Source organism: Streptomyces sp. NPDC096176 (genome assembly GCF_044763255.1).
In the GTDB taxonomy this organism is placed as follows: Bacteria; Actinomycetota; Actinomycetes; order Streptomycetales; family Streptomycetaceae; genus Streptomyces.
The window spans coordinates 1-112,157 of record NZ_JBIWFV010000001.1 but is presented as its reverse complement, the minus strand read 5'-3'; the positions used below and the strand labels follow the sequence as shown (position 1 = coordinate 112,157).

Below are 112,157 nucleotides of genomic sequence, written 5' to 3'. Positions count from 1 at the left end.
GTGGCTGGCGCTGTCGTGCCTGACGTGGGACGCGCTGCGCACCGCCCGCCGGAACAAGGCGGAGGCACTGCGGCTCGCCGCCCGGGCCGCAGCCTCGGGCGCGGGGCCGCTGACGACGCCGACATCCGCATCGGTGCCGACAGGGCCGACGGCGACGACAGGACCCGGGACGGTGGCCACAGGCGCCCAGGCTGCCGCTCCCGCCGCCGCGACCGCCGACGGCACGCCGCGCAACGAACCCCAGACGGAGCCCACCGGCTGACCGACGGGCGGGCGAGCACACCTGGCGCCGCACCACGCGCTCGCCACGCCCGACAGGACGCAATTTCCACTCGAACAGCTCAGCCCCGCCTCTGGGCGCAGGCCGCCATTGGGCCAACGGTGTTACCCCGGAAGTCCAGGCCCCGGTCGCACGGACCGCGTCGGCCCAAAGAGTGGAGCGAGTGCGTCATGGCTCAACACCTCGCACTAACGGTCGACTTCGGTCAAGGCTTCAGCGCCGCGTGGACGGCCGTGGCCAGGTTCATCCCGAAGTTCATCGCTTTCGTGGCGATCCTGATCATCGGCTGGTTCGTCGCCAAGCTGATCGCCAAGGCCGCCGATCGCCTGCTGCGCAAGGTGGGCTTCGAGCGGATGGCCGAGCGCAGCGGCATATCGAACACCCTCGGAGGGTCGAAATACGACGCCACCGGGATCATCAGCAAGATTCTCTTCTACGCGGTCATGCTGATCGCGCTCCAGCTGGGCTTCGGTGTCTTCGGCCCCAACCCGATCAGCACGATGATCAACGGGATCGTCTCCTGGATCCCGAAGGCGATCGTCGCCTGCGTCATCGTCGTCGTGGCCATGGCCATCGCGCGCGCGGCCCGCGACATCATCCAGGGAGCACTGGGTCAGACGTCCTACGGCCGTGTCCTCGCCACCGTGGCCTGGGGCTTCATTGTGGCGCTCGGTGTGATCGCCGCCCTCAGCCAGGCCGAGATCGCCACCTCGGTCACCGGCCCGGTGCTCACGGCCGTGCTCGCCGCCATGGCGGGCATCCTGATCGTCGGCGTGGGCGGCGGGCTCATCAATCCGATGCGCGAACGCTGGGAGCGCTGGCTCGCGACCGCCGAGGCGGAATCGGGCCGCGCCAAGGACACCGTCACCGCCTACCAGCGAGGGCGTGCGGACGCGGCAGCGGGCCAGCCCGTCACGGAGCGCCAACCCGGACGCACCGGCGGCAGGACGGGCCGTGCGGGCGGCGGCCGGGACATGGGCCGGGGCCAGGGCATGGGACGCGGACGCGACATGGGCCGCGGCGGAGACACGGGCCGCGGGCGCGACACCGATGAAGGCCCTCCCCTGGGGAACGGCCGGGATCCCATGTGACGTGGCGGCGGGTCACGACGAACCGGCCGGTGCCTGTCACCGGCCGGTTCGGTCCTGTTCAGACCGCGAGCAGATCGTGCTCGCGGATCAGCCAGCAGACCGCCGTCAGCCGCAGCGTCGCGAAGTCGTAGCCGACCGGCTCGGACCAGTCGATCTCCGAGAGCCAGTCGGTGAAGCCGAGGACGTAGTCGGCAAGGTCCTCGCGCCGCAGCGCGTCGATCGCCTCCGGGCGACCGACGTCTCCGGGCCGGCGGGGTGCGGGCACCAGCGGCACGAGAGCGTCCCGCACGGCCGCCGCATGCTGGTCGACGGCCGCGACAAGCCCCGGCTCGAAGGAGAACTCCACGAGCCGGGGCATGTACGTGGCGACCACACCGACCAGCGGGCAGCCGGGCGGCCCGCCGGGGGGCAAAACGTCCATCCCACCACGTTAAGCCGGGAACGGGCAGCTCAGGACGTGACGTTGGTCGCATAACGCCCACGCTGTCGGGCGGGTATGCCCCGCCCCGGTCAGCCCTGTCGCGCCACGGGGACTTCACCGTCCGCCCCTTCGCCGCGCCGTCGCACGAGACCGCCGCGGCCTGCGCCGCGTAGGAGGCCAGGACGCCAGACGGCAGAGGAGGCGGAGGAAACGCAGCGGAGGAGGCGCAGCCGGCGGGCGCCCGCTGAGTCGCCGGCGGACGCCGGCCGGCTCAGTCCAGCCCGAGCGCGGCCTTCAGCTCGGCCGCCACCGCCTGCCAATACGCCCTGCGGCGCTCGCGCTCCCGGGCGTCGGCGAGATGTTCCTGGTGGAAGCGGAGCACGGTGCCCTGCCCCGAACGAGCCGGGGAGACGGCGACCTGCACGACGCTCGCGCCGCAGGTCAGCCGGATCCGGTCGCCGGGCCGGTAACTGCGGATCTCGCCGGTGAGACCGTCGGCGGTCCGGTACGTCTCGCCCTTCGCGGTGGGCAGTCGGACACCGCTCCCGAGTCAGATCGCGACACCCTCGGCGCTCGCGACGAAGTCCCATACCGTCGCGGGCGGCAGGGGCAGGGTCCTGGAGACGCCGATCTCCCAGCCCGCGTCCTTCGTCAGTCCGGTGGTCATGTTTCGTCCCCCTCGAGATGTCGGGCGCGGTGCGCCCGCACCTTGTTGCGGTTGCCGCACCTCTCCATCGCGCACCAGCGGCGGCGGCCCGGGCGTGAGGTGTCGACGAAGAGCAACTGGCAGTCGTGAGAGCAGCATTCGCGGACGCGGTCGGCGTAGGGGCCGGTGAAGAGGTCCACGGCGTCCCGCGCAACGGTCGAGAGCATCTGCCGCGCGGTCGCGCCGGGCACCCACTCCCGTGATCCGTCCACGGTGATGCGGGCCACCAGGGGCGCAGCCGCGGCCGCCGCGTTGACCAAGGACACATCGGCCGGGTCCGCGTCATCGCCGTGCGCCCGGGTGGAGGCCACCCCCCACAGGGCGTCCCGCAGCGCCCGGGCGGCGGTCACGTCCGCCGGGTCGGCCGTCAGCCGCAGACCGGCGGGCAGCCGGCTGTCGGCGACCCAGCGCAGCAGCGCGGCCGGACCGTCCAGGACCTCGTACGCGGCGAGTCTTCCGGGGCCGCCGGTGGTGAGCAGCTCCAGACACAGCGCGCCCGGGTCGAAGCGGAAGGACCCGCCCGACGGCGGATGGAGCAGCATGCCCGGCGTGTCCATTGCAACCCTCGTCACGTAACCACTATAACCGGTTTCCATGACTCTGCACTGGAAGCTCGTGATCGACGCGATCGACCCGCACGCCCAGGCGGACTTCTGGGCGAAAGCGCTCGGATACCTGGTCGAGGACAACAGCCCCTTGATCGAGCAGCTCCTCGCGCACGGCGCGGCGCCGCCCGAGGCGACCGTGGAATCACACGGCCGACGGGCCTGGCGCGATCTGGTCGCGGTCCGGCATCCGGACGACGCCCATGACGAGCGGACCGGCACGGGGCTCGGGCGTCGGCTGCTGTTCCACCGGGTGCCGGAGGTGAAGACGGGAAAGAACCGGCTGCATATCGACTTGCACACGGCTCCCGGCGACATGGAGGCCGAGACCGCGAGGCTGGAGGCGCTGGGGGCGGCGGTGCTGGGCCGGGTGAGGGAGCCGGGCGGCACCTGGGTCGTGATGGCCGACCCCGAGGGAAACGAGTTCTGCGTGCACTAGGAGTGCCCGCCGGGCCTCGCCGTCCACCCGGGGAGGTGGTCCGCGGCCGACCGGCGCGTGCGATCGCAAGGCGCCCAAGGGCCCGAGTAGCGGCGCTACTTGGGCCCTTGGGCAATGCAGGCACGGGGCACCTCGTCCGCAATACGAACGGCCATGACCGATTTCCGCCCTTGACGGTGAGTCAAACTCTCACGAACATCAGCACGCACCACGCACACGCATCCGCACTGCGCACAGCAAGCTCCAGCGCCCCGGGCACCGCCGAACCGGGGCGTCATGCACGTTCCGTCCCTTCCCCATACGGAATCCGGAGCCCCCACATGAGACTCTCCGTTCCCAGACATGCCGCTGCGGTCGCGGCGTTCGCCCTGGCAGGGCTGCTCGCGTCCGGCGCACCCACGGCATCCGCAGCACCGGCGGCGCCGACGGCACCCGTGTCCGCCCTCGCCGCACCCGACCTACCGCTCGCGAACGTCAAGGCACACCTCAGTCAGTTCCAGACGATCGCCACCAGCAACGGCGGCAACCGCGCCCACGGCAGGGCCGGTTACAAAGCCTCCCTCGACTACGTGAAGGCCAAGCTCGACGCGGCCGGATTCACCACGTCCGTCCAGCAGTTCACCTCCAGCGGCGCCACCGGCTACAACCTGATAGCCGACTGGCCCGGCGGCGACGTCAATCAGACGGTGATGGCCGGAGCCCACCTCGACTCCGTCAGCTCCGGTCCCGGCATCAACGACAACGGCTCCGGATCCGCCGCCGTGCTCGAGACCGCGCTCGCCGTCTCGCGCGCACAGCTCCAGCCCGCGAAGCATCTGCGCTTCGGCTGGTGGGGCGCGGAGGAGCTGGGCCTGGTCGGCTCGAAGTACTACGTGAACAGCCTGCCGTCCACGGAGCGTTCGAAGATCTCGGGCTATCTGAACTTCGACATGATCGGCTCGTCGAACCCGGGCTACTTCGTCTACGACGACGACCCGGTGATCGAGCAGACCTTCAAGGACTACTTCGCCGGGATCGGCGTCCCCACCGAGATCGAGACCGAGGGCGACGGCCGCTCCGACCACGCGTCGTTCAAGAACGTCGGCATACCGGTCGGCGGCCTGTTCACCGGGGCGAGCCGCACGAAGTCCAGTGCTCAGGCCCAGATGTGGGGCGGCACGGCCGGCCAGGCCTTCGACCGCTGCTACCACTCCTCGTGCGACACGACCTCGAACATCAACGACACCGCCCTGGACCGCAACAGCGACGCGATCGCCCACGCCGTCTGGACCCTGTCGACGGGCACCACCGTCCCGCCCGGTGACGCGTACGAGACCACCGCCGACGTCACCGTCCCGGACGCCGGCGCCGCCGTCACGTCCACCGTCACCGTCTCCGGCCGCAGCGGAAACGCCCCCGCCGCGCTCAAGGTAGGCGTGGACATCAAGCACACCTGGCGCGGCGACCTGGTGGTCGATCTGCTGGCACCGGACGGCACCGCGTACCGGCTGAAGAACTCGAGCGGCAGCGACTCGGCCGACAACGTCATCACCACCTACACCGTGGACGCGTCCGCCGAGACGGCAAACGGCGCCTGGAAGCTGCGCGTTCAGGACGTGGCGCGTTACGACACGGGTTACATCGACAGTTGGAAGCTGACCTTCTAGCGGTTCACCGCTCCCTCACCGCCGACTGCATGCGTGTACATATACCGCACACGCATGTAGTCAGTGTCGCCCGGCCGGTCACGGCCGGCGCCCGCCCGGTCGGCCGTCCGCCCCGTCGTCAAGGAGCTACGACGGGGCGGAGGCGGGCCCAGCGGGCAGTCGGCCGGCTGTCGCGCGGCCCGGTCACCTGTCGGCGTTCTACTTGTCGGCGTTCGCGGCCTTCACCAGGGCGTCCTTGGTCACGGCTCCGACGTAGACCGTGCCGTCGTCCGTCATCAGGGCGTTGACCAGGCGCGTCTTGAAGACCGTGCCGGAGCCGAACTTCCCCTCGACCTTGTCGCCCAGGGCGTCGAGGAACTGCTGCGCCTCTGGCGGCGCGTCTCCCTCACCGCCCTTGCCGCCGTCGAGGCCCTTGCCGCCCTGCCCCTCGATCTTGGCGATGGAGGTCCAGCCCTCACCGATCACGTTCAGGCCGTCGAAGCCCTCCAAACCCTTGAAGCCCTCGGACTCCTCGGGTGCCTTCCGGTGCGCCTCCTCGTCGGCCTCCGTGACCTTCGCTCCCTTGGGCGGGGCGAAGTCGAACGTCGAGGCCGCCGGCTTCGAGAAGTCGACCTTGGTGAAGCCCGCGTCGATCACGGCCTTGCCGCCGCTGCTCGGGGTGAGCGTGAACTTCAGCGGCACGCCGTTCTCCGCGTCCACCGCGACGGTGATCGAACCGACCGTCGAGCCGCCCTGCTTGGGCTTGACGACCAGCTTGTACGCGTCACGGCCGGCCACCTGGGAGGTGCCGCCGACGGTGATGGAGGTGGTGTCGTCCGCGGCCTTCAGCACCTCGTCCGCCAGGTCCTTGGGCGTGGTGGGCAGGTCCTCGGGGGCCTCGCGGTCCTTGCCGTCCTTGCCGTCGCGCTGTCCGTCGTCCTTGGCGTGGTAGACCTCGTTCGAGGCGCTGTCGTACCCCCATACCTCGTCGCCGTTGTGGATGAGGCTGTATTCGGAGGAGTCCTCGAGGATGGACACCTTCTGCCGGTCGGGGCCGTCGGCCGCTATCCGCAGGGTGTGGGTGCCGGTCGCGAGTCCGCTCAGCTTGGAGTCCGGGGCGGCGGAGGAGCCCTCGCCGTCCCCGCCCTCGCCGCCGCCGAGCGAACCGGCCAGCCCGTCGAGAGCCGGAAGGCCGAGGTCGGTGCTGATCTTCACCGTGCCGGAGAGCTGCTGGGTGTCCGACGCGGCCATCTTCTCGATGAGCTGCTGCGCGCTGATCTTCGGCAGATCCGGGTCACCCGAGGCAGCGAGCGCCGGGACGAGCCCGATGGTCGCAGCCGCCACGCCGGCCACCGCCACCGGGACGATGTAGCGGGCGGCCTTGCGCTGGCCCGCTGCGAGGTCCTTGGCCTCTTCGGTGGTCTGTGCGCTGTCGTTCGGTGCCATGGTGTGCCCTACCTCCGTGGTTGTCAGGGGTGGTGCTCTCCATATGACCAAACGGGCCGCCAAGAAGCGTCAGACCGCGGGTGCAACTTGACGTACCCCTCTGGGATGAGATCCGGGGCCGGCAACTCACCCGCCCCGTAGGGGTCCAGGGCGCGCCGGATCAGCCGGCGCGGTGGACCACTGCGTCGCACAGCTCCGCCAGCGCGGTCTTGGCCGAGCAGTCCGGCAGCGGGGCGAGCATCGCCCGCGCCTCCTGGGCGTACCGCACGGTGTCCCTGCGGGCCTGCTCCAGCGCCGGGTGCTCGCGCAGCCTGCGCAGCGCCTCCGCGTGCCGGGCGTCGTCCGTCAGGTCCCCGTCGAGGAGCGCGACGAGCTCCAGGTCCTCCGGGCGCCCGTGCTCCTGAGCCTGGGCGCGCAGCCGCAGCACCGGCAGGGTCGGAACGCCTTCCCGAAGGTCGGTGCCGGGCGTCTTGCCGGACTCGTGCGAATCGGACGCGATGTCGAGCACGTCGTCGGCGAGCTGGAAGGCCACGCCGAGCCGCTCGCCGTACTGGGTGAGGGTCTCCACGATCCTCTCGTCGGCGCCGGACATCATCGCGCCGAAGCGGACGGAGACGGCGACCAGCGAGCCGGTCTTCCCGGCGAGGACGTCGAGGTAGTGGTCCACCGGGTCGCGGCCGTCGCGCGGTCCCGCGGTCTCCAGGATCTGGCCGGTCACCAGCCGTTCGAACGCCTCCGCCTGGATGCGTACGGCCTCCGGGCCGAGGTCGGCCAGGATGTGCGAGGCGCGCGCGAACAGGAAGTCGCCGGTCAGCACCGCCACGGAATTGCCCCAGTGGACGTTCGCGCTGTCGACGCCGCGGCGCACTTCGGCCTCGTCCATGACGTCGTCGTGGTACAGCGTCGCCAGATGCGTGAGCTCGACGACCACGGCGGAGGGGACGATGCCGGGCGCGTACGGGTCGCCGAACCGGGCCGCCAGCATCACGAGCAGCGGCCGGAAACGCTTGCCGCCCGCGCGCACCAGGTGCTGCGCGGCCTCGGTGATGAACGGGACCTCGCTCTTGGTGGCATCGAGCAGGCCCGCCTCGACAGCCGACAACCCGGTCTGGACATCGGCCTCAAGAGCCTGGTCCCGCACGCTCAGCCCGAACGGCTCGACGACGGTCACGAGGGAGTCTCCTGTCTGCTGACGATCACGCGGATTGTCGATGTGTCGCTGGATTCACTCAAGTCAGCGTATCCGGTCCTCTTTCGATCGCCATGAGCGCCTTCCTGCCGCCGCCGGTATGTTCTCTTCCACCCCTGTTGAACAAAGGTGTGCGCTTTGTCAGGACCGACGACGGCACCTTCGCCGCCTTCGCCGAAGCCCGCAGGACCCCGTCCGCCGAGGCCGCCCGCGGGCTTGACCCGAACGAGAGGCCACCGGTCCGCCGGAAGGTTGCCGCAATGCGCGTCCGTACCGATCTCCCGTACGAGACCGTCCACGAGGACGTCCGTGTCCCGCTCGCGGACGGCACCCGGCTGTACGCCCGGATCTGGCGGCCACTGACCGAGGAACCCGTCCCCGCACTGCTCGAGTACCTTCCGTTCCGGCTCAGTGACCGGACCGCGGCCCTCGACCGACAACGCCACCCCTGGTACGCGGGCCACGGTTACGCCTCCGTGCGGGTCGACGTGCGCGGCCACGGCAACAGCGAGGGCCTCCCGGGCGATGAGTGCGACGACACCGAGCTGTCGGACGGGGTGGAGGTCGTCGGGTGGCTGGCACGGCAGCCGTGGTGCACCGGCCGGGTCGGCATGTTCGGTATCGCCTGGGGCGGATACAACTCGCTGCGGATCGCGGGCCTCGCGCCCGAGCCCCTGAAGGCGGTCGTCACCGTCTGCGCGCCCGTCGACCGGTACGACGGCACGCACTACATGGGCGGATCGGTCCTCGCCGTCGGCATGCCCGCCTGGGCCGCCACCCTGCTCGCCTTCACCGCCCGGCCCCCGGACCCGCGGTACGTGGGCGAGGAGTGGCGGGCGATGTGGCTGCGGCGGCTCGAGTCGGTCGAGCCCCTCCTCCACACCTGGCTCGCCCACCAGCTGCGCGACGACTACTGGAAGCACGGCAGCGTGTGCGAGGACTTCTCGGCGATCGACGCGGCGGTTCTCGCCGTGGGCGGCCGGTACGACCCACACCGGGACGCCGTGCTCCGTCTGGTGGAACATCTGCCGTCCGATCGGGTGCGAGGACTGATCGGTCCGTGGTCGCACCAGTACCCCGACCGCGGGCTGCCTCCGGGGCCGGCGATCGGCTTCCTGCAGGAGACCCTGCGGTGGTGGGACCAGCATCTGAAGGACCGGGACACCGGGGTGATGGACGAGCCGTTGCTGCGGTCGTGGATCACCGCGTCGTACCGCCCCGCGCCCCTCCTCCAGGAGCTGCCGGGGCGCTGGGCCGGTGACCCCGCGTGGCCGTCGCCGTACGTCACGCCGACGCCCTACGCGTTCCGGGGCGAGCCGGTCACCGTCCGCTCCCCGCAGCACACCGGCATGGACTCCGGACCCTTCCTCCCCTCCGGCAACGACGCCGACCTCCCCCCTGACCAGCGGGACGAGGACGCCCGCTCGGCGTGCTTCGAGTTCCCCGTAGTCGGGCCGCGGCCGATCGAGATCCTGGGGCGGCCCCGGGTGACGCTGCGGCTGCGCATGGACGTGCCGTACGGCCAGGCCGTCGCCCGGCTCTGCGACGTGGCGCCGGACGGCTCGTCGACCCTGGTCACGCGCGGGGCCCTCAACCTCTCGGCACGCCACGGCCCGGACCGGGCGGACGCGTGGCCGCCGGGCGCCACTGAGGACATCGCCTTCGAGCTGAACGCCGTCGGACACACCTTTCCTCCCGGCCACCGCATCCGGCTCGCGGTCTCCTCCGCGTACTGGCCCTGGATCTGGCCGCAGGCCGACTCTGCCGGTTTCTCCCTGGACCCGGCCGGTTCCGGCCTCGAGCTCCCCGTACGCGACCCCGGCAAGCACCCGGAGGACGCCGGCATCCGCTTCGAGCCGCCCGAACAGTCCGAGCCGCTCGGCGTCAGTTCCCCGGCGACGCTGGACGAGGAGCGCCCGGAGCGGCTGGTTGTCCGGGATGTCGCCAAGGGCGAGTGGCGGCTGGAGGTCGACCCGCGGCACGAGGGGACGCTCATGCATCCCGACGGCCTGGAGTACACCGAGGAAGGCCGGGAGACCTTCACCGTCCAGGAGGACGACCCGCTGTCGGCGCGGACCCGCTCCGACTGGACTATCCGCCTGCACCGGCCCGAACTGGCCTGGGACGTACGGATCGAGACGCGTTCGGAGCTCGCCTGCGACGCGGCGGACTTCATCACGTCGAACGAGGTGGTGTGCAGGGACGGCGACGAGATCGTCTTCCACCGCACCTGGGAGAAACGCTCTCCCCGGGTGCCGGACCGACCGGGGCGGGCGTGACCGGGACGGAGGGCGCGCGTGACCCGGACCGACCGGGGCGCGTGACCCGGACCGATTGGCGCGCATGCCCCGGACCGACCGGGGCGCGTGTGACCAGACTTGAGGGCACGCGTGTGACCCGGATCGACCAGCGCGTGTGATCCTTTAGGCCCTGCCGTGACCCGGGGCTGCCACGTAACGTGTCGTCCACACCCGTGGAAAGCGAGGCAAGCACCGATGCCCGAGCAGAGCCCGCTCGATCTGGCCGAGGGCGATCCCTTCGGCCCGCACAACCTTCCGTACGGCGTCTTCACCACGGCCGACGAACCGGACCGTCGGCGGCTCGGCGTCCGTATCGGGAACCATGTGCTCGACGCCGGCGCCGCCGCGCACGCACTCGGCTCCCCCTACGCCGGTCTGCTGGCCCAGCCGACTCTCAACCCGCTGCTGGCGGCCGGACGCACGGCATGGCGCGATGTGCGCCGCGCGATCACCGCATGGGTGACGGTGCCGGCGCACCGGCCCGACATAGAGCCGCTGCTGCACCCGCTGGGCGCCGTGACGATGCACCTGCCGTACGAGGTCGCGGACTACGTCGACTTCTACGCGAGCGAGCACCACGCCACCAACGTCGGCCGGATCTTCCGCCCGGACGGCGACGCGCTCACCCCCAACTGGAAGCACCTGCCGATCGGTTACCACGGCCGGGCGGGCACGGTCGTCGTCTCCGGCACCGATGTCGTGCGGCCCTCGGGGCAGCGGAAGACGCCCGCCGACGCCGCCCCCGTCTTCGGGCCCTCGGTCAAGCTCGACATCGAGGCCGAGGTCGGCTTCCTCGTCGGCACGCCCTCCGAACTGGGCCGCGCCGTCGCCCTTTCGGACTTCCGCGACCACGTTTTCGGGCTGTTCCTGCTCAACGACTGGTCGGCGCGTGACATCCAGGCCTGGGAGTACGTGCCGCTCGGCCCGTTCCTCGGCAAGTCCTTCGCCACGTCCGTCGCCGCCTGGGTGACCCCGCTGGAGGCGCTGGACGCGGCCAGGACCGCGCCGCCCGCGCGGGACTTCGACCTGCTGCCCTACCTCGACGACTCCGCGGAGGAGGAGCCGGGCGGCTTCGACGTGCGGATCTCGGTGGCGATCAACGGCCAGGTGATCGCGGATCCGCCGTTCGCCACGATGTACTGGACGGCCGCGCAGCAGCTGGCCCACATGACGGTCAACGGCGCCTCGCTCCGCACGGGCGACCTGTACGGCTCCGGGACCGTCAGCGGCCCCGAGGTGAACCAGCGCGGCTCGCTGCTCGAACTCACCTGGAACGGCCGCGACGCCATCGAACTGCCGGAGGGCAAGCGGACGTTCCTGGAGGACGGCGACGAGGTGATCATGACGGCGTGGGCTCCGGGACCGGACGGTGTACGCGTCGGGCTCGGCGAGGTCACCGGACGGATCGTTCCCGCGCGCTGACGCACGGCGTCCGGGATCTCGTGGCCGCCGCGTCCCGCCACGGTCTCAACGAGATCCCGGACGTCCATGCGGGCACCCCCGACGCCAGTAGCGCCGCGCGCTGACACGACCTCTGACCATGGCGAAGGCCCGGCACCCGGGGTGCGGGCCTTCTCGCTGCCCCTGGCGGCCGGGAGACAGCGTGAGACCGGTGTTCGTACTGTCACCGCGTGGCTATAGGTTGCGGATCTCAACCCTCTGCACCAGGAGCGCCGCGCAGCATGTCCATACCCCCGCCACCGCCCTCCGCGGGACCGTACTCACAGCCGGGCCCGTACGGGCCGGGTCAGCCGGGGCCGTACGGCGCCCCGCAGGGCTGGTACCCGCCGCCGCCACGCAAGATGAGCGCCTTGGCCATCGTCGCGTTCGTCCTCTCGCTCGTCTTCCCGTTTCCTCTGCTGCCGCTGATCCTCGGCATCGTCGCCCTCTCCCAGATCCGCCGGAACGGCGAGAAGGGCAAGGGCTTCGCCGTCGCCGCCATCTCCATCCACGGCGCGACGCTCGCTCTGTGGGCCCTGATCGTCGGCCTGGGGGTGTCCGGTGCTTTCGACGACGGTCCCCCGGCGAAGCGCGACAGCGGTGGCCAGGTGACCAGCCCGGGGTCGGAGCAGGTGCAGGACATCCGCAAGGGTGACTGCTTCAACACCAACGACAAGCTGGAGGAGTACGAGAGCGAGGGCGGCGAAGCCGCGTTCTCGGTGAGCATCGTGCCGTGCGGCGAGCCCCACGAGGCCGAGGCGTACGCGGTCTTCGACCTGGAGGACGGGCCGTATCCCGGCGCGGACGAGGTCGTCTCGATCGCCGAGGAGAAGTGCGCCGGCACGCTGCTCACCGACTACGTGGGCGACAACCCGAAGCTCGCGGAATCGCTGGAGGTGTACTACTACCACCCCCAGTCGTCCGGTTGGGCCTTCGGCGACCGCGAGGTCACCTGTTTCCTGGGCGATGCCTCCGGGTCGAGCACCGGGTCCGTACGCGCCACGGGCTCCGGGTCCTGAACACCGCGAAGGTCCGGCCCCTCCCCCGAGGAGAGGCCGGACCTTCGCGGTGGTGGTGGGCCGTCAGCGCACGAACACGCCCGCCTGGCTCGCCAGATCCAGGAAGTACTGCGGTGCCACGCCGAGGACAAGGGTCACCGCGACGCCGACGCCGATCGTCGTCATCGTCAGCGGCGACGGCACGGCCACCGTCGGGCCCTCCGGCTTCGGCTCGCTGAAGAACATGAGCACGATGACCCGGATGTAGAAGAACGCGGCGATCGCCGAGGAGATCACACCGACCACGACCAGGGGGGCCGCGCCGCCCTCGGCCGCCGCCTTGAAGACCGCGAACTTGCCTGCGAAACCCGAGGTGAGCGGGATACCGGCGAAGGCCAGCAGGAATACCGCGAACACCGCCGCCACCAGCGGCGAACGCCGCCCGAGACCCGCCCACTTGGACAAATGCGTCGCCTCGCCGCCCGCGTCGCGCACCAGCGTGACGACGGCGAACGCGCCGATCGTCACGAACGAGTACGCCAGCAGGTAGAAGAGGACGGACGAGACGCCGTCGGGCGTCGTCGCGATCACACCGGCGAGGATGAAGCCGGCGTGGGCGATGGAGGAGTACGCCAGCAGACGCTTGATGTCGGTCTGTGTGATGGCGACGATCGCACCGCCCAGCATGGTGACGATGGCGACCGCCCACATCACGGGCCGCCAGTCCCACGCGAGGCCCGGCAGCACCACGTACAGCAGCCGCAGCAGCGCGCCGAACGCCGCGACCTTGGTGGCCGCGGCCATGAAGCCGGTCACCGGGGTCGGCGCGCCCTGGTAGACGTCCGGGGTCCACATGTGGAACGGCACCGCGCCGACCTTGAACAGCAGACCCATGATGATCATCGCGCCGCCGATCAGCAGCAGCGCGTCGTTGCCCATGGTGTCGGCCAGCGCCGGGTCGATGGTGCGCACGCTGCCCTCGACGACGTCGGCGATCCGCGCGTACGACACCGAGCCCGCGTAGCCGTAGACGAGGGCGATGCCGAACAGCAGGAAGGCCGAGGAGAACGCGCCGAGCAGGAAGTACTTCACCGCGGCTTCCTGCGACATCAGCCGCTTGCGGCGGGCCACGGCGCACAGGAGGTACAGCGGGAGCGAGAAGACCTCGAGCGCGATGAACAGCGTCAGCAGGTCGTTGGCCGCCGGGAAGACCAGCATTCCGGCGATGGCGAAGAGCGCGAGCGGGAACACCTCCGTGGTGGTGAACCCGGCCTTGACCGCTGCCTTCTCGTGCTCGCTGCCGGGGACGGCGGCAGCCTCCGCGGCGAACGAGTCGATGCGGTTGCCGTGGGCCGCCGGGTCGAGCCGGCGCTCGGCGAAGGTGAAGATCGCCACCAGCGAGGCCAGCAGGATGGTGCCCTGCAGGAACAGCGCGGGTCCGTCGACGGCGATGGCACCCATCGCGGCGATGTGCGCCTTGGTGGTGCCGTATCCGCTCGCGGCGAGCCCGACGACCGCCGCGAAGGCGGCGGCGAGCGCGACGACGGTGAGGAACACCTGGGTGTAGTAGCGGGCCCTGCGCGGGACGAAGGCCTCCACGAGGATGCCCACGACAGCCGCGCCGACGACGATCAACGCCGGCGCCAGCTGGGCATACTCGATGTGGGGCGCGGGGATCTTGCCGAGCGGCTCGACCTCCGCGGCCGTTGTCCACAGGCTGTGGACAGCTGTAGGGCTCATTTGGCTGCCTCCACCTCGGGCCGGGGGTCCTTCTTCTGTACGTCGGACATCGTGTGCTCCACGGCCGGGTTGACGATCTCGGTCAGCGGCTTCGGGAACACGCCGAGGAAGATCAGCAGGGCGATCAGCGGTGCGACCACCGCCAGTTCACGCGCCTTGAGGTCCGGCATCTCCCGCACCTCGAGCTTCACCGGACCGGTCATGGTCCGCTGGTAGAGCACGAGGGTGTAAAGGGCGGCGAGCACGATGCCGAGGGTCGCGACGATGCCCGCCACCGGATACACGGCGAACGTGCCGACGAGGACCAGGAATTCACTGACGAAGGGCGCGAGCCCCGGCAGTGACAGAGTGGCGAGCGAGCCGATCAGGAAGGTGCCCGCAAGCACCGGGGCGACCTTCTGCACACCGCCGTAGTCGGCGATGAGCCGCGAGCCGCGCCGCGAGATCAGGAAGCCCGCCACCAGCATCAGCGCCGCCGTGGACAGCCCGTGGTTGACCATGTAGAGCGTCGCACCGGACTGGCCCTGGCTGGTCATCGCGAAGATACCCAGGATGATGAAGCCGAAGTGCGAGATCGACGCGTACGCGATCAGGCGCTTGATGTCCCGCTGGCCGACCGCCAGCAGCGCCCCGTAGACGATGCTGATCAGCGCCAGCACCAGAATGACCGGCGTGGCCCACTTGGACGCCTCCGGGAAGAGCTGGAGGCAGAAGCGCAGCATCGCGAAGGTGCCGACCTTGTCGACGACCGCCGTGATCAGCACGGCGACCGGTGCGGTCGCCTCGCCCATCGCATTGGGCAGCCAGGTGTGCAGCGGCCACAGCGGCGCCTTCACCGCGAAGGCGAAGAAGAAGCCGAGGAACAGCAGCCGCTCGGTGGTGGTCGCCATCTCCAGCGAGCCGGACGCCCGCGCCTCCGCGATCTCGGAGAGCGAGAAGCTGCCCGCGACCACGTACAGCCCGATGACCGCGGCCAGCATGACCAGGCCGCCGACGAGGTTGTAGAGCAGGAACTTCACGGCCGCGTAGGAGCGCTGGGCCGCTGCGTTCTCGTCGGTTCCCGCGTGGGCGCGGTCGCCGAAGCCGCCGATGAGGAAGTACATCGGGATGAGCATGGCTTCGAACAGGATGTAGAAGAGGAAGACGTCGGTGGCCTCGAAGGAGAGGATCACCATCGCCTCGACCATCAGGATCAGGGCGAAGAAGCCCTGAGTCGGCCGCCACCTCGACGACTTCGTCTCGAGGGGGTCGGCGTCGTGCCAGCCGGCGAGGATCACAAACGGGATCAGCAGCGCGGTCAGCGCGATCAGCGCGACGCCGATGCCGTCCACGCCCAGTTCGTAGCGGACGCCGAAGTCGGCGATCCAGGCGTGGGATTCGGTGAGCTGGTAGCGGTCGCCACCCGGTTCGAACCGTACGAACACGATCGCGGCGAGCACGAGCGTGGCCAGCGAGAAGAGCAGCGCCAGCCATTTGGCGGCTGTGCGGCGCGCGGCAGGCACCGCGGCGGTCGCGATGGCGCCGACCGCGGGCAGCACCGCCGTTGCCGTCAGAATCGGGAAGGCTGTGCTTGCAGAAGACATGTCAGACCGCCCTCATCAGCAGGGTCGCGGCGATCAGGATCGCCGTACCGCCGAACATCGAGACCGCGTAGCTGCGGGCATAGCCGTTCTGCAGCTTGCGCAGCCGGCCGGAGAGCCCGCCGAACGAGGCGGCCGTACCGTTCACCACTCCGTCGACCAGGGAGTGGTCGACGTAGACCAGGGACCGGGTGAGGTGCTCGCCGCCGCGGACCAGGACCACATGGTTGAAGTCGTCCTGGAGAAGATCGCGGCGGGCGGCCCGGGTGAGCAGCGAGCCGCGCGGCGCGATGACCGGGACCGGCCTGCGTCCGTACATCAGGTAGGCGATCACGGCGCCGATCAACAGCACGACCATGGTCGCGGTCGTGATGGCCGGCACGCTGATCACCGGGTGCGGATGCTCGAACTCGGTGACCGGGGCGAGCCAGTTGGCGAACCGGTCGCCGATCGAGAAGAAGGCTCCCGCGAAGACCGACCCGAAGGCGAGCACGATCATGGGGATCGTCATCGACTTGGGCGACTCGTGCGGGTGCGGCATCGCACCGGGGGTCACCTCGACGCCCGGCTCGACACTCGCGGCCTTGTCCGGGTCGGGCGCCGGCTGCCAGCGCTTGTCGCCGAAGAAGGTCAGGATCATCACGCGCGTCATGTAGAAGGCGGTGATGCCCGCGCCGAGCAGCGCCACGCCGCCGAAGATCCAGCCGCGGATTCCGTCGTCGTAGGCGAACGCCGCCTCGATGATCTTGTCCTTGGACCAGAAGCCGGACAGGCCCGGGAAGCCGATGATCGCCAGATAGCCGAGGCCGAAGGTGACGAAGGTGATCGGCATGTACTTCCGCAGACCGCCGTACTTCCTCATGTCGACCTCGTCGTTCATGCCGTGCATGACCGAACCGGCGCCGAGGAAGAGCCCGGCCTTGAAGAAGCCGTGCGTCACCAGGTGCATGATCGCGAAGGCGTATCCGATCGGGCCGAGACCGGCCGCGAGGATCATGTAGCCGATCTGCGACATCGTCGAACCGGCCAGTGCCTTCTTGATGTCGTCCTTCGCGCAACCGACGATCGCACCGAACAGGAGCGTGACCGCGCCGACGACGACCACCGCGAGCTGTGCGTCCGGGGCGGCGTTGAAGATCGCGCCGGAACGGACGATCAGATAGACACCGGCGGTCACCATGGTGGCCGCGTGGATGAGGGCGGAGACCGGGGTCGGGCCCTCCATCGCGTCACCGAGCCAGGACTGCAGCGGTACCTGGGCCGACTTGCCGCACGCGGCGAGCAGCAGCATCAGGCCGATGGCCGTCAGCTTGCCTTCACTGGTGTCCCCCGTGGCCGCCAGCACCGGCCCGAAGGCGAAGGTGCCGAAGGTGGTGAACATCAGCATGATCGCGATCGACAGGCCCATGTCGCCGACGCGGTTGACGAGGAACGCCTTCTTCGCGGCCGTCGCCGCGCTGGGCTTGTGCTGCCAGAAGCCGATGAGCAGGTACGAGGCGAGGCCGACGCCCTCCCACCCGACGTACAGCAGCAGATAGTTGTCCGCGACGACCAGCAGGAGCATCGCGGCGAGGAAGAGATTGAGGTAGCCGAAGAAGCGGCGGCGCCGCTCGTCGTGCTCCATGTAGCCGATCGAGTAGATGTGGATCAGCGTGCCCACACCGGTGATCAGCAGGACGAAGGTCATCGACAGCTGGTCGAGCTGGAAGGCGATGTCCGCCTGGAACCCTTCGACGGGGATCCAGCTGAACAGCTTCTGGTGCAGGGCGCGGTCCTCGGCACCCTTGCCGAGCATGTCCGTGAACAGCACGGCGCCGACGACGAAGGAAGCGGCCGCGAGCAGGGTGCCCAGCCAGTGACCGGTCCGGTCGAGGCGGCGTCCGCCGCACAGCAGGACCGCCGCTCCGAGCAGAGGCGCCGCGACGAGCAGCGCAATCAGGTTCTCCACGATTCTTCCGACCCCTTACAGCTTCATCAGGCTGGCGTCGTCGACCGAGGCCGAGTGGCGGGAACGGAACAGCGACACGATGATCGCGAGCCCGACCACGACCTCGGCGGCGGCGACGACCATCGTGAAGAACGCGATGATCTGGCCGTCGAGATTGCCGTGCATCCGGGAGAACGCGACGAACGCGAGGTTGCAGGCGTTGAGCATCAGCTCGACGCACATGAAGACCACGATCGCGTTCCGCCGGATCAGCACTCCCGCCGCGCCGATGGTGAACAGCAGGGCGGCGAGATAGAGGTAGTTGACCGGATTCACCGCTTGGCCTCCTGTCCGTCCCGGTCGTGCTCGTCCCGGTCCCGTCCGAGGCGCTCCTCGGAGCGCTGTTCCAGGGCCTTGAGGTCGTTCAGCGCCTCGCTGGACACGTCGCGGATCTGACCGCGGTCACGCAGCGTCCGGTTGACGCTGAGCTCGGACGGGGTGCCGTCCGGCAGCAGACCGGCGATGTCCACCGCGTTGTGCCGGGCATAGACACCGGGTGCGGGCAGCGGCGGCAGGTGCTTGCCTTCCCGTACGCGCTGCTCGGAGAGTTCGCGCTGGGTCCGGGCGCGCTCGGTGCGCTCCCGGTGCGTGAGCACCATCGCGCCGACGGTCGCGGTGATCAGCAGGGCGCCGGTGATCTCGAAGGCGAAGACGTACTTCGTGAAGATCAGCGCCGCGAGGCCTTCGACATTCCCCCCGCTCGCCGTGTTGGCGGCGCCGAGGCCGTTGAAGTTCTTCAGCGAGGCGTGGCCGATGCCGGCGATCAGAAGGATGCCGAAGCCCAGACCGCAGGCCGCGGCCAGCCAACGCTGGCCCTTCAACGTCTCCTTGAGCGAGTCGGCCGCCGTGACGCCGACCAGCATGACCACGAAGAGGAACAGCATCATGATCGCGCCGGTGTAGACGATGATCTGGACGACACCGAGGAAGTACGCGCCGTTGGCCAGATAGAACACCGCCAGGACGATCATGGTCCCGGCCAGGCAGAGAGCACTGTGCACGGCCCGCTTCATCAGGATCGTGCCCAGGGCCCCGAGGACGGCGATCGTGCCGAGCACCCAGAACTGGACGGCCTCGCCTGTGGAGGTGACGGTGGCGGCGAGGATGCTCATGCGTCGATCACCTTCTTCGACGCCGGCTCGTCCTCGCCGAAGCTCGACTCGCCCTCTTGCGGCTTCTGGTCCTTGGAGACGTCGGCCTGCTGGACGGTGCCCGGCGCGGCCTCCGTCACCAGGCCCCGGTAGTAGTCCTGCTCGTCCATGCCGGGGTAGATCGCGTGCGGCGAGTCGACCATGCCCTCTTCCAGACCGGCGAGCAGCTGCTCCTTGGTGAAGATGAGGTTGGCCCGGCTGGTGTCGGCCAGCTCGAACTCGTTGGTCATCGTCAGCGCGCGCGTCGGGCACGCCTCGATGCACAGTCCGCAGAAGATGCAGCGGGCGTAGTTGATCTGGTAGACGCGGCCGTACCGCTCGCCCGGGGAGTAGCGCTCCTCGTCGGTGTTGTCCGCGCCCTCCACGTAGATCGCGTCCGCCGGGCAGGCCCAGGCGCACAGCTCGCACCCGACGCACTTCTCGAGCCCGTCCGGATGGCGGTTGAGCTGGTGCCGACCGTGGAAGCGCGGCGCCGTGACCTTCTGCTGCTCCGGATACTGCTCGGTCAGCCGCTTCTTGAACATGGCCTTGAAGGTCACGCCGAAGCCGGCAACCGGATTCAGGAACTTGCTCTCGGATTCCTCAGACACCGTCAGCCTCCTTTCCGTCCCGAGGACCATCACTGTCAGTATTGGGTCCACCAGTGACAATCAGTTCGCGCTCCTGGCGAGACCGCCTGCGCGGCACCGGCGGCAACTCCTGTCCGGGCAGCGGCGGTACGGGGAAACCGCCCGCCATCGGATCGAAGGCGGCGGGCTCCGGCTCGGCGGCCCGAGCGGCCTTCTCCTTCTTGCCCCGGAAGATGTCTGCCACGAAGGAGAGCAGCAGCACCGCGATCACCGCGCCGCCGACGTACAGCACGATCTGCTGGAAGTCGTAGTTCTCGTTCCGCAGCGCGCGCACGGTCGCCACCAGCATCAGCCAGACGACGGAGACCGGGATCAGGACCTTCCAGCCGAGCTTCATCAGCTGGTCGTAGCGCACACGGGGCAGCGTGCCGCGCAGCCAGATGAAGAAGAACAGCAGCAGCTGGACCTTGAGGACGAACCAGAGCATCGGCCACCAGCCGTGGTTCGCGCCCTCCCAGAAGGTGGAGATCGGGTACGGCGCCCGCCAGCCGCCCAGGAAGAGCGTCACGGACACGGCGGAGACGGTGACCATGTTGACGTACTCGGCCAGCATGAACATCGCGAACTTGATGGAGCTGTACTCGGTGTTGAAGCCGCCGACCAGGTCGCCCTCGGACTCCGGCATGTCGAACGGGGCACGGTTGGTCTCGCCGACCATCGTGACCACGTAGATGATGAAGGAGACCGGCAGCAGGATGATGAACCAGCGGTCGGCCTGTGCCTCCACGATCGCCGAGGTCGACATCGAGCCGGAGTACAGGAAGACCGACGCGAACGCCGCGCCCATCGCGATCTCGTACGAGATCATCTGCGCGCAGGAACGCAGTCCGCCGAGGAGCGGGTACGTCGAGCCGGACGACCAGCCGGCGAGCACGATGCCGTAGATGCCGACGGAGGCGACCGCGAGGATGTAGAGCATCGCGATCGGCAGGTCCGTCAGCTGCATCGTGGTGCGGTGGCCGAAGATCGATACCTCGTTGCCGGCCGGACCGAACGGGATGACGGCGATCGCCATGAACGCCGGGATCGCGGCGACGATCGGCGCCAGGACGTAGACGACCTTGTCCGCCCGCTTGACGATGACGTCTTCCTTCAGCATCAGCTTGATGCCGTCGGCGAGCGACTGCAGCATGCCCCAGGGGCCGTGGCGGTTGGGGCCGATGCGCAGCTGCATCCAGGCGACGACCTTGCGCTCCCACACGATGGAGAACAGCACGGTCACCATCAGGAACGCGAAGCAGAACACGGCCTTGATGACAACGAGCCACCACGGGTCGCGTCCGAACATCGACAGGTCCTCGAGCGCGAGGACGCTGCGCTGTGCTTCGGCGACATGAGCCAGGGTGGTCATGTGCGCACCTCCGATGCGGGGGTGGCCGGGGCTGCGCCCGGCAGGCCGGCAAGGGTCAAGGACCCGGTCGGCCGCGCGGCGCCGCGCGTGCGGGCGGCCGCCGGCCTGCGGGTGTCGCGGGCGGTCATGACCGCACCTCCGGTGCTGCCGGAGCCGCCCCGGTCACGGCCGCGATACGGACGAGCTCGCCCGGGCGGGCGCCCGTGTCGGAGGTCACGCCGCCGCCCACGGAATTCGTCGGCAGCCAGACCACCCGGTCGGGCATCTCGCTCACCTGGAGCGGCAGCCGGACGGTTCCGGACGGTCCGGCGATCTCCAGCTCGTCGCCGTCCTTGACGCCCGTCTCCGCCGCGGTGACCGCGGAGAGCCGTGCCACGGCGGCGTGCCGGGTGCCGGCCAGCGCCTCGTCGCCCTGCTGCAGCAGGCCCTGGTCGAGCAGCAGCCGGTGCCCGGCGAGGACCGCCTCGCCGGCGCCGGGCCGGGGCAGTGGCTTCGCGCTCTCCAGCGGCTCGGTGGCCCGGGGTCCGTCCCAGCTGCCGAGCCGTTCCAGCTCCGTACGTACGGACTTGAGGTCCGGAAGGCCGAACGGCACGTCGAGCGTGTCGGCGAGCATGTGCAGCACCCGCGCGTCCGCCGGTGCGAGGCGGCGGGTCATGTGCTCGGGTTTCAGCGCCGCCTCGAACATCCGGGCCCGGCCTTCCCAGTTGAGGAAGGTGCCGGGCTTCTCCGCGACGGCCGCGACCGGGAAGACGACGTCCGCGCGTTCGGTGACCTCGCTCGGCCGCAGCTCGAGCGAGACCAGGAAGCCGACGGCGTCGAGCGCCTCACGCGCCCGCGCCGGGTCCGGCAGGTCGGCGACCTCGACGCCCGCGACGAGCAGCGCGCCCAGTTCACCGGTGGCCGCGGCCTCGATGATCTGGCCGGTGTCGCGGCCGTAGCGGTGCGGGAGTTCGCGTACCCGCCAGACCTCCGCGGTCTCCTCACGGGCCCGCGGGTCGGTGGCCGGCCGGCCACCGGGCAGCAGCGACGGCAGCGCGCCCGCTTCGACTGCGCCGCGCTCACCGGCGCGGCGTGGCATCCACACCAGCTGCGCGCCGGTCGCGGTCGCGGTGCGCACGGCGGCGGTGAGACCACCGGGCACGGCCGCGAGCCGCTCGCCGACCACGATCACCGCACCCTCAGCGCGCAGCGCCTCCGCCGCGGCCGCGCCGTCGCCGTCGAGGCCGGTGCGGGAGGCGAGTGCGTCCAGCCACTCGGTCTCGGTGCCTGGCGCGGCGGGCAGCAGGGTGCCGCCCGCCTTCTCGAGGCCGCGGGTGGTGTGGGTCGTGAGGGAGAAGGTGCGCTGCCCGTGCTTGCGGTGGGCCTTTCGCAGCCGCAGGAAGACGCCCGGGGCCTCCTCCTCCGACTCGAGGCCGACGAGCAGCACCGCGGGAGCCTTCTCCAGCGCGGTGTAGGTGACGCCGGTGCCGGACAGGTCCCTGCCGCGGCCTGCGACCCGGGCCGCCAGGAAGTCGGCTTCCTCCGCGGAGTGCACGCGGGCACGGAAGTCGATGTCGTTGGTGTCGAGGGCGACCCGGGCGAACTTGGCGTACGCGTAGGTGTCCTCGACGGTCAGCCGGCCGCCGGTCAGGACGCCCGTGCGGCCCCTGACCAGCCCGCGGGCCGCGGCCTCCAGCGCCTCCGGCCAGCTCGCCGGCTCGAGCACACCCTGCTCATTGCGGACCAGCGGTGTGGTGAGGCGGTCGCGCTGCTGGGCGTAGCGGAAGCCGAAGCGGCCCTTGTCGCAGATCCACTCCTCGTTGACCTCGGGGTCCTCGGCGGCCAGCCGCCGCATGACCTTGCCGCGGCGGTGGTCGGTGCGGGTGGCGCAGCCGCCCGAGCAGTGCTCGCACACGCTCGGCGAGGAGACCAGGTCGAACGGGCGGGAACGGAAGCGGTACGCGGCCGAAGTGAGCGCGCCGACCGGACAGATCTGGATGGTGTTGCCGGAGAAGTACGACTCGAAGGGATCGCCCTCGCCGGTGCCGACCTGCTGCAGCGCGCCGCGCTCCAGCAGCTCGATCATCGGGTCGCCCGCGACCTGGTTGGAGAACCGGGTGCAGCGCGCGCACAGTACGCAGCGCTCACGGTCGAGCAGCACCTGCGTCGAGATCGGCACCGGCTTTTCGAAGGTGCGCTTCTTCCCCTCGAATCGGGAGTCGGCCTGACCGTGCGAGACGGCCTGGTTCTGCAGTGGGCACTCGCCGCCCTTGTCGCAGACGGGGCAGTCCAGCGGATGGTTGATCAGCAGCAGCTCCATCACGCCCTGCTGCGCCTTCTCGGCGACGGGCGAGGTGAGTTGCGACCTGACGACCATGCCGTCGGTACAGGTGATGGTGCAGGACGCCATCGGCTTGCGCTGGCCCTCGACCTCGACGATGCACTGGCGGCAGGCGCCGGCGGGGTCGAGGAGCGGATGGTCGCAGAAGCGCGGGATCTCGATGCCGAGCTGCTCGGCGGCCCTGATGACCAGCGTCCCCTTGGGGACGGAGATCTCGATGCCGTCGATCGTCAGCGAGACGAGGTCCTCGGGCGGCTGCGCGGCCGCCCCGCTCCCGGAGGGAGCGCCAGTGGTGACCGTCATGCGTTCACCTCCATGTGCTTGTCCGCCCAGGCCGTCGACCTGGCCGGGTCGAAGGGGCAGCCGCCGCCGGTGATGTGCTGCTCGTACTCGTCGCGGAAGTACTTGAGCGAGGAGAAGATCGGCGATGCGGCACCGTCGCCGAGGGCGCAGAAGGACTTGCCGTTGATGTTGTCGGCGATGTCCTTTAGCTTGTCGAGGTCGGACATGAGGCCCTTGCCCGCCTCGATGTCGCGGAGCAACTGGACGAGCCAGTACGTGCCTTCGCGGCACGGTGTGCACTTGCCGCAGGACTCGTGCGCGTAGAACTCGGTCCAGCGGGTGACGGCCCGCACCACGCAGGTGGTCTCGTCGAAGCACTGCAGCGCCTTGGTGCCGAGCATCGACCCGGCGGCGCCCACTCCCTCGTAGTCCAGCGGGACGTCGAGGTGCTCGTCGGTGAACATGGGGGTCGAGGACCCGCCCGGTGTCCAGAACTTCAGCCGGTGGCCCGGCCGCATGCCGCCGCTCATGTCGAGCAGTTGGCGCAGCGTGATGCCGAGCGGCGCCTCGTACTGGCCGGGGCTCGCGACATGGCCGGAGAGCGAGTAGAGCGTGAAGCCCGGGGACTTCTCGCTGCCCATCGACTTGAACCAGTCCTTGCCCTTGTTCAGGATCGCGGGAACGGACGCGATGGACTCGACGTTGTTCACCACAGTGGGGCATGCGTACAGACCGGCGACCGCGGGGAATGGGGGCCTGAGCCGGGGCTGCCCGCGGCGGCCCTCCAGGGAGTCCAGCAGCGCGGTCTCCTCACCGCAGATGTACGCGCCGGCACCCGCGTGCACGGTGACGTCGAGGTCGAGTCCGCTGCCGAGGACGTCCTTGCCGAGGAAGCCCGCTTCGTAGGCTTCGCGTACGGCCTCGTGCAGGCGCCGCAGCACGGGGACGACTTCACCGCGCAGGTAGATGAAGGCGTGGTTGGAGCGGATCGCGTAGCAGGCGATCACGATGCCCTCGATGAGGGAGTGCGGGTTCGCGAAGAGGAGCGGGATGTCCTTGCAGGTCCCGGGCTCCGATTCGTCGGCGTTGACCACGAGGTAGTGGGGCTTGCCGTCGCCCTGCGGGATGAACTGCCACTTCATCCCGGTGGGGAAGCCCGCGCCGCCGCGGCCGCGCAGGCCCGAGTCCTTCACATAGGCGATCAGATCGTCGGGCGACATGGCGAGCGCCTTGCGGAGCCCCTCGTAGCCCTCGTGCCGGCGGTAGGTCGCGAGCGTCCACGACTCCGGTTCGTCCCAGAAGGCGGAGAGTACGGGAGCGAGCAGCTTCTCCGGGCCCGTCCCTCCCCCGGTCTGCTGCCGGGAGCCGCCGCCGTACTCGGTGGACAAGGTCATCACTCCCCCTCCTCGGCCACAGGTCCGGCCGGGTTCTCCGGGTCGGACGCCGAAGTCTTCTGCGGTGCGTCGTGCGAGCTGAGGTGCTCGGAGCCGGGCTGCGGACGGTCCTCGGGAGCCTCGCCGCGCGGGTGGACCACGCGCGCGGGGGCGGCCTCGCCCTTGGCGAGCTTGAGCCCGATCAGCGAGGCGGGGCCGGCACCGCCGGTGGCCTCGACGGCACCGGCGCGCTCGTCGGGGAAGCCGGCCAGGATGCGGGCCGTCTCCTTGTACGAGCACAGCGGCGCGCCGCGGGTGGGAGCGACTTGCTGCCCGGCCCGCAGGTCGTCGACGAGCTGCTTCGCCGACTCGGGCGTCTGGTTGTCGAAGAACTCCCAGTTGACCATCACCACGGGGGCGAAGTCGCAGGCCGCGTTGCACTCGATGTGCTCGAGCGTGACCTTGCCGTCCTCGGTGGTCTCGTTGTTGCCGACGCCGAGGTGCTCCTTGAGCTCCTCGAAGATCGCGTCGCCGCCCATGACCGCGCACAGCGTGTTGGTGCAGACGCCGACCTGGTACTCACCGGAGGGCTTGCGCCGGTACATCGTGTAGAAGGTGGCGACGGCGGTGACCTCGGCCGTGGTCAGGCCCAGCATGTCCGCGCAGAACCGCATGCCCGTACGGGAGACGTAGCCCTCCTGCGACTGCACGAGGTGCAGCAGCGGCAGCAGGGCGGACCGGCTGTCGGGGTAGCGGGCGATGATCTCCTTGGCGTCCGTCTCGAGCCCGGCGCGCACCTCGGCCGGGTAGTCGGGTGCGGGGAGCCGCGGCATCCCCAAGCTGACGTCGGTCATCGGTCGACGCCTCCCATCACGGGGTCGATGGACGCGACGGCGACGATGACGTCGGCGACCTGGCCGCCTTCGCACATCGCCGCCATGGCCTGCAGGTTGGTGAACGACGGGTCGCGGAAGTGGACCCGGAAGGGGCGGGTGCCGCCGTCGGAGACGACATGGACGCCAAGTTCGCCCTTGGGCGACTCGACCGCGGCGTACGCCTGTCCGGCCGGCACCCTGAAGCCCTCGGTGACCAGCTTGAAGTGGTGGATCAGGGCCTCCATGGAGGTGCCCATGATCTTCTTGATGTGGTCCAGGGAGTTGCCGAGACCGTCGGCGCCCAGGGCGAGCTGGGCGGGCCAGGCGATCTTCTTGTCGGCGACCATCACCGGGCCCGGCTCGAGCCGGTCCAGGCACTGCTCGACGATCCGCAGCGACTGGCGCATCTCCTCGAGGCGGACGAGGAACCTGCCGTAGGAGTCGCAGGAGTCGGCGGTCGGGACGTCGAAGTCGTACGTCTCGTAGCCGCAGTACGGGTCGGTCTTGCGCAGGTCGTGGGCGAGGCCCGTCGAGCGCAGGATCGGTCCGGTCGCGCCGAGCGCCATGCAGCCGGTGAGGTCCAGGTAGCCGACGTCCTGCATACGGGCCTTGAAGATCGGGTTGCCGGTGGCGAGCTTGTCGTACTCCGGCAGGTTCTTCTTCATGGTCTTCACGAACTCGCGGAGCTGGTCCATCGCGCCGGGCGGCAGGTCCTGGGCGAGGCCGCCGGGCCTGATGTACGCGTGGTTCATGCGCAGGCCGGTGATCAGCTCGTAGATGTCGAGAATCAGTTCACGATCACGGAATCCGTAGATCATGATGGTCGTGGCGCCGAGCTCCATGCCGCCGGTGGCGATGCACACGAGGTGCGACGAGAGCCGGTTGAGCTCCATCAGCAGGACGCGGATGATCGTCGCCCGGTCCGGGATCTGATCCTCGATGCCGAGCAGCCGCTCCACGCCCATGCAGTACGCCGTCTCGTTGAAGAACGGCGTCAGGTAATCCATGCGCGTGACGAAGGTGGTGCCCTGCGTCCAGGTCCGGTACTCGAGGTTCTTCTCGATGCCCGTGTGGAGGTAGCCGATGCCGCAGCGGGCCTCGGTGACGGTCTCGCCGTCGATCTCGAGGATCAGGCGGAGCACGCCGTGCGTCGAAGGGTGCTGCGGACCCATGTTGACGACGATGCGCTGGTCGTCGGCCTTGGCCGCGGACTGGACGACCTCGTCCCAGTCCCCGCCGGTGACGGTGTAGACGGTGCCCTCGGTGGTCGCTCGGGGCGTTGCGTGGGGTGTGGTCACGAGTACGACCTCCGCTGGTCCGGAGCCGGGATCTGGGCGCCCTTGTACTCGACGGGGATACCGCCGAGCGGATAGTCCTTGCGCTGCGGGAAGCCCTGCCAGTCGTCCGGCATCATGATCCGGGTGAGGGCGGGGTGGCCGTCGAAGACGAGCCCGAAGAAGTCGTAGGTCTCGCGCTCGTGCCAGTCGTTGGTCGGATAGACCGCGACCAGGGACGGGATGTGCGGATCGCGGTCCGGGGCGGGGACCTCGAGCCGGATCAGCCGGCCGTGGGTGAGCGAGCGCAGGTGGTAGACGGCGTGCAGCTCGCGGCCCTTGTCGTGCGGGTAGTGCACCCCGCTGACACCGGTGCACAGCTCGAAGCGCAGTGCCGGGTCGTCGCGGAGGGTCCTGGCGACCTGCGACAGGTGCTCGCGCGCGATGTGGAAGGTCAGTTCTCCGCGGTCGACGACCGTCTTCTCGATGGCGTTCTCCGGGAGGAGCCCCTGCTCCTCCAGCGCGCCCTCGAGCTCGTCGGCGACCTCGTCGAAGTACCCGCCGTAGGGGCGGGACGAGGGGCCCGGCAGGCGTACGGAGCGTACGAGCCCACCGTAACCGGACGTATCCCCTCCGTTGTTGGCACCGAACATGCCGCGCTGGACGCGGATCTCCTCGCCGTGCTCACCGCGCTGGCCGGGGAGATTCTGCTCGGAGAGTTCCTTCTCGGGATTCGGCTGATCCGTCATCGCAGCAGCCCCTTCATCTCGATCGTCGGGAGCGCCTTGAGGGCCGCCTCCTCCGCCTCGCGGGCCGCTTCCTCCGCGTTCACGCCGAGCTTGGAGCTCTGGATCTTCTGATGGAGCTTGAGAATCGCGTCCATCAGCATCTCGGGGCGCGGCGGGCAGCCCGGCAGATAGATGTCGACGGGGACGACATGATCAACGCCCTGCACAATTGCGTAATTGTTGAACATTCCGCCCGATGATGCGCAAACCCCCATCGAAATGACCCACTTGGGGTTGGGCATCTGGTCGTAGACCTGGCGCAGGACGGGCGCCATCTTCTGGCTCACCCGCCCGGCCACGATCATCAGGTCGGCCTGGCGCGGCGAGCCGCGGAAGACCTCCATGCCGAAGCGGGCCAGGTCGTACCGGCCGGCGCCGGTCGTCATCATCTCGATGGCGCAGCAGGCCAGGCCGAAGGTCGCGGGGAAGACGGATGACTTGCGCACCCAGCCCGAGGCCTGTTCGACGGTGGTCAGCAGGAAACCGCTCGGCAGCTTCTCTTCGAGTCCCATGGTGTGCCCCTCAGCCCCTCAGTCCCATTCCAGGCCGCCGCGCCGCCACACATACGCGTAGGCGACGAAGACGGTGAGCACGAAGAGCAGCATCTCCACGAGCCCGAAGATCCCCAGGGCGTCGAAGGTGACGGCCCAGGGATAGAGGAAGACGATCTCGATGTCGAAAATGATGAAGAGCATCGCCGTCAGGTAGTACTTGATCGGGAAGCGACCGCCTCCGGCGGGCGTGGGAGTGGGCTCGATGCCGCACTCGTACGCTTCGAGCTTTGCCCGGTTGTACCGCTTGGGGCCGATAAGCGTGGCCATGACCACGGAGAAGATCGCAAACCCTGCCCCGAGGGCGCCGAGCACAAGGATGGGCGCGTAAGCATTCACCCTCCTCGCTCCTTCCAGTCGTCCTTGACCGTTGGACCGCACCGGGCAACCGCCTCGCCGCCTCGAAGGCCGTGCCCGACCCCCAAGATCACGCTCGAAGATCGTGCACATGTGAGGCAGTTCACAAGCCCGACTGCCCCGCATCCTATGCCTCTCGGTCTGTGATCTGCGACACGGGGTCGGTGATCGAGTTTGTGATCTCCACCACCCGACGAAGGATCATGAAGTCGGATGAGCGGTGATCTTCATACGCGAAGCTCCCGGGCGATCACCAGACGTGACATCTTGAGCCGTTACCGCTGGTCGGGGCGGTTGCGCCCTATCAAGCCATGCCCCATGCGCGCAAATTGGAGATGGACCGCATCGGGTGATATTGGACTCCGGGTCACCCGGCAGAGGGATCGAGCGGATCGCGATGGACGCGTGCGTGCGTTCACGAGCTCCCGACCGGCAGGACGTTGACCATTCTGTGACCTGCGCCACTCGCTCAAGAGTTCAACAAAAGCGGGCTTGGCCAACGACGTAAAGGGGTGGTAAGCCTCCGGCAATTCGGACCTTTTACTGAAAGCCAATGATCACAGCGTTGATCATGGTTGTCCGCTTTGCCCGTTACGGCGTCAATAAGGGGCCATCCAGAGCGGATTCACAGCTTCCGGTCGCAACTGTGGTGCAACACACGTTTCTTGAAGGGAACCGTGAAGCCCTGATAGCGGTTGTACTCATGTCCCACACCGCTCACATACCCAGCCACCGGAAGCCCCGCCGCAGCGCCTCGAAAATGGCGATACGCGCCGGAGTTGCCGGTGGCTTCCTCAGCACCATCGCGGTGGCAGGTGCCGCCGGGCCGGCGAACGCCGAGCCGGTGACCGAGACCATCGAGATGCCCCTCCTCACCGCCGACGCCGGCAACGCGGTCGCGCAGTCCGCCGAGGCCACCCAGCAGGTCGCCCTCGACCTCGAGGCCCAGGCGCAGCTCCGGGCCCAGCAGGACGCCGCCGCGGCCAAGGCCGCGAAGGCCGCCGAGAAGGCCAAGGCCGAGGCGGACCGCGAGGCGGAGGCCAAGGAGAAGGAAGAGGCGAAGAAGCGCGCCGAGGCCGCCGCCAAGGAGCGCGCCTCCCGCGACTCCGAGCGCACCTCGCTCTCCGCCTACAGCTCCACCGGCACCCCCGCGAGCGGTTCGGCCGGTGCCGTCGTCGCCTTCCTCAAGGCCCAGCTGGGCGACGCGTACATCATGGGCGCCACCGGCCCCAACGCCTGGGACTGCTCCAGCCTCGTCCAGGCCGCCTACCGCACCGTCGGCATCGACCTGCCGCGTGTCTCGCAGGACCAGTCCCTGGCCGGTACCCAGGTCGGCACGTCCAACCTGCAGGTCGGCGACATCCTGTACTGGGGCGGCGCCGGCTCCGCGTACCACACGGGTGTCTACATCGGTGACGGCCAGTACCTGGACGCCGCCAACCCCAGCAAGGGCGTGGTCATCCAGGACCTCTCCGGTTACCCGGCGAGCGGCGCCGTGCGCGTCCTCTGACGTCCCCTCAGTGCCTGGAAGGGCCGTCGCTCCCTCGGGGGGAGCGGCGGCCCTTCGCCGTTCCGGTGTGACCTGCCGACGGCTCCCGACACCGCCGCGCCGGCCGCCGAGGCGCTGAGACCGGGCGGACCGTGCCGTACATGGTTAGCATCCGAGAGGGGCAGCCCACGGATGGCACGGAGGCCGTCATGCAGCACACACCCGGATCCCGCCTGTCGACGAACCGTTCCCGGCTGGGCCACAAGGTGAGGTACGCGCTGCGGCACCCCCGTCGCGTACTGCCCTACCTGCGGCGCGCGGGACGGGACGGCTGGCTGCGGCTGCGCCACCGCGGCGGGCACGTCGCCTACTACCGGGCGGTGATGGCGTCGGACACCGCGAAGAGCCCGGAGGCCGCAGTGGGCGGCGGGCCGTCGCACGACCGCTGGCTCGCCATCGGCCGGATGCAGTTCGACTATCTGCGGGAGCACGGCCTGCGGCCGCAGGACCGGATGCTGGAGATCGGCTGCGGCAATCTTCGGGCCGGGTGGCGGTTCATCGACCATCTGGAGCCCGGTCACTACTACGGGATCGACATCTCGCCCGACATCCTCATCGAGGCCAAGAAGACCCTCGTCAGCTACGGCCTCCAGCACAAGCTGCCGTATCTGACCCCCGTGGAGAACCTCACGCTGGACTTCCTGCCCGACGCGTCGTTCACGGTCGTGCACGCGCACAGCGTCTTCTCGCACTCGCCGCTGGAGGTCATCGACGAGTGCCTCGCGAACGTCGGCCGGGTGCTGGCGCCCGGCGGCTTCTTCGATTTCACCTACGACCGCACGGAGACACGCGAGCACCAAGTACTGGGCGAGGACTTCTACTACCGCACGGAGACGCTGACCCGGCTGGCCGCGAAGCACGGTCTCGTGGCCCGCTTCATGGACGACTGGGAGCTGCTGCCGCACGGGCAGTCGAAACTCCGTGTCACCCACCCCGTCTGACCGCGCGGGCCGGCCGAGGCGTCGGCCGGCCCGTCAGGGGCGCGGAGGGCCTTCGTGCAGGATCCGCTGGAACAGGCGGTGGTCGCGCCACGCGCCGTCGATGTGCAGATAGCGCGGCGCCGTGCCGATGAGCTCGAAGCCGCACCGTTCGAGCACCCGCTGCGAGCGGACGTTGTCGGTCAGTGTGCCGGCTTCAACGCGGTGCAGGCCCATCTCCCGGGCGGCGATGCCGCACACCTCCCGTACGGCCGCGGTCGCCAGCCCGCGGCCCTGGTGGTCGGCGTCCGTCCAGTAGCCCAGGTAGGCACTGCAGAACGGGCCCAGGACGATGCCGCTGAGCGTGATCGTTCCCACGACGCGGCCGTCGTCGGCCTCGAGCAGCCAGGGCACCAGGCGGCCGCCCTCGTACTCGCGCAGCCGTTCGCCGAGGCGGTGGGCCTGGCCTTCGACGGTGAAGAAGTCGTCAGGGCGGCGGGGCTCCCACGGCGCGAGATGCTCCCGGTTCGCCACGTACGCCGCGCACAGCGCCCCGGCGTCGCCGGGTGACGCGGTGCGCAGCACCACACCACCGGGGAGCCCGGCGATGAGCCGGTCGGGCTTCACGCCTTCGGTGCCACCTTCGAGAGGCCGTTGATGATGCGGTCCATCGCGTCACCGCCCGACGGGTCGGTCAGGTTGGCCAGCATCTTGAGCGTGAACTTCATCAGCATCGGGTGGGTCAGACCCCGCTGCGTCGCGATCTTCATGACCTTCGGGTTGCCGATCAGCTTCACGAACGCACGGCCCAGTGTGTAGTAGCCGCCGTAGGTGTCCTTGAGGACCTTCGGGTAGCGGTGCAGGGCCAGTTCGCGCTGGGCAGGGGTCTGCCGGGCGTGCGCCTGGACGATGACGTCGGCGGCGATCTGGCCGGACTCCATGGCGTAGGCGATGCCTTCACCGTTGAACGGGTTGACCAGGCCGCCCGCGTCGCCGACGAGCAGCAGGCCCTTGGTGTAGTGCGGCTGGCGGTTGAACGCCATGGGCAGGGCCGCCCCGCGGATCGGGCCGGTCATGTTCTCGTCGGTGTAGCCCCAGTCCTCCGGCATCGACGCGCACCAGGCCTTGAGGACCTCGCGCCAGTCCAGCTCCTTGAAGGAGGCAGAGGTGTTGAGGACGCCGAGGCCGACGTTGGACGTGCCGTCACCCATGCCGAAGATCCAGCCGTAGCCGGGCAGCAGCCGGTCCTCACCCGGACCGCGCCGGTCCCACAGCTCCAGCCACGACTCCAGGTAGTCGTCGTCATGGCGGGGGGAGGTGAAGTACGTACGGACCGCGACGCCCATGGGGCGGTCCTCGCGCCGGTGCAGGCCCATGGCGAGGGAGATACGGGAGGAGTTGCCGTCCGCGGCGACGACGAGGGGGGCGTGGAAGGTGACCGGGGTCTTCTCCTCGCCGAGCTTGGCGTGCACGCCCGTGATCCGGCCGGTGCGGTCGTCGATCACGGGCGCGCCGACGTTGCACCGCTCGTACAGCCGGGCGCCCGCCTTCTGTGCCTGCCGCGCCAACTGCTCGTCGAAGTCGTCGCGCTTGCGCACCAGGCCGTAGTCCGGGAACGAGGCGAGATCCGGCCAGTCGAGCTGGAGCCGCACACCGCCGCCGATGATCCGCAGGCCCTTGTTGCGCAGCCAGCCGGCCTCTTCCGAGATGTCGATCCCCATGGAGACCAGCTGCTTGGTGGCGCGCGGGGTGAGTCCGTCGCCGCAGACCTTCTCGCGCGGGAAGGCGGTCTTCTCCAGCAGCAGTACGTCCAGGCCGGCCTTGGCCAGGTAGTACGCGGTGGTGGAGCCTGCCGGGCCTGCTCCGACGACGATCACATCGGCAGTGTGCTCGGTGAGGGCTTCGGTCACGGCGGCTTCTCCCGAAGATTCGATTCGATGTTGCGCTGCGATATTGCGTACCGAACGGCACAGGACGTGTGCAGTCTATGGTGACGTACCGATCAACCGACCGAAGGGCTCCGTCTATGAGCAGCAGGCCGCTTCCCGTGATACAGCTGCGCGTCCCCACCGACGAGGACGCCCTGGCCTGGCACCGGGTCTTCGACGACCCGGAGGTCATGGAGTTCCACGGCGGCAGGTCGGCCGAACTGTCGGTGTACGAGGAGCTCACCGCGCGGCAGCGCAAGCACGACGCCGAGCACGGTTTCTGCCTCTGGACGATGCTCGACGAGGACGGCGAGGTCATCGGATTCACCGGCGCCCAGCCCTGGCCGCACGAGGGTTTCGGTCCCGTGGGCGAGATCGAGATCGGCTGGCGGCTGGCCCGCTCCGCGTGGGGCAGGGGCTACGCGACCACCGCCGCCCGCACCACGCTGGAGCGGGTACGGGCGGCAGGTGTGGAGCGGGTCGTGGCGATGGTGAACTCGCGCAACGAGCGCTCCATCGCCGTGACTCGGCGGCTCGGCATGGAGCACGCCGAGACCTTCGTCACCGTCTCCCAGCAGGAGGCGTACTGCTTCCGTCTAGAAGTGGGCGCGATCAGCCTGCCTTGAACGTGCTGAGGGCGGTGGAGAACACCTGGTCCTTCGCCGCGTCCCAGTTGTCGGCGCGGCCGGCGGCGAGAATCGCGTACTCGGTGCCGTCGGCCGCGACGAAGGCCTGGTCGATGATGTGGCGCCTGCTGTCGCTCTCGTCGGGCTCGGGGATGTGCGTGAACTCCCAGATCGCCCCCGGCCGTCCCTGGTAGGTGTTCTCTTCCATCCGCACCCGCCGGTAGTCGCTTCTGGAGTTCGCGAGGTGCTTCTTCTCCAAGCCGACGAAGTTCTCGTACGAGCTCCTCGGGGTGTTCTCGACGATCCCGATCTGGAGGTACTCGCCTCCGGTCGGGGCCTCGTAGAAGACCTGGCCGCCGGCCTGCCGGCGCGACCAGCCCTCCATCACCGCGACCGTGAAACCGGCCGGGTCCTGCCGCAGCGCGAAGCCGACCGGGAGCGCGGTGCCGCCGCCCCCGGGGGTGGCCGACGGGCCTGCCGCGCCCTCGGAGGGGCCCGGGGTGGTGGAGGGTGTGGAGGCGGGCGGCGGGGTGGGCGAGGGCGACGAGGACGCCTTCGGGTCGGCGTGCGCGGACCCGCCGGGCCTCTCGACGACCTCGAGCGACGGGGACGCCTGCTCCTCGTTCCTGTCCTTCAGCATCAGCACACCGGCCGTCGCGCCGCCGCCGACGACAAACGCGACGGTGAGGGTGACGGCCCACACGACGGCGCGGCTCTTGCCGCTCCCGTCGGGGGCGGGGGTGTGGGCTTGGGCGGCGGACTCGTTGTACGGGCCGGCGGCCGGCTGCGGCTGCGGCGCGTACGGTCCGGGGGCGTAGAGCGCGGCGCCCCCGTCGACGGCGGTGGGCGTGGCGACGGGCGCGGGTTCCGCCGGGGCGCCTTCCGGCGCGGGGACAGCCCCGACCGACCCCGGACCGGCAGGCGCGCCCGGACCGGCGGGCGAGCCCGAGTCTGCGGGCGAGCCCGAACCTGCGGGTGAGCCGGCCTCGGCAGGCGCGCCCGGACCGGCAGGCGAGCCCGGGGCCGCGGGCGCGTACGGGTGGGGCCCGGCGCTGCCGGTCGGCGGCAGCCCGGGGACGGGCCACGCAGGCGGGGGCGGGGCGAACGCCGCGACGCCCGGCGCAACCGAACCGGCGCCCACCAGGCGCAGCAGCAGCGGCCCGAGCAGCACCGCGCCGCCCAGCCACAGCAGACCGAACAGCAGCATGTCCGGGACGCTCGGGGCGGCGGCGGTGGTGCCGCTGCCCCCGAAGTCACCGAGGCCGCCCGCGAGTTCGAAGGAGGCCCCGCTCAGCCCGGTGAGGAGCAGGACGAGTCCCAGCGCGAAGGCGCCCGTCAGTGCCTGCTCGCGGCGGTCGGCGGAGCGGCGCGCGGCCCACAGGCCGAAGGTCAACGCGCACACGACGCCCAGGGCCAGGGCACCGGTCACCGCGCCGCCGCCCCACTCGTCGGAGATCTCCCCGAGCCCGACGGTGCCGCCCTCCGCGCCGGAGCCGAGCGAGCCGACGCTGCCCCGGAAGTTGTACTCCACCGGTGCGCCCCAACTCAGCCCGAGCACCGCGAATCCGATGTTGGGCAGGATCGGCAGAGCGATCAGCAGCGCCGTGCCGTCGACCTCGTCGGTGTTGGCGTACACGATGAAACCGACGAGGGAGCAGAGGGCAACCACCACGCACAGCGCGCGGACCGCCGTCCCCAGGGCGCGGACCGCCGACAGGGCGGCGGGGTGCTGCGCCAGGCGTCCCGCAAGGGCGTCGCGCTGGAGCACCCCGACGCTGACCGCCAGCGAAAGCGCCAGAGCCCCGAGCGCGGCGAGCACCGGCGAGGAGGAGACCTCCACCCCCAGGATCTCGGGCTGCGCGAACAGACCGAGAACCAGCACCACGCCCGTCACCAGCAGGGAGACGCGTACGGCGGCCTCCAGGCCCTCGCCACGGGCGCGCAGCGTCCGCGCCCCCAGCCAGAGCGCCGCGATCCACAGCGCGGTCACCGTCAGCGGTACGAGCGAGAGCGATGCCGCTCCCTGTGCGAAGTCCTCCATACCGGAGCCGAAACCGGAGCCGTGATCAGAGCCGTAATCGGATCCGTAACCGGAGTCGGAGCCGTAACCGGGCCCGAAGTCCGAGCCGTCGGGGCGGAGTTGCGAGGGACCCGCCGCCGACAGTTCGAAGCCGCCGCCGAAGCCCTGCATCAGCAGGGCGAGCGCGATGCGCAGCCGGTCGCTCCAGCCGACGACGACCTCGTGACTCTGCCCGTACGAGGGGATGGCCAACGCCGTCGCGAGCACGAGCAGCAGTCCGGCGGGCCGGACGGCTGCCTTGGCGGACGACAGCCAGTCGCCCCGCAGGACGCGTCCGAGGAAGGCCCCGACGGGCGAGGGCTGTGCGGGGCCGGGCCCGTAGGCCGGCGGAGGCGGCATCGCAGGAGGAGGCGGCGGCGGCGCCATCGGCGACGCTGCCGGCGCCACCGCAGGAGGAGGCGGCGCCTGCGCCGGTGGCGCTTCCGGCACCACCGGCCCTTCCGGCTGCCGCTCCTTTCCGCATTTCATGCAGAAGCGCGCCTCATCCGGGGATGGGGTGCCGCAGTGCTGGCAGTACGACGCCATGAGGAGACTCCGAAACGGCAGGCAGGGACGGGGAGAGGGCCGTGAACAGACAGGGAGATTGTCGTAGACAACTGACACATCTTCACCACCGGCCGGTTCCCGTCAACTCGCCCTCCCCGCCCGGAAAGTGGCGCGGACGTCAGAACACGGAGAGACCCGTCAGCGTCGTGAAGCGGTCCAGCGCCGCCACGCCCGCCACCGAGTTGCCGCGGGCGTCCAGCCCGGGGCTCCATACGCACAGCGTGCAGCGCCCCGGCACGACCGCCACGATCCCGCCGCCGACTCCGCTCTTGCCGGGCAGACCGACCCGGTAGGCGAAGTTACCGGCCGCGTCGTAGGTGCCGCAGGTGAGCATCACGGCGTTGATCTGCTTGGCCTCGCTGCGGGTCAGCAGCCGGGAGCCGTCGGCGCGCAGCCCGTGCCGGGCCAGGAAGCGAGCCGCCAGCGTGAGATCGGCGCAGCTCATCTCGATCGAGCACTGCCAGAAGTAGTGGTCGAGCAGCGTCGGCACGGGGTTGCCGATGTTGCCGTACGAGGCCATGAAGTGGGCGAGGGCGGCGTTGCGGTCGCCGTGCGCGGACTCCGATTCGGCGACCTCCGGGTCGAAGGCCAGTTCCGGGTTGCCGCTCTCCTGCCGCAGAAACTCCAGCAGTTCACTGCTCGCGTCGCCGGTGAGGGTCTGGAGCCGGTCGGTGACGACGAGCGCGCCCGCGTTGATGAAGGGGTTGCGCGGGATCCCGTTCTCGTACTCCAGCTGCACCAGCGAGTTGAACGGGTTGCCGGAGGGTTCGCGGCCGACGCGTTGCCACACGCTGTCGTCGTCGGCGGCCAGCACCAGCGCGAGGGTGAAGACCTTGGTGATCGACTGTACGGAGAAGGGGTGTTGCCAGTCCCCCACTCCGTAGACGTTGCCGCCGACGTCGGCGACGGCCATGCCGAAACGCCCCGGGTCGACACCGGCGAGAGCCGGGATGTACTCGGCGGGGGTGCCGCTGCCGACCAGCGGGGCGATGTCGTCGGCGATCTGCTCGAGGACCGCCTGGTAGTCGACGGCGATCCCTGCGTGTTCCACGTCGGGCTGCCTACCGCGGCTTGGTACCGCGGTGCAGCGCCACGATGCCGCCCGTCAGGTTGCGCCAGGCGACCTTGGACCAGCCGGCCTGCTGGAGCCGGCCCGCCAGCGCCGGCTGGTCGGGCCAGCCCTGGATCGACTCGGCGAGGTAGACGTACGCGTCGGGGTTGGAGGAGACGGCTCGGGCCACCGGCGGCAGCGCACGCATCAGGTACTCCTCGTACACGGTCCGGAACGGTGCCCAGGTGGGGTGCGAGAACTCGCAGATCACCACGCGGCCGCCGGGCTTGGTCACCCGGTACAGCTCGCGCAGCCCCGCGTCCGTGTCCTGCACGTTGCGCAGGCCGAAGGAGATCGTCACGGCGTCGAAGACGTCGTCGGCGAAGGGCAGCTTCGTCGCGTCGCCCGCGGTGAGCGGCAGCCAGGGGTTGCGCTTCTTGCCCTCGCGCAGCATGCCGAGCGAGAAGTCGCAGGGCACGACGTACGCGCCGGTGGCCGTGAACGGCAGCGAGGAGGTGCCGGTGCCCGCGGCGAGGTCCAGGACCTTCTCCGCCGGGCGGGCGTCCACCGCCTTCGCGACCTCCTTGCGCCACAGCCGGGCCTGGCCGAGCGAGATCACGTCGTTGGTGAGGTCGTACTTCGCCGCCACGTCGTCGAACATCGAGGCGACTTCGTGCGGCTGCTTTTCCAGGGAGGCTCGGGTCACGCAGCCCATTCAAGCAGCATCACCCGCGGAAGCCCGGCGTGCCCTTCCGCATGGCGGCCGTGCCTCTTCGGTCAGCGGGCTCGGTGGACCAGACGGCCGCCGAGGACGGTGGCCACACAGGTCGACGCCCCGCGCCGCACCAGCTCGGCCCGGTCCGGCACGTCGAACACGGCGAACCGGGCGGGACCGCCCGGTGCAGGCCCCGGCAGCAGGACAAGCGGCACCGGCGAGAAGGACGGCGGCCCCGGCAGGACCGCCGGGCGCCGGCCGACGGCGAGCCCGGCCCGGCGCACGGCGTCCAGGGCGGGCCGGCCGCGCAGCTCGCCGGCGATGGCGACCGTTCCGTGCGCCAGCAGCCGTTGGACACCGCGGCGCGCGCTGGCGCCCCGTCGTGCGCTGTCGGCGCGGAAGATGGCCTGCGCGCGCTCCCCCGTGATCGGCTCGGTGCCGAACTCGTCGGCCTCGCGCGGGTCCGGATGGTAGGCGCCTTCGAGCAGCTCAGGCCCGTAGGGGTTGAGCAGTCCGGGGGTGAGGATGCCGGGCCACCGCCGCACCCGCGCCTGCGGGTGCGCGGCGGACAGTTCCTCGTACGGGCCGACGGCGGCGATGTGTGCGCCGTCGACGAGAACGGCGAGTTCGGGCGAGGCCTCGGCCACGTGGATCGTCAGCACGGTCGCGTCAGGTGGTGGGGAGCAGCTTCAGCTCGGGGTGGGCCGTTCCGCCCTCGATCGCGGTGGACGAGAGATGAGAGACGACGCGCTCGTCGACCGGGTCGTTCGCCGGGTCGTCGTGCACGACGATGTGCTCGTACGTCGTCGTGCGCTGGGCGGGGACGCGGCCCGACTTACGGATCAGGTCGATGATCTCCTGGCGGTTGGAGCGGTGCTTGGCGCCGGCCGAGGAGACGACGTTCTCCTCGAGCATGATCGAGCCCAGGTCGTCGGCGCCGTAGTGCAGCGACAGCTGGCCGATCTCCTTGCCCGTGGTCAGCCATGAGCCCTGGATGTGGGCGACGTTGTCGAAGAAGAGCCGGGCGATCGCGATCATCCGCAGGTACTCGAAGATCGTGGCCTGGGTGCGGCCCTTGAGGTGGTTGTTCTCCGGCTGGTACGTGTACGGGATGAAGGCCCGGAATCCACCGGTCCGGTCCTGTACGTCACGGATCATCCGCATGTGCTCGATGCGCTCGGCGTTGGTCTCGCCGGTGCCCATCAGCATGGTGGAGGTCGACTCGACCCCCAGGCCGTGCGCGATCTCCATGATCTCCAGCCAGCGCTCGCCGGATTCCTTGAGCGGGGCGATGGCCTTCCGCGGCCGCTCGGGCAGCAGCTCCGCGCCGGCGCCCGCGAAGGAGTCGAGACCGGCGGCGTGGATCCGCGAGATCGCCTCCTCGACGGACACCTGGGAGATCCGGGCCATGTGCTCCACCTCGGAAGCGCCGAGCGAGTGGATCACCAGCTGCGGGAACGCCTTCTTGATGGCGGCGAAGTGCTCCTCGTAGTACTCGACGCCGTAGTCCGGGTGGTGGCCGCCCTGGAACATGATCTGCGTCCCGCCGAGCTCGACGGTCTCCGCGCAGCGGCGCAGGATGTCGTCGAGGTCGCGGGTCCAGCCCTTCGCCGTGTCCTTCGGCGCCGCGTAGAAGGCGCAGAACTTGCACGCCGTGACACACACGTTGGTGTAGTTGATGTTGCGCTCGATGATGTACGTCGCGATGTGCTCCGTACCGGCGTAACGGCGCTTGCGGGCGGCGTCGGCCGCCGCGCCCAGGGCGTGCAGAGGAGCGGAGCGGTAGAGCTCGAGCGCCTCCTCGGGGGTGATCCGCCCGCCTTCGGCGGCACGGTCCAGGACGGGCTGGAGATCGGCCTTCTCGGTCACCGGGCGTCACCCTTCGGCGGTTTTTCTGTGGAGCTGCGGACCGATCCAGGCTACGCCACGCCTCTGGCCGGCCGGTGGGCACCCGCGCCCTGGCCCCCCGGCCGTGCCGGTCCGTCAGTCGGTCTTCTTCGTCAGCTTCGCCGTCGGGTTGCCCGCCGCGTCCTCGTGCGACTCGTAGAGCAGCGATCCGTCCTCGGTGAGCGTGAAGACCAGCTCGGCCTCGCCCGAGGTGCACTTGCCCTGCGAACCCGGCCGTTCGGGGTCGGTGCGTTCGTCGACGCGCAGTTTCCGTGCCGTGCTGCCTGCGGCGAGCCTGCCGACACCGTGGCATTCGACGGACACGCTCAGCACGGAGATCGAGGTGGTTGTGCGGACGACGTCCTCGCCCGTCCTTCCCTTGGTGAACGCGACCGTCAGCGTGCCGTGCGGCAGCCCGGTCCGTTCGACCGCCGGGCCCGACCAGGTGCCGATGAACGCCGCGGGCACCTCGCCCACCTGCCCGGACGGTGACGCGCTCGGCGACTTCGGCGCCGTCGCGGCGGGAGGCTGCTCGCCCATGCCACCTTCGTCGGAGTCGGAGTCGGAGCCGCCGCCGCGCCACGTGTCGGTCAGGAAACCGCCGCCGACGGTGACGGCGGCGAGCGCGCCCGCCACGGTCAGCGCCACGGTGCAGCTGATCCGCCGACCGGGCCTGCCGCCGCCCGCGGAGAGCGAGATGCCGTTCCCCGACGTCTGCGGCGTGCCGGTCGGCTCACCCTTCGGGGGCGCCCACTGGGCCGGTGCCTCTCCGGTCGTGCCCGGTTCGACCGGCGGTCCGAAGACGCCGACGGCCGGGCTGCTGAACGCGACAGGACCGGACGCACCCGGATCGTCACCCGCGGCCCCGGCAACGCCGGAACCGGGCCCGGCGGCAGGGGGCTCGGGGTCGGGCGGCGAGGACTCCAGATGCAGCAGTTCCACGGCGGCGCGGCTGATCTGCTCCACCAGGGGCCCCGGCAGCCAGCCGGCCCCCGGTGCCGTACCGGCGGCCAGCCGCTCCGCGAACTCGCCGGGGTCCGGCCGCCCGGCCGGGTCCTTGGCCAGGCAGCCGGCCACCAGGTCCCGCAGTTCGCCGTCCAGTGCGCCGAGTTCGGGCTCCTCGTGCACCACCTTGTACAGCAACGCTGCCGAGGAGTCGCCGGGGAACGGGGCCGTGCCGGTCGCCGCGAACGCGAGGACCGCGCCCAGCGAGAAGATGTCGGCCGCGCCGGTGACGCCCTTGCCGAGGATCTGTTCGGGCGACATGTAGCCGGGCGATCCGACGGACACCCCGGTGGACGTGAGCGACGCCGTGCCGTCGGTGGCACGGGCGATGCCGAAGTCGATGAGCCGCGGGCCCTCCAGCGTCAGGAGCACGTTGGACGGCTTCACGTCCCGGTGTACGAGCCCCAGCGCGTGGACCGCGGTGAGCGCCCGCGCGAGCCCGGAGCCGAGCACCCGTACGGCGTGCGGGGGCAACGGCCCGTGCTCCGCGACCGCCTGGGAGAGAGCGGGTCCTGCGACGTAGCCGGTCGCCACCCACGGCACCGGAGCGTCGGGGCCGGCGTCCAGGACCGGCGCGGTCCACTCCCCGCCGACCCGTCGTGCCGCGTCCACCTCGCGGCGGAAGCGGGCTCTGAACTCGTCGTCGAGCGCGAAGTGCGGGTGGACGATCTTGACCGCGACCGTCCGTCCGCCGGCGCTGCGGCCCAGATAGACGCGCCCCATCCCGCCCGACCCGAGCCTGCCCAGCAGCCGGTACGCGCCGATGCTGCGTGGCTCGCCCGGATCCAGCGGCTGCATCTGCACTCCCCCGTTCGGCCTTCTGCGCCAGTCCGTCCCTCAGACTAGGGGCTGACGAGCGGGGGCCGGTCAGGCGCCGAGGAGTTCGACCTTCACATCCGCGGGGAAGCCGGTCGTCGGTCCGGTCCTGCGGGCGAACTCCCGCACGCCGGCGAGCTGGTCGGGCCCGAAGCGGAAGTCGAGCGTCGTGAAGTACCGCTCCAGGAGCTCCGCGTCGAAGGCCTCCCAGCGGGCCGCCTGCTCCGCGACCTTGCCGACCTCCTCCAGGGACACGTCCCGCGAGGCGAGGAAGGCCTCGTGCACCTTGCGCACCACGACGGGCTCGCGGGTCAGGTAGTCCTTGCGCGCCGCCCAGACGGCGAAGACGAACGGCAGCCCTGTCCACTCCTTCCACATCCGGCCGAGGTCGTGGACCTGCAGCCCGAGGCGGGGAGCGTCGTGGAGCGACGCCCGCAGCGCGGCATCACCGATGAGGACGGCCGCTTCGGCCTCCTGCATCATGACTCCGAGATCGGGCGGGCACGTGTAGTAGTCGGGGGCGACCTTGTACTGCTCTGCCAGCAGCAGCTGGGCGAGGCGCACCGAGGTGCGGGAGGTCGAGCCGAGCGCCACCCGGGCACGGTCGAGCTGGTCCAGCGGCAGCTTCGACACGATCACGCAGGACATCACCGGGCCGTCGCAGCCGACGGCCAGGTCGGGGAAGGCGACGAGATCGTCGGCATTGCGCAGGAATTCCACGAGTGTGACGGGCGCGATGTCGAGCTCGCCCCGCACCAGCCGCTCGCTGAGCTTTTCCGGCGTGTCCTTTGTCAGGTCGAGATCGAGGAGAGTGCCGGTCCTGGCAAGGCCCCAGTAAAGGGGGAGACAGTTGAGGAACTGGATGTGACCGACGCGCGGCCGGCTGCGACGGAGGTCGGTTGCTGTGCTTTCTCCAAGGCTGTCCACATCGTGAGGCTAGACCTGCCCGCCGGGCCCACCCCCGCCGGGGGACGGAAATCCTCGGAGCCCCCCGCCCGAGCTGGGCTTCGTCAGCCGAACGGGTGCCGTCAAACGTGCGGGTGACGTGATCTTTCCCTCTACCGCTGCGCAGACGCTGCGTGCTAGGCTCGTCGCAAGTTGCAGTTTGGTTTCCCTTGCAGTACAGAGCCTGCGGAGCATGTAACCCGCAGGCTTTTGTAGTTTTCAGACTTCTTGCAGGTTCTGGAGCAGGGCAACCCTTTGGCCCATGGGAGGGCTTATGGCTACCGGAACCGTCAAGTGGTTCAACGCTGAAAAGGGCTTCGGCTTCATCGCCCAGGACGGCGGCGGCCCGGATGTCTTCGTCCACTACTCCGCGATCAACGCGTCCGGGTTCCGCTCCCTCGAGGAGAACCAGGTCGTGAACTTCGACGTCACCCAGGGCCCGAAGGGCCCGCAGGCGGAGAACGTCACCCCGGCCTAGTCAGCCGAGGGTCGGCGATCGCGCACGACTCAGCAGTACCCAAGGAGCCCCGCCCCGTACGGTTTCGTACGGGGCGGGGCTCCTGCCTTTTTCCGGCTCGACGATCCGCTCGGGGGCAAGCCCCTCGTTGTCCTGGTCGCGCCGGCCGGCGCAGAGGGACTCGATCTCCGCCTCGAAGTCACGGGCGATGGCCGAGCGCTTGTGCTTCAGCGACGGCGTCAGATGGCCGCTCTCCTCCGTGAAGTCCGACGTCAGCCCCGTGAAGCGGCGGATCGACTCGGGCAAAGAGGCCGGCAGCGGGGCCGTCGTCAGCGAGGGGACCAGCGATCCCCGCCCATGAGACCGCCGAGGCCGGTCCACGCGAAGTTCATCAGCAGGCCCGCGGCCTCCTTCGCCGACATGCCACCCGAGTCGTTCGACCACCCGGCGAGCGACTCGGCGGCACCCACGAGGGCCTGCGCGAGCCCTTCGATGTCACGGTCGGCCAGCTGGCCGTTGCGGTGCGAACCCGCCGTCCCCGGCGCGGGCGGCACCCCCTTGCGGGCCGCCGCGCCGATCAGGACGGTCACGAACGCCGCGATCTCCTCCCGCATCTTCGAGACCTCCGCCGCGAACGGCTCACCGTGCGTACGCGCCTGGCGGTGCAGCACGGACCAGCCGTCCGGGTTCTCCTGCGTGTGCCGGAAGAACGCCTCCAGCCCCGCCCACATCTGCTGATCCGCCGTCAGCCGCGGCTGGATCGCTGCCTGCACGGCCTCGGTGAGCCGCTGCGCCTCACGCCTGATGCACGCGGTGAACAGCTCCTCCTTGGAGTTCAGATACAGGTACACCAAGGGCTTGGAGACGCCGGCGAGCTCCGCGATCTCGTCCATCGAGGCCGCGCGGTAGCCGCGCTGCCCGAAGGTCTGCACGGCGGCGTCCATCATCTGCTGCTCACGCACGGCGCGCGGCATGCGTTTGGCCCTCACGCCCTTCACAGCACTCATGTCAATGTTCCTCCCGCCCCACGCCCTTACTCAGCAGTAAGCGTACGACTCTGGCAGATGACTGCGTCATGGCGGCGTTCATGGCCCGCATTAAGGTGCAGTCCGCGGGGCGGGGTCAACCGGGCACGACGGGTCTCGGCCGGATCGGGACGAGGCCGCGCATACCCGGCTGCGGGCAGGCGTCCCGCCGGCCTCGGTGAAGCCCGTGCACTCCGTACGAAGGCCGTGGGCCCCTCCAGTCGAACGGGAGAGGCCCACGGCCTTGCGCACCGGCCGCCGCTGTCGCGGCGGCCCGATTACGCGGAGACGGGCACCGCGACCTTCGGCTCCGCGCCCGCGGGCGCGGACTCGGCGGCCGGGTCGGCGTCGGAGCTGTCGAGCGGCGACGACGTGGCGGCGTTGTACGCGTCGCGGTCGAGGATCTGCTCGCGTGCCGCGACGATGACCGGAACCAGCGCCTGGCCCGCGACGTTCGTGGCAGTGCGGATCATGTCCAGGATCGGGTCGATCGCCATCAGCAGACCCACGCCCTCCAGCGGGAGGCCCAGCGTGGAGAGGGTCAGCGTCAGCATGACGGTCGCGCCGGTCAGGCCGGCCGTCGCGGCAGAGCCCACGACCGAGACGAACGCGATGAGCAAGTAGTCCTGGATGCCGAGCTGGACGTCGAAGATCTGCGCGATGAAGATCGCGGCGAGTGCCGGGTAGATCGCGGCGCAGCCGTCCATCTTGGTGGTCGCGCCGAACGGGACGGCGAACGAGGTGTAGTCCTTCGGCACGCCGAGGCGCTCGGTGACCTTCTGGGTGACCGGCATGGTGCCGACCGAGGAGCGGGAGACGAACGCCAGCTGGATGGCGGGCCAGGCGCCCCTGAAGAACTGGATCGGGTTGACCTTGGCGACGGTCGCCAGCAGCAGCGGGTAGACGCCGAAGAGCACCAGGGCGCAGCCGATGTAGACGTCGGCGGTGAACGTGGCGTACTTGCCGATCAGTTCCCAGCCGTAGTCGGCGATGGCGAAGCCGATGAGGCCGACGGTGCCGATGGGCGCGAGGCGGATGACCCACCACAGGGCCTTCTGGAGCAGTTCGAGCACCGCCTCGCTGAGGGCGAGGATCGGCTTGGCGCGGTCACCGAGCTTGAGGGCGGCGACACCGGCGACGGCGGCCATGAAGACGATCTGGAGCACTTCCAGTTCGGTGAACGGCGTGATGATGTCCGTCGGGACGATGCCGGTGAGGAAGTCGATCCAGGTTCCGGAGCTCTCCGGCTCCTTGCCGTCCTGGGGCGTCAGTCCCGTGCCCGCGCCGGGGTTGGTGAGCAGGCCGAGCGCCAGGCCGATCGCGACCGCGATCAGCGAGGTGATCATGAACCAGAGCAGTGTGCGCGTGGCCAGCCGGGCGGCGTTGTTGACCTTCCGCAGATTGGTGATCGACACCAGGATCGCGAAGAAGACGAGCGGCGCGACGGCCAGCTTCAGCAGCTGGACGAAGATCGAGCCGACCTGGTCCAGAGTGTCCTTCAGCCAGCCGATGTCCTGGCTGCGGGCGAGCCAGCCGAGCAGGACTCCGAGGACCAGACCGGCGACGATCTGGGCCCAGAAGGGAACCTTGGGTATTCGAAAGCCGGAGCCGGGCTGCTGGCCGGCGGCAGGGGCGGACGCGGTGTTCGCGGACACGGACGCACTCCAGTGATGGCGTGTGGGGAAGAACAGGGGACGGGGGTGCGGCGCCCGGGCGCGCGAAGGCGCGGTGCCGCAGTGTGATGCCGGGTTGCGCGGAGGACTACCGGCAACAGACCGCGGACATACAGCGGCACAGATCGACATGCAGGCGCGCCACGAGCGGAATGCTCGCGGCGTCGGAGGGGCGCACTGCTGTCGTCACGCAGACACGTTAACACTTCAACTTATGGAACCTCAAAGCTCCCCTTTGGGCTCCTGATTTCCCCTGTCCGGACTCGGTCCGGAGCGGCGCTGCCGAGCGACGCTGCCGAGCGGCGCTACCGGGTGGCGCCGTCCTCCTGGGTGCGGTTGGCGTCCAGGCGGGCCTTGACCCGGTCCACCTTGGGCGCGATCTGCTCGGACATCGCGTCGCGCTGCTTGCGCAGCAGGACGAAGCTGAGCGGCGCGGACAGCACGAGGGCGAGCAGGACGACCCACACGAAGTTGGAGTCACCGAGGCCCTTGGGCAGGATGCCGACCTGCACGAGCCCGAGGACGGCGACGAAGCAGCCGACGAAGATCGTCAGTCGCAGTGCGGTGTACCGGATCACGGCACTCGTCCTTGCAGCGGACACGGCGGGCCTTCTTCCTTCATGCGGCTAGGTGCCCGTCCAGTGAAGCATGCCGCCCAAACCGGTCAGCCGAGGGGCAGCAGCATGATGATGTCGTCGCGGTCGTCGCCCTCCGCGACCCTGATCGCGCCGGGCACCCGTCCGACTTCCTTGTATCCGCAGGCGGCGTAGAAGCGGTCGGCGCCCGTGCCGCCGCGGCAGGTGAGCCGTATCGCCTCGATGCCGTCGAGGCCGCGGGCTGCTTCGGCCGCGGCGGCCATCAGGTCGCGTCCGTAGCCCTTGCCCTGGTGCCTGGGGTGGACCATCACCGTGTAGAGCCAGACCCAGTGCGTCATCAGCCGGTGGGTGTTGTGCGCGAGGAACGCGGTGGCCGCGATCTCTCCGTGCTCGTCCCGGCCGACGAGCAGCCGCATCCGGCCCTCCGCGATGGCCGTGAGGTGCTTGCGCCACTCCGGCCGGATCTCCTCCGCGGTCACGGGCGGGACGAAGCCGACCGCCCCGCCCGCGTTGCTGACGTCCGCCCAGAGGCCGATGACGCCGTCGCGCAGGTCGTTGCCACCGGGCGGGTCGAGTTCGAAGGTGAGGGTCATCAAGGCAGGGTAGAAAACGAAAACCCCGGCTCGGGCCGGGGTTTCGCAATTCGAGACGGGGCGGAGCCCGGCACCTCAGAGGCGCATGGGCTGCGGCGACTCGCGGCGGTCGGCGTCGGGGCCCGGGTACTCGCGGATGATCTCGTAGCGGGTGTTGCGCTCGACGGGGCGGAAGCCGGCGTCGCGGATCAGGTCGAGCAGATCGTCACGGGTCAGCTTGTTCGGCGTGCCGTAGTTGTCCGCGTCGTGCGTGATCTTGTACTCGACGACCGAGCCGTCCATGTCGTCCGCGCCGTGCTGGAGGGCGAGCTGGGCGGTCTGCACGCCGTGCATCACCCAGAAGACCTTGACGTGCGGGACGTTGTCGAAGAGCAGCCGCGAGACGGCGAACGTCTTGAGCGCCTCCGCGCCGGTCGCCATCGTGGTGCGGGCCTGGAGCCTGTTGCGGACCTTGCCGTCCTGCATGTCCACGAAGTCGTGCTGGTAGCGCAGCGGGATGAAGACCTGGAAGCCGCCGGTCTCGTCCTGCAGTTCACGCAGCCGCAGCACGTGGTCGACGCGGTGCCTCGGCTCCTCGATGTGCCCGTACAGCATCGTGGACGGGGTCTTGAGGCCCTTCTCGTGCGCGAGGCGGTGGATGCGCGACCAGTCCTCCCAGTGGGTGCGGTGGTCGACGATGTGCTGCCGAACCTCCCAGTCGAAGATCTCGGCGCCGCCGCCGGTCAGCGACTCCAGGCCTGCCTCGATCAGCTCGTCGAGGATGTCGGACGCCGACATCCCGGAGATCGTCTCGAAGTGGTGGATCTCCGTGGCGGTGAAGGCCTTCAGCGAGACGTCGGGCAACGCCTTCTTGAGCTCCGAGAGGGAGCGCGGGTAGTAGCGCCAGGGGAGGTTGGGGTGGAGCCCGTTGACGATGTGAAGCTCGGTGAGGTTCTCGCCCTCCATCGCCTTGGCGAGGCGGACGGCCTCCTCGATGCGCATGGTGTACGCGTCCTTCTCGCCCGGCTTGCGCTGGAACGAGCAGTAGGCGCACGACGCGGTGCACACGTTCGTCATGTTGAGGTGACGGTTGACGTTGAAGTGGACGACGTCGCCGTTCTTGCGGGTGCGCACCTCGTGCGCGAGGCCGCCGAGCCATGCCAGGTCGTCCGACTCGTAGAGGGCGATGCCGTCCTCACGGGTCAGCCGCTCACCGGCCCGGACCTTCTGCTCGAGCTCCCGCTTGAGTCCTGCGTCCACTGGGGCCGCCTCCCATACGTCTACCAATCGGGCTCCGCCAACGGTATCCCTAGGCTTCTTCCGGCAGGTCGCCGACCCGGTTCTCCCACTTCGTGGAGAGCACGATGGTGGTACGGGTACGGGACACACCGCGCGTCCCCGACAGCCTGCGGATCGTCTTCTCCAGGCCGTCCACGTCGCTCGCACGCACCTTGAGCATGTAGGAGTCGTCGCCCGCGATGAACCAGCAGTCCTCGATCTCCGCCAGGTCCTTGAGCCTGCGCGCCACGTCCTCGTGGTCGGCGGCGTCGGACAGGGAGATGCCGATCAGAGCGGTGACGCCGAGCCCGAGGGAGGCGGCGTCGACGGTGGCGCGGTAGCCGGTGATGACTCCGGCCGCCTCGAGACGGTTGATGCGGTCCGTCACGGAGGGGCCGGAGAGCCCCACGAGCCGGCCGAGCTCGGCATACGAAGCCCTGCCGTTCTCGCGCAGGGCCTGGATGAGCTGCCTATCCACGGCGTCCATAGACTCAAGCCTTCCATTATTCAGCGATACCGCGAGTTTACGTGTAGAATCTAAGGCATGCAGGGAGGACACCCTGCGATTTACTCAAACGATCACAGCTGATCCCACAGGATCACGATCCATACAGGAGTTGACACTCACCGTGTACACGATCGAGATGGCCTACGCCCACATGCGACAGCTGCAGGAGCTGGCCAACCGCTCGCGTGCCCACCAGCCTTCTGCCGCCCGCAAGGTCGACCGGACCCGCGCGCCGCGCACCGGCAAGAAGCGCTAATCGCCTCCGGAGCCACCACCCAGCTCCCCCTCCCAACGGCGGTACAGCCGATGCGGCACCCCTGCCGCATCGAGCACCCGCCCCGCGACGAAGTCCACCAGATCCTGGATGTGCGTCGCCCCCGCGTAGAACGCCGGAGAGGCGGGCAGCACCACGGCGCCCGCCTCGTCCAGCGTCACCAGGTGCTTCAGCGTCTGCCCGTTCAGCGGCGTCTCCCGTACGGCGACCACCAGAGCGCGCCGCTCCTTGAGCGTCACGCTCGCCGCACGCTGCAGCAGATCCTTCGAGAGCCCGAGCGCCACCCCCGCCACACAGGCGGTGGACGCCGGCACGATCAGCATCCCTTTGACCGGGTACGACCCCGACGACGGCCCGGCGGCGAGATCGCCGGCCGCCCAGTGCCGCACGTCCGTCACGTCGACGTCGAAGTTGTCCGGCTTCCCGTCGGCTCCCCGGGACAGCCACTGCCGCAGATCGTCCTGCCAGTGCGCGTCCCTGAAGGCGATGCCGGTCTCGTCGAGCAGTGTCAGCCGCGAGGCCCTGCTGACCACCAGGTCCACGCTCTCGCCGGCGGCCAACAGCCCGCGCAGCACGGCGGCCGCGTACGGCGTACCGGAAGCGCCGGACACCCCCACCACCCAGGGCCGACGACTGTTCACTTGCTTCTGCTCCACACCGTTGAGCCTATCCGGCGGCGTTGACGCGGAACTGGGTAAGGTGCCTCGGACGTTTCCGGGGGGAGGCGCACAGACACCCAGGGGGCCGCGATGGCGAAGACGGCCGGCGCAGAGTGGACAACATCCGAGCGGGCGAGAGCCGCGGCCAAGATCGCCGTGTGCTGGGTCGCCCTGCTGTGGGCTCTCGAAGCGGGCGACGTGGCGACGGGCCATGCCCTCGACGCCTACGGCATCGTGGCACGGGAGCCGGCCGAGCTCGCCGACGTCGTCCCGTCGGCCTTCATGCACTTCGGCTTCGCCCATGTCGCGGCCAACAGCGTCCCGCTGCTGATCTTCGGTTTCCTCGCCGCGCTGGGCGGCATCCGCAGGTTCCTCGCCGTGTCACTGATGATCATCCTGGTGGACGGCCTCGGTGTCTGGCTGGTCTCCCCGTCGGACGTCAACACGGCGGGCGCCTCCGGCCTGGTCTTCGGCCTCTTCGGCTATCTCGTCGTGCGCGGCTTCGTCGACCGCAGCCTGCTGGACGTGGGCGTGGGCCTTCTCATCGGCGCGGTCTGGGGCAGCTCGATCCTGGTCGGCATATCCCCGGCCAACACCGGCGTGAGCTGGCAGGGCCACCTCTTCGGGCTGCTGGCGGGCATCGCGGCCGCCTTCGTCTTCCGCCGCCGCACCCCTGCCGGCTCGGGGCCGAGCCGGCAGGCCCTCGGCTAGACGGTCAGGCCCCGCACGACGAGGTCGGCCAGCGCACAGACGAAGAGCGAGATCCCGATGAAGCCGTTCGTCGTGAAGAACGCCCTGTTCAGTCGGGACAGATCGTGCGGGCGCACGATCGTGTGCTCGTAGAGGAACGCCGCCGCCACGATCACGAGCCCGATCCAGAACAGCACCCCCGCGTCCGTCGCCAGCGCGTACCAGACCAGCAGACCGGTCGTCACGACGTGCGACGCCCGGGCCCCGTGGAGCGCCGCCGGGATGCCGAAGCGGGCCGGGACCGACATGACGCCGTGGGCGCGGTCGGCCTGGACGTCCTGGCACGCGAAGATCAGGTCGAAGCCGCCGATCCACACGCCGACCGCCAGCCCAAGGATCACCGCGTCCCACGACCACGCCCCGGTGACCGCGATCCACGCGCCGACCGGACCCATGGCCTGGGCGAGGCCGAGGATGGCATGCGGGAAGTCGGTGAACCGCTTCCCGTACGGATAGACCACCATCGGCACGACCGCGACCGGCGCAAGCGCCAGACACAGCGGATTGAGCAGCGCCGCCGCGCCGAGGAAGACGACGAGTGCGACGAGCGCGCCCGTCCACGCGGAGCGCACGGACACCGCGCCGGTGACCAGCTCCCGCCCCGCGGTGCGCGGATTGCGGGCGTCGATCTCGCGGTCGATGATCCGATTGCAGGCCATCGCGAAGGTCCGCAGCCCCACCATCGCGACGGTGACGAGCAGCAGCTCGACCCAGTGGACGGTCCTGTCCAGCTGGAACATCGCGGTGAGCGCGGCGATGTAGGCAAAGGGCAGCGCGAAGACCGAGTGCTCGATCATCACCAGCCGCAGGAAGGCCTTCACCTTCCCCGTCGGCTGCGGGGCGGGGTCCGAACCCACGACCTCGTCGGCGGTCGTCATCATGCGAGGCTCCCGAGGAACGCGTCGAGGTCGGCCAGCAGCCCGGCGACGGGCAGCGGCCCCGTCTCCACGGTCGACAGGGACCCGTCGTCCTCGGGCGCGGTGACGTGCGCCGTGAAGGCGTACGCGTCCGCGCCGGCGGGGCGGGCGTCCAGCCGCAGCACGGAGCCGCCGTCGACCGTGAACGGCCCGGACGCGGCGGCGAGCTCCACGCGCAGCCGCTCCGCGAAGCCGGCGGGCTCCACGTCGCGCACACCGGGCAGCTCAAAACCGTCGCCTTCGCCGTCGTGCTCGAAGAGGACCGTCCAGGTGTCGCCGGGGCCCGCGAACTCCTCGGGCGCGACGCCCGCCTGCTCGGCGGCCAGCCGGACATCCGGGTCGGCAGGGTCGAGCCGGGGGCGCACGAGGGCGACGTAGTCGGTGTCGGTGCCGATGAAGAGGGCCGGGCCGCCCACGGCGATGGGGCTCACAGTCCGTACTCCTTCCAGCGGCGGTCGACCAGCGCCGCCGTGTCCGGGTCCGACTCGACCATGTCCGGCCAGCCGCCGTCCCGGGTGTACCCCTCCTCGGGGAGTTTCCGCGTTGCGTCGATGCCCGCCTTGCCGCCCCAGAACTGCTGGTAGGAGGCGTGGTCGAGATGGTCGACCGGTCCTTCGACGACGGTGAGGTCCCGCGCGTAGTCGGTGTTGCCCAGTGCGCGCCAGGAGACCTCGTGCAGGTCGTGGACGTCGCAGTCGGCGTCGACGACCACGATCAGCTTGGTCAGCGACATCATGTGCGCGCCCCAGATGGCGTGCATCACCTTCTGCGCGTGCTTCGGGTACTTCTTGTCGATCGAGACGATCGCGCAGTTGTGGAAGCCGCCCGACTCGGGCAGGTGGTAGTCCACGATGTCCGGGACGATGATCTTGAGCAGCGGGAGGAAGAACCTCTCCGTCGCCCGCCCCAGCGGACCGTCCTCGGTCGGCGGCCGGCCCACCACGATCGACTGCAGCAGCGGCCGCTTGCGCATCGTGACGCAGTCGATGGTCAGCGCCGGGAACGGCTCCTGCGGCGTGTAGAAGCCGGTGTGATCGCCGAAGGGGCCCTCCGGCAGCATCTCCCCCGGCTCCAGCCAGCCCTCCAGCACGACCTCCGCGTTCGCGGGGACCTGGAGCGGGACGGTCTTGCACTCGACCATCTCGATCCGCTTGCCGGCGACGAACCCCGCGAAGAGATACTCGTCGATGTCGCCGGGCAGCGGCGCCGTCGAGGCGTACGTCACGGCCGGCGGGCAGCCGAAGGCGATCGCGACCGGCAGCCGCTCACCGCGTCCGGCGGCCACCTGGTAGTGGTTGCGGCTGTCCTTGTGAATCTGCCAGTGCATGCCGATGGTGCGCTTGTCGTGGCGCTGCAGCCGGTAAAGGCCGAGGTTGCGCACGCCCGACTCGGGGTCCTTGGTGTGTGTGAGCCCCAGGTTGAAGAACGAGCCGCCGTCCTCGGGCCAGGTGAACAGGGCGGGCAGGGCGTCCAGGTCGACGTCGTCGCCGGTGAGGACGACCTCCTGCACCGGCGCGTCCTTCACCTTCTTCGGCGGCACGTGAACCATCGTGCCGAGCTTGCCGAACGCCTCGCGGACACCGACGAAGCCGTGCGGCAGCTCCGGCTTGAGCAGCCCGCCGATCTTGTCGCTGATCTCAGCGTAGGACTTGAGGCCCAGCGACTTGAGCAGCCTGCGGTCGGTGCCGAAGACGTTCATCGCGAGCGGCATCGCGGAACCGCGTACGTTCTCGAAGAGCAGCGCCGGACCGCCGGCCTTGTTCACCCGGTCGACGATCTCCCCGACCTCGAGATACGGGTCGACTTCGGCCTTGATGCGCTTGAGGTCGCCCTCGCGCTCCAGCGCCCGGAGCAGGGAGCGAAGATCGTCGTAAGCCATGCGGTCCAGTATCCGGTACGCACTACGCTGGAGCTGTCACGGGGGCCCGCTCAGCGCGGCCCCGAGTTCTTCCCGCAGGGGGTCGGCCATGCTTCGGGTGCTGATGTTTCTGGTGCCGCTGGCGCTCAGCGTGTACGCCTTCATCGACTGCCTCTCCACGGACGAGCAGCACATCAAGTACATCCCCAAGCCGCTCTGGGCGATCCTCGTGCTGCTCTTCCCGCTGGTGGGCTCGATCTCGTGGCTGATCGCGGGCAAGGACCGGACGGCATCCACTTCGCCCGCCGGCCGCGGCTGGGTGGCGCCCGACGACAACCCCGACTTCCTCAAGTCGCTGCGTGACGAGAAACGGGACAAGGAGCAGGGCACGGGGCCGGACAGCGACCCCGTGGACGGCGACGACCCCGACAGGCCGAAGTCCTGACGTGGAGATCCGGCTCCTGGTCACTTTCGAGAAAGTCGCGTCGGTCCTCAGCTTCACACAGGCGGCGGCCGAGTTGACGTACGCGCAGTCCAGCGTCACCAGCCAGATCCGTTCGCTGGAGAGCTCGCTGGGAACCGAGCTGTTCGACCGGCTCGGCAACCGAATCCGGCTGACGGAGGCAGGCGAGCGGCTGCTGCCGTACGCCCGCCGGATCATGGAGCTCTCCGACGAGGCGCGCACCGCGGTCGCCGGAGCCGAGGAACCGGCAGGGACGATCAACATCGGCACCATGGAATCGCTCACCTCCTACCGGCTGCCGGAGCTGCTCGAGCTGTTCCACCACCGCTATCCGAAGGTGAAGCTGTCGCTGCGTCCCACGCTCGGCGACGAGACCCGGCAGGCTCTGCGCCAGGGCGTCTTCGACATCGGCTTTCTGATGGAGCGGGAGACCCGGCACGCGGGCCTGGAGAGTGAGGTGCTCGCCGTGGAGCCGCTGGTGCTGGTGGCCGCGCCCGGTCATCCGCTGGCCGGGGCGAGTGAGCTGGCGACCGCCGATCTGGAGGACACCCGGCTGGTGGGCACGGAACCGGGCTGCCCGTACCGCGACCTGTTCGAGGGTGAACTGCGCGCCCGGACCGGGACGCCCCCGCCGTTCATGGAGTTCGGGACGATCGAGGCGACCAAGCGCGGCGTCGCCGGCGGACTCGGGGTCGCGCTGCTGCCCCGGATGACGGTCCGTGAGGAGCTCGTGTCCGGGGCGCTCGTCGCACTGTCGTGGGAGCCGCCGTTCCGGCTGCGCACGCAAGTGGCGTGGCGGGAGGGGAAGCGGCTGCCGCGGCATGTGCGGTTGTTCATCGACGAGACGGTGCGGCTGGTACGGGAGCAGGAGTCGTAGCGGAGCCTCGGACCACCGGGCGCGGCTGCTGCTTCGTCCGGTTGATCCGCAGCGAGGCGAGCACGATCAGCGGGACGCCCAGCGCCTGGACGACACCGATGTGGTGTCCGTACACGGCCCAGTCGGCGACCATCGCGACGGCCGGATAGACGAAGGCCAGCACGGCGATCTTCGCGGTGGCGAGCTTCTGGTACGCCGAGTACATCAGCACGTACATCAGGCAGGTGTGGATCAGTCCGAGCCCGGCCAGCCACGCCCAGCCCGCGCCGAGGCCGCTCGCCGCGGCGAAGTCCGCGAAGGGCAGCAGCAGCGGGATGCCGACCAGTACCTGGACCAGCGCGACCAGATGCGGCTTCACCCCGGTGATCCGCTTGGTGATCACGGTCGAGATCGCGTAGAACAACGCGGCCAGCAGCGCGAAGCCGAGGCCCGTGAGCGGGCCGGGGTCCGAGGGGCTCACACCGGAGACGAGGACAAGACCGGCGAAGGCGACGCCGAGCCAGCCGAAGGTCGCCGCCGTCAGCCGTTCCCCGAACAGCAGCGCTCCCAGCAGCACCACGTAGAACGGCTGGGTGTGGTAGACGACGGTCGCCAGCGAGATGGACGACTCCTCGTACGCCTCGAACAGGAACACCCAGTTGAAGACGATGAACACGCCACCGAGCGCGGCGAGCGCCAGCTTCCTCGCCGTGAAGTTGTGGTCGGTGAAGAATCCGCGCACCAGGCAGTAGGCGCCGAGGGCGAGCGCGCCGAACAGGCAGCGGAAGAAGACGACGTTGAACGGGGAGGCTCCCGACTCGACGACGAAGATGCCGAGGGTGCCGGAGAGAACCATGGCGACGGTGAGTTCGACGGTGCCACGCCTGGTGGAGTCCGTAGTGGCCTGCGCGGTCTGAGATGTCATGTCTGTGAAGCTACGAGCGGGAGGCGGGGGCGGTCCACGAGCCAGTGGGGCGTCCTGCCGATGGGCCCATCGGCGGATCCGATGGGCGCCGCAGCGGAGAGGGAACACATGACGCACGGCGAGTACGACGCGTGGCTGGAGACGGCCGCGGCACAGGCGCGTGCCGGCCTCGCGGAGGGCGGCATCCCCGTGGGAGCCGCGCTGTACGGCGCGGACGGCACGCTGCTGGGCCGGGGCCGCAACCGCCGCGTCCAGGACGGCGATCCGTCGGTGCACGCGGAGACGGCCGCCTTCCGGGCGGCCGGACGGCAGCGCTCCTACCGGGGCACGACGATGGTGACGACGCTCTCCCCGTGCTGGTACTGCAGTGGCCTGGTGCGGCAGTTCGGCATCTCGCGGGTGGTGATCGGCGAGGCGGAGACCTTCCACGGCGGCCACGACTGGCTGGCCGAGCACGGTGTCGAGATCGTGCTGCTGAACGACGCCGCGTGCACGGCGATGATGCGCGACTTCGTCGCGGCCAGGCCCGGCCTGTGGCACGAGGACATCGGCGCCTGAGCGGAGCTGTCTCGGCTACGCCGCGGCGTAGGCGTCCCGCAGCTGCTGCCAGCGCGTCGGGGTCCAGATCTCCCAGTCGGTCATGGGCCGCCCCTCCAGGGCGTCCACGAGCAGCTCGAAGTGGTTGTGCCAGCCGGCCAGGCAGTCCAGGAGCACCTCGTCGTCGCACCGGAGTTCGTTGGTGAAGCGGAGCACGGTGCCGTTGTCGCCGTGCGGCTCGAGGTGGAAGCGGATCCGCCCGTGGACGGAGACCGTGTACTCGGCGACGCGCTCCGCGTCCCATGCGGTGACATGGCCTTCGGCGACCGTGTGGCGGCCCTCGGCGTCCGCGTTGAGCCAGCGCAGCGTGACCGCGCCGCCGACTCTCGGTTCGAGAACGTCGGCGGCGCAGAGCCAGGTCGGCAGGCCCTCGGGCGTGGCGACGGCGGCCCACAGCCGGATCACCGGATGCGGCAGATACAGCTCGAACCGCAACAGGTGAGTGCCGTCGTCCCGGGATTCGACGGTGCCCTTGGGGATCACGTCATGCATGCATCCAGCGTCACCCTTCGGTGGCGCGGGCGCTACCTCACTCGACGCCCGCGTACGAGTGCAGGCTGTTCACGAAGATGTTCACGCCGTAGTAGTTGAACAGCCAGCAGGCGAAGGCGATCAGCGCCAGGTAGGCCGCCTTGCGGCCCTTCCAGCCCGCGGTCGCGCGGGCGTGCAGGTACGCCGCGTAGGCGACCCAGGTGATGAACGACCAGACCTCCTTGGCGTCCCAGCCCCAGTAGCGGCCCCACGCGTCGCCGGCCCAGATCGCCCCCGCGATGATCGTGAACGTCCACAGCGGGAACACGGCCGCGTTGACGCGGTACGCGAACTTGTCGAGCGAGGCGGAGGCGGGCAGCCGTTCCAGGACCGAGGTGGCGAACCGGCCGGGCTTGCCGCCGTTGGCCAGCTTGTTCTCGTAGGAGTCACGGAACAGGTAGAGCACGGTGCCGACGGCACCGAGGTAGAAGACCGCGCCGCAGAAGATGGCGGTGGAGACGTGGATCCACAGCCAGTACGAGTCCAGCGCGGGGACGAGCTGGTCGCTCTCGGTGTAGAGCCAGGTCACCGCGATACCGAGGTCGAGCAGCACGGTGGTGACCAGCGGCAGACCGGCCCAGCGGACGTTCTTCTTCGCGATCAGGAGCGCCAGGTACACACCCACGACGACGGTCGAGAAGGTCGTGGAGAACTCGTACATGTTGCCCCACGGCGCGCGCTGCACCGACAGGGCTCGGGTGGTGACTCCGGCCGCCTCCAGCAGGAAGGCGAGCGCCGTCAGCGAGACCGCGATCCGGCCGTACAGGTCACCCTGCTCGGTGCCGCCGTGCGCGCCGGGGCCGTCAGGGACGTCACGGGCGCCGTTCGCGGCGCGGGTGACGACCTTCGGCCGCTCCAGGACGGCGGTGCCGCCCGCCTGCTTGACCTGGATCTTCGGGCCCTCGGCCGCGGCGTCCTGCGCGGGGGCGGTCAGAGCGGCGGCCGTACGGGCCACCTTGCTGCGGCTGCCGAGCGTCCACTCGGCGATGTGCGCGAAGAAGGCCAGCGTGTAGACGGCCATCGACGAATAGATCAGGTAGTTGCTGATCTCCGCCAGGTTCGCGTTGGTTGCGGCGGCGAGAGTCACTCCTTGGCCCCTTCGGCAGGAACTTCTACGGGTTCAGACGCGGTCGGCGCCTGTGTGTGGAGGGTCAGGGCGAGTCCGGCCAGCTCCTCGGGGAGCTTCGCCGACTCGGCTCGGCCGAGACCGGCCATCTCGACGACGGTCACGCCGTCCTCACCGCGCACCGCCCGCACCCAGACGCGCCGGCGCTGAATGAACAGCGAGCCGACCAGACCGGTGATGGCCGCGATCGCGCCGGCCAGCGCCCAGCCGTTGCCGGGCTGCTGCGAGATCTGGAAGCTCGCCCACTCCCTGACGTCCTTCTCGAAGGTGATGGAGCCTGCGCCGTCGGGCAGCTTCATGGTCTCGCCGGGCCGCAGACGCTGCTTCAGGATCTCGCCGTCGGGGCCCTTGAACTGCGTCATCTTGCTCGTGTCGAGCTGGTACACGTTCTGCGGCAGACCGGCGTCGACGCCAAGGCTGCCGTGGTAGCCCGTGAGCGCGAGCACCGGGTACTCGAGCCCCGGGAACTGGGAGAACATGTCGCCGTGGCCCGCGCCCGCGAACGTCGGGACGAAGAAGGCCTGGAAGCCGAGCTGGCTCTTCTTGCCGGTCTTGTCCCGGTAGCCGTCCATCACCTTGATCGCACCGGTCGAGGTGACGTTGGAGTCGATCGGCAGCAGCGGCACCGGCTCGCTGCTGACCACATCGCCCTTGCCGTCGCGGACGGTGACGACGGGGGCGTAGCCGTGCGACAGCAGGTAGACCTTGGTGCCGTCGATCTCGAGCGGCTTGTTGACCTCGATGACCGACTCGCGCTCCGGTCCGTCGCCCTTCGACCAGGTCACGGCCGCCTCGTAGGTGCGGGGGGTGCCGCGCTGCGGGCCGCTCTTCGCGTATGTGCCGGTGAAACCGTCCAGGTTGAAGCTGAACGGCGCGAGCTCGTCGACGCTGAACAGCGACCCGGACTTGAAGTCGTCGTACTGGGTGAGCGTGTTGGAGAAGCCGTCGCCTTCGACGATCAGCTTGCCGCCCTCGGACTTGAACAGCGTGCCGGCGGCGAACGCCACCAGCATCACGATCAGCGACACATGGAAGATCAGATTGCCCGCCTCACGCAGGTAGCCCTTCTCCGCGGCGACCGCGTCGCCTGCCGCGTGGGCGCGGAAACGGCGCTTCTTCAGCATCGCGAGGGCTGCCTCACGCACCTGCTCGGGCTCGCTCTCCGTGCGCCAGGTGGTGTAGGCGGGAAGGCGGGTGAGCCGCTTCGGCGCGGCCGGCGGCCGGCTGCGCAGCTGGCCGACGAACTGCCAGCTGCGCGGCACGATGCAGCCGATGAGCGAGACGAACAGCAGGATGTAGATCGCGGAGAACCACACCGAGCTGTAGACGTCGAAGAACTGCAGCTTCTCGTAGACCGGTGTCAGGACGTCGTGCTTCTCCTTGAACGCCTGCACCTTGAGCTCGTCCACGCTGTTCTGCGGGATCAGCGAGCCCGGGATGGCGCCCAGCGACAGCAGGAACAGCAGGATCAGCGCGACCCGCATCGAGGTGAGCTGCCGCCAGAACCAGCGCAGCCACCCGAAGACCGACAGCGTCGGGCCCCCGATCGCCTGGTCCGCCGGGTTCTCCGTGGGGGCGGTGGACAGCTGCGCCCCGGCCTCGCCGAGGTCGCGCTCTTCGGTCTTGCTCATGAACTCAGATCCCCACCGTGAAGCCGTCGGACCATCCCTGCATCTCCTGCACCAGGGTGTCCCATGCACCTGTGAGCAGCAGCAGACCGGTCGCGATCATCATGATTCCGCCGATCCGCATCACCCACGTGTAATGCCGTTTGATCCAGCCGAAGGCTCCGAGTGCCTTGCGGAAGGCGACCGCGGCGACGATGAACGGCAGGCCGAGCCCCAGGCAGTACGCGACCATCAGTATGGCCCCGCGGCCCGCGCTCGCCTGGTCCAGGGCGAGCATGTTGACCGAGGTGAGAGTCGGGCCGAAGCAGGGCGTCCAGCCCACGCCGAACAGCGCGCCCAGCAGCGGGGCGCCGACCAGTCCCGTCGTCGGCCGCTTGTGGAAGCGGAACTCGCGCTGGGTGAGCCAGGGCATCAGGCCCATGAAGAAGATCCCGAGCAGGATCATCAGCACGCCGAGGATCTTGGAGAGGATCTCCCGGTGGCCCACCAGGGTGGTGCCGAAGTAGCCGAAGAGAGCGCCGCCGGAGACGAAGACGACGGTGAAGCCGAGGACGAAGAGGGAGGCGCCGGTGACCATCCGGCCGCGCCGGGCCTCTGCCAGGTCGGTGCCGCTGATGCCGGTCACATAGGAGAGGTAGCCGGGGACCAGCGGCAGGACACACGGCGAGAAGAAGGAGACGAGTCCGCCGAGCACGGCGATGGGCAGCGCGAGCAGCAGCGCGCCCCCGAGCACCGTGTCGTTCATTTCGGACCCTGCGGCCAGAACCTCCACAGGATCACTTCTCCGCGATCAGCGGGTCGATCATCTTGCGGAGTCCCTTGTCGTCGAGCGCCTTGAGCGAGCGCGCGGCGATCTTGCCGTCGCGGTCGAGAACGATCGTGGTGGGAATGGCCTGCGGGTTCAAAGTGCCCTTGGGGAAGCCGTTCACGATCAGTTTCCCGATCGGGTCGTACAGACTCGGGTACTCGACGCCGTAGTCCTTCTCGAAGTTGATCGCCTTCTGCTTCTTGGGATCACGTGTATTGATCCCCACGAACGCGACGCCCTGTGCCTCGGTCTCCTTCGCCACCTTCGCGAAATAGCGCGCTTCCGCACGGCACGGCCCGCACCATGATCCCCATACGTTCAGTACGACGACCTTGCCCTTGAGGCCGGCGACGTCGAGCCGCTCGCCGTCCAGGGTTTCGCCCGCGAGCTTCGCGGGCGCTTGGCGCTCGCCCTTGGGGACGGTGGAGATGCCACCGGTGTTGGTGACGAAGTTGGTGTCGCCGCCGCCACCGGACTTTCCACCGTCGCCGCAGGCGGACAGGGTGAGCGCACCTGCGGCGACCAGGGCGGTCAGCAGGGCGGCGCGGGGGGCACGGCTATGGCTCATGTGAAAAGTTTCGCATGGCGCCCGCGCAGATCTTCCGCACCCCCCTGCGTGCCCGATTGGGCCCGTTGTCAAGCGGCCTTAAAGAATGCGTTCCAACCACCGGCCGGCGCTTGGCCGACTTCGAGGGTACGCAGCTTGGCGAGCACCCGGGGGTCCTGCACATCGAGCCAGTCGCAGAACTGACGGAAGGACACCAGCCGTACGTCCTTCTTGCCGGCCATCCTCTTGAGCGCTTCCTCCACGGCGTCCATGTAGATGCCGCCGTTCCACTGCTCGAAGTGGTTGCCTATGAAGAAGGGCGCGCGATTGGACTCGTAAGCCCTGTTGAAACCCGCGAGATAGGCGTCCGTCGCCTGCTTCTTCCAGCCCGGATAGCGCGAAGGCATCCCGTTGGTCGAATTCTTCGACTGGTTGGCGAGCATGTTGTAGTCCATGGAGAGCACTTCGAAGGAGTGGCCGGGGAACGGCACTGCCTGAAGCGGCAGATCCCAGATGCCCTGCTTCTTGTCGGGCCACATCTGGCGCCCGCCCGGCGAGCTCGCGTCGTAGCGCCAGCCCAGCCGCTTGGCCGCCGGCAGCAGTTTCTCCTGGCCGAGCAGACAGGGAGTGCGGGCGCCGACGAGTTCCCTGCGGTAGTCGAAGGGCAGCGGATCGATGTCGTGCCAGCCACTGTTCGTACGCCATTCGGTGACGAACTTCACAGCCTGGTCGATCTCGTTCTCCCAGTCCGCGGTGCTCCAGTTGCCGACGGATCCAGAACCGCCGCAGAAATGGCCGTTGAAGTGGGTGCCTATCTCATGGCCGTCGAGCCATGCCTGGCGTATGTACTTCAACGTGTCCTTGACGTGGCCGTCGGTCAGGTAGCCGATGTCGGACGCGCCGATTTTGTTGTTGGGCGGCCGGTAGAGCGACTTCTTCGACTCCGGCAGCAGATAGACCCCGGAGAGGAAGAAGGTCATCCCCGCCCCGTGATTCCTGGCGAGTTCGAGGAAGCGCGGGAAGAGGCCGTTGCCGACTTCACCCGCCCCGTCCCAGGAGAAGACCACGAATTGCGGAGGCGTCTGGCCGGGTTCGAGCGGGACGGGCCGCGCCGGCTGGTGCGGCTGCTTTCCCGTATCGACGGTCGAGCCGTCACCGATCGGGCGGCCGGGGGTCTTGGAAGGGGAGGGCTTGCCGCCGCCCTGGCCCGGGTCGCCACCCTTCACGGAGTCGTTATGTCCGTTTCTTCCCGAGCTGTTGGAGCCGCAGCCCGCCACCCCCACTGCCGCTGCGGCTCCAAGTCCCGCCCCGAGCAGACCCCTTCGGCTGATGTCCCGCATATCGTCCCCATTCCGCGCCCTCTTGGTCCGGAGAGCCGTTGTTCAACCGGCCCAACAAACCGGCACAGGGTGAGATGCGCTGCGGAACACGAGGGTTCCGGGGACTTCTGCCTATTTTTCTTGAACGCCGGTGATCGTCCGCCGGACGATCAACGATCGGCTATGCGCCGAATGCCTTGCTCTTGCCCTTCACGGGCCTTGCGCCCGCCAGAAGATGCGGCGGAACGAGATCCCGGGCCGGCTCCGTGTAACCCACGGAGACAATCCTGTCGCCCTGGAATGTGAACGTGGTCAGCGAGGCGAGCGTGCACTGCCGGCGGCGCGGGTCGTGCCACAGCCGGCGCTTCTCCGCAAAACTGCGCACGGTCCAGATCGGCAGCTGATGGCTGACACAGACCGCCTCGTGTCCGCGGGCCGCGTCCCGAGCCGCCTCCAGCGCCGCCATCATCCGTACGACCTGCTCCACGTACGGCTCGCCCCACGACGGGCGGAACGGGTTGGTCAGATGCTTCCAGTTGGCCGGCTTGCGCAGCGCGCCGTCGCCGACGCCGAACGCCTTGCCCTCGAAGACGTTGCCCGCCTCGATCAGCCGCTCGTCCGTGTCGAGGGTCAGGCCGTGCACCTTGGCGATGGGCACGGCGGTCTCCTGCGCACGCTCCAGCGGGGACGCGACGACGTGCGTGATGTCCCGGCCCGAGAGATGCTCGGCGACCCGGTCGGCCATCTGCCGGCCGAGCTCGGAGAGGTGATAGCCGCTGCGGCGGCCGTACAGGACACCGTCCGGGTTGTGCACCTCGCCGTGGCGCATCAGGTGCACGACGGTGATCTCGCCGGCGTCGCGCTCGACGTCGGCGTTCTGCTCGGCGGCCCGCTCCACGGCTTCGTCCAGGGCACTGCGCTCGGCGCTCATGCGGTGGCCTCGGCAGCGGCACGGGCGGCGGCCGGCAGCGCGGCGGCGATCCGCTCCACGGCGCGCTCGTCGTGCGCCGTGGAGACGAACCACGACTCGAACGCCGACGGCGGCAGGTAGACGCCCTGGGACAGCATCGAGTGGAAGAACGCGTTGAAGCGGAACGCCTCCTGCTTCTTCGCGTCCTCGTAGTCCCGGACCTCGGTCGCCGTGAAGAAGACCGAGAACATGTTGCTCGCCGTCTGCAGGCGGTGCACGACGCCCTCCTTGGAGAGCGCCTCCGTCACCAGCGCCTGGATCTGGCTCGAGACCGCGTTCACCTTCTCGTACGCGGCGTCGTCGAGGAGCCGCAGCTGCGCGAGGCCCGCTGCGGTGGCGACGGGGTTCCCGGACAGCGTGCCCGCCTGGTAGACGGGACCGGCCGGCGCGAGGTGCGCCATGACGTCCCTGCGGCCGCCGAACGCCGCCGCCGGGAAGCCGCCGCCCATCACCTTGCCGAAGGTCATCAGGTCGGGCGCGACACCGTCGACGCCGTACCAGCCCGCCTTCGAGGTACGGAAACCGGTCATCACCTCGTCGGAGATGTACAGCGCGCCGTTCTGGGCGCAGGCGGCCTTGAGGCCCTCGTTGAAACCGGGCCGCGGCGGGACGACACCCATGTTTCCGGGCGACGCCTCGGTGATCACACAGGCGATCTGGCCGGCGTTGGCGTGGAACGCGGCGTGCACCGCCTCGAGGTCGTTGTAGGGCAGCACGATCGTGTCCCCGGCCTGGGCGCCCGTGACACCGGGCGTGTCGGGAAGACCGAACGTGGCCACACCCGACCCGGCCGCGGCCAGCAGCGCGTCCACGTGGCCGTGGTAGCAGCCGGCGAACTTGATGACCTTCGGCCGGCCGGTGAAGCCGCGGGCCAGCCGGATCGCGGACATCGTCGCTTCCGTACCGCTGGAAACCAGCCGAACCTGCTCGACAGGCTCGACACGGGACACGATCTCCTCGGCGAGGGCGACCTCCCCCTCGCCGGGCGTGCCGAACGAGGTGCCGCGCGCGACGGCCGCGTGCACCGCCTCCAGCACGGCCGGGTGGGAGTGCCCGAGGATCATCGGTCCCCACGAGCACACGAGGTCGACATACTCGCGCCCGTCGGCGTCGGTGAGGTACGGACCGGTACCGGACACCATGAACCGGGGCGTACCACCCACGGCGCGGAATGCACGGACGGGAGAGTTCACGCCGCCGGGCGTCACGAGGGACGCGCGGTCGAAAAGCGTCTGCGAAACTGGGGCGTCATAGGGAAAGCTCACGGAATCCATGGTCTCAGAGGCTCCGACGTATCTGCGGACAGGTGTTTCACCGGACGTTCGTGGGGGAGGTCACTGTCACGATGATCGGGTTGCGCGGCGGGGGCTGCGAGTGGTCGGGTGGAGATATGCATCGCGGTGGCGGACTGGGCGAGGGGACCGACGACCTGGGTCCTGAGCCGGCTCGGCGTGGAAAGCACCGGCGAGGCGAAGCGGATGAGCCCGCGGGAGGCAGGAGCGGCCGAGTGGGGGTGACCTACAAGTATTTCGGCGCGCCCGACGGAGCCACTGCCGCGCGGGTGCCGATCTCCATGCGCCCCGAGGAGCTCGGGGGCGACGAGCTCGGCATGGGCGGGATGTTCACGAAGATCAAGCCGGAGACCATAGCCGCGATGGTGCTCACCGGCATCCAGGGCATGCCGCTGAACAAGGTTCCGCCGCTGGAGCTCGTAGTGCTGCACCCGGACTACGCGGTGGTGAAGCTGCCGATGACCGTGGTCGACCCGCTGCGGGGCATCGGCGAGGAGTCGGTGGGCGCGGCGGCCTTCATATGGTCGACGGTCCCGGACCGCGGGGGGCCTCGGGACGCGTTCAACGTGTACCAACTGCTCCACGAATGGCAGGATTTCAGCCACCGTCTGCACGAGGCGGGGCACCAGCCTTACTGCCTGGTCTGGCCCTGACCGATCCGCTGTGACCAGCGGATCTCCGGCAGCCCCGGCGCCGGTGACGTTCAGACCCCCGGCGCTCAACCACGGGCGCTCACACCACCGGCGGGCGGCCCAGACGCGCCATGAGCCAGACCGTGCTCCACCGCATCGGCCGCCGCTCACCGCACGGCGTACGGACACCCTCCGCGAACCCGCCGAACCAGGCACGCAGCCCCGGCGCCGACCGGGTGCGGGCCAGCGTGAGGGCCGTCCAGGCGCCGAGGTAGACCGGCACAAGGACCGCCGGCAGGTTCCGCTTCGCCAGCCAGACGCGGTTGCGAGCCGTCATCCGGTAGTAGACGCCGTGCCGGGTCGGTGGCGTGCGGGGATGCTGGAGCACCAGCTCCGGCGAGTAGAGGATCTTCCAGCCGTCGTCGAGGGCCCGCCATGCGAGGTCCGTCTCCTCGTGCGTGAAGAAGAAGTCCTCCGGCCAGCCGCCCACCCGCTCCAGCATCTGCATCGACAGGGCGTGCCCGCCGCCGAGGAACGTCGTCACCTGACCTCCGCGCATGGGGTCCGTCCTGCCGATACGAGGCACATGCCGGCGCTGCGTGAAGCCGGTCTCGTCGGCGATGCGGAAGCTGACGATGCCGAGCGCGGGATCGGCGTCGTACATGTCGGCAATGCGGCTGAACACGTCGGACGCGATGAGCAGTCCGTCGTCGTCCAGGTCGACGAGGACGTCGACGTCCCCGAACTCCCGCAGTCGATCCATGGCGACGTTGCGCCCACCGGAGACGCCCAGGTTCTCGGCGAGTTCGATTCCCGTCACACCGGGCGGCAGTTCGGGCAGGGCCGCGCCGTTGGAGACGACGACCACGCGCGTCGCGGGATGGTCCTGTGCGGCGACGGAGTCGAGCAGCGCCCGCAGTTCGGTGGGGCGTGTGCCCATCGTCAGTACCGCCACACCCATACGCGCTCGGGTCACGTCCGCATCTCCATCTGCCAGTCGCCGTCGGTGAACGGCGAGCTTAACCAGATGTGTCGTGACGATGTACGGAGGCGAGCCCGGGGGTGCCGCCACGGCGGGCGCGATGGCGGGCCGCCGGCCGCGACCCCGCGTGGCAGCGGCCGTAGCGGAACCGCCGTAGCGCGCGGAGGCGAGCGGCGGCCCGGCCGACGAAGTCGACTGGGCCCGCCTCGCCGCTGAGCTGCGGTACAGCGACCAGGCGCACCTCGTACGGGACTTCACGGCAACGGTGGGCGTGCCTCCGGCGGCGTACGCGAGGACGGACCGGTAGCAGCCCCTGCCGGTCGAACGGCACCCGCGTCCGGTGTCCGCTGTCGGACCCGCGCCCTACAGTGCGGAACATGGACGGCACAGCATCGGCGGTACGGATCGAGCCCTGGTCGGAGAGCGACCTCGACCTGTTGCGCGCGGCGAACGCGCCGGAGCTGATGGACCACCTCGGAGGCCCGGAGACGGAAGACCAGCTACTCACCCGCCACCGGCGGTACGTCGACCTGAGCTCCGACCGCACCGGGCGTGGGCGGATGTTCCGGATCCTCCTCGACACCGGCGAACCGGGCGGCGGCCGGCCCGCGGGCACGGTCGGCTTCTGGGAGCAGACCTGGGAGGACGAGCAGGTGTACGAGACGGGATGGAGCGTCCTGCCGGGCTTCCAGGGCCGTGGGATCGCGACGGCGGGAACGCTGGCGGTGGTCGAGGCGGCGAGGGCCGAGCGCAGGCACCGCTTCCTGCACGCTTTCCCTTCCGTCTCCAACGGCCCGTCGAACGCGGTGTGCAGGAAAGCCGGTTTCTCGCTCGTCGGCGAGTGCGACTTCGAGTACCCGCCGGGCAATCTGCTGCGCTCCAACGACTGGTGCATCGACCTGGGCCCAATCGAGGGCTGAGCGCCCGGTGGCGGCTGAGCGGGCGCTGCCCGCCGGTGGGCGGTGGGACAGGCGGCCCGGCCGCGCGGAAGGTCCTGGCAGAGCCGCTGCGTCCGATGACATGCTGACGCTGTGAACGGACCGGAGATCACCATCGACGTCGCCCCCGAGCTGCGACTCTTCGTCCCGTCGGACTACCGGCAGGGGCGTACGTCCCTGGCCACCGACGGCTCGTCGACACTCGGCCATGTCGTGGAGTCGCTGGGCGTGCCGCTCACCGAGGCGGGCCGACTGCTCGTCGACGGCCGTCAGGTCCCGGTCTCACACATCCCGGTCGGCGGAGAGCACGTCGAGGTGTGCGGCGTCGACCGCCCGCAGCAGGTTCCCGGCGCCCCGCTCCGTTTCCTCCTCGACGTCCACCTCGGCACGCTCGCCCGGCGGCTGCGCCTGCTCGGCGTCGACGCGGCGTACGAGAACGAGGACATCGGCGACCCGGCGCTCGCCACCCTCTCCGCGGAGGAGCAGCGGGTCATGCTCTCCCGCGACCGCGGACTGCTGCGGCGCCGCGAGCTCTGGGCCGGCGCGTACATCTACAGCGACCGTCCCGACGACCAACTGCGCGACGTGCTGGAGCGGTTCGCCCCCACGCTCGCGCCCTGGACCCGGTGCACCGCCTGCAACGGCCCGCTGAAAGAGGCGGACAAGGACTCCGTCCAGGAGCAACTGCAGCAGGGCACGCAGCGCTCGTACGACATCTTCGCGCAGTGCACGGCCTGCGGCCGCGTCTACTGGCGCGGCGCCCACCACGCCCGCCTCGAGGCCATCGTCAAGGACGCCCTGCGCACCACCGGCGCGTAGGGCTTACGCCGGTCCGGCGACTGCCGCCTCACGGTCAGGGCGCGGACACCCCGACCGGCCGCCGCCGGACCGGAGTCGTCCGACCCGGAGCCGTCCGACCCGGAGCCATCCGACCCGGAGCCATCCGGGCCGGGGCCCTCCGGGCTGCGACCGTTCCCACCGCGGCCGCTCCCGGCTGCCGCTCCCCACCGGACCGCTCAGGGCTTCTCGCCGGTCACGGTGACCGGCCCCACCCGTCCGGCCGGCGCCGCCGCCGCCGCGTCAGAAGACGTACGGGTCCCCGGTGGCCGGCGCCAGCACCCGGTGCTCGTTGTTGTACGGGTTGCGGTCGCTCGCGCCGCCGTTCCAGGCGGTGCCGATCCGCACGACGACCTCGTGCGGGCCGCCCACCGTCCACAGCTCCAGGCGAAGGCTCCGGCCCGGCCCGGCCGCACGCAGCGGCCCCGTCGCGCAGAGCAGTTCGCGCTCCCCCGCCCGCAGACAGCCGGGCGGCAGGTGCGGCACACTGGCCGACGGCACCGACAGGGACAGCCGTACGGTCGCGTCCGGCAGGTTCGAGGGGCCGTGGTTCCGGGACGTCACGGCGATCTCGATCCGGTCCCCGCCGACCAGGACATGACCGTGATGGGCCACGTCGGACTCGGGCGCGATCATTCCCCCGTCAACGCCCGCACTCGCCGCCCCCGAGCCGACCACCAGCCACACCGCCGCAGCCGCGACCGGCAGCGCCTTACGCATCGCACTCATAGCCAGAAGATACCTACCGCCCGGATTTGCGCGTGATTGTCTTCCCCTCCGGCGCGCCCCCCGAACTATTCTGATCACCCGTAGATCAACATCGATCACACGCGCGAGGAGCCAGTACATGACCACCGCCGGGAACCCTGTCGCCGTCGTCACCGGAGCCAGCAGCGGCATCGGCGCAGCCACCGGACGCCAACTGGCCGCCGCCGGCTTTCACGTCGTCCTCACCGCCCGCCGCAAGGACCGCATCGAGGCGCTCGCGGCCGAGCTCACCTCCTCCGGCCACCAGGCCACGGCATACGCCCTCGATGTCACCGACCGCCCGGCCGTCGACTCGTTCGCCGCGAGCCTCGACCGCTGCGACGTCCTCGTGAACAACGCCGGCGGCGCCCTCGGCGCCGACCCTGTCGCCACCGCCGACCCCGCCGACTGGCGCCGAATGTTCGAGGTCAACGTCATCGGCACGCTCAACCTCACGCAGGCACTGCTCCCCGCCCTCACCGCCGGCGGAGACGGCACCGTCGTGGTCCTCTCCTCCACCGCCGGGCTCACCACCTACGAAGGCGGCGGCGGTTACGTGGCCGCCAAACACGGCGAACACGTTCTCGCGGAAACCCTCCGTCTGGAGATCGTCGGCACCCCGGTCCGGGTGATCGAGGTCGCCCCCGGCATGGTCAAGACCGAGGAGTTCGCCGCCACCCGCTTCCGCGGCGACACGGACAAGGCCGCCAAGGTCTACGCAGGCGTAGCGGAACCGCTCACCGCCGACGACGTGGCCGACACCATCACTTGGGCCGTCACCCGCCCGTCGCACGTGAACATCGACCTCCTCGTGGTCCGCCCCCGCGCCCAGGCATCCAACTCGAAGGTGCACCGGGAGCTGTGATGACCGACGCCCTCACGATCACCCGACTCGTGCCGGCCGACCTGCCCGCCGCCGCGCCCGGCCTCGCCGCGCTCCTCCTCGACGCCGTGGACGACAACGCGTCCGTCGGCTTCACCGCGTCCCTCACCGCCGAACAGGCCGCAGCCTGGTGGGCGTCGCTCGACTCCGACCTGCACGAAGGCCGCGTCGCGCTGTGGGCGGCCCACGACCGCGACCGGCTCATAGGCACCGTCCAGCTCAGATCCGAGACGTCACCCAACGGCCGACACCGCGCGGAGATCGCCAAGCTCCTGGTCCACCGCGTCGCCCGCGGCCGTGGTGTCGCCCACCGGCTCCTCGCCACGGCCGAGCAGTTCGCCCACGTCTCGGGCCGCACCCTGCTCATGCTGGACACCCAGACCGGCAGCGCCGCCGAGCACCTCTACCGGAGGGCAGGCTGGACCCCTCTCGGCACGGTCCCCGACTACGCCGCAGACCCCTCGGGCACGCTGCGTCCGACGACGTTCTTCCACAAGTCCCTGGCCGGGCGGTAGGCGGTCTGGGGTCAGGGGTCGGTCGGAAAGCCGATAGACGGGGCCAACTCCGCTGTTAGCGTTGCCGCTTGAGCGAGGGGCGGAAACAGCGATGGCATCGAACGCGTTCCACATCGGCGGGGACCTGACCGTACGACGGCTCGGCTTCGGAGCCATGAGATTGCCGACGGAGCCGGGCCCTGCCCGTGAAGCGTCCCTCGCGGTCGCCCGGCGGGCAGTGGAACTGGGCGTCACGCTGATCGACACCGCCCATTTGTACGGCGGAGGTGCGAACGAGGAGCTCCTCGCCGAGGCCCTGTACCCGTATGCGGACGGGTTGCTCATCACCACCAAGATCGGCGTCGCGCGCTCGGGGCCCTCTTCCGAGTGGAGGCTCGACGGGCGCCCGGACGTCCTGCGTCTCCAGGTCGAGCACGCCCTGCGCCGGCTTCGTGTCGAGCGGCTCGAACTGCTCCAACTGCACCGCATCGACCCGGAGGTTCCGCTCGCCGACCAGCTCGGCGCACTGCGGGAGCTGCAGTCGGAGGGCAAGGTCGGGCGCATCGGGCTGTCCGAGGTCACCGTCACCGAACTCGACGAGGCGCGGAAGATCGTCGACGTCGTGAGCGTGCAGAACCGGTACAGCCTGGTCGACCGCGAGCACGAGCCCGTGCTGGCGGCGTGCGAGGCGGCGGACATCGCGTTCCTGCCCTGGCGGCCGGTCGCCGGAGCGGCGTCGGGTGCGACGGCCGAGATCGAGGCGGTGGCGGCCGAACTCGGTGCCAGTCCGGCGCAGGTCTCGCTGGCGTGGCTCCTCGACCACTCCCCGGTCATCCTCCCGATCCCGGGCACCTCCCGTATCGACCATCTCGAGGAGAACGTCGCCGCCGAACGTCTCCGGCTGGCCCCGGCCCAGCGCGACCGCCTCGACCGGCTGCCCCAGCAGCCCTAGCCGCAACGGCGACTCCGGTGCCTCACGGCACTCCACGCCGCATCGGTGGCTTCCCCGGGCCGCCACGCCCGTGAGCAGAACGCCCCGCCCGTACGATGAGCCGGTGACCTTCGCCGCGCCGCCGACGAGCCGCCGCCCTGCCGGGCGCGGCTTCGTACTGTTGGTGTTGGCTGTGCTGGCCGGCGTGCTGGGCATGCACGCGCTGGGTCCCAGCCCGGTTCCGGCGGCGCAGGCCGGTGTCGACCACGCCATGGTCATGGCCTACGCGCAGGGTGTCTCCGTCGAGGCCGGGGATTGCTCGCACACTTCCGGCGGATCGGACCATCTCGATCATGCCGATGGAAACTGCGCCGCGACCGGAGTCGGATCCTCTTACACCCCGCCCGTGCTGAACCATGGGTTCACCGATGCCCCCGCTGCTGTCGAACTGCTCGGTGGCGCGCAGGAGTCGGCTGTGAGTACCCGGGCTCCACCGGACCTGTCCGAGCTGCAACTCCTCCGGATATAGGGCACGGCCTGCACGGCACCTCCTCGCCCCGGTCTTCCCGGGAAGCGGTGCCGATGCTTCGCCACACCCTCTACCCGTACTCACGCATGCCTTGAAAGGGCTGCGTGCAAAGGAGTTGCACCCCATGAAGAGCAAGCGTTCGATGATCCGCCGTGCCACCGCCGTTGCCGCTGCCGGTGCGGCTGCCCTGGTGCTGGCCGCCTGCGGCGGCAGCAGCGACGACAGCTCGACCGGACACGACGGACGACACCCCTCGAAAACCCCGTCGGCCTCCGCATCGGCTGCCCGGGGGCAGCACAACGCGGCCGACGTCACGTTCGCCAAGGGGATGGTCCCCCACCACCGGCAGGCTGTGGAGATGGCGGACCTGGCGCCGACCCGGGCGGAGTCGGCCGAGGTGAAGAAGCTCGCCGAGGAGATCAAGAAGGCTCAGGCCCCGGAGATCAAGACGCTGTCGGGGTGGCTGGCCTCCTGGGGTGAGGAGGTGCCTGCGGAGGGCGCCATGGACCACTCCACGCACGGTGATGCCGGCGGCATGATGACCGCCGAGAAGATGGAGAAGCTGGAGAACTCCTCGGGCAAGGCGTTCGACACCGCCTTCATGGAGATGATGATCAAGCACCACGAGGGTGCGGTCCAGATGGCGAAGACGGAGCAGCAGGACGGTTCCCACCAGCCCGCCACGGTGATGGCCGACGCGATCGTCACCTCCCAGAGCGCCGAGATCACCCGGATGAACAAGCTCCTCGGCAAGCACTGACCCTCACAGAGCCGATACGGGCGGGTGCCGCAGCGGCGCCCGCCCCCTCCGGCATACCGGCCTTCCCCTCCGCCTGGACACCACGTGATCACGCCTTCGGCCGCAGTCGGCTCGCGCGCGTCGCCGGGCCGCGATGTCGTTGACCCGGATGCGTGCCGACGCCCGTCGCATGGGTGGCATCGGGCGCTCAGCCGTGAAGGGACAAGGCATGCACATATCCGGGCCCGTAGCGGGCCGCCGACGCCGTGTCGCTGTCATCGCCGCAGTGATGACCTGCTCGACGGCACTGACGACGGCACCGACCGGCCAGGGCCTCGTCGGCGCCGACGGTACGCCCGCGCCTTCGGTGGCCGCTCGGCAGCTGGACTGGAAGTCCTGCGTGCAAGGCAGTGAGTTCGACTGCGCGACCGCGAAGGTGCCGCTGGACTACAGCAACCCAGGTGGGCGCACCATCGAGCTGGCAGTCGTCAGACGGAAGGCGACCGGCCCCGCCCCGCGCATCGGCACGCTGTTCTTCAACCCGGGCGGTCCCGGCGGGCCCGGGACGGTACAGATGCCGCAGAATTACGAATCCTTCCCCCGCGAGGTGCGGGAGCGGTTCGACATCGTCAGCTGGGATCCCCGCGGGGTCGGCAGCAGCACCGCGGTGACCTGCTTCGCGAGTCCCGAGGAAGCCGCCGAGTGGGGTGCGACCAAAGCGGTCGGCTTCCCGGTGGGCGGAAAGGAGCGGACGGCCTTCATCGGCGCGTACAAGGATCTGGTCCGGCGCTGTGAGCAGCGTGACCCAGAGCTCCTGCGCCATGTGTCGACCGCGGACACCGCTCGCGACCTCGACCGGCTCCGTCAGGCGGTGGGCGAGCCGCAACTCACCTACCAGGGGATCTCCTACGGCACGATCCTGGGCGCCACCTACGCCAACCTGTTCCCGGACAAGGTCCGCGCCATGGTCCTGGACAGCAACATCGACCCGCAGGCCTGGACGAACCACGCGTCCGACGCCGATCCGCGGCTCACGACCCCCCTGCGCATGGGCTCGGACCGCGCCGCGGCAGCAACGCTGCAGCAGTTCCTCACCCTGTGCGGGTCCGCGACCACCGCCCGCTGCGCGTTCTCCGCCGGCAGCCCGAAGGCGACCAAGGACAAGTTCGACCAGCTGATGCAGCGGCTCCGGACGCAGCCCGTGGGCGATTGGACGTACGCCGGCACGGTCGCCGACGTCGTGAGCAGCCTCTACGTCGTCCACCCCGGGTGGGCGGAGCTCGCCGGCAGGCTGCAGACCCTGTGGCAGGGCCGCGTGGCGGAGCCGTCCCCGTTCCCGCCCGAGCCTGCGGTCCCGAATCCGAAACCGTACCTGGGCGAGGAACAGGGCGCCGCGGTGCTCTGCGGCGACAGCCCCAATCCGCGTGACCCGGGTGTCTACCACGCCATGGAGGAGGCGAGCGCCGCCGCCGCGGGCGACGCCGGACGCTTCTGGACCTGGTCCGCCATGGGGTGCGCCAATTGGCCGGTCACCGCGGACCGTTACCGCGGCCCGTGGAACAAGCCGACGGCCCGCCCCGTCCTGGTGGTCGGCACCGTCTACGACCCCTCCACTCCCTACTCGAACGCACAGGCCATGGCCAAGGAACTGGCCGACGCCCGCCTGCTCACCCACCACGGGTACGGGCACACGGCGCAGATCAACCCCAGCAGCTGTGTCCGGGCCCACGAGAGCCGCTACTTCATCGAAGGCACTCTTCCGCCGGCCGGAACGACGTGCCGACCGGATTCGCTGCCCTTCTCCGCGCCCAAGCCGAGCGGCGGCGTCGCCACCGGCGGCGGCGGGACGGCCGGCTGACACGCCGAACGAACAGCAACAGGCCCCGGACCGCAGTCGGTCCGGGGCTCTGTCGATCACGCGCGGCGCTGGACGTCAGCCCTTCACACAGATGACCTGCTTCAGCTTCGCGACGACCTCGACCAGGTCCCGCTGCTGGTCGATGACCTTCTCGATCGGCTTGTACGCACCCGGGATCTCGTCCACGACGCCGGAGTCCTTACGGCACTCCACGCCCCGCGTCTGCTCCTCGAGGTCCCGCGTCGAGAAGCGCCGCTTCGCCGCGTTGCGGCTCATCCTGCGGCCGGCGCCGTGCGACGCCGAGTTGAAGGACGCCTCGTTCCCGAGACCCTTCACGATGTACGAGCCGGTGCCCATCGAGCCCGGGATGATCCCGTAGTCGCCGCTGCCGGCGCGGATCGCGCCCTTGCGGGTGACCAGCAGGTCCATGCCTTCGTACCGCTCCTCCGCCACGTAGTTGTGGTGGCAGGAGATGACCGGCTCGAAGGTCACCTTGGCATTGCGGAACTCCCTGCGGACCACTTCCTGGAAGAGGCCCATCATCACCGCGCGGTTGTACTTCGCGTACTCCTGGGCCCAGAACAGATCGTTGCGGTACGCCGCCATCTGCGGGGTTTCGGCAATGAAGACGGCGAGGTCCCGGTCGACCAGGCCCTGGTTGTGCGGCAGGGTCTGCGCCACCCCGATGTGGTGGTCCGCCAGCTCCTTGCCGATGTTCCGCGATCCGGAGTGCAGCATGAGCCACACCGAGTCGGACGTGTCGATGCAGAACTCGACGAAGTGGTTGCCCGCGCCCAGCGTCCCCATCTGCTTGGTCGCCCGCTCACGGCGGAACTTGACCGCGTCCGCGATGCCGTCGAACCGGCCCCAGAAGTCGTCCCAGCCGCCGGTCGGGAGGCCGAAGACCCTCCCGGGGTCCACCATCTCGTCGTGCATCCCGCGTCCCACCGGGATCGCCTGCTCGATCTTGGAGCGGAGCCGCGAAAGATCACCCGGCAGGTCGTTCGCGGTCAGCGACGTCTTCACGGCCGACATGCCGCAGCCGATGTCCACACCGACCGCGGCCGGGCAGACCGCCCCGTGCATCGCGATCACCGAGCCGACCGTCGCGCCCTTGCCGTAGTGGACGTCGGGCATCACGGCGAGGCCCTTGATCCACGGCAGGGTGGCGACGTTCCGCAGCTGCTGCATCGCGACGTCCTCGACCGATGCGGGATCGGTCCACATACGGATCGGGACCTTCGCGCCCGGCATCTCTACATACGACATAGTTTCTCAATTCCCCCGAAAAGGCTTGAAACGCAAAATCCGGACCGAATGGCAGCGAAAGACCCAGCCGACCGGCGGTTACGGCAGCGTGTGCGATAGACATTGTGTCCACCGGCCTCCGGCGGGCGGCAACCAGTTTTCGCCGTGACAGCGACGCGGAGCACCGACAGCGAACCAGACGGAAGACAGACAGAAGGGAGCCTGGACGTGCAACGAAAGGCCTACGTGCCCGGCATGGCGGCGCTCCTTGCGTCGCTCGTCACCGGCTGCACCGCCGGCGACGGCACCGAAGGCTCCGGCATCGAGTCCAAGGCGGGCGCGGCCCAGGCCTCAGCGGCGCCCCCCGGCAAGTACCGCACGCTCCTCGAGCCCTGCGCAGCCGTCGAGACCTCCACCCTGAAGGACCTGCTGCCGGGCGTCGTGACGCTTCCCGAGGAGCAGCAGCAGAAGGTGCTGCGCGGCACCGCGGCCGTCACGTACGACACGGACAGGCGGGTCGCCTGCAGCTGGAAGGGCGACGCCCCGGACGCGTCGCACCAGCTGAGGGTCGACTTCGAGCGCGTCGTCTCCTACGACCCGGCCGTCAGCGACGACGACCGTGCGCAGGAAGTCTTCCTGAAGAAGCAGGGCGACACCTCCGTCCCGATCGCCACCGCGTCCCCCGAGACCGGGCAGGAGGAGGACGCGGACGCCTCCCCGTCTACCGGGCAGAGCCCGTCCGGCGCAGGCACGGGTCAGCCCGGCGGCGAGGCCGGCGGCGAGAGCGACAGCGCACCGAAGCCCGGCGCCTCGACGGACACCGCGGCCGATGCCGACACCTCGTCCACGCCCGCGACGCCGCCCGGGTCACCGTCCGGCAGCCCCTCCGGGGAGGGCCTCGAGCCGCGGGTGCTGAGCGAGCTCGGCGACGCCGCGTTCCTCGACGATGTGCTCGGCCGGGCCGGTTCCACGGCTCAGCGGCGCACGGTGAGCGTGGTGTTCCGCACATCGAACGTGATCGTCACCGTCGTCTACGGCGAGCAGCCGGCCCTGTCGACGGAGGTCCCCGACAGCAAGGAACTGCAGGAAAAGGCGCAGAGCCTGGCCCGGAACCTGGCGGAGCAGTTCGACGAGTGAGCGGGCCCGCCGCCCGCTTCCGGCCGTTCGCGCCTTCCACGGTCCGGCCCAACGAAGCGCCGTGTCCGCGTACGGTGGCCTGGCCGGACGCTCCGGCGGGCCGGACGACCGCCCGGCGGCACGACGGCAAGAGCGACATACCGAACGACCGAACGACCCACTGAAGGAACCATGCCCCGTTCAGCCACGCGACTCACCCGCATACTCGCCTGCGCCGCCGTCCCGGTGATGCTCGTCGTCGCCGGCTGCTCGTCGGACTCCGACAGCGCGTCCAAGGACGCCGGTTCGTCCGCCTCCGCCACCCCCGAGGCGAAGAAGTCCCCGGCCGTCGCCCCCGCCAAGTTCGCCAAGCTGCCGGACCCCTGCGACTCGATCACGAAGAAGACGATCGAGGACCTGGTACCGGGCGCCAAGTCCAAGAACGGCACGACCGGCAAGTCGTCGGACATCGCACGGCGCGGCAGCTGCTCCTGGAACGGCCTGGACGACAACGGCGTGAAGGGCTCGCAGTACCGCTGGCTCGATGTCTCGTTCCTCCGTTACGAGTCCGACGCCACCCTCGGCCTGAGCGCCGAGCAGCGCGCCGCGGAGTCGTACGAGAAGGAGATCGAGAAGGCCAAGGGCACGGAGGGCGCCAAGAGCGTGAAGTCCGCGCCCGTGTCCGGCATCGGCAACGAGGCGACGACGGTCAACTACACGCTCCGCAAGACCGACGAGGACTTCGTGTACGCCACGGTCGTGACGCGCACCGAGAACGGTGTGATCACCCTCACCTACAACGGCACCGGTTACGCGGGCGCGAAGAACCCGTCGTCCTCCGACCTGACGAAGGACGCCCAGAAGGCGGCGAAGGAAGCCGTGGCCGCTGTCGCCACCGCCAACAAGTAGGCACGGGCGCAAGCAGACCCGAGCGCAAGCAGGCGCGGGTACAAGCAGGCCCGGGCGGCCGCGTGCCGGGGGCGGTCGGCCCCGAAAGCGGCCGCGTGCCGGGTACAAGTGCATAACGCCGGGAGGCCGGAGGGGCGGACTCCGGTGGCATGTGCCAGGCTGTGCCCGCCCGTTCAGGCATTTGCTTCGGGCTCCGGTTCAGGATTTGGGGAGGGGTCGCGGGTGGCCGCGATGCAGCTGACACGCACACACCGAATACTCATCGGGGTCGTGGTCGCGGGCGCTTTGGTCATTGCCGCAATCGGCTTCGCGGGCTCGTACGCCGCCGTGCGCGAGCTGGCGGAGCAGAAGGGCTTTGGCGACTTCTCCCTCGTCTTCCCCATCGGCATCGACGCGGGCATCTGTGTGCTGCTCGCGCTCGACCTGCTGCTGACGTGGATGCGCATACCGTTCCCGCTGCTGCGTCAGACGGCCTGGCTGCTGACGTTCGCGACGATCGCCTTCAACGGCGCGGCGGCTTGGCCGGACCCGCTCGGCGTGGGCATGCACGCGGTGATCCCCATCCTGTTCGTGGTCGCCGTCGAGGCGGCCCGACACGCCGTGGGCCGGATCGCGGACATCACGGCCGACAAGCACATGGAGGGCGTGCGGCTCACCCGTTGGCTGCTCTCCCCCATTCCCACGTTCAAGTTGTGGCGGCGGATGAAGCTGTGGGAGCTGCGCAGCTACGAGCAGGTGATCAAGCTCGAGCAGGACCGGCTGATCTATCAGGCCCGTCTGCAGGCGCGTTTCGGCAGGGCGTGGCGGCGCAAGGCCCCGGTCGAGGCGCTGATGCCGCTGCGGCTGGCCAAGTACGGTGTGCCGCTCTCGGAGACCGCCCCGGCGGGCCTGGCGGCCGCGGGTGTCGACCCGGTGCTGCTGCCGCCCGCGCCGGTGGCGCAGTCCGCGGCGCAGCCGGAACTGCCCCGTGCCACCGAGCTGCCGCGGCAACGCGAGGACGACCGGACCGCGGCCGGCCCGGGTCGGCAGCCGCGTCGGTCGGAAGGACCGTCGGAGGGCCCGGCGGGTCCGGCGGAGGAGGCGTTCGAGGGTCCGGGCTCCCATGAGAGCCCGTGGTTCGCGGCCCCGCAGGTCCCGCAGGAGGCGTACGAGAGCGCGTACAACCCGACGTACGTCGAGGGTTTCGAGCCCCATCCGGTGCCGGTCCCTGCGGGTCCCGGCCGGACGCGCCCGCTCGGCTCCGGCCCCGGGGTCCCCCAGCCGCAGTTCTACGAGCCGGAGCCGGCCGCGCCCTACGGCGACTCCTTGGCGGACGAGTCCGCCGACGCGTACCGGAGCGGCCCGCAGCCGGACGCCCGGTCCCAGCAGGACGCCGGGCCCGACTCCGTCGCCGAGGACACCGCCGGGGACGCCGAGTTCGCGGAGGCGGCCTACCCGGCCTTCCTGGAGTACGTGAACGAGTACCAGGATTACCCGAGCGCCGAGCACCTCGACATACTGCTCGCCGATCGCCACGGGGTACGGCACCCGCGCAGCACCGCCTTGCTCAAGCGTCTGCTGCCCGGGTTCCAGAAGCGCCTGCAGGCCGAGCTCGAAGACGAACACATCGCCTGATGGGGGCCGAGGGGCGCGGACGCAGGAACCTTCAGGCGCGCTTCTTGGCCGTCTCGCCGTACACGGCGAGGGCCAGGCCCGCGACAGCGAGCACCGCGTAACCCGCCGTCGGGACCTCCCACCACTTCCTGAGCAGACCCCACGGCCCGTCCCCGAACGTCCGGCCCGCCACTCCGAGTACGCCCTGGATGCCGACGACCCAGCCGATGATTGCCACGATTTCCCTCATGGCTCCACGGTCTCCCGGCGCCGCGCCCGTTTCGTCGTGCGCACGACCGAACCCCGGGTAGGCCGAAGGATGCAGAAACGCAGGTGGAGGGCCTCACCCCGACGGGGTGAGGCCCTCCACCTGCGAGGGTCGGCCGTCAGACGGCGAGCAGCTTGCGCACCCGGTCCGCGCCGACCGCCAGCAGCAGCGTGGGCAGGCGCGGGCCCGTCTCCCGGCTGACCAGCAGGCGGTAGAGCAGAGCGAAGAACGACCGCTGGGCGATCTTCAGTTCGGGGGTCGGCTTGGCGTCCGGCTCCAGGCCCGCCATCACCTTGGGCACGCCGTAGACGAGCGTCGTCAGACCGTCCAGCGACCAGTGCGTGTCCAGTCCTTCGAGCAGCAGCCGCAGCGATTCACGGGCCTGGTCGTCGAGAGAGGCGAGCAGCTCGGTGTCTGGCTCGGAGCGGACGACGGTCCGGGCGTCGGCCGGGACCTGGGTGGTGATCCAGTTCTCAGCGCAGTCCAGCCGCGGGCGGGCCTCGTCCAGCGAGGTCAGCGGGTTCGCGGGGTCGAGGTCGCTGAGGATGCGGATCGTCTGCTCGTCGTGGCCGGCGGTGATGTCGACGACCGAGGCGAGCGTGCGGTACGGCAGCGGGCGCGGTGTGCGGGGCAGCTCACCGGCCGCGGTGCGGACGGCGCGGGAGTACGCGGCGGCGTCGGCAGGAAGGGCGGTGCCGTCCTCGACCTTGGCGGCGAGCTTGTCCCACTCGTCGTAGAGCCGCTGGATCTCCTGGTCGAAGGCGATCTTGAAGGACTGATTGGGCTTGCGGCGCGCGTACAGCCAGCGGAGCAGCGGCGCCTCCATGATCTTCAGCGCGTCGGCCGGAGTGGGCACGCCGCCGCGCGAGGACGACATCTTGGCCATGCCGCTGATGCCGACGAAGGCGTACATCGGACCGATGGGCTGAACGCCGTTGAAGATCTCGCGCACGATCTGGCCGCCGACGACGAACGACGAGCCCGGGGAGGAGTGGTCGACGCCGCTGGGCTCGAAGATCACGCCTTCGTAGGCCCAGCGCATCGGCCAGTCGACCTTCCAGACCAGCTTGCCGCGGTTGAACTCGCTCAGCCGGACGGTCTCGTTGAAGCCGCAGGCCGTGCAGACGTAGGCCAGCTCGGTGGTCTCGTCGTCGTACGAGGTGACGGTGGTGAGGTCCTTCTCGCACCGGCCGCAGTACGGCTTGTACGGGTAGTAGCCGCCCGCGCCGCCGCCGTCGTCCTCCGCGGCCGCGCCGGAGCCCTCCGCAGCCTCGAGCTCGGCCGCGTCGACCGGCTTCTGCGACTGCTTCGCGGGCGCCTTCTTGGTGCGGTACTGGTCGAGGATCGCGTCGATGTCGCCGCGGTGCTTCATCGCGTGCAGGATCTGCTCGCGGTAGGCCCCGGCCGTGTACTGCTCGGTCTGGCTGATGCCGTCGTACTCGACGCCCAGCACGTCCAGGGCCGCGGTCATCGCGGCCTTGAAGTGCTCGGCCCAGTTCGGGTACGCGGAGCCGGTGGGCGCGGGGACCGAGGTGAGCGGCTTGCCGATGTGCTCGGCCCACGACTCGTCGATGCCCTCGATACCGGCCGGCACCTTGCGGTAGCGGTCGTAGTCGTCCCAGGAGATCAGGTGGCGGACCTCGTGCCCGCGCCTGCGCACCTCGTCGGCGACCAGGTGCGGGGTCATGACCTCGCGGAGGTTGCCCAGGTGGATGGGGCCGGAGGGGGAGAGTCCGGAGGCGACGACGACCGGTTTGCCAGGCGCACGTCGCTCCGACTCGGCGATGACCTCGTCCGCGAAACGGGAGACCCAGTCGGTCTCGGTGCTGCTCTGAGCCACGGTCGGCACGTCCTTCTTCCTCGAATGCTGGGTTGAGCTCCCGGCCATTCTCCCAGACGGAGGACCTTCCTTTGGGCCTGCCGGGCCGGGGCCATTCTTGCGGGAAACGGCTTGCCCCTCCATGGGATACTTGACAACCGCAACAGCCCCCTGACAGGAACGGAAGCTCATGGCCTCGGTCCCTTCCCTCGCTTCGACCGTGCAGCAGCGCCTCGCGGACGCCCTCTCGGCAGCTCTGCCGGAGGCCGGGTCCGTCGACCCCTTGCTGCGACGAAGCGACCGGGCCGACTTCCAGGCCAACGGCATCCTGGCGCTCGCGAAGAAGCTCAAGGGCAATCCGCGTGAACTGGCGACCAAGGTCGTCGACGCCATCGGCGCCGACGACGTCGTCAAGGACATCGAGGTCTCGGGCCCCGGCTTCCTGAACATCTCGATCAGCGACAAAGCGATCATCGAGACGCTGGGCGACCGCGCGGCGGACGACCGCCTCGGCGTGCCGTACGCCGAGAACCCGGGCACCACGGTGATCGACTACGCCCAGCCGAACGTGGCCAAGGAGATGCACGTCGGTCATCTGCGGTCCGCGGTGATCGGTGACGCGATGGTGCAGATCCTGGAGTTCGCGGGCGAGAAGGTGGTCCGGCGCCACCACATCGGCGACTGGGGCACTCAGTTCGGCATGCTCATCCAGTATCTGATCGAGCACCCGCACGAGTTGGACCACAAGGACGGAGTCTCCGGCGAGGAGGCGATGTCCAACCTCAACCGGCTCTACAAGGCCGCCCGTGCCCTCTTCGACTCCGACGAGGAGTTCAAGGCCCGCTCGCGCGACCGGGTGGTGGCGCTCCAGTCGGGCGACGAGGAGACCCTCGCGCTGTGGCAGAAGTTCGTGGACGAGTCGAAGATCTACTTCTACTCGGTCTTCGACAAGCTCGACATGGAGATCCGCGACCCCGACGTCGTCGGCGAGTCCGGCTACAACGACATGCTCGACGAGACCTGCCGCATCCTCGAGGAGTCCGGTGTCGCCGTGCGCTCCGAGGGCGCGCTGTGCGTGTTCTTCGACGATGTGAAGGGCCCGGACGGCAACCCGGTCCCGCTGATCGTCAAGAAGTCCAACGGCGGCTACGGCTACGCGGCCACTGACCTGTCCGCCATCCGCGACCGCGTGCAGAATCTCAACGCGAACACGCTGGTGTACGTGGTGGACGCCCGTCAGTCGCTGCACTTCAAGATGGTCTTCGAGACCGCCCGCCGGGCCGGCTGGCTGGGCGACAAGGTCAAGGCCGTACAGCTCGCGTTCGGCACGGTTCTCGGCAAGGACGGCAAGCCGTTCAAGACCCGTGAGGGCGAGACGGTGCGTCTGGTGGACCTCCTCGACGAGGCGATCGACCGGGCGACGGCCGTCGTCGCCGAGAAGAGGGAGAAGGTCGGCCTGACCGACCAGGAGGTCGCGGAGAACGGCCGGTACGTGGGCATCGGCGCGGTCAAGTACGCCGACCTGTCGACGTCCGCGGTGCGCGACTACAAGTTCGACCTGGACCAGATGGTGTCGCTCAACGGCGACACGTCGGTCTACCTCCAGTACGCGTACGCCCGTATCCAGTCGATCAAGCGGAACGCGGGCGAGCGGCGCCCTGCCGCGCACGCCGAACTGTCGCTCGCTCCGGCGGAGCGGGCGCTCGGTCTGCACCTGGACCAGTTCGGCGAGGTGCTGGCCGAGGTGGCGTCCTCGTACGAGCCTCACAAGCTGGCCGCGTACCTGTACCAGCTGGCCTCGCACCTGACCACGTTCTACGACCAGTGCCACGTGCTCAGCGAGGACAACCCGGCGGAGGTCGTGGAGAACCGCCTCTTCCTGGTCGACCTCACCGGGCGCACGCTGCACCAGGGAATGGCGCTGCTGGGCATCCGGACGCCCGAGCGCCTCTGATCAACATGATGCGGCACACTGGCCGGACGGGTCAGCGAGCGACCCACTCGCTCTTGTCCGGCCAGTAGTCGTACATGGGGCGGCCTTCGGCCGCACTGATACGGAACGGCCTGCCGTCGTCGTCGACGCGGACGGTTCCGTGCCGGTCGCCGCTGCTCCAGGCGACCTCCAGGTACCAACTGACGTCGTGGGCCTCGGTGTGCACGTCGAAGTTGAGGACCTGCGGATCGTTGGACGCCACCTTGTACGGGAAGTCCTTGGCCGGCACGGTCAGGTCACCGTCCGTGCCGGCGACGGGCTCGGCGACGGGCCGTCCGGCGTCGAGGTCGACGTCGAAGGTCTGCGGGGTGACACCGCTGCCGCACCCCTCGCCCATCGAGTACGCATCCCAGGCGAGCGGTGCATTGCGCGCCACCGTCCGTACGTGCACGGCGTTGATGACGACCGAGTCCTGTGTCCTGCCGGTCGCGGTCAGCTGCAGCTGCATATGTCCCGCGTCGACGCCACCGAACGGGCGTGCCCAGCGCCGGTGGTCCTGCGGGGCGGGCGGCGGCGGCACACCGTCCGGCTTCCGGTCCAGCAGGTAGTACTGGCCGCACGGCGAGGCCCAGTTGTACGAACTGATCCCCACCCGCAGTGGTACGCCGCCGGTTTTGGCGGGGGCCTTGCCCTGCTCGGTTTCTTCCGCCGACGGGCTCCAGCCGCGGGACGCGCTCGTGGAGGGGCTGCCGCTCGGGGAGGGGCTCGCCGACGCGGGGACGGAGACGGAGGCGGAGCGAGACGGTGCGCCGACCCCGGCCGGCGGCGCGGCGCCGGCAGGCCCCTTGCCCTTCGCCTCCGAACCGCCGGAATCGTCCGCGCCGTTCGCGAGGACCGCCACGGGAACGGCGACGGCGATGACGGCGGCCGCGGCCAGGACCACGAGGACGCTCTTGCGACGGAGGAGGGTCGCGGGGGCGACGGGCGCAGCGCCCGGCGAGCCGTCGGCGACGGTCAGGGGCTCGGGTTCTGCGGGGCCGGCTTCCGGGGTGCGACCCGCCGGGGCCCCGACGGTCTCGGGAACCGCCTCCGGGCCCACCGCCCCGACGCTCTCGGGAACAGCCTCCAGGCCCACCCCCCCGACGGTCTCCGGTACCACCGGCGGGGCCGCCTCCGCCCCGGCGCGACCACGTCTGCGGGCCTCGTCCGCGAGGATCCACCGCCGGTGCAGAGCCACCAGCTCCTCGCTCTGGCCACCGCACAGCCGCGCCAGCCGTTCAACGGGAGCGAAGTCGGCCGGAACGGCATCGCCGTTGCAGTAGCGGTGCAGCGTCGAGGTGCTGACGTGCAGCTTGCCGGCCAGCACTCCGTAACTGAGACCGGAGCGGTCCTTCAACCGCCGCAGCAGGGCTGCGAGTGCCTCGGCCTCAGGTGTCGTCGCCACCGTTCTTCTCCCCCACGTCGCCCCACTGCCGCGTCCCGGAACGGCGTTCCAGGGATGGGCCTGCCGCCCAGGTCAGATTACGCGCAGGCGTTCCGGTGTCCCCAATGGTCCATGGGGCGTTGCGGCGGAATTCGGCCCCCGCCCAAGCTGTGGTCACGCCGCAAGGCAACGACAGAGAACGACCTACCAACGGGGAGATCCACCACCATGCGCACCAAGCTGATCCGCTCCACGGCCGTCGCCGCCACCGCCCTGATCGCGGCCCTGTCGCTCACCGCCTGTCAGAACGACGACGGCGCTCGGGACGAGGGCGCGGCACCGTCGGCAGGCGCCTCGTCGACGCAGAAGCCGACCACGGGCACGACGGACCCGGCGAAGTCGACGAGCCCGTCGGCCGACAAGCCCGGCAACGGAGCGAGCAACGGAGCGGGCAACGCCGACGGCGGAAAGGGCGGCTCGAACGGCGATGGAGGCGGCAAGGCGACCGGAGGCAGCCAGGCCGGCGGCTCGGACGATTCCGGCCCCGTCATGACCGCCTGCGGCGACGACGTGAAGGTCACCTACAGCGCCGTTCGTCGCCCCATCAACCACGCACTGCTCACCATGACCAACACCGGCTCCAAGCCGTGCAACGCGTATCACGCGCCGCTGCTGCGTTTCGACGAGGCGCAGGCAGCGACCGCGATCAATGCCGGCAGCAAGCCGCAGGCCGTCGTCACCATCGCCCCCGGCGAGTCCGCCTACGCGTCGATCATGCTGGCCTCGGCCGACGGCAGCGGAACGGACGGCCGCACGGCGGCGAAGCTCGCAGTGAGCTTCGCGCCGCGCAGCGGCTCCGGCTCGACGGGCGCCGTCCCGGCCATGATCAAGCTGCCGGCCGGTACGTACACCGACACCACCACGACCGTCACCTACTGGCAGAACTCGATGGACGACGCCCTCATGCACTGACCGCGGGCATCGTCACCGGCCGGTCACCGGAGCTCGTGCGAAGGCCTCCCTGCCGCTTCGTCGATCTCCGTGTGAGCCTTCTGCAGCAGCTGGGAGGCGAGGTCCATCAGGGCCCGTGCGCCCGCGATCTCCTCGCCGACCAGCAGCTGCGGCTCGTCGGACCGGTGGCGATTCGCGTTTCCGTGACCGCGGTATTCCGTGCCGTCGCCGAGCCTCACCATGGCGGCCGCCCTCGTGCGGTCGCCTTCTTCCTTGAACTCCATCTCTATGTGCCATCCGACCAGTGTCTGCATGACGGATCACCTCCAGCGGTACCCCTTCAAGGGTGCGCCGCGCGGTCGCTGATCGCGAGCTGTCACCACCAGGCCCTTCCGGACTTACCCGGAAGTCACATTGGTCTATACCTTGACTCGATCACGTCAAGCGCGCTTGAGTGGGGCGCACAGCCCCCCACCGCGGCCTGGCCCGGGCAGCAACTGCTGTGCCGGGTAAGGCCGTTGCGCTCAGAAGGAGTGATCGAGTGCTGAGAACCCGCCTCATGGCGCTACTGGTCGCCGTCCTCGTCGCGACCGGTCTCGCCGCAGTCCTGATGCCCTCCGCATCCGCCGCGTCCGCCGCATCCGTGTGCGACACCGCGCCGAACTGGCAGCAGGGCGCCTGGTACACGACTGGCAACGTTGTCAGATACAACGGCGCGTACTACATAGCCGAGCACGACAACCCGGGATACGACCCGACGATCAGCACCTGGTACTGGAACCCATACACCTGCGGCGGCGGCGGCAACCCGTCACCGTCCGGCTTCGTGGTCAGCGAGTCACAGTTCAACCAGATGTTCCCGAACCGGAATTCCTTCTACACCTACAGCGGCCTGACCGCGGCCCTCAGCGCCTACCCGGGGTTCGCCAACACCGGCAGCGACACGGTGAAGAAGCAGGAGGCCGCGGCCTTCCTGGCGAACGTCAGCCATGAGACCGGCGGACTGGTCCACGTCGTGGAGCAGAACCAGGCCAACTACCCGCACTACTGCGACTGGAGCCAGCCCTACGGCTGCCCCGCGGGCCAGGCGGCGTACTACGGTCGCGGGCCGATCCAGCTCAGCTGGAACTTCAACTACAAGGCCGCGGGTGACGCGCTCGGCATCGACCTGCTGAACAACCCGTGGCGTGTCCAGAACGAGGCGGCCGTCGCCTGGAAGACAGGCCTCTGGTACTGGAACACCCAGAGCGGCCCCGGCACGATGACCGGGCACAACGCCATGGTCAACCAGGCCGGCTTCGGTCACACCATCCGCTCGATCAACGGCTCGCTGGAGTGCGACGGGAAGAACCCGGCGCAGGTCCAGAGCAGGGTCAGCAAGTACCAGCAGTTCGCCCAGATCCTGGGCGTGCCGACCGGCGGAAACCTCTACTGCTGAGGACGGACCGCCACTGAACGGGCCGCGGACCGGGGAGACATCGTCCCCCGGCCGCGGCCGCACCATGTTCACGCCATCTCGCCGCGCACGGCCTGTTTCAGGCCACCTCGCCGCGCACGGCCCGTTTCAGGCCACCTCGCCCCGCACGGCCGGGTTCACGCCGCCCCACAGGCAACCCGCGGAACCCTCATCCCGTCCTCCGAGGTCGAGAGGCGCCCGGGGGAACGGGCGCGCGAACACGGGGACGAGGAGGGAACGTTGATACGTGCCCGGAAGATGTGGGCCACCGCCGTAGCGGTGCTCACGGTCGTGGGTGTGTCGCCCGCGGTGGCACAGGCTCGGCAGGCACCCGACGTCCGGCCCGCCGCAGCGGCGAAGGACAACAACGCCGATCTGCCGCCCGGCTGGCGAATATCCGAGAACGACGGTGAGAGCGCGCTGGAGTGGCGCTCACCGCGCCCGGTGCCCGCGGGCGATGCCCGCGTGGAGTTCCACGCCGACGGCAAACTGGTCGGCGCGCCCGAGCCGGACAAGGACGGCCGGACCTTCCGCCTCCCCCTCGAGGAGGCCCGGACAAGCAACCTGACCGACCTTCAGGTGCTCGCTGCCGGCCGCCGCCTCGACCCGGCCCCCGCTTCCGGCGCCCGGGACCGACGGTCCGCACCGCCCGCCGCGCAGCCGCCCGCCCGGCTCCCGGCAGGCTCCGTCGACCCGGGCAAGCCGGGCTCGTACACCACGACCACGAGCGAGTACGCGCTCGACCCGGTCCGGCTGCCCGGCTTCTCCGCCCCGGTCGAGATGCGCGGCGTGGTGGTCGCCCCGAAGGGCGCCACCGGCAAACGCCCGGTGGCGCTGTTCCTGCACGGCCGGCATGCCACCTGCTACGTCCCCGGCAGGGACGGCGACGTGACGATCGACTGGCCCTGCGCCGAGGGCGCGGAGCCGATCCCGAGCCACCGCGGCTATCTGCGCGACCAGAAGCTCCTGGCTTCCCAGGGCTATGTGACCGTGTCCATCTCCGCGAACGGCGTCAATGGCCAGGACGGCGTCGCCGACGACGGCGGCGCGCAGGCCCGTTCGTCGCTGGTGCGGACGCACCTGGCCCGCTGGGCCGACTGGGCCGCCGCGCCGGCCACGGCGCCGGACGCCGTGCGCGACACGCCGAAGGCCGACCTGTCCCGCGTCCTGCTCGTCGGCCACTCGCGCGGCGGAGAAGGCGTCAACCGCGCAGCCATGGACAGCCTCTACCCGCCTCCGGCCGACCAGGACGGCTACCGCGGCGCGGTGCGCTGGCACATCCGCGGGACCGTGCTCATCGGCCCGACGATCTTCGGCCAGAACCCGGTATCGGACGTGCCGTCGCTGACGATCCTGCCGGGCTGCGACGGCGACGTCTCCGACCTCCAGGGCCAGGTGTACGCCGACGGCACCCGTGGCGTCAGCCAGGGCAAGGCCCTGCACAGCGCGGTCTACATGGTCGGCGCCAACCACAACTACTTCAACAGCGAGTGGACGCCGGGCCAGGCCCAGGCGCCCGCCGACGACGACTTCTGGCACGACCCCGAGCAGCCGGACCCAGTGTGCTCCCCCGGAACCGCCACCCGGTTGACCGCCGACCAGCAGCACCGCGCGGGCGCCACCTACATCGCCGCCGCCGCGCGGCTGTTCGTCGCCGGCGACGACAAGGTCCGCGAGCTCCTCGACGGCTCCGGCCGCCGTGCCCCGTCCGCCGACCCCGCGCGGGTGCTGACCCACGCGGTGGGCGCCAACCGGCGCGCCGGGTTCCTGCCGGACGGCCCCGTGAAGGTGACCGGCGGACGGCTGTGCTCCGCGATCGATCCCGACCCGCGCACCACCTGCATGAACGCGGAGGCGGGCGGCTCCTCGCCGCACTTCGCGCAGTGGCAGCCGGAACGCGAGGCGGGCCGCCGCGCCGTGGCGATGCGCTGGTCCGCGCCGGGCTCGGCAGCAGTGCGAGTGCGTCCGGAAAAGTCTCTCTCCGTCGAAGGGGCCCAGAGCCTCGCGCTGCGTGTTTTCGTACCGCCGAACACCACCCGGACGCAGTTGGACGTGGCCGTCACCGACGCCTCCGGCAAGCGGGCGAAGCTCGGCGGCGTCCGGGTGGACGGGCTGCCGGGCAGCGACCGCACCGCCTCGTACTGGGCGCGCGAAGTGCGCGTACCGCTCGCCGCCGCCACCCGCGCCGGTCTCGACCTGCGCCGGATCGCCTCGCTGGAGCTGACCCCGCGCACCCGCTCGGGGCAGGCGTGGCTGATGGACGCCTGGGCCTGGAGCCCCGGCACCCCCGCCGTGCAGGAAGCACCGCTCACCCGTGTCGACCTCGGCCGTCTGAAGGTCAAGGAGGGCGACTCGGGCACCCGCACCTACCAGGTACCCGTGCACGTCTCCGGCAAGGGCAGCGGCACGGTCCGGCTGTACGTCCTCGACCCGGTCACCGGCCAGGCGAAGGACCGGCTGGTGACGGTGAAGCCCGGCGGCAGCGCCGTCGACGTGCCGGTGACCGTGAAGGGCAACAAGCGGTACTCCTGGGACGTGTCCCACGACGTGCTCGTGAAGGCGGTCCGCGGGACCGTCGTCGGCGCCCACGCGGGCGGCGTCACCGCCGAGAACGACGACCCGATGCCCGAGGTCACCGTGAAGCCGGTCGCCGACAGGGTGACGGAAGGGCAGCCGCTGAAGTGGCGGGTCGCGCTGTCCGCGCCGGCCGACGTGGAGATGACCAGGACACTGAAGATCGTGCCCGCCGGCGGCCGTCCCGAGCTGTCCACCAAGGACGTCGAACGGCAGTGGCTGCTCGACATGATCGGCGAGGTGCCCGGCGGCGAAGTCCCGCTGTCCGAGCTGGAGTACGCCTCCCTCTGGGTGTCCGTACCGGTCGGCGAAACCACCGCGGAGGTGACCGTGCCCACGGTGCGGGACCGGGTGGCCGAGCCCGCGGAACACGTGGGCCTGCAGTCCACCGACGACGAGGGCGAGCCGCAGGGCCCGGTCCTCACGGGCACCGTGCGCGACGCGACGTAGGGCGCCCGTTCAGGGCCGCGCGAACTCGCACCACACCACCTTGCCGGGTTCGCGCGGCCCGACCCCCCACCTGTCGGCCAACGCGTCCACCAGCAGCAGTCCGCGCCCCGACTCACCGGCCGGGGCGCGGACGCAGGGTCGGCCGTCACCGCTGTCGTGCACCTCGACACGCAGTGTCCCGTCCTCCGACAGCAGCAGCCGCAGCAGATACCCGCGGCCGGGCGGCACACCGTGCACCAGCGCGTTCGTCGCGAGCTCGCTCACGCAGAGCGTGATGTCGTCCGCCCGCGCGCCCCATCCCCACGCGTTGAGCGCCTCGCGGGCGAACTCCCTGGCCGCGCCGACGGATCGGCGCTCGCGACGGCAGAACACCTCGCGCAGTTCCTCGTGTTGCATCGTCCTGTCCACGGGGACGAGATTCGCGCTGCGGGCGGCGACGACAGCACTCCGCCGACCCGTACGTTTCATTTGTACGGGTCGCCCAGGCGTAACGTACGGGCGGGTCCGGGGAGTTGGTGAGGTATGCACCCCAGGAGACGCCACCGGAAGAACGCGTCGGCGACGCGGCTGGTCGGCCGCCAGCTCGCCCGCTTCCGCGAGGCCGCGGGCCTCACACAACGCGAACTCGCGACGGAGTTCAACCTCGCCGAGGAGACCGTCGCCTCCATGGAACAGGGCCGCCGCCCGCTGAAGCCGGACCTGGCGGAACGCTTCGACGAGCGCCTCGACACCAAGGGCGCACTGTCGGTGGCGGTGGAGCACCTGCCGGAGGTGGACCTGATCCCGGCGTGGGCGGAGGAGTACATGGACCTGGAGCGGGAGGCGCTGACCTTGTGCTTCTACGCCAACCAGGCCCTGCCCGGCCTCCTCCAGACGGAGGAGTACGCCAAAGCTGTGTTCCGCAGCCGGGTTCCAGCCTTCAGCGAAGGGGAGGTCGAAGCGCAGGCGGCAGCGCGCTTGGGTCGCCAGGCGATACTGCGGCGCGACCCTCCGCCCAACCTCAGCTTCATCATCTGGGAGGCCGTGCTCAGAGACCACCTTGGCGGAGCAGCCACCTACCGAGAGCAGTTGGACCATCTGCGCACGTGTTCCGGACTGACCGGCATCGCGCTCCAGATCATGCCGCTCGGCAGAGAGTCACATGCGGCACTTGACGGGCCGTTCGTCCTCCTGGAAACGCCCGATCACCAACAGCTCGCGTACAGCGAAACCCAACGCGGCAGTCAGTTGGTGTCCGACCAGGACGAGGTGTCCATCCTCTCCCAGAAGTATGCGATGCTGCGAACTCAGGCCCTCAACGCGGAGGATTCAAGGGCCCTGTTGAACCGGCTGCTGGGAGAGTAATGAGCACCGCACTGAAGTGGTTCAAGTCGAGCTACAGCGGCAGCGAGGGCGGAGAGTGCCTCGAAGTGGCGTACCACTGGCACAAGTCCACCCACAGCGGCGACGAAGGCGGGCAGTGCGTCGAGGTCGCCACCCACCCCGCCGCCGTCCACGTCCGCGACTCCAAGAACCCCACCGGCCCGGTGCTCACGCTCGCACCGGGCGCCTGGCGGGAGTTCGTCAGTGACCTGAGCTGATCCGCTGGGCGACCTCCGTCGCCCAGTAGGTCAGGATCATCTTCGCGCCCGCGCGCTTGATCCCGAGCAGCGTCTCCGCGATCGCCTTGTCGCGGTCGATCCAGCCCTTCTCCGCCGCCGCCTCGACCATCGCGTACTCGCCGCTGATCTGGTACGCCGCGACCGGCACGTTCACCTCGTCCGCGACGCGCGCCAGGATGTCGAGGTAGGGCCCCGCGGGCTTGACCATGACCATGTCGGCGCCCTCTTCGAGGTCGAGCGCCAGCTCGCGCAGGGACTCGCGGACGTTCGCCGGGTCCTGCTGGTAGGTCTTGCGGTCGCCCTTGAGCGACGAGCCGACGGCCTCGCGGAAGGGGCCGTAGAAAGCGGAGGAGTACTTCGCGGTGTACGCGAGGATCGACACGTCCTCCTTGCCGATCGTGTCGAGCGCGTCGCGGATGACACCGATCTGGCCGTCCATCATGCCGCTCGGACCCACCACATGGACGCCCGCGTCGGCCTGGACCTGGGCCATCTCCGCGTAACGTTCCAGCGTGGCGTCGTTGTCCACGCGGCCGTCCGCCGTGAGGACTCCGCAGTGGCCGTGGTCGGTGTACTCGTCCAGGCACAGGTCCGACATGATCACGAGCTCGTCGCCGACCTCTGCCTTGACGTCCCGGATCGCGACCTGGAGGACGCCATCGGGGTCCGTGCCGGCGGTCCCGAGGCCGTCCTTCTTCGCGTCCTCGGGCACCCCGAAGAGCATGATCCCCGCGACCCCGGCCTCGCGCGCCTCGACGGCGGCCTTCCGGAGCGTGTCACGGGTGTGCTGCACGACGCCCGGCATCGCCTGGATCGGAACGGGCTCGCTGATCCCCTCGCGCACGAAGGCGGGCAGGATCAGATCGGCCGGGTGCAGCCGGGTCTCCGCGACCATGCGCCGCATCGCGGGGTTCACTCGCAGACGCCGCGGCCGCGCACCGGGAAAGGATCCGTACACAGTCATGCATGCCACGCTACGCCCGCCGCGGGGGTGCGAATGCCGACAGCCCGTCGGTGCCGGGCTCCTTACGGGCGGGTGGCGGTGACGACCCAGACGGCCGACGCGTAGCGCACGCCCTCCGGTGTCGCGTGCGCCTCGATGTCGACGCGCAGATTCGCGAGGGCCCGGGCCCGCCCGGTCTCGTCGAGGTCATCGGCCATCCAGGCGAGCATCCCGGAGACGAAGGAGTAGGCGCGTTCGGCGTCCCGCCCGAAGGTCATGGGGCGTTCCAGCCCCGTCAGCTCGGGCGTGTCGAACCCGGCGGCGGTGAGCGTGTCCCGTACGACACCGGGATCGGACATGGCGAAGGGGCCAGGCTCGTCCGGCGGCGGCACGGGCAGGTCGCGGCCCGCCGCGAGGGCGGTCGCGAATGACCGGAACCACTCGTTGCGTTCCAGTCCCTGCCACACCAGCAGAGCCACTCGGCCGCCGGGCCGCAGGGCGCGCGCGATGTTGCGGAACGCGGTCACGGGGTCGGCGAAGAACATGACCCCCATGCGGCTGACCGCGATGTCGAAGGACGCCTCGGGGAACGGGTACGTCTGAGCGTCGACCTGCTCGTATCGGACGCTGTCGAGGCCCTCGCGCTCGGCTTCGCGCCGGGCGACGCGCAGCATCGGGCCCGACAGGTCCACGCCGAGGACCGGCCCGCCGACGGTGAGCCGGGCGGCGGCCCGGGAGGTCAGACCGCTGCCGCATCCGATGTCGAGGACCCGCTCACCGCGGTGCAGCGCCGCGGCGTCGAGGAAGGGCCGTTGGTAGGCGCGCAGGGCCCGGTCGAAGTCGTCGGCGTGTGCCGCCCAGTAGGAGCCCTCTTCGCCGTCCCAGGAGCGGGCCTGCTCGGCGTTGGACGGATCGACGTGCAGGGTCCTGGCGGTCATGGCGGTCTCCCACTCGTTCTCACCCGCGTGAGGTTCTGCCTCCGGTGTACGCCTCCCCGTGCGCGGCCGCCAAACGGTGCGGGTGGAGCCCTGCTGTGCGGGGCGGGCGGCGGCAGCAGGCGACCGAGGCGGTCCAGCCGGTCCGTGACCTCATCGGCGGTGCCGTGGGGGGAGGGCGCCGGTGGTGACGCCGTCGGCCTTGGCTGCGTCGGCGAGGGCCTCGGCAGCTGCCTCCGCGGCTTGTGCCGTGTCGTCGGCGGCTTCCTCTGCGGCCTTGTCGTCGGCGGTCTTCTCCCGGGTGGCCGGTGACTGGGGCAGCGCCTCGGCGAAGGCTCGGGAGACGCCCTGGAGCGCGGAGGTGACCTCACTGGGGATCATCCACAAGGTGCTGCCCGGCCCCTGCGCGAGCTGAGGCAGCGCCTGGAGGTACTGGTAGGCGAGCAGTTTGGGGTCGGGATCGTTGCGGTGCACCGCCTGGAACACCTGGTCGATGGCCCGGGACTGGCCCTCGGCCTTGAGGATCTCGGCGGTACGGTTGCCCTCCGCGCGAAGGACGGCGGACTGCTTGTCGCCCTCGGCGGTGAGGATCTGCGCCTGACGCTGCCCTTCGGCACCGAGGATCGCGGCCCTTTTGTCCCGCTCGGCCCGCATCTGCTTCTCCATGGCGTCCTTGATGGACTGCGGGGGGTCGATGGCCTTGATCTCCACCCGGTTGACCCTCAGTCCCCACTTGCCGGTGGCCTCGTCCAGCACGCCACGGAGCTGGCTGTTGATCGTGTCACGCGAGGTGAGGGTCTTCTCCAGGTCCATCGACCCGACCACGTTGCGCAAGGTGGTGACGGTGAGCTGCTCGACCGCCTGGAGGAAGTTCGCGATCTCGTAGGCGGCCGCTCGTGGGTCGGTGACCTGGAAATAGATGACGGTGTCGATCTCGACGACCAGGTTGTCCTCGGTGATGACCGGTTGCGGCTTGAAGGACACGACCTGTTCCCGCAGGTCGATCGCCGGATGGACGCGGTCGATGTAAGGAACGACGACGTTGAGGCCGGGTTGCAGGGTGCGGTGGTAGCGGCCGAGCCGTTCGACGTTGCGCGCTCGCGCCTGGGGCACGATGCGTACCGCCCGCATCACGGTGAAGACGGCGAAGAGCGCGACGATCACGCCCGCGACGAGGAGAGCCGAAGCTTCCATGGTTCACTCCCGGGGATAGACGAGCGCGGTGGCTCCGGTGATCTCGATGACGTCGACGGTCGTTCCAGGAGGGATCACCAGCGTCTCGTCATAGGCGCGGGCCGTCCATTCCTCGCCGCCGATGCGCACCCTGCCACCCATGCCGGTCACCTCGGATACGACATAGGCAGCACTGCCGACCAGAGCGTCCACGCCGAATCGCTCGGCCGGGGACCGGCGCACACGGCGCAACGCGAGAGGGCGCAGGAACAGCAGGCCGGCCGCAGCGACGACGGCGAACACCAGAAGTTGCAGGGACAGCGGGAGTCCGACCGCGGCGGATCCCGCTGTGACCAGCGCGGCACCACCCAGAATTCCGAGCGCAGCAGTGAGGGTGAAGATCTCCGCCACGGCCAACACCGCCGCGATGATCAACCAGATCAGCCATGGCTCCATGAGCAGCCTCCTGACCGGTGCGGGTACGCAGATGGCTGGGCCCTTGCCTCTCGGCTGCCGATACCGGAGGAACAGGCTCCTGCCGAACGGGCTGAACTCCACCGATCCGAGCACCCCGGGCAACCATTTATTACTTTTGCGCCAATTTAACCCATTCTGCGGAAGGGGACACCGGCCATGGAGCGCCGGCGGGCCCGCCTTCGACCTTGCCTACATCACCGCCGGGGCGCCCGGGCGCAATGCCCCCGCCCCGTGCCCGCAGCAGCCGTGCCCGCGGGGCGTGGCTGCTGCGGGCACGGCTCGGCCAAGGGGCGGGGCGGAGCCTCCGGCTACGGAAAAGGGCGGGCAGAGGAAAGAACCTCTACCCGCCCACACCCGTAGGCACCCGGTCGTCGTCAGGTCGTCGTGCGTCTCCGCCGTCCGCCGGGCCGCCGCTCGGACGGCCGCGTCACGTGCTCGCCCGCCTCGACCGCCGCAGCGCGGCGCGCCGCGCCGAACTCGGCGAGGGCCTCGGCCAGGCGGTGCACCGACGGCTCCGGGGACAGCACGTCCACCCGCAGCCCGTGCTCCTCCGCGGTCTTCGCGGTCGCAGGACCGATGCACGCGATCACGGTGACGTTGTGCGGCTTGCCGGCGATGCCGACCAGGTTCCGCACCGTCGACGAGGACGTGAAGAGCACCGCGTCGAAGCCGCCGCCCTTGATCGCCTCGCGCGTGTCCGCCGGCGGCGGCGACGCACGGACCGTCCGGTAGGCGGTCACGTCGTCGACCTCCCACCCGAGGTCGATGAGACCCGCGACCAGCGTCTCGGTCGCGATGTCGGCGCGCGGCAGGAAGACGCGGTCGATCGGGTCGAAGACCGGGTCGTACGGAGGCCAGTCCTCCAGCAGACCGGCCGCGGACTGCTCGCCGCTCGGTACGAGGTCGGGCTTCACACCGAAGTCCACGAGCGCGGCGGCGGTCTGTTCGCCGACCGCCGCGACCTTGATCCCGGCGAAGGCGCGCGCGTCGAGCCCGTACTCCTCGAACTTCTCCCGCACCGCCTTGACCGCGTTGACGGAGGTGAAGGCGATCCACTCGTAGCGGCCGGTCACGAGTCCCTTGACCGCGCGCTCCATCTGCTGCGGTGTCCGCGGCGGTTCGACGGCGATCGTCGGGACCTCGTGCGGCACCGCGCCGTACGAACGAAGCTGGTCGGAGAGCGACGCGGCCTGCTCCTTCGTGCGCGGCACGAGCACCCGCCACCCGAAGAGCGGCTTGGACTCGAACCACGCGAGCTGATCGCGCTGCGCGGCGGCGCTGCGCTCACCGACCACGGCTATGACGGGCTGATGGCCCTCGGGAGACGGCAGCACCTTCGCCTGCTTCAGGGTCTGCGCGATCGTGCCGAGGGTCGCCGTCCACGTCCGCTGCCGCGTCGTCGTACCGGCGACGGTGACGGTCAGTGGGGTGTCCGGCTTGCGGCCTGCGGCGACGAGTTCGCCGGCCGTCGCGGCGACGGTCTCCAAGGTGGTGGTGACGACGACGGTGCCGTCGCTCGCACCCGTCTCGGCCCAGCACCGGTCGGAGGCGGTCCGCGCGTCGATGAAGCGGACGTCCGTGCCGTGCTCGTCACGGAGCGGGACTCCGGCGTACGCGGGCACGCCCACCGCGGTGGCGACACCCGGCACGACCTCGAAGGGAATCCCCTCGGCGGCGCACGCGAGCATCTCCTGACCTGCGTTCGTGTCCAGGCCCGGGTCGCCCGTCACCGCACGGACGACCCGCTTGCCGCCCCGCGCGGCCTCCATGACAAGATTGGCCGCATCCCTGAGGACGGGGATCCCGGCGGAGGTTGACGCGTCGTCAACAACCGTCAGCTCAGGCGTGCTTACGCTCGCCCGCGCATGGCCGCGAACTACGTCGAGCACATGCGGTTCGGCGATCAGCACGTCGGCGCCGGCGAGCGCCTCGACGGCGCGCAGAGTCAGCAGACCGGGATCGCCGGGACCGGCACCCAGGAAGGTGACGTGCCCGTGGGCGGGAAAGGCCGGATGGTTCGAGGCGGTGGGGCTCAAAGTGCTCGCTCCCCCATAAGACCGGCCGCACCCTTGGCAAGCATCTCGTGCGCGAGTTCGCGTCCGAGCGCCACCGCGTCGCCGTGCGACGTGGGTACGGAGCCGGTGGTGGACAGCTGCACCAGCGTCGAGCCGTCGGTCGTGCCGACGACGCCGCGCAGGCGCATTTCGGTGGCATCCTGTCCGTCGCCCAACAGGTCGGCCAGCGCACCCACAGGTGCGGAGCAGCCGGCCTCCAGGGCGGCGAGCAGGGATCGCTCGGCGGTCACGGCGGCCCGGGTGAGCGGGTCGTCGAGCTCGGCGAGCGCGGCTACGAGGTCCGCGTTGTCCGCGGCGCACTCGATGGCCAGTGCCCCCTGGCCGGGGGCCGGCAGGACGAAGTCGACCGACAGGAAGTCGGTCACCTCGTCGGTCCTGCCGATGCGGTTGAGTCCGGCCGCGGCGAGCACGACGGCGTCGAGCTCCCCGTTCCGCACAAATCCGATGCGGGTGTCGACGTTGCCGCGGATCGGCACCGTCTCGATCGTCAGCCCGTGCGTGCGGGCGTACGCGTTCAGCTGCGCCATCCGGCGCGGCGAACCGGTGCCCACGCGCGCGCCGTTCGGCAGCTGCTCGAAGGTCAGGCCGTCGCGCGCGATCAGCACGTCCCGCGGGTCCTCGCGCTTCGGCACGGCCGCGAGCGCCAGTTCGTCGGGCTGCGTGGTCGGCAGGTCCTTCAGTGAGTGAACGGCGAAGTCGACCTCCCCGCGGGCCAGCGCCTCGCGCAGCGCGGCGACGAACACGCCCGTCCCGCCGATCTGCGCGAGATGCTCACGGGAGACGTCCCCGTACGTCGTGATCTCGACGAGCTCGACGGCGCGGCCGGTCGACTGGCGCACCGCCTCAGCCACTTGCCCGGACTGGGCCATGGCCAGCTTGCTGCGCCTGGTCCCGAGCCTCAGTGCCCTCTCGGTCATACTCGCCCTCGGTTCTTGACGTCTGCGTCATTCAGGTCGGCCCGGCTGACGGAGGCGACCGTCTCCGGGTCGAGGTCGAAGAGGGTCCGCAGCGCGTCCGCGTACCCGGCGCCGCCGGGTTCGCCGGCCAGCTGCTTGACCCGCACGGTGGGCGCGTGCAGGAGCTTGTCCACCACGCGGCGCACGGTCTGGGTGATCTCGGCGCGCTGCCGCTCGTCGAGTCCGGTCAGCCGCCCCTCGAGCCGTGCCATCTCGCCCGCGACGACATCGGCGGCCATGGTGCGCAGGGCCACCACAGTCGGCGTGATGTGCGCGGCGCGCTGGGCTGCGCCGAAAGCGGCGACCTCGCCGGAGACGATGGAGCGGACCTGGTCCACGTCGGCGGCCATCGGCGCGTCGGCGGAGGCCTCCGCGAGGGACTCGATGTCGACGAGCCGTACGCCCGGGAGGCGGTGGACCGCGGCGTCGATGTCGCGGGGCATGGCCAGGTCGAGCAGCGCGAGCCGTACCGGCCCGTTGCCGTGCGGCGTGACCGTGCCGGTGATCGCGTTACGGGGCGCGCGGGAGCCGTTGTCGACCCACGCACCGTGCTGCACCAGGGAGTCGTCGAGCCCGACGGGGCACTCGCCTCCGACCGCGCCTTCGGCACGGACGGCGCTCTCGGCGCCTTGGGCAACGTTCGCTCCTGCGGCGTCGCCGGAATCCGGCCGCACGGCGTCACCGGTGGGCCTGGACTCGGCCACGCCCGCGTCCGGGCCACCGGCCCGGTCGACGCCGGGCAGGCCCGCCAGGTCGTCCGCGCCGCCCGGCAGTTCCGCGACGCGGCCGTCGCGGGCCGCCGCGGCGGCCAGGCGAGCGACGACGCTTCCCCCGGGAGCCCGCAGGTCCGTCCGGGCAACGCTGTCGGGGACCACGTGCTGCGCCAGCGCCGCCGCGACCGACTCCGCGGTCAGCACGAGCCCCGTGGCACCGGTGCACGACACGACCACGTCGGCGCGGGTCAGCTCGGCGGACACGTCCGCCATGGGCACGGCCTGCGCGCCGATGCCGGACTCGGACAGCACAGCGGCCAACCGCTCCGCGCGCTCCATGGTCCGGTTGGCGACGACGAGCTCACGCACGCCGAGGCGCGCCAGCGTCGTCGCGGCCAGCGAGGACATCGAACCGGCACCGATGACCAGCGCCCGCTTGTCCGCGGCCCACCGCTCGACCGGCACGCCCGCGGCGAGCTGCTCGAGGCCGAAGGTGACGAGCGACTGCCCGGCCCTGTCGATCCCGGTCTCGCTGTGCGCGCGCTTGCCTACGCGCAGCGCCTGCTGGAAGAGGTCGTTGATCAGCCGCCCGGCGGTGTGCAGTTCCTGCCCGAGCGCCAGTGCGTCCTTGATCTGCCCGAGGATCTGGCCCTCGCCGACGACCATCGAGTCCAGACCGCAGGCCACCGAGAAGAGGTGGTGGACGGCCCGGTCCTCGTAGTGGACGTAGAGATAGGGGGTGAGCTCCTCGAGGCCCACACCGCTGTGCTGGGCGAGCAGGGTCGACAGCTCGGCGACTCCGGCGTGGAACTTGTCGACGTCCGCGTACAGCTCGATGCGGTTGCACGTGGCCAGCACCGCCGCTTCGGTGGCGGGTTCCGCGGCCAGGGTGTCCTGCAGCAGCTTGATCCGCGCGTCCGTGCTGAGCGATGCCCGCTCCAGCACGCTCACGGGGGCGCTGCGGTGGCTCAGCCCGACGACCAGGAGACTCATGCCGGCATCACCGCGGACATGCCACCGTCGGGGCCCTTGCGGCCCGCCGCCTCGGCCTCCTCGCCGGCCTTCCGCTGCTCGTGGAAGGCGAGGATCTGCAGCTCGATCGAGAGGTCGACCTTGCGCACGTCGACGCCGTCGGGAACGGACAGCACCGTCGGGGCGAAGTTCAGGATCGAGGTGACACCGGCGGCGATCAGACGCTCGCACACCTGCTGAGCGGCGCCCGCGGGCGTGGAGATGACGCCGATCGAGACGCCGTTGTCGCTGATGATCTTCTCGAGCTCGTCCGTGTGCTGCACCGGGATGCCCGCGACCGGCTTTCCGGCCATTGCCGGGTCGGCGTCGATCAGCGCGGCGACACGGAAACCGCGGGACGCGAAGCCGCCGTAGTTGGCGAGTGCGGCGCCGAGATTACCGATTCCTACGATCACAACCGGCCAGTCCTGGGTCAGCCCCAGTTCACGGGAGATCTGGTAGACGAGATACTCCACGTCGTAACCGACACCGCGGGTCCCGTACGAGCCGAGGTAGGAGAAGTCCTTGCGCAGCTTCGCGGAGTTGACGCCTGCCGCGGCCGCGAGCTCCTCGGAGGAGACCGTGGGTACGGACCGCTCGGACAGCGCGGTCAGTGCGCGCAGGTAGAGCGGGAGGCGGGCGACGGTGGCCTCGGGGATTCCTCGGCTACGGGTCGCCGGTCGGTGATTTCGGCCAGTTGCCACGGTGCTCCTGGGGGATGAGCGAGGCTGCAGGCGGCCGTGTGTCTCCCGACCGCCCCGTCGACAGCAGGCTATGTCTTTGTGAACGCGTGCACAAAGATGGTGTCCGCTTTGTCCATCCAAAGTGACCGGGGTCACGCAATTCCGCGGCCGAATCACGGAACCGTGAACCCTCGGTGACCGTTCAGGTGCCGAAGAGGGCAAAACGGTACACACTCCTCTCGAATCCGCCCCCCGAGACCGCCTGACTCCGCCCACTGTGCCCTGCCGACGACGCGTCCCGACAGGGCCGGGAGGCGACGGGAGACAGCTCCGCCCCCTACCCGCCCAGCGCGCGACGCAGCCGCCCGGCGTCCACCTTCCAGAACGTGTGCTGCTCGCCGTCGACCAGCACGACGGGAATCTGCTCCCAGTAGGCACGGTGCAGCTCCTCGTCCTGGGTGATGTCCTTCTCCTCCCAGACGGCGCCCGTCTCGGCGCACACCGCCTCGACCACCGCGCGCGCATCGTCGCAGAGATGACACCCGGGCTTTCCGATGAGAGTGACGTGACGTTCACCCGACTTCTTCTTCGCAGTACGCCGCAGCAGTCGACCCATGCGTCCATTCTCGCCCGTCCCTTTAACAGTGCGGTTGCGGAGTGTTCACGCCACGGCATCCCGGCGTGTCGGGAAGTACCGAACAGACTGGCTATGCTCACGACATGGCCGCACTGGGATGGCTCACCCCCCGTAGGCGCTCCGCCACCGCACGCAGCGTGCTCGCGGGCGAAGCAGCAGCCGAGGCAGCACGAAAGTCCTCGCAGACGATCGAGGCACTCGACGCGCTCGACATCACCGCCCCTCCCCTGGAACCTGAGTTCCCGGTCGCGGGCGACGAGCACGCCGCCGCGTTCTTCGACCTCGACAACACGGTCATGCAGGGCGCCGCGATCTTCCACTTCGGACGGGGCCTGTACAAGCGGAAGTTCTTCCAGCGCCGCGAACTGGCCCGGTTCGCCTGGCAGCAGGCGTGGTTCCGGCTCGCGGGGGTCGAGGACCCCGAGCACATGCAGGACGCCCGCGAGAGCGCCCTCTCCATCGTCCAGGGCCACCGCGTCTCCGAACTGATGAGCATCGGCGAGGAGATCTACGACGAGTACATGGCCGACCGCATCTGGCCCGGCACGCGCGCCCTCGCGCAGGCACATCTCGACGCCGGCCAGAAGGTGTGGCTGGTGACCGCCGCCCCGGTCGAGACCGCGACGATCATCGCCCGCCGTCTCGGCCTGACCGGCGCACTCGGCACAGTCGCCGAGTCCGTGGAGGGCGTCTACACGGGCAAGCTCGTGGGCGAGCCGCTGCACGGCCCGGCGAAGGCAGAGGCGGTACGCGCCCTGGCATCCGCCGAGGGCCTGGACCTGTCGCGCTGCGCGGCGTACAGCGACAGCCACAACGACATCCCGATGCTCTCGCTCGTCGGCCACCCGTACGCGATCAACCCCGACACCAAGCTGCGCAAGCACGCCCGCGAACGCGACTGGCGGCTGCGCGACTACCGCACCGGCCGCAAGGCCGCGAAGGTCGGCATCCCGGCCGCCGCCGGCGTGGGCGCCCTGGCCGGCGGCACCGCCGCGGCGGTCGCCCTCCACCGCCGACGCCGCTGACGAGCCGGGAGCACCCAGCCGCACTCGGCACTTCGGGCACTGGGTTCGTCACCCGGTGCTTCGGGCCCTCGCAGGGCCGCCTCGAACATGCGCTCCCGCGCGTGTCGGCGGGCAATCCACTGGTCCTACCCTGCCGGGCCCCCGGCCAGTCCCGTTGTCACGGGCCGGGCACAACGCATCGCCCGATAAGACAGATGACGACGTAATTCGATCAACAATTGCTCACAATGTGCGACTACTTCAGTCGCCTAGACGTAACAGAAGCGTCGGAAACGACGATTTTAGCAACTGGGTGTAGCGCTGCCTGTACGAAGCGTTATTCTCCTCAGACGCATGACGGACCCCAACCAGGTACCACTACGGGTGAACGGTCCCGCACTGCACGTGATGGAAGCTCTGCCTCTGGGAGTCCCGTGTACCCACACGTCGGGGTTGACGCCTCGGGCCTGGCTACGCTGCGCGCAGCGGTCCTCGACCACTTGCGCGGCCTTGTCCCCGCCGCGAACGCCGTCCCCGCATTCGCCACACCACGCCTCGCCGTCAGCGGCCCGGCCGCCCCCTGCTACGCCCTGGCCGACGGTCGCGCCGCGGTGGGCAGGAGGTCGGGTCGCGGCAGCTCAGGAAGCTCGACCACCGCCCGCAGGCCGACCGCCGACAGTGACAGCGCCCGCATGATGGACCTCGTCGAACGCGCGCAGGCGGGCGAGGCCGAGGCCTTCGGCCGGCTCTACGACCAGTACAGCGACACCGTCTACCGCTACATCTACTACCGCGTCGGAGGGAAGGCGACGGCGGAGGATCTCACCAGCGAGACCTTCCTGCGCGCCCTGCGCCGCATCTCGACCTTCACCTGGCAGGGCCGCGACTTCGGCGCCTGGCTGGTGACCATCGCGCGGAACCTGGTCGCCGACCACTTCAAGTCGAGCCGCTTCCGGCTGGAAGTGACCACCGGCGAGATGCTCGACGCCAACGAGGTGGAGCGCAGCCCCGAGGACTCGGTCCTGGAGTCCCTTTCCAATGCCGCGCTCCTCGAAGCCGTCCGCAAACTCAACCCCCAGCAGCAGGAGTGCGTCACCCTCCGCTTCCTGCAGGGCCTGTCCGTCGCGGAGACGGCCAGAGCGATGGGGAAGAACGAGGGCGCCATCAAGACCCTCCAGTACCGGGCGGTCCGCACTCTCGCCCGACTCCTGCCCGACGACGCCCGCTGAATCGTTCCCCACTGCGGCCGCCGTCCACCTCTCCCCCGCTCCCCACGCCCCACACTGCCCCCACAATCGCCCACAGCCCCCGTCCCCAACTCACCCTCGGTGACGCCTTGATGACGCACTGGTCCGATCATCTTTCGCGCGTAACCCAAGTGCCGCGCCGCTCGTTGTGCGGGATGCAGGCTCCCTCTGGATGCGCCATGTCCACTGCCACTCACTCTTTCGTGTGGATGTGCTCAAGGTGTGCAACCTTCCGGAACCCCAAGGGAGTCGATCGTCATGACGAGAGGAGGTGCCGCCAGTGATCGCGAACGTTTCGGCACACCGGCGGGCGAACGCCTTCGCCCAGGCCTTGGAAGACCAGGCGACCGAGCAGCCCGACGAGTCGGTCGAACCGCCCGAGCACGGACGGTTGTTGACCCTGGCCCACGGTCTCGGCGAGCTGCCGAAGCCGGAGATGGACCCCGAGGTCAAAGTGGTGCAGCGTGCACAGCTTGTGGCCGCGATGGAGTCGATGCTGCTGGAAGGCACAGCCGCCGCAGGGGGTGCGTCCACGGGCCCTACGGTGCCCGAGCAGCGGACGTCCGGCCGCGGCGCCCATCGGGGAACCCCGCTCCGGAAGTTGCGACCCCGTTCCCGCTGGTCGAAAGGGCTCGCGGCAGGCGGGCTGACCGTCGGCGTGGCGGCGGGCGCCTTCAGCGGAGTGGCTGCTGCCAGTTCCGACGCCCTCCCCGGTGACTCGCTGTACGGGCTGAAGCGTGGCATGGAGGACTTCAAGCTCGGCCTGGCGGACGACGACTCCGACCGCGGCGAGCTCTACCTCGGCCAGGCGTCGACCCGCCTCAGCGAAGCCCGTCGGCTCATGGAACGGGGCCGCACCGGCAGCCTGGACCACGAGGCCCTGGGCGAGGTCCGTCGCGCGCTCACGGGCATGGGGCACGACGTCACGGAAGGCCATCGACTGCTCAGCGCCGCCTACGAACGCGACGGCTCGCTCGCGCCCATGGCCACGCTCGATTCCTTCTCGCGCTCGCACCGCGACACGTGGAACGGCCTGCGCGACCGGCTGCCCGCCCAGTTGACCGACGTCGGCGACGAGGTCAGTTCCGCCTTCGACGCCATAGACGAAGAGGTCGGCCCGCTCGAGTCGATGCTGCCCCGCGCCCCCGAGAAGAACCGCGGCTCGAAGGGCCCGGGCACGTCGCAGGACTCCGGGCGCACCACGGACCCGGGCAGTGCCACGGCCACCGCGCCGGGCAGTGGCGACAGCCACACCGGCGAGGACAGCAAGCCCAGTCCGTCCGGCTCGTCCTCCGGCTCGGAGGAGGACGGCCTGCTCGGCGGCAACACGGGCGGCCTGTTCGACCCGCCGAAGGACGCGGCGACCCCGTCCCCGTCCGGCAAGGTTTCTGAACCGCCGACGCCGGATGTCACCATCCCGCCGTTGCTGCCGGGCCTCCTGCCCGGTCTCGGCTTCGACGCGGAGGACGACTAGAGCGGCACGGGTGAGGGGTGGGTCCCGAGCGCGGCCCACCCCTCACACCTGTCTCCGCAGCGGGCTTCCGAGCGGCTAGAAGAACACCGACCGGCGCTGCACCAGCAGCTTGTAGAGCGTGTGCTGGATCTGCTCCCTCACCTGGTCCGTGAGGTTGAACATCAGCATCGGGTCCTCCGCTGCCTCCGGCGGATACCCGTCCGTCGGGATCGGCTCCCCGAACTGGATCGTCCACTTCGTCGGCAGCGGCACCGCCCCCAGCGGCCCGAGCCACGGGAACGTCGGCGTGATCGGGAAGTACGGGAAGCCCAGCAGCCGCGCCAGCGTCTTCGCATTGCCGATCATCGGGTAGATCTCCTCGGCCCCGACGATGGAGCACGGCACGATCGGCGCGCCCGCCCGCAGCGCCGTCGAGACAAAGCCGCCGCGCCCGAAACGCTGCAACTTGTAGCGGTCGCCGAACGGCTTGCCGATGCCCTTGAAACCCTCGGGCATCACGCCGACGACCTCGCCGCGCTGCAGAAGCCTCTCCGCGTCCTCCGTGCACGCCAGCGTGTGCCCCGCCTTGCGGGCAAGCTCGTTGACCACGGGCAGCATAAAGACCAGATCCGCGGCGAGCAGCCGCAGATGACGGCCCGCCGGATGGTTGTCGTGGACGCCGACCTGCAGCATCAGACCGTCCAGGGGCAGCGTCCCCGAATGGTTGGCCACCACCAGCGCCCCGCCCTCCGACGGGATGTTCTCGATGCCCTTCACCTCGACGCGGAAGTACTTCTCGTACATCGGCCGCAGCATCGACATCAGGACCTGGTCGGTGAGCTCCGCGTCGTAGCCGAACTCGTCGACCTCGTAGTCGCCGGTGAGCCGGCGGCGCAGGAACGCCAGCCCGCCCGCGATCCTCCGGTCCCAGTCGCCGACGGCAGGACCCGGCACCCCTCGGGGCTCCTCGGCGGCCTCCTGCCCGCCCGGCGCCTCGCCGGAAAGCCCGGCTGCGCCGGCGGCGATCGAGGCGGCCGGGGAGGCGCCGGGAGCGCTCGTACCGCCGTCCCCGTCCTCGCCGCCCTGCCGGCCCGGCAGGGGGCTCACAGCCGTGTCCCGCCCCACCGCCGGGTCGGCCTTCCGGCGCCCACCGGCCGCGGAGCGCCGCCGCACCGGGCGCTGCGCGCCGCCACCGCGCGAACGATCGTCGTCGAAGGGAATGACCTTGGCGTCCGCCATCGTCGGCTGTGCTCCTTATCCGGGCTGTCCGGTGCTGTGCGGGCTTTGCAGGGCCGCCGGCCCGCCGTCCCCCGAGGACAGCGCGCTCGCGACCTGGTCCACTGCCCTGGCGACCACCGAAGGCGGCAGCAGGCCAGGCCCCCGGCTGCGTGCGAAGTCCGAGAAGGTCTCCGCGGTCGTGTACTTCGGGCGGAAGCCCAGGGTCTCGCGCATCTGGACGGTGCTGACCACCCTTCCGTGCGTCAGCAGCCGGATCTGCTCGGGCGAGAAGTCGGTGATGCCGATCGTCCGCAGCGCGGAGCCCACCCAGGTGACCGCAGGCAGCAGCACCGGCATCGTCGGCCGCCCCAGCCGCCGCGAGCACTGGGAGAGCGTCAGCACGCCTTCGCCGGCGATGTTGAAGGTGCCGCTGTTGAGCGTGCCGCGGCGCGGCTCGTGCAACGCCAGCCGCAGCACGTCGATGACGTCGTCCTCGTGGACGAACTGCAGCCGGGGGTCGTAACCGAAGACGGTGGGCATCACCGGCAGGGCGAAGAACTCGGCGAGCGGCGAGTCCGCGCACGGTCCGAGGATGTTCGCGAAACGCAGCACGCACACCGCCACGTCCGGGCGGCGACGGGCGAACCCGCGCACATACCCCTCGACCTCGACCGCGTCCTTGGCGAAACCACCGCTGGGCAACGACTTGGGGGGCGTCGTCTCGGTGAAGACCGCCGGGTCGCGCGGTGCCGAGCCGTACACGCTCGTACTCGACTTGATCACCAGCCGCTTGACGGTCGGCGACTTCTGGCAGGCGCCGAGGAGCTGCATGGTGCCGATGACGTTGGTCTCCTTGACCGACGTACGGCCCCCGGCCCCCAGCGGCGTCCCGGTGACGTCCATGTGCACGACCGTGTCGACGTCGTGCTCGGCGAGGACCCTCGCGATCGCGGGCTGCCGGATGTCGGCGCGTACGAATTCGGCGCCGCCCAGATGGTGCTCGGGACCCACGGCGTCGACCCCGATCACCCGGTCCACTTCGGGATCCCGCTGGATCCGCCGCACAAGGCGGCCGCCGAGTTGCCGGGCCACTCCGGTGACGAGCACGACCTTGCCCAAGATCAGCGCCTTCCCCTAGGTCCTGGCGTCACCGTAGCGCGTCACTGTTGCACTGTGGTGACGCGACGACGGACTTTTGCCACGTCGCGACCCGCATCGCGCCGGAAAGCACCTCGGCCCCTCCACCGGTCGGTGGAGGGGCCGAGACACGTACAGCTGCCGCTTACTTCTTGTTGCGACGCTGAACGCGGGTGCGCTTGAGCAGCTTGCGGTGCTTCTTCTTGGCCATCCGCTTGCGCCGCTTCTTGATAACAGAGCCCACGACTACCCTCGCTCACTTCTCTTCACTCGGTGCGGGGCGTCTGGGCCCACACGACCTACGTCGGCCTAGCCTACCTGCCGCCGAGTGAGGGACGTAATCCGAGGGGAATCGTCCGGCCCCTGTTACGCGGATTCCACCCCCACGAAGGATTCGCGGAGATACTCGTGAACCGCTTGCTCCGGTACCCGGAAGGACCTCCCCACCCGAATCGCCGGCAGATGACCACTGTGCACCAAGCGGTACACCGTCATCTTCGACACCCGCATTACCGAGGCAACTTCCGCCACGGTAAGAAACTTGACCTCGTTGAGAGGCCTCTCGCTGCCAGCAGCCATGACCCACCTGTACCTTCCGCACCCGACGCGCACCGGCTTCCCCTCCGGTGACTCTTCGTCGCTGTGCGCTCACTGCCCAGACTAGGGGCGGGTGATGCGAGTGGGGAAGAGGAGCAGCGCTCAGCCGCCTACTGTGACAGACACGCCCGATTGAGCACATAGCGCGTCAACGGCCGGTAGAAATCGGCCCGTACGGCGTCATCAAGCGGAACCGCGACCGATACCTGACCCTCCACCTCGCCGACGAACAGAGCCGGATCGTCCGTATCGGCCAGTCCGATCGCCTCGATGCCCAGCTGACCTGCCCCGCAGACCCAGCCGTGGTCTCCCACGACAAGATCGGGCAGCGGCCCGCCGACGGCCGCGGCGGCCTGGAGAGCGACCCTGACCGGTAGCGGCGAATGGCTGTGCGTGCCGGCCTCCCGCGCTCCGGCTTCATGCAGCAACGCCACTCCTCGTACGTACTCGAGGCCGTACGTACGTACGCCGAACCGGGTCGTTATGTCGATACATCGCCCCTGCGCGGGTGTGAGTACGGAACAGCCGGCCGCCGACACGGCGTCTGCCAGATCGGCGTAGAACCCGAGCAGACGGTGCGGATGACCGGTCCCGAACAGCACGGACCCGCCTCGCGCGGCCACCGCGCCCAGCCGCTCAGCGAACGCGCCGAGCCTGCACAGGGTCCGCTCCGGGTCGATGACATCCGTCCCCGTCACATCGTCCGGGTCCCCCGAGACCCCGCACTTCTCCGCCATGAGGGCGACGATGTCGCGCACACTCCAGGACCACTGGGGGTCGAGCCCGATCGTGACCCGGGGATCCCTGGCCACAAAGGCCCGGTAGCTCCGCAGACTCGCCTCCCGCGAGGTGGCGACATCCCCGGCCAACCGCGACGCCAGCAGATGGGCCCGCAAAGCTCCGGTGCTCAACACGCTCCCGATGCTGGCCCACCCGGATGATCACCGCGCGAGAACCACGGAAAACCGCCACAGTTGGCGTAACACCTCAGTGGGCCGGCCTGTCTCCGGGCCGGCCTGTCGGAACGTTCCAGCTACGCCAGGAGCCCACGCAGCGGGAACACCGCCCGCCTCGTCGCCAGCACCGCCTGGTCCAGTCGGTCCGCCGGATCGTAGCCCTCTTCCCAGGGCCGCCACCGGACGGGCCACCGTCCGTCGGTCATCCGCGCCGGCGCCAACTGCCGTGCCCTCGCGTAGACCTCGTCCCGCCATGACGACGGGACGACCGACTCGGGGTCCACGGGCTCGTGCGCCGCGATCCCCACCAGATGCGTCCACGAGCGGGGCACGACGTCGACGACCGCGTAACCGCCGCCGCCGAGCGCCACCCACCGGCCGCCCTCGGCATGCTCGTGCGCGAGCGCGTGGCACGCTTCCTGCACCGCGCGCTGGGCGTCCAGCGAGACCGCCAAGTGCGCCAGCGGGTCCTCGAAATGGGTGTCCGCACCGTGCTGTGTGACCAGCACCTGCGGCCGGAAGTCCGCAAGCAGTTCGGGCACCACCGCGTGGAAGGCCCGCAGCCACCCTTCGTCGCCTGTGCCCGCCGGCAGCGCCACGTTCACCGCCGCCCCGTCCGCGCCCGTCTCCTCCGGCCAGCCGGTCTGCGGGAACAGCGTCCGCGGATGCTCGTGCAGCGACACCGTCAGGACCCGCGGATCGTCCCAGAACGCCGCCTGCACACCGTCCCCGTGGTGCACGTCCACGTCGACGTACGCGACGCGCTCCGCGCCGAGCTCCAGCAGCCGCGCGATCGCCAGCGACGCGTCGTTGTAGATGCAGAAACCGGACGCGCAGCCCGGCATCGCGTGATGCAGCCCGCCCGCGAAGTTCACGGCGTGCGCCGCATCACCCCGCCACACGGCCTCCGCCGCGCCGACCGACTGCCCGGCGATCAGCGCCGAGGCCTCGTGCATCCCCGTGAACGCCGGATCGTCGACCGTGCCGAGCCCGTACGACTGGTCCGCCGCCTTCGGGTCGGCGGACGCCGCACGGACGGCCTCGATGTAGTCCTCCCGGTGCACGAGCCGCAGCGTCGACGCCCCTGCGGGCTTCGCGGCGACCACGTCCATCGCCCGGTCGAGCCCGTACGCCCGCACCAGCCCCATGGTCAGCGCGAGCCGCACCGGATCCATCGGATGGCTGTCCCCGAAGTCATACTTCGTTACCGCCTCGTCCCACATCAACAACCCGCGGCCGCTCATACCCGCCACCGTATCGGGCGGCCCCGTCGCCGAACGACCTGGCGTACACCAACGTCACGAGCACGAGCAGCATCGGCACCAGCATCGCCCAGCGGTAGCTCCACGCATCCCCGAGCGCCCCCACAAGGGGCGAGCCGATGAGGAACCCGACGTAGTTGAAAACGTTCAGCCGCGCCACGGCCGCATCGCTCCGGCCCGTGCCGTCACTCTCACCGGCCTCCCTGTCATCGGCGTGGTAGTGACCGGCCTGGCTCTGTTCGGCATGCCGGCCGGCCGCGGCGAACGTCTGCGGCACGAGCACGCACAGCCCGAGGCCCAGCAGCGTGAACCCCAGGATGCCGATCCATGCCCCGGGCGCCACCGCGACCACACCGAAGCCGGCCGCCGCCAGCACCGCCCCGGCACGGACGACCACCACCGCCCCGAAGCGCCGCACCCCCAGGTCGCCCACGGCACGCCCGATGAGCGTCGTCACCATGTAGGCGTTGTACGGGACGGTCGCCAACTCCTCCGAGCTTTTCAGCACGTCCTGGAGGTACTTGGCGCTCCAGTTGGAGACGGTGGAGTCCCCGATGTACGCGAACGTCATCACCAGGCAGAGCGGCAGCAGCACCTTGAACGGCACTCCGCCCGCGGCTGCCCCTTGCACGCTCTCCTCAACGACCTCGGCGCGGCGCGCGTCGACGTACCACCGGCTTCCCATAAGCGCAGCCGGCACGAGCACCAGCACCACCGGCAGGTACGAGACGACAAGCGCCAGGTCCCAGTGGGCACCCGCCCAGGCGAGCGACGCCCCGATGATCCCGCCGAGGCTGTACGCGGCGTGGAAGCCCAGCATGATGCTGCGCCCGTAGGCCCGTTGAAGGCTGACCCCCAACATGTTCATCGACGCGTCCAACGCCCCTACGGACAGTCCGAAGACCCCGAGGGCGCCCGCCACCTGCCAGATCCCCTCCCCTGCCGCAACACCGAGCAGGGAGAGAAACACCACCGGCTGCACCCACCGCAGCACCGTGCTCACCGGAGTCCGACGCACGAGCCGCTCGGTCAGCACGCTCCCCACAGCGGCGAGGATCGGCACTGCCGCGAGGAACAGGGGCAGCAGGGCGTCGGATATCCCGTACCGCTCCTGGACGGCAGGGATACGTGTCACGAGGAGCGCGAACGCCACGCCCTGCGAGAAGAAGCTGAACGCCAGAGAGGCCCGTCCGTGGCGCAACCGCGCATCTGTCATGGCCGCACAGCGTATGCCCGGGTCCTACCGTGCGGTAGGCGGCTCACACGAGCAGTGCGGGCAGCTCTTCCATCGCTCCGAAGTACCCCTTCGCACCGGCGAGTTCCGTCTCCGCCGTCATGGCAGTGAACCCGTACACATCCATCCCGGCCGCCAGGGCCGCCTGCACACCGAGTCGACTGTCCTCTACGACCACGCACCGCCCCGGCGCCACGCCCATCCGCTCGGCGGCATGGAGGAAGAGATCGGGCGCCGGCTTGCCCCTGCCCACGTCCTGCGCGCTGAAGACGATGCCGTCCGTGAACCAGCCGTCCAGCCCTGTCCGGCGGTGCCCCACCCGGATCCGCTCATGACTCCCTGACGAGGCCACGCAGTACGGCACGCCATCGGCCCGGAGCTTCTCCAGTATCTCGGTCACGCCGTCCACGACCGCCAACTCCCGCTCGAACGCGGCAAAGACGCGAGCGTGAAGGACGTCGTCGAAGTCGGCGGGCAGCGCCTCCCCCGTCCTTTCACGCACCAGGTCATGGATGCGGTGGACCGCGGCACCCATGTAGTCGCGCAGGGAGTCCTCGTAGGAGGTGGGGTGCCCCAGCTCGGTCAGATAGCCGGCCAGGATGGTGTTGGACAGGGGTTCGCTGTCGACGAGCACACCGTCGTTGTCGAAGATGACGAGGTCATAGCGCATGCCGTCGACCCTAATCGAACTCATATGGCCGCAAACGCAGAAAAGCCCCGCACCATGACGGTGCGGGGCTTTCCCACAATGATTGTTCGGCGGCGTCCTACTCTCCCACAGGGTCCCCCCTGCAGTACCATCGGCGCTGAAAGGCTTAGCTTCCGGGTTCGGAATGTAACCGGGCGTTTCCCTAACGCAATGACCACCGAAACACTATGAAGATGTCGAACTACAAGCCGGCAAGGCGAGTTCGTTACTTCAGAACTAACACAGTGGACGCGAGCAACTGAGGACAAGCCCTCGGCCTATTAGTACCGGTCAACTCCACCCATTACTGGGCTTCCATATCCGGCCTATCAACCCAGTCGTCTACTGGGAGCCT

At 70.1% G+C, this 112,157-nt stretch carries 109 protein-coding genes, 2 rRNA genes and 3 pseudogenes (1 of these 114 running past the window's edge); 38 read left to right on the top strand and 76 right to left on the bottom strand.

Annotated elements, in window-relative coordinates:
- Positions 1–262: the 3' end of an EamA family transporter RarD gene (rarD, locus tag ACIQ7Q_RS00570; RefSeq protein ID WP_403854730.1), read on the top strand. 830 nt of this gene lie to the left of the window's left edge; 262 of the gene's 1,092 nt are visible here — the last part of the coding sequence; its start codon lies off the left edge, out of view; the stop codon is at positions 260–262.
- A 188-nt stretch (positions 263–450) separates the two neighbouring features.
- On the top strand, positions 451–1,371 hold the full coding sequence (locus ACIQ7Q_RS00565) for a hypothetical protein (RefSeq protein WP_403854727.1): 921 nt from the start codon (positions 451–453) through the stop codon (positions 1,369–1,371).
- Positions 1,372–1,429: 58 nt separating this feature from the next.
- On the opposite strand, the gene ACIQ7Q_RS00560 is transcribed toward ACIQ7Q_RS00565, so the two are convergent.
- From ACIQ7Q_RS00560 to ACIQ7Q_RS00550, 3 genes and pseudogenes are all read right to left on the bottom strand, one after another.
- Complete coding sequence (locus ACIQ7Q_RS00560) at positions 1,430–1,792, bottom strand: DUF6401 family natural product biosynthesis protein (RefSeq protein ID WP_403854724.1); 363 nt, start codon at positions 1,790–1,792, stop codon at positions 1,430–1,432.
- A gap of 271 nt (positions 1,793–2,063) precedes the next feature.
- Positions 2,064–2,459 (bottom strand): annotated as a pseudogene (locus ACIQ7Q_RS00555) (SRPBCC domain-containing protein).
- Positions 2,456–3,040, bottom strand: coding sequence for a CGNR zinc finger domain-containing protein (locus ACIQ7Q_RS00550; protein WP_403856375.1), 585 nt, complete (start codon positions 3,038–3,040; stop codon positions 2,456–2,458). The pseudogene ACIQ7Q_RS00555 and the gene ACIQ7Q_RS00550 overlap by 4 nt, the downstream one beginning before the upstream one ends.
- Before the next feature lie 52 nt (positions 3,041–3,092).
- Between ACIQ7Q_RS00550 and ACIQ7Q_RS00545 the strand changes: the two genes are divergently transcribed.
- Positions 3,093–3,542 (top strand): VOC family protein, encoded by a 450-nt coding sequence (locus ACIQ7Q_RS00545; protein ID WP_403854721.1) that lies wholly within the window; start codon positions 3,093–3,095, stop codon positions 3,540–3,542.
- 320 nt (positions 3,543–3,862) lie between these two features.
- Positions 3,863–5,188 (top strand): M28 family metallopeptidase, encoded by a 1,326-nt coding sequence (locus ACIQ7Q_RS00540; protein WP_403854719.1) that lies wholly within the window; start codon positions 3,863–3,865, stop codon positions 5,186–5,188.
- 198 nt (positions 5,189–5,386) lie between these two features.
- On the opposite strand, the gene ACIQ7Q_RS00535 is transcribed toward ACIQ7Q_RS00540, so the two are convergent.
- Complete coding sequence (locus tag ACIQ7Q_RS00535; RefSeq protein WP_403854716.1) at positions 5,387–6,613, bottom strand: outer membrane lipoprotein carrier protein LolA; 1,227 nt, start codon at positions 6,611–6,613, stop codon at positions 5,387–5,389.
- A 160-nt stretch (positions 6,614–6,773) separates the two neighbouring features.
- A complete protein-coding gene (locus tag ACIQ7Q_RS00530) occupies positions 6,774–7,784 on the bottom strand; it encodes a polyprenyl synthetase family protein (protein ID WP_403854713.1) in 1,011 nt (336 codons plus the stop codon).
- 278 nt (positions 7,785–8,062) lie between these two features.
- Between ACIQ7Q_RS00530 and ACIQ7Q_RS00525 the strand changes: the two genes are divergently transcribed.
- The 3 genes from ACIQ7Q_RS00525 to ACIQ7Q_RS00515 all read left to right on the top strand — a co-directional run bounded on the left by ACIQ7Q_RS00525 (position 8,063) and on the right by ACIQ7Q_RS00515 (position 12,561).
- Complete coding sequence (locus tag ACIQ7Q_RS00525) at positions 8,063–10,081, top strand: CocE/NonD family hydrolase (protein WP_403854710.1); 2,019 nt, start codon at positions 8,063–8,065, stop codon at positions 10,079–10,081.
- 216 nt (positions 10,082–10,297) lie between these two features.
- On the top strand, positions 10,298–11,524 hold the full coding sequence (gene fahA / locus ACIQ7Q_RS00520; protein ID WP_403854707.1) for a fumarylacetoacetase: 1,227 nt from the start codon (positions 10,298–10,300) through the stop codon (positions 11,522–11,524).
- 260 nt (positions 11,525–11,784) lie between these two features.
- The gene (locus ACIQ7Q_RS00515) at positions 11,785–12,561 is read left to right on the top strand and encodes a DUF4190 domain-containing protein (RefSeq protein ID WP_403854704.1); all 777 of its coding nucleotides are present in this window, start codon (positions 11,785–11,787) and stop codon (positions 12,559–12,561) included.
- Between the two features lie 63 nt (positions 12,562–12,624).
- Here ACIQ7Q_RS00515 and nuoN read toward each other — a convergent pair whose 3' ends face one another.
- The 14 genes from nuoN to ACIQ7Q_RS00445 form a co-directional block, all read right to left on the bottom strand.
- Entirely contained in the window at positions 12,625–14,280 is a 1,656-nt protein-coding gene (nuoN, locus tag ACIQ7Q_RS00510; protein WP_403854701.1) for an NADH-quinone oxidoreductase subunit NuoN, read from the bottom strand.
- Positions 14,277–15,863: an NADH-quinone oxidoreductase subunit M gene (locus ACIQ7Q_RS00505; RefSeq protein ID WP_403854698.1), complete on the bottom strand. Its 1,587-nt coding sequence runs from the start codon at positions 15,861–15,863 to the stop codon at positions 14,277–14,279. The genes nuoN and ACIQ7Q_RS00505 overlap by 4 nt, the downstream gene beginning before the upstream one ends.
- 1 nt (position 15,864) lies before the next feature.
- On the bottom strand, positions 15,865–17,808 hold the full coding sequence (nuoL, locus tag ACIQ7Q_RS00500; RefSeq protein WP_403854695.1) for an NADH-quinone oxidoreductase subunit L: 1,944 nt from the start codon (positions 17,806–17,808) through the stop codon (positions 15,865–15,867).
- A 15-nt stretch (positions 17,809–17,823) separates the two neighbouring features.
- Complete coding sequence (nuoK, locus tag ACIQ7Q_RS00495) at positions 17,824–18,123, bottom strand: NADH-quinone oxidoreductase subunit NuoK (protein WP_069927518.1); 300 nt, start codon at positions 18,121–18,123, stop codon at positions 17,824–17,826.
- Positions 18,120–18,959: an NADH-quinone oxidoreductase subunit J gene (locus ACIQ7Q_RS00490; RefSeq protein WP_403854691.1), complete on the bottom strand. Its 840-nt coding sequence runs from the start codon at positions 18,957–18,959 to the stop codon at positions 18,120–18,122. Before ACIQ7Q_RS00490 ends, nuoK begins: the two co-directional genes overlap by 4 nt.
- Complete coding sequence (nuoI, locus tag ACIQ7Q_RS00485) at positions 18,956–19,618, bottom strand: NADH-quinone oxidoreductase subunit NuoI (RefSeq protein ID WP_403854688.1); 663 nt, start codon at positions 19,616–19,618, stop codon at positions 18,956–18,958. Before nuoI ends, ACIQ7Q_RS00490 begins: the two co-directional genes overlap by 4 nt.
- Complete coding sequence (nuoH, locus tag ACIQ7Q_RS00480) at positions 19,581–20,978, bottom strand: NADH-quinone oxidoreductase subunit NuoH (RefSeq protein ID WP_403854685.1); 1,398 nt, start codon at positions 20,976–20,978, stop codon at positions 19,581–19,583. The genes nuoI and nuoH overlap by 38 nt, the downstream gene beginning before the upstream one ends.
- Before the next feature lie 124 nt (positions 20,979–21,102).
- Complete coding sequence (locus tag ACIQ7Q_RS00475; RefSeq protein WP_403854682.1) at positions 21,103–23,601, bottom strand: NADH-quinone oxidoreductase subunit G; 2,499 nt, start codon at positions 23,599–23,601, stop codon at positions 21,103–21,105.
- Positions 23,598–24,974 (bottom strand): NADH-quinone oxidoreductase subunit NuoF, encoded by a 1,377-nt coding sequence (gene nuoF / locus ACIQ7Q_RS00470; RefSeq protein ID WP_403854679.1) that lies wholly within the window; start codon positions 24,972–24,974, stop codon positions 23,598–23,600. Before nuoF ends, ACIQ7Q_RS00475 begins: the two co-directional genes overlap by 4 nt.
- Positions 24,974–25,786 carry an NADH-quinone oxidoreductase subunit NuoE gene (gene nuoE, locus ACIQ7Q_RS00465; RefSeq protein ID WP_403856373.1) on the bottom strand — a complete coding sequence of 271 codons (813 nt, stop codon included), beginning with the start codon at positions 25,784–25,786 and terminating at the stop codon, positions 24,974–24,976. Before nuoE ends, nuoF begins: the two co-directional genes overlap by 1 nt.
- 17 nt (positions 25,787–25,803) lie before the next feature.
- Positions 25,804–27,126 carry an NADH-quinone oxidoreductase subunit D gene (locus ACIQ7Q_RS00460; protein ID WP_403854676.1) on the bottom strand — a complete coding sequence of 441 codons (1,323 nt, stop codon included), beginning with the start codon at positions 27,124–27,126 and terminating at the stop codon, positions 25,804–25,806.
- Positions 27,123–27,851: an NADH-quinone oxidoreductase subunit C gene (locus ACIQ7Q_RS00455; RefSeq protein WP_403854673.1), complete on the bottom strand. Its 729-nt coding sequence runs from the start codon at positions 27,849–27,851 to the stop codon at positions 27,123–27,125. Before ACIQ7Q_RS00455 ends, ACIQ7Q_RS00460 begins: the two co-directional genes overlap by 4 nt.
- Positions 27,848–28,402 (bottom strand): NADH-quinone oxidoreductase subunit B family protein, encoded by a 555-nt coding sequence (locus ACIQ7Q_RS00450; RefSeq protein ID WP_356636698.1) that lies wholly within the window; start codon positions 28,400–28,402, stop codon positions 27,848–27,850. Before ACIQ7Q_RS00450 ends, ACIQ7Q_RS00455 begins: the two co-directional genes overlap by 4 nt.
- A gap of 18 nt (positions 28,403–28,420) precedes the next feature.
- Positions 28,421–28,780 carry an NADH-quinone oxidoreductase subunit A gene (locus tag ACIQ7Q_RS00445; protein ID WP_003974383.1) on the bottom strand — a complete coding sequence of 120 codons (360 nt, stop codon included), beginning with the start codon at positions 28,778–28,780 and terminating at the stop codon, positions 28,421–28,423.
- A gap of 721 nt (positions 28,781–29,501) precedes the next feature.
- Here ACIQ7Q_RS00445 and ACIQ7Q_RS00440 point away from each other — a divergent pair.
- Entirely contained in the window at positions 29,502–30,308 is an 807-nt protein-coding gene (locus ACIQ7Q_RS00440) for a C40 family peptidase (protein WP_403854670.1), read from the top strand.
- A 188-nt stretch (positions 30,309–30,496) separates the two neighbouring features.
- Complete coding sequence (locus tag ACIQ7Q_RS00435; RefSeq protein ID WP_403854667.1) at positions 30,497–31,288, top strand: class I SAM-dependent methyltransferase; 792 nt, start codon at positions 30,497–30,499, stop codon at positions 31,286–31,288.
- A 33-nt stretch (positions 31,289–31,321) separates the two neighbouring features.
- On the opposite strand, the gene ACIQ7Q_RS00430 is transcribed toward ACIQ7Q_RS00435, so the two are convergent.
- Both ACIQ7Q_RS00430 and ACIQ7Q_RS00425 read right to left on the bottom strand, forming a co-directional pair.
- Positions 31,322–31,891 carry a GNAT family N-acetyltransferase gene (locus ACIQ7Q_RS00430; RefSeq protein WP_403854664.1) on the bottom strand — a complete coding sequence of 190 codons (570 nt, stop codon included), beginning with the start codon at positions 31,889–31,891 and terminating at the stop codon, positions 31,322–31,324.
- Positions 31,888–33,174 carry a geranylgeranyl reductase family protein gene (locus ACIQ7Q_RS00425; protein WP_356636706.1) on the bottom strand — a complete coding sequence of 429 codons (1,287 nt, stop codon included), beginning with the start codon at positions 33,172–33,174 and terminating at the stop codon, positions 31,888–31,890. Before ACIQ7Q_RS00425 ends, ACIQ7Q_RS00430 begins: the two co-directional genes overlap by 4 nt.
- 116 nt (positions 33,175–33,290) lie before the next feature.
- Between ACIQ7Q_RS00425 and ACIQ7Q_RS00420 the strand changes: the two genes are divergently transcribed.
- Complete coding sequence (locus ACIQ7Q_RS00420; protein ID WP_403854660.1) at positions 33,291–33,818, top strand: GNAT family N-acetyltransferase; 528 nt, start codon at positions 33,291–33,293, stop codon at positions 33,816–33,818.
- Here ACIQ7Q_RS00420 and ACIQ7Q_RS00415 read toward each other — a convergent pair.
- The 8 genes and pseudogenes from ACIQ7Q_RS00415 to ACIQ7Q_RS00380 all read right to left on the bottom strand — a co-directional run bounded on the left by ACIQ7Q_RS00415 (position 33,805) and on the right by ACIQ7Q_RS00380 (position 42,845).
- A complete protein-coding gene (locus ACIQ7Q_RS00415) occupies positions 33,805–36,237 on the bottom strand; it encodes a hypothetical protein (protein ID WP_403856454.1) in 2,433 nt (810 codons plus the stop codon). The two genes, ACIQ7Q_RS00420 and ACIQ7Q_RS00415, sit on opposite strands and share 14 nt — an antisense overlap.
- 117 nt (positions 36,238–36,354) lie before the next feature.
- Positions 36,355–36,423, bottom strand: a pseudogene (locus ACIQ7Q_RS00410) (zinc-ribbon domain-containing protein); the annotation flags it as partial.
- Positions 36,424–36,562: 139 nt separating this feature from the next.
- Entirely contained in the window at positions 36,563–37,495 is a 933-nt protein-coding gene (locus ACIQ7Q_RS00405; protein WP_403854657.1) for a glutaminase, read from the bottom strand.
- A 10-nt stretch (positions 37,496–37,505) separates the two neighbouring features.
- Positions 37,506–38,201: a demethylmenaquinone methyltransferase gene (locus ACIQ7Q_RS00400; RefSeq protein WP_356636714.1), complete on the bottom strand. Its 696-nt coding sequence runs from the start codon at positions 38,199–38,201 to the stop codon at positions 37,506–37,508.
- Positions 38,202–38,272: 71 nt separating this feature from the next.
- A complete protein-coding gene (locus ACIQ7Q_RS00395; protein WP_403854654.1) occupies positions 38,273–38,872 on the bottom strand; it encodes an imidazolonepropionase-like domain-containing protein in 600 nt (199 codons plus the stop codon).
- A gap of 7 nt (positions 38,873–38,879) precedes the next feature.
- Complete coding sequence (gene mqnC / locus ACIQ7Q_RS00390; protein WP_403854651.1) at positions 38,880–40,079, bottom strand: cyclic dehypoxanthinyl futalosine synthase; 1,200 nt, start codon at positions 40,077–40,079, stop codon at positions 38,880–38,882.
- A 114-nt stretch (positions 40,080–40,193) separates the two neighbouring features.
- On the bottom strand, positions 40,194–41,900 hold the full coding sequence (locus tag ACIQ7Q_RS00385) for a serine/threonine-protein kinase (RefSeq protein ID WP_403854648.1): 1,707 nt from the start codon (positions 41,898–41,900) through the stop codon (positions 40,194–40,196).
- A gap of 69 nt (positions 41,901–41,969) precedes the next feature.
- Positions 41,970–42,845 carry a menaquinone biosynthetic enzyme MqnA/MqnD family protein gene (locus tag ACIQ7Q_RS00380; RefSeq protein ID WP_403854645.1) on the bottom strand — a complete coding sequence of 292 codons (876 nt, stop codon included), beginning with the start codon at positions 42,843–42,845 and terminating at the stop codon, positions 41,970–41,972.
- Between the two features lie 292 nt (positions 42,846–43,137).
- Here ACIQ7Q_RS00380 and ACIQ7Q_RS00375 point away from each other — a divergent pair, with 292 nt between their 5' ends.
- Positions 43,138–43,341: a cold-shock protein gene (locus tag ACIQ7Q_RS00375; protein WP_003967102.1), complete on the top strand. Its 204-nt coding sequence runs from the start codon at positions 43,138–43,140 to the stop codon at positions 43,339–43,341.
- Here ACIQ7Q_RS00375 and ACIQ7Q_RS00370 read toward each other — a convergent pair whose 3' ends face one another.
- From ACIQ7Q_RS00370 to ACIQ7Q_RS00340, 7 genes are all read right to left on the bottom strand, one after another.
- Positions 43,342–43,626 carry a hypothetical protein gene (locus tag ACIQ7Q_RS00370; protein ID WP_403856452.1) on the bottom strand — a complete coding sequence of 95 codons (285 nt, stop codon included), beginning with the start codon at positions 43,624–43,626 and terminating at the stop codon, positions 43,342–43,344. It abuts the gene before it with no gap.
- Between the two features lie 23 nt (positions 43,627–43,649).
- Positions 43,650–44,327 carry a TetR/AcrR family transcriptional regulator gene (locus ACIQ7Q_RS00365; RefSeq protein ID WP_403854642.1) on the bottom strand — a complete coding sequence of 226 codons (678 nt, stop codon included), beginning with the start codon at positions 44,325–44,327 and terminating at the stop codon, positions 43,650–43,652.
- A 296-nt stretch (positions 44,328–44,623) separates the two neighbouring features.
- Positions 44,624–46,000 (bottom strand): dicarboxylate/amino acid:cation symporter, encoded by a 1,377-nt coding sequence (locus ACIQ7Q_RS00360; protein ID WP_403854639.1) that lies wholly within the window; start codon positions 45,998–46,000, stop codon positions 44,624–44,626.
- A gap of 323 nt (positions 46,001–46,323) precedes the next feature.
- Entirely contained in the window at positions 46,324–46,620 is a 297-nt protein-coding gene (locus tag ACIQ7Q_RS00355) for a DUF4229 domain-containing protein (protein WP_403854636.1), read from the bottom strand.
- Between the two features lie 62 nt (positions 46,621–46,682).
- Entirely contained in the window at positions 46,683–47,207 is a 525-nt protein-coding gene (locus ACIQ7Q_RS00350) for a GNAT family N-acetyltransferase (RefSeq protein ID WP_403854633.1), read from the bottom strand.
- 75 nt (positions 47,208–47,282) lie between these two features.
- Entirely contained in the window at positions 47,283–48,446 is a 1,164-nt protein-coding gene (gene mqnE, locus ACIQ7Q_RS00345) for an aminofutalosine synthase MqnE (protein ID WP_403854630.1), read from the bottom strand.
- A gap of 49 nt (positions 48,447–48,495) precedes the next feature.
- On the bottom strand, positions 48,496–48,951 hold the full coding sequence (locus tag ACIQ7Q_RS00340; protein WP_356638607.1) for an Lrp/AsnC family transcriptional regulator: 456 nt from the start codon (positions 48,949–48,951) through the stop codon (positions 48,496–48,498).
- A 142-nt stretch (positions 48,952–49,093) separates the two neighbouring features.
- On the opposite strand from ACIQ7Q_RS00340, the gene ACIQ7Q_RS00335 reads away from it, so the two are divergent.
- Positions 49,094–49,228: a hypothetical protein gene (locus tag ACIQ7Q_RS00335; protein ID WP_403856450.1), complete on the top strand. Its 135-nt coding sequence runs from the start codon at positions 49,094–49,096 to the stop codon at positions 49,226–49,228.
- Here ACIQ7Q_RS00335 and ACIQ7Q_RS00330 read toward each other — a convergent pair.
- The gene (locus ACIQ7Q_RS00330) at positions 49,225–49,887 is read right to left on the bottom strand and encodes a UbiX family flavin prenyltransferase (RefSeq protein WP_403856371.1); all 663 of its coding nucleotides are present in this window, start codon (positions 49,885–49,887) and stop codon (positions 49,225–49,227) included. The two genes, ACIQ7Q_RS00335 and ACIQ7Q_RS00330, sit on opposite strands and share 4 nt — an antisense overlap.
- A gap of 108 nt (positions 49,888–49,995) precedes the next feature.
- Here ACIQ7Q_RS00330 and ACIQ7Q_RS00325 point away from each other — a divergent pair, with 108 nt between their 5' ends.
- Positions 49,996–50,616 (top strand): rhomboid family intramembrane serine protease, encoded by a 621-nt coding sequence (locus ACIQ7Q_RS00325; protein ID WP_403854626.1) that lies wholly within the window; start codon positions 49,996–49,998, stop codon positions 50,614–50,616.
- On the opposite strand, the gene mqnP is transcribed toward ACIQ7Q_RS00325, so the two are convergent.
- Genes mqnP through ACIQ7Q_RS00310 form a run of 3 tightly spaced genes read right to left on the bottom strand, consistent with a single transcriptional unit; the run spans position 50,613 to position 53,451 of the window.
- Positions 50,613–51,536 carry a menaquinone biosynthesis prenyltransferase MqnP gene (gene mqnP / locus ACIQ7Q_RS00320; RefSeq protein WP_403854623.1) on the bottom strand — a complete coding sequence of 308 codons (924 nt, stop codon included), beginning with the start codon at positions 51,534–51,536 and terminating at the stop codon, positions 50,613–50,615. The genes ACIQ7Q_RS00325 and mqnP overlap by 4 nt on opposite strands.
- Positions 51,533–52,003, bottom strand: coding sequence for a hypothetical protein (locus ACIQ7Q_RS00315; protein WP_403854620.1), 471 nt, complete (start codon positions 52,001–52,003; stop codon positions 51,533–51,535). The genes mqnP and ACIQ7Q_RS00315 overlap by 4 nt, the downstream gene beginning before the upstream one ends.
- Positions 52,000–53,451, bottom strand: coding sequence for a menaquinone biosynthesis decarboxylase (locus tag ACIQ7Q_RS00310; protein ID WP_403854617.1), 1,452 nt, complete (start codon positions 53,449–53,451; stop codon positions 52,000–52,002). Before ACIQ7Q_RS00310 ends, ACIQ7Q_RS00315 begins: the two co-directional genes overlap by 4 nt.
- 88 nt (positions 53,452–53,539) lie before the next feature.
- On the opposite strand from ACIQ7Q_RS00310, the gene ACIQ7Q_RS00305 reads away from it, so the two are divergent.
- Together ACIQ7Q_RS00305 and ACIQ7Q_RS00300 are read left to right on the top strand one after the other, a co-directional pair.
- Complete coding sequence (locus tag ACIQ7Q_RS00305) at positions 53,540–53,875, top strand: PLD nuclease N-terminal domain-containing protein (RefSeq protein WP_403854614.1); 336 nt, start codon at positions 53,540–53,542, stop codon at positions 53,873–53,875.
- A 1-nt stretch (position 53,876) separates the two neighbouring features.
- The gene (locus tag ACIQ7Q_RS00300; RefSeq protein ID WP_403854611.1) at positions 53,877–54,770 is read left to right on the top strand and encodes a LysR family transcriptional regulator; all 894 of its coding nucleotides are present in this window, start codon (positions 53,877–53,879) and stop codon (positions 54,768–54,770) included.
- On the opposite strand, the gene ACIQ7Q_RS00295 is transcribed toward ACIQ7Q_RS00300, so the two are convergent.
- Complete coding sequence (locus ACIQ7Q_RS00295; protein ID WP_403854608.1) at positions 54,727–55,674, bottom strand: DMT family transporter; 948 nt, start codon at positions 55,672–55,674, stop codon at positions 54,727–54,729. The two genes, ACIQ7Q_RS00300 and ACIQ7Q_RS00295, sit on opposite strands and share 44 nt — an antisense overlap.
- Before the next feature lie 108 nt (positions 55,675–55,782).
- Here ACIQ7Q_RS00295 and ACIQ7Q_RS00290 point away from each other — a divergent pair, with 108 nt between their 5' ends.
- A complete protein-coding gene (locus ACIQ7Q_RS00290) occupies positions 55,783–56,232 on the top strand; it encodes a nucleoside deaminase (protein ID WP_403854605.1) in 450 nt (149 codons plus the stop codon).
- A gap of 15 nt (positions 56,233–56,247) precedes the next feature.
- Here ACIQ7Q_RS00290 and ACIQ7Q_RS00285 read toward each other — a convergent pair whose 3' ends face one another.
- From ACIQ7Q_RS00285 to hemL, 8 genes are all read right to left on the bottom strand, one after another.
- Positions 56,248–56,763 carry an SRPBCC domain-containing protein gene (locus tag ACIQ7Q_RS00285; protein ID WP_403854602.1) on the bottom strand — a complete coding sequence of 172 codons (516 nt, stop codon included), beginning with the start codon at positions 56,761–56,763 and terminating at the stop codon, positions 56,248–56,250.
- A 37-nt stretch (positions 56,764–56,800) separates the two neighbouring features.
- The gene (gene ccsB / locus ACIQ7Q_RS00280) at positions 56,801–57,889 is read right to left on the bottom strand and encodes a c-type cytochrome biogenesis protein CcsB (RefSeq protein WP_403854599.1); all 1,089 of its coding nucleotides are present in this window, start codon (positions 57,887–57,889) and stop codon (positions 56,801–56,803) included.
- The gene (locus ACIQ7Q_RS00275; protein WP_403854596.1) at positions 57,886–59,559 is read right to left on the bottom strand and encodes a cytochrome c biogenesis protein ResB; all 1,674 of its coding nucleotides are present in this window, start codon (positions 59,557–59,559) and stop codon (positions 57,886–57,888) included. Before ACIQ7Q_RS00275 ends, ccsB begins: the two co-directional genes overlap by 4 nt.
- 4 nt (positions 59,560–59,563) lie before the next feature.
- Positions 59,564–60,301, bottom strand: coding sequence for a cytochrome c biogenesis CcdA family protein (locus ACIQ7Q_RS00270; RefSeq protein ID WP_403854593.1), 738 nt, complete (start codon positions 60,299–60,301; stop codon positions 59,564–59,566).
- Positions 60,302–60,332: 31 nt separating this feature from the next.
- Positions 60,333–60,932, bottom strand: coding sequence for a TlpA family protein disulfide reductase (locus ACIQ7Q_RS00265; protein WP_403854590.1), 600 nt, complete (start codon positions 60,930–60,932; stop codon positions 60,333–60,335).
- Positions 60,933–61,000: 68 nt separating this feature from the next.
- The gene (locus tag ACIQ7Q_RS00260; RefSeq protein ID WP_403854587.1) at positions 61,001–62,251 is read right to left on the bottom strand and encodes a hypothetical protein; all 1,251 of its coding nucleotides are present in this window, start codon (positions 62,249–62,251) and stop codon (positions 61,001–61,003) included.
- Positions 62,252–62,411: 160 nt separating this feature from the next.
- On the bottom strand, positions 62,412–63,059 hold the full coding sequence (locus ACIQ7Q_RS00255) for a histidine phosphatase family protein (protein ID WP_403856369.1): 648 nt from the start codon (positions 63,057–63,059) through the stop codon (positions 62,412–62,414).
- A gap of 98 nt (positions 63,060–63,157) precedes the next feature.
- Positions 63,158–64,474 carry a glutamate-1-semialdehyde 2,1-aminomutase gene (gene hemL, locus ACIQ7Q_RS00250; RefSeq protein ID WP_403854584.1) on the bottom strand — a complete coding sequence of 439 codons (1,317 nt, stop codon included), beginning with the start codon at positions 64,472–64,474 and terminating at the stop codon, positions 63,158–63,160.
- 116 nt (positions 64,475–64,590) lie between these two features.
- Here hemL and ACIQ7Q_RS00245 point away from each other — a divergent pair, with 116 nt between their 5' ends.
- A complete protein-coding gene (locus ACIQ7Q_RS00245) occupies positions 64,591–65,145 on the top strand; it encodes a hypothetical protein (protein WP_356637346.1) in 555 nt (184 codons plus the stop codon).
- A gap of 79 nt (positions 65,146–65,224) precedes the next feature.
- Here ACIQ7Q_RS00245 and ACIQ7Q_RS00240 read toward each other — a convergent pair whose 3' ends face one another.
- The gene (locus ACIQ7Q_RS00240; RefSeq protein WP_403856367.1) at positions 65,225–66,085 is read right to left on the bottom strand and encodes a glycosyltransferase family 2 protein; all 861 of its coding nucleotides are present in this window, start codon (positions 66,083–66,085) and stop codon (positions 65,225–65,227) included.
- Positions 66,086–66,275: 190 nt separating this feature from the next.
- Here ACIQ7Q_RS00240 and ACIQ7Q_RS00235 point away from each other — a divergent pair.
- The 3 genes and pseudogenes from ACIQ7Q_RS00235 to ACIQ7Q_RS00225 all read left to right on the top strand — a co-directional run.
- A pseudogene (locus ACIQ7Q_RS00235) lies at positions 66,276–66,413 on the top strand (AraC family transcriptional regulator); the annotation flags it as partial.
- Between the two features lie 70 nt (positions 66,414–66,483).
- Complete coding sequence (locus ACIQ7Q_RS00230; protein ID WP_403854581.1) at positions 66,484–67,026, top strand: GNAT family N-acetyltransferase; 543 nt, start codon at positions 66,484–66,486, stop codon at positions 67,024–67,026.
- Between the two features lie 111 nt (positions 67,027–67,137).
- Entirely contained in the window at positions 67,138–67,863 is a 726-nt protein-coding gene (locus ACIQ7Q_RS00225; protein ID WP_403854578.1) for a Mut7-C RNAse domain-containing protein, read from the top strand.
- Positions 67,864–68,124: 261 nt separating this feature from the next.
- Here ACIQ7Q_RS00225 and ACIQ7Q_RS00220 read toward each other — a convergent pair whose 3' ends face one another.
- On the bottom strand, positions 68,125–68,610 hold the full coding sequence (locus tag ACIQ7Q_RS00220; RefSeq protein ID WP_403854575.1) for a hypothetical protein: 486 nt from the start codon (positions 68,608–68,610) through the stop codon (positions 68,125–68,127).
- Between the two features lie 118 nt (positions 68,611–68,728).
- Between ACIQ7Q_RS00220 and ACIQ7Q_RS00215 the strand changes: the two genes are divergently transcribed.
- The 6 genes from ACIQ7Q_RS00215 to ACIQ7Q_RS00190 all read left to right on the top strand — a co-directional run bounded on the left by ACIQ7Q_RS00215 (position 68,729) and on the right by ACIQ7Q_RS00190 (position 74,062).
- Complete coding sequence (locus ACIQ7Q_RS00215) at positions 68,729–69,493, top strand: SDR family NAD(P)-dependent oxidoreductase (RefSeq protein WP_403854571.1); 765 nt, start codon at positions 68,729–68,731, stop codon at positions 69,491–69,493.
- Complete coding sequence (locus ACIQ7Q_RS00210; RefSeq protein WP_403854569.1) at positions 69,493–70,026, top strand: GNAT family N-acetyltransferase; 534 nt, start codon at positions 69,493–69,495, stop codon at positions 70,024–70,026. Before ACIQ7Q_RS00215 ends, ACIQ7Q_RS00210 begins: the two co-directional genes overlap by 1 nt.
- A 91-nt stretch (positions 70,027–70,117) precedes the next feature.
- Positions 70,118–70,957, top strand: coding sequence for an aldo/keto reductase (locus tag ACIQ7Q_RS00205; RefSeq protein WP_403854566.1), 840 nt, complete (start codon positions 70,118–70,120; stop codon positions 70,955–70,957).
- Positions 70,958–71,060: 103 nt separating this feature from the next.
- On the top strand, positions 71,061–71,465 hold the full coding sequence (locus ACIQ7Q_RS00200; RefSeq protein WP_403854563.1) for a DUF6153 family protein: 405 nt from the start codon (positions 71,061–71,063) through the stop codon (positions 71,463–71,465).
- A 124-nt stretch (positions 71,466–71,589) separates the two neighbouring features.
- Positions 71,590–72,225: a DUF305 domain-containing protein gene (locus tag ACIQ7Q_RS00195; RefSeq protein WP_403854560.1), complete on the top strand. Its 636-nt coding sequence runs from the start codon at positions 71,590–71,592 to the stop codon at positions 72,223–72,225.
- A 208-nt stretch (positions 72,226–72,433) separates the two neighbouring features.
- Complete coding sequence (locus tag ACIQ7Q_RS00190; RefSeq protein WP_403854557.1) at positions 72,434–74,062, top strand: alpha/beta hydrolase; 1,629 nt, start codon at positions 72,434–72,436, stop codon at positions 74,060–74,062.
- A gap of 75 nt (positions 74,063–74,137) precedes the next feature.
- Here the strand turns inward: ACIQ7Q_RS00190 and ACIQ7Q_RS00185 are convergent, their stop codons facing one another.
- Positions 74,138–75,331, bottom strand: a complete 1,194-nt coding sequence (locus tag ACIQ7Q_RS00185) for an RtcB family protein (protein ID WP_403854554.1) — start codon at positions 75,329–75,331, stop codon at positions 74,138–74,140.
- A gap of 207 nt (positions 75,332–75,538) precedes the next feature.
- Between ACIQ7Q_RS00185 and ACIQ7Q_RS00180 the strand changes: the two genes are divergently transcribed.
- From ACIQ7Q_RS00180 to ACIQ7Q_RS00170, 3 genes are all read left to right on the top strand, one after another.
- Complete coding sequence (locus ACIQ7Q_RS00180; RefSeq protein ID WP_403854551.1) at positions 75,539–76,447, top strand: DUF3558 domain-containing protein; 909 nt, start codon at positions 75,539–75,541, stop codon at positions 76,445–76,447.
- 171 nt (positions 76,448–76,618) lie between these two features.
- Entirely contained in the window at positions 76,619–77,335 is a 717-nt protein-coding gene (locus tag ACIQ7Q_RS00175; RefSeq protein WP_403854548.1) for a DUF3558 family protein, read from the top strand.
- 222 nt (positions 77,336–77,557) lie between these two features.
- Positions 77,558–78,949: a DUF2637 domain-containing protein gene (locus ACIQ7Q_RS00170; RefSeq protein ID WP_403854545.1), complete on the top strand. Its 1,392-nt coding sequence runs from the start codon at positions 77,558–77,560 to the stop codon at positions 78,947–78,949.
- Positions 78,950–78,980: 31 nt separating this feature from the next.
- On the opposite strand, the gene ACIQ7Q_RS00165 is transcribed toward ACIQ7Q_RS00170, so the two are convergent.
- Both ACIQ7Q_RS00165 and lysS read right to left on the bottom strand, forming a co-directional pair.
- Positions 78,981–79,178: a hypothetical protein gene (locus ACIQ7Q_RS00165; RefSeq protein WP_403854542.1), complete on the bottom strand. Its 198-nt coding sequence runs from the start codon at positions 79,176–79,178 to the stop codon at positions 78,981–78,983.
- Between the two features lie 136 nt (positions 79,179–79,314).
- On the bottom strand, positions 79,315–81,045 hold the full coding sequence (gene lysS / locus ACIQ7Q_RS00160; RefSeq protein ID WP_403854539.1) for a lysine--tRNA ligase: 1,731 nt from the start codon (positions 81,043–81,045) through the stop codon (positions 79,315–79,317).
- 160 nt (positions 81,046–81,205) lie between these two features.
- Between lysS and argS the strand changes: the two genes are divergently transcribed.
- Positions 81,206–82,969 (top strand): arginine--tRNA ligase, encoded by a 1,764-nt coding sequence (gene argS, locus ACIQ7Q_RS00155; protein WP_403854536.1) that lies wholly within the window; start codon positions 81,206–81,208, stop codon positions 82,967–82,969.
- A gap of 31 nt (positions 82,970–83,000) precedes the next feature.
- Here the strand turns inward: argS and ACIQ7Q_RS00150 are convergent, their stop codons facing one another.
- Positions 83,001–84,392, bottom strand: coding sequence for a helix-turn-helix domain-containing protein (locus ACIQ7Q_RS00150; RefSeq protein ID WP_403854533.1), 1,392 nt, complete (start codon positions 84,390–84,392; stop codon positions 83,001–83,003).
- A 207-nt stretch (positions 84,393–84,599) separates the two neighbouring features.
- Here ACIQ7Q_RS00150 and ACIQ7Q_RS00145 point away from each other — a divergent pair, with 207 nt between their 5' ends.
- Positions 84,600–85,343 (top strand): DUF4232 domain-containing protein, encoded by a 744-nt coding sequence (locus ACIQ7Q_RS00145; protein WP_403854530.1) that lies wholly within the window; start codon positions 84,600–84,602, stop codon positions 85,341–85,343.
- A gap of 23 nt (positions 85,344–85,366) precedes the next feature.
- Here ACIQ7Q_RS00145 and ACIQ7Q_RS00140 read toward each other — a convergent pair whose 3' ends face one another.
- Entirely contained in the window at positions 85,367–85,636 is a 270-nt protein-coding gene (locus tag ACIQ7Q_RS00140) for a DUF1876 domain-containing protein (RefSeq protein ID WP_403854527.1), read from the bottom strand.
- A 245-nt stretch (positions 85,637–85,881) separates the two neighbouring features.
- Here ACIQ7Q_RS00140 and ACIQ7Q_RS00135 point away from each other — a divergent pair, with 245 nt between their 5' ends.
- Positions 85,882–86,760: a glycoside hydrolase family 19 protein gene (locus ACIQ7Q_RS00135; RefSeq protein ID WP_403856365.1), complete on the top strand. Its 879-nt coding sequence runs from the start codon at positions 85,882–85,884 to the stop codon at positions 86,758–86,760.
- 258 nt (positions 86,761–87,018) lie between these two features.
- Positions 87,019–89,802, top strand: coding sequence for an alpha/beta hydrolase family protein (locus ACIQ7Q_RS00130; protein ID WP_403854524.1), 2,784 nt, complete (start codon positions 87,019–87,021; stop codon positions 89,800–89,802).
- A 9-nt stretch (positions 89,803–89,811) separates the two neighbouring features.
- Here the strand turns inward: ACIQ7Q_RS00130 and ACIQ7Q_RS00125 are convergent, their stop codons facing one another.
- Entirely contained in the window at positions 89,812–90,198 is a 387-nt protein-coding gene (locus tag ACIQ7Q_RS00125; protein ID WP_403856363.1) for an ATP-binding protein, read from the bottom strand.
- A 126-nt stretch (positions 90,199–90,324) separates the two neighbouring features.
- Between ACIQ7Q_RS00125 and ACIQ7Q_RS00120 the strand changes: the two genes are divergently transcribed.
- On the top strand, positions 90,325–91,146 hold the full coding sequence (locus ACIQ7Q_RS00120; RefSeq protein ID WP_403854521.1) for a Scr1 family TA system antitoxin-like transcriptional regulator: 822 nt from the start codon (positions 90,325–90,327) through the stop codon (positions 91,144–91,146).
- On the top strand, positions 91,146–91,382 hold the full coding sequence (locus tag ACIQ7Q_RS00115; RefSeq protein WP_403854518.1) for a DUF397 domain-containing protein: 237 nt from the start codon (positions 91,146–91,148) through the stop codon (positions 91,380–91,382). The genes ACIQ7Q_RS00120 and ACIQ7Q_RS00115 overlap by 1 nt, the downstream gene beginning before the upstream one ends.
- On the opposite strand, the gene hemB is transcribed toward ACIQ7Q_RS00115, so the two are convergent.
- From hemB to ACIQ7Q_RS00070, 9 genes are all read right to left on the bottom strand, one after another.
- Positions 91,366–92,367, bottom strand: coding sequence for a porphobilinogen synthase (hemB, locus tag ACIQ7Q_RS00110; RefSeq protein WP_403854516.1), 1,002 nt, complete (start codon positions 92,365–92,367; stop codon positions 91,366–91,368). The two genes, ACIQ7Q_RS00115 and hemB, sit on opposite strands and share 17 nt — an antisense overlap.
- Before the next feature lie 62 nt (positions 92,368–92,429).
- The gene (locus ACIQ7Q_RS00105) at positions 92,430–93,284 is read right to left on the bottom strand and encodes a class I SAM-dependent methyltransferase (protein ID WP_403854513.1); all 855 of its coding nucleotides are present in this window, start codon (positions 93,282–93,284) and stop codon (positions 92,430–92,432) included.
- Between the two features lie 150 nt (positions 93,285–93,434).
- Positions 93,435–94,475, bottom strand: coding sequence for an SPFH domain-containing protein (locus tag ACIQ7Q_RS00100; protein WP_403854510.1), 1,041 nt, complete (start codon positions 94,473–94,475; stop codon positions 93,435–93,437).
- Between the two features lie 3 nt (positions 94,476–94,478).
- Complete coding sequence (locus ACIQ7Q_RS00095) at positions 94,479–94,910, bottom strand: NfeD family protein (protein WP_403854507.1); 432 nt, start codon at positions 94,908–94,910, stop codon at positions 94,479–94,481.
- Between the two features lie 395 nt (positions 94,911–95,305).
- The gene (locus ACIQ7Q_RS00090; RefSeq protein WP_403854504.1) at positions 95,306–96,967 is read right to left on the bottom strand and encodes a uroporphyrinogen-III synthase; all 1,662 of its coding nucleotides are present in this window, start codon (positions 96,965–96,967) and stop codon (positions 95,306–95,308) included.
- Positions 96,964–97,923, bottom strand: a complete 960-nt coding sequence (gene hemC / locus ACIQ7Q_RS00085) for a hydroxymethylbilane synthase (protein ID WP_403854501.1) — start codon at positions 97,921–97,923, stop codon at positions 96,964–96,966. Before hemC ends, ACIQ7Q_RS00090 begins: the two co-directional genes overlap by 4 nt.
- Positions 97,920–99,668: a glutamyl-tRNA reductase gene (locus tag ACIQ7Q_RS00080; RefSeq protein WP_403854498.1), complete on the bottom strand. Its 1,749-nt coding sequence runs from the start codon at positions 99,666–99,668 to the stop codon at positions 97,920–97,922. The genes hemC and ACIQ7Q_RS00080 overlap by 4 nt, the downstream gene beginning before the upstream one ends.
- The gene (locus tag ACIQ7Q_RS00075) at positions 99,665–100,390 is read right to left on the bottom strand and encodes a redox-sensing transcriptional repressor Rex (protein WP_356638537.1); all 726 of its coding nucleotides are present in this window, start codon (positions 100,388–100,390) and stop codon (positions 99,665–99,667) included. The genes ACIQ7Q_RS00080 and ACIQ7Q_RS00075 overlap by 4 nt, the downstream gene beginning before the upstream one ends.
- Before the next feature lie 316 nt (positions 100,391–100,706).
- Complete coding sequence (locus ACIQ7Q_RS00070; protein WP_403854495.1) at positions 100,707–100,985, bottom strand: glutaredoxin family protein; 279 nt, start codon at positions 100,983–100,985, stop codon at positions 100,707–100,709.
- A gap of 104 nt (positions 100,986–101,089) precedes the next feature.
- Between ACIQ7Q_RS00070 and ACIQ7Q_RS00065 the strand changes: the two genes are divergently transcribed.
- From ACIQ7Q_RS00065 to ACIQ7Q_RS00055, 3 genes are all read left to right on the top strand, one after another.
- Positions 101,090–102,031, top strand: coding sequence for an HAD family hydrolase (locus tag ACIQ7Q_RS00065; RefSeq protein ID WP_403854492.1), 942 nt, complete (start codon positions 101,090–101,092; stop codon positions 102,029–102,031).
- Positions 102,032–102,444: 413 nt separating this feature from the next.
- Positions 102,445–103,239: an ECF subfamily RNA polymerase sigma factor, BldN family gene (locus tag ACIQ7Q_RS00060; protein ID WP_356638540.1), complete on the top strand. Its 795-nt coding sequence runs from the start codon at positions 102,445–102,447 to the stop codon at positions 103,237–103,239.
- Positions 103,240–103,537: 298 nt separating this feature from the next.
- A complete protein-coding gene (locus tag ACIQ7Q_RS00055; protein WP_403854489.1) occupies positions 103,538–104,731 on the top strand; it encodes a DUF5667 domain-containing protein in 1,194 nt (397 codons plus the stop codon).
- 75 nt (positions 104,732–104,806) lie between these two features.
- Here ACIQ7Q_RS00055 and ACIQ7Q_RS00050 read toward each other — a convergent pair whose 3' ends face one another.
- The 10 genes from ACIQ7Q_RS00050 to ACIQ7Q_RS00005 form a co-directional block, all read right to left on the bottom strand.
- The gene (locus tag ACIQ7Q_RS00050) at positions 104,807–105,949 is read right to left on the bottom strand and encodes a lysophospholipid acyltransferase family protein (protein WP_403854486.1); all 1,143 of its coding nucleotides are present in this window, start codon (positions 105,947–105,949) and stop codon (positions 104,807–104,809) included.
- A 15-nt stretch (positions 105,950–105,964) separates the two neighbouring features.
- Positions 105,965–107,047: an NAD-dependent epimerase/dehydratase family protein gene (locus ACIQ7Q_RS00045; RefSeq protein ID WP_403854483.1), complete on the bottom strand. Its 1,083-nt coding sequence runs from the start codon at positions 107,045–107,047 to the stop codon at positions 105,965–105,967.
- Between the two features lie 163 nt (positions 107,048–107,210).
- The gene (locus ACIQ7Q_RS00040; protein WP_003948845.1) at positions 107,211–107,309 is read right to left on the bottom strand and encodes a 30S ribosomal protein bS22; all 99 of its coding nucleotides are present in this window, start codon (positions 107,307–107,309) and stop codon (positions 107,211–107,213) included.
- A 122-nt stretch (positions 107,310–107,431) separates the two neighbouring features.
- Entirely contained in the window at positions 107,432–107,644 is a 213-nt protein-coding gene (locus ACIQ7Q_RS00035) for a helix-turn-helix domain-containing protein (protein ID WP_014046653.1), read from the bottom strand.
- Between the two features lie 128 nt (positions 107,645–107,772).
- Positions 107,773–108,576 carry a phosphatase gene (locus ACIQ7Q_RS00030; protein WP_403854480.1) on the bottom strand — a complete coding sequence of 268 codons (804 nt, stop codon included), beginning with the start codon at positions 108,574–108,576 and terminating at the stop codon, positions 107,773–107,775.
- A gap of 119 nt (positions 108,577–108,695) precedes the next feature.
- Positions 108,696–109,862 (bottom strand): acetoin utilization protein AcuC, encoded by a 1,167-nt coding sequence (locus ACIQ7Q_RS00025; protein ID WP_403854477.1) that lies wholly within the window; start codon positions 109,860–109,862, stop codon positions 108,696–108,698.
- A complete protein-coding gene (locus ACIQ7Q_RS00020) occupies positions 109,813–111,096 on the bottom strand; it encodes an MFS transporter (protein ID WP_403854474.1) in 1,284 nt (427 codons plus the stop codon). Before ACIQ7Q_RS00020 ends, ACIQ7Q_RS00025 begins: the two co-directional genes overlap by 50 nt.
- Positions 111,097–111,139: 43 nt before the next feature.
- Positions 111,140–111,784 carry an HAD family hydrolase gene (locus ACIQ7Q_RS00015; RefSeq protein WP_403854471.1) on the bottom strand — a complete coding sequence of 215 codons (645 nt, stop codon included), beginning with the start codon at positions 111,782–111,784 and terminating at the stop codon, positions 111,140–111,142.
- Positions 111,785–111,868: 84 nt separating this feature from the next.
- A 5S ribosomal RNA gene (gene rrf, locus ACIQ7Q_RS00010) occupies positions 111,869–111,985 on the bottom strand.
- A 78-nt stretch (positions 111,986–112,063) separates the two neighbouring features.
- Positions 112,064–112,157, bottom strand: a 23S ribosomal RNA gene (locus tag ACIQ7Q_RS00005); the annotation flags it as partial.

Coding starts and splice junctions, on each gene's coding strand:
- ACIQ7Q_RS00125 (WP_403856363.1), bottom strand. CDS start 90,198: ATGCAACACGAGGAACTGCGCGAGGTGTTCTGCCGTCGCGAGCGCCGA.
- ACIQ7Q_RS00255 (WP_403856369.1), bottom strand. CDS start 63,059: ATGCGCCACGGCGAGGTGCACAACCCGGACGGTGTCCTGTACGGCCGC.
- ACIQ7Q_RS00115 (WP_403854518.1), top strand. CDS start 91,146: ATGAGCACCGCACTGAAGTGGTTCAAGTCGAGCTACAGCGGCAGCGAG.
- ACIQ7Q_RS00305 (WP_403854614.1), top strand. CDS start 53,540: ATGCTTCGGGTGCTGATGTTTCTGGTGCCGCTGGCGCTCAGCGTGTAC.
- hemL (WP_403854584.1), bottom strand. CDS start 64,474: ATGGATTCCGTGAGCTTTCCCTATGACGCCCCAGTTTCGCAGACGCTT.
- ACIQ7Q_RS00455 (WP_403854673.1), bottom strand. CDS start 27,851: ATGACGGATCAGCCGAATCCCGAGAAGGAACTCTCCGAGCAGAATCTC.
- ACIQ7Q_RS00065 (WP_403854492.1), top strand. CDS start 101,090: ATGGCCGCACTGGGATGGCTCACCCCCCGTAGGCGCTCCGCCACCGCA.
- ACIQ7Q_RS00205 (WP_403854566.1), top strand. CDS start 70,118: ATGGCATCGAACGCGTTCCACATCGGCGGGGACCTGACCGTACGACGG.
- nuoH (WP_403854685.1), bottom strand. CDS start 20,978: ATGACCACCCTGGCTCATGTCGCCGAAGCACAGCGCAGCGTCCTCGCG.
- hemB (WP_403854516.1), bottom strand. CDS start 92,367: ATGACTGTGTACGGATCCTTTCCCGGTGCGCGGCCGCGGCGTCTGCGA.
- ACIQ7Q_RS00210 (WP_403854569.1), top strand. CDS start 69,493: ATGACCGACGCCCTCACGATCACCCGACTCGTGCCGGCCGACCTGCCC.
- ACIQ7Q_RS00365 (WP_403854642.1), bottom strand. CDS start 44,327: ATGAGTGCTGTGAAGGGCGTGAGGGCCAAACGCATGCCGCGCGCCGTG.
- ACIQ7Q_RS00490 (WP_403854691.1), bottom strand. CDS start 18,959: ATGAGCATCCTCGCCGCCACCGTCACCTCCACAGGCGAGGCCGTCCAG.
- ACIQ7Q_RS00275 (WP_403854596.1), bottom strand. CDS start 59,559: ATGAGCAAGACCGAAGAGCGCGACCTCGGCGAGGCCGGGGCGCAGCTG.
- ACIQ7Q_RS00415 (WP_403856454.1), bottom strand. CDS start 36,237: ATGCCGCCTCCGCCGGCCTACGGGCCCGGCCCCGCACAGCCCTCGCCC.
- ACIQ7Q_RS00505 (WP_403854698.1), bottom strand. CDS start 15,863: ATGTCTTCTGCAAGCACAGCCTTCCCGATTCTGACGGCAACGGCGGTG.
- ACIQ7Q_RS00475 (WP_403854682.1), bottom strand. CDS start 23,601: ATGACGGTCACCACTGGCGCTCCCTCCGGGAGCGGGGCGGCCGCGCAG.
- ACIQ7Q_RS00285 (WP_403854602.1), bottom strand. CDS start 56,763: ATGCATGACGTGATCCCCAAGGGCACCGTCGAATCCCGGGACGACGGC.
- ACIQ7Q_RS00025 (WP_403854477.1), bottom strand. CDS start 109,862: ATGAGCGGCCGCGGGTTGTTGATGTGGGACGAGGCGGTAACGAAGTAT.
- ACIQ7Q_RS00135 (WP_403856365.1), top strand. CDS start 85,882: ATGGCGCTACTGGTCGCCGTCCTCGTCGCGACCGGTCTCGCCGCAGTC.
- ACIQ7Q_RS00145 (WP_403854530.1), top strand. CDS start 84,600: ATGCGCACCAAGCTGATCCGCTCCACGGCCGTCGCCGCCACCGCCCTG.
- ACIQ7Q_RS00105 (WP_403854513.1), bottom strand. CDS start 93,284: ATGACCGCCAGGACCCTGCACGTCGATCCGTCCAACGCCGAGCAGGCC.
- ACIQ7Q_RS00525 (WP_403854710.1), top strand. CDS start 8,063: ATGCGCGTCCGTACCGATCTCCCGTACGAGACCGTCCACGAGGACGTC.
- ACIQ7Q_RS00240 (WP_403856367.1), bottom strand. CDS start 66,085: ATGGGTGTGGCGGTACTGACGATGGGCACACGCCCCACCGAACTGCGG.
- ACIQ7Q_RS00035 (WP_014046653.1), bottom strand. CDS start 107,644: ATGGCTGCTGGCAGCGAGAGGCCTCTCAACGAGGTCAAGTTTCTTACC.
- ACIQ7Q_RS00245 (WP_356637346.1), top strand. CDS start 64,591: ATGCATCGCGGTGGCGGACTGGGCGAGGGGACCGACGACCTGGGTCCT.
- ACIQ7Q_RS00550 (WP_403856375.1), bottom strand. CDS start 3,040: ATGCTGCTCCATCCGCCGTCGGGCGGGTCCTTCCGCTTCGACCCGGGC.
- hemC (WP_403854501.1), bottom strand. CDS start 97,923: ATGACCGAGAGGGCACTGAGGCTCGGGACCAGGCGCAGCAAGCTGGCC.
- ACIQ7Q_RS00100 (WP_403854510.1), bottom strand. CDS start 94,475: ATGGAAGCTTCGGCTCTCCTCGTCGCGGGCGTGATCGTCGCGCTCTTC.
- ACIQ7Q_RS00175 (WP_403854548.1), top strand. CDS start 76,619: ATGCCCCGTTCAGCCACGCGACTCACCCGCATACTCGCCTGCGCCGCC.
- ACIQ7Q_RS00230 (WP_403854581.1), top strand. CDS start 66,484: ATGGACGGCACAGCATCGGCGGTACGGATCGAGCCCTGGTCGGAGAGC.
- ACIQ7Q_RS00545 (WP_403854721.1), top strand. CDS start 3,093: ATGACTCTGCACTGGAAGCTCGTGATCGACGCGATCGACCCGCACGCC.
- ACIQ7Q_RS00260 (WP_403854587.1), bottom strand. CDS start 62,251: ATGCGGGACATCAGCCGAAGGGGTCTGCTCGGGGCGGGACTTGGAGCC.
- ACIQ7Q_RS00375 (WP_003967102.1), top strand. CDS start 43,138: ATGGCTACCGGAACCGTCAAGTGGTTCAACGCTGAAAAGGGCTTCGGC.
- ACIQ7Q_RS00535 (WP_403854716.1), bottom strand. CDS start 6,613: ATGGCACCGAACGACAGCGCACAGACCACCGAAGAGGCCAAGGACCTC.
- ACIQ7Q_RS00015 (WP_403854471.1), bottom strand. CDS start 111,784: ATGCGCTATGACCTCGTCATCTTCGACAACGACGGTGTGCTCGTCGAC.
- ACIQ7Q_RS00050 (WP_403854486.1), bottom strand. CDS start 105,949: ATGGCGGACGCCAAGGTCATTCCCTTCGACGACGATCGTTCGCGCGGT.
- ACIQ7Q_RS00325 (WP_403854626.1), top strand. CDS start 49,996: ATGGCGAAGACGGCCGGCGCAGAGTGGACAACATCCGAGCGGGCGAGA.
- nuoE (WP_403856373.1), bottom strand. CDS start 25,786: ATGCCGCGGCTCCCCGCACCCGACTACCCGGCCGAGGTGCGCGCCGGG.
- ACIQ7Q_RS00350 (WP_403854633.1), bottom strand. CDS start 47,207: ATGACCCTCACCTTCGAACTCGACCCGCCCGGTGGCAACGACCTGCGC.
- mqnP (WP_403854623.1), bottom strand. CDS start 51,536: ATGATGACGACCGCCGACGAGGTCGTGGGTTCGGACCCCGCCCCGCAG.
- ACIQ7Q_RS00270 (WP_403854593.1), bottom strand. CDS start 60,301: ATGAACGACACGGTGCTCGGGGGCGCGCTGCTGCTCGCGCTGCCCATC.
- ACIQ7Q_RS00070 (WP_403854495.1), bottom strand. CDS start 100,985: ATGGGTCGACTGCTGCGGCGTACTGCGAAGAAGAAGTCGGGTGAACGT.
- ACIQ7Q_RS00515 (WP_403854704.1), top strand. CDS start 11,785: ATGTCCATACCCCCGCCACCGCCCTCCGCGGGACCGTACTCACAGCCG.
- argS (WP_403854536.1), top strand. CDS start 81,206: ATGGCCTCGGTCCCTTCCCTCGCTTCGACCGTGCAGCAGCGCCTCGCG.
- ACIQ7Q_RS00540 (WP_403854719.1), top strand. CDS start 3,863: ATGAGACTCTCCGTTCCCAGACATGCCGCTGCGGTCGCGGCGTTCGCC.
- fahA (WP_403854707.1), top strand. CDS start 10,298: ATGCCCGAGCAGAGCCCGCTCGATCTGGCCGAGGGCGATCCCTTCGGC.
- ACIQ7Q_RS00220 (WP_403854575.1), bottom strand. CDS start 68,610: ATGAGTGCGATGCGTAAGGCGCTGCCGGTCGCGGCTGCGGCGGTGTGG.
- ACIQ7Q_RS00560 (WP_403854724.1), bottom strand. CDS start 1,792: ATGGACGTTTTGCCCCCCGGCGGGCCGCCCGGCTGCCCGCTGGTCGGT.
- ACIQ7Q_RS00185 (WP_403854554.1), bottom strand. CDS start 75,331: ATGTCGTATGTAGAGATGCCGGGCGCGAAGGTCCCGATCCGTATGTGG.
- ACIQ7Q_RS00440 (WP_403854670.1), top strand. CDS start 29,502: ATGTCCCACACCGCTCACATACCCAGCCACCGGAAGCCCCGCCGCAGC.
- ACIQ7Q_RS00295 (WP_403854608.1), bottom strand. CDS start 55,674: ATGACATCTCAGACCGCGCAGGCCACTACGGACTCCACCAGGCGTGGC.
- ACIQ7Q_RS00385 (WP_403854648.1), bottom strand. CDS start 41,900: ATGCAGCCGCTGGATCCGGGCGAGCCACGCAGCATCGGCGCGTACCGG.
- ACIQ7Q_RS00165 (WP_403854542.1), bottom strand. CDS start 79,178: ATGAGGGAAATCGTGGCAATCATCGGCTGGGTCGTCGGCATCCAGGGC.
- ACIQ7Q_RS00120 (WP_403854521.1), top strand. CDS start 90,325: ATGCACCCCAGGAGACGCCACCGGAAGAACGCGTCGGCGACGCGGCTG.
- nuoI (WP_403854688.1), bottom strand. CDS start 19,618: ATGGTCCTCGGGACGGAAAGGAGGCTGACGGTGTCTGAGGAATCCGAG.
- ACIQ7Q_RS00195 (WP_403854560.1), top strand. CDS start 71,590: ATGAAGAGCAAGCGTTCGATGATCCGCCGTGCCACCGCCGTTGCCGCT.
- ACIQ7Q_RS00420 (WP_403854660.1), top strand. CDS start 33,291: ATGAGCAGCAGGCCGCTTCCCGTGATACAGCTGCGCGTCCCCACCGAC.
- ACIQ7Q_RS00095 (WP_403854507.1), bottom strand. CDS start 94,910: ATGGAGCCATGGCTGATCTGGTTGATCATCGCGGCGGTGTTGGCCGTG.
- ACIQ7Q_RS00310 (WP_403854617.1), bottom strand. CDS start 53,451: ATGGCTTACGACGATCTTCGCTCCCTGCTCCGGGCGCTGGAGCGCGAG.
- ACIQ7Q_RS00080 (WP_403854498.1), bottom strand. CDS start 99,668: ATGAGTCTCCTGGTCGTCGGGCTGAGCCACCGCAGCGCCCCCGTGAGC.
- ACIQ7Q_RS00435 (WP_403854667.1), top strand. CDS start 30,497: ATGCAGCACACACCCGGATCCCGCCTGTCGACGAACCGTTCCCGGCTG.
- ACIQ7Q_RS00290 (WP_403854605.1), top strand. CDS start 55,783: ATGACGCACGGCGAGTACGACGCGTGGCTGGAGACGGCCGCGGCACAG.
- ACIQ7Q_RS00340 (WP_356638607.1), bottom strand. CDS start 48,951: ATGGACGCCGTGGATAGGCAGCTCATCCAGGCCCTGCGCGAGAACGGC.
- ACIQ7Q_RS00140 (WP_403854527.1), bottom strand. CDS start 85,636: ATGCAGACACTGGTCGGATGGCACATAGAGATGGAGTTCAAGGAAGAA.
- ACIQ7Q_RS00265 (WP_403854590.1), bottom strand. CDS start 60,932: ATGAGCCATAGCCGTGCCCCCCGCGCCGCCCTGCTGACCGCCCTGGTC.
- ACIQ7Q_RS00190 (WP_403854557.1), top strand. CDS start 72,434: ATGCACATATCCGGGCCCGTAGCGGGCCGCCGACGCCGTGTCGCTGTC.
- ACIQ7Q_RS00215 (WP_403854571.1), top strand. CDS start 68,729: ATGACCACCGCCGGGAACCCTGTCGCCGTCGTCACCGGAGCCAGCAGC.
- nuoF (WP_403854679.1), bottom strand. CDS start 24,974: ATGACCTTGTCCACCGAGTACGGCGGCGGCTCCCGGCAGCAGACCGGG.
- ACIQ7Q_RS00450 (WP_356636698.1), bottom strand. CDS start 28,402: ATGGGACTCGAAGAGAAGCTGCCGAGCGGTTTCCTGCTGACCACCGTC.
- ACIQ7Q_RS00020 (WP_403854474.1), bottom strand. CDS start 111,096: ATGACAGATGCGCGGTTGCGCCACGGACGGGCCTCTCTGGCGTTCAGC.
- nuoN (WP_403854701.1), bottom strand. CDS start 14,280: ATGAGCCCTACAGCTGTCCACAGCCTGTGGACAACGGCCGCGGAGGTC.
- ACIQ7Q_RS00565 (WP_403854727.1), top strand. CDS start 451: ATGGCTCAACACCTCGCACTAACGGTCGACTTCGGTCAAGGCTTCAGC.